This is a genomic window from Mesorhizobium amorphae (genome assembly GCF_014843845.1).
GTDB classification, from domain to species: Bacteria; Pseudomonadota; Alphaproteobacteria; order Rhizobiales; family Rhizobiaceae; genus Mesorhizobium; species Mesorhizobium amorphae_A.
The window spans coordinates 1-113,904 of sequence record NZ_JHQS01000046.1; the positions used below are offsets into that span (position 1 = coordinate 1).

The following is a 113,904-nucleotide window of genomic DNA, read 5'->3' on the forward strand; positions in this document are numbered from 1 at the left end:
GCTCGCGGCACACCAGAGTGCCGCGAGCGGTCCGGGCTTTTCTTTGTCGGCAGCGACCTGGCCCGCACTTGCATTACGTCAAAAAGAAAAGAGCCCCATCCCGACCTGATCGGGATGGGGCTTCAGCCGCGCGGCCGCGGATCTTCGGACATTCACCCGCTCGGGCGCATTCCGCTGGGCGGCGCCTATGCGAGAAGCAGAGTGCTCAGGAAGTTGTCGTTGTGGAACTGTTCCTCGTGAACGCCAAGCAGCGTGATCTGGCCTCCGCCACTCAGGGTCACCACGACATTGGCGCCCTGGTTTGTGGCCACCTGCTGGAATTGGCTGGCGGTGGTGATGCCAAATGCTCTGAGATCGAGGACGTCGCCGGACCCGGCGCCGGCCACGAAATTCGCGATGGTGTCCTGCCCGTCGCCGACAGCGAACACGAACAGATTGTTCTGGTTGCCGGCAATCAGCATGTCATTGCCGCGCCCGCCGATCAGCGTGGCGTTCCCGCCCAGACCCCACAGGTAGTCCGCGCCGGTCGTGCCGTTCATGACGTAGCCTCCGTCGACGATTGTCGGCGTGCGCCCAGCCGGCGTCGGGACAAAATAGGAATCGGTCAGCACGCTGGTTGCCGTTGTCCCGTTGAAGCTGCTCACATGGTAGAACTCGATCAGCATGCCTGCGTCCGTGATCGTCACCAGGCTGGCGCCGACATTGGGAACCTCGCGACCGGCACCGCCAAGGCCGGTGGTCGTGTAGGGAAGAAATACGCCGTCGCCGTTGTCGTCTCGATTCTCCCGGTAGTAATTGTGCTGATGGCCGGCAAAGACCGCGTTCACGCCCCATTGCTCGAAGGGCCATTGCATGGTGCCGGTGGTGCCGCTCGGATTGTATGGCGTGTGGTGGAAGTAGGCCAGGTTGAAGCTCGCGTCGGAACTCGCGAGAAGGGATTGCGCCCACTGGCCCTGCACTGAAGTGGAACTGCGGCCATCCGGGTCCTCCTTGTTGCTGGTGAGAGCGAAGAAATGCACCGGCCCGATCTGGAAGTCGTAGTACCTCTCATTGTCGGGCAGGGTAAAGTAGTCCAGGTAGTTGGCAACGTTGCCATCGCCATATTCGTGATTGCCCAGCGTGGGAAAGAAGCGGTTGATGGTGCTGCCGCTCCCGTATGCGCCGTGATAGTTGCCTATGTAGTCATGGTACTGCTGGCCGATGGCGCCATCGAGGGTCTGCGGCGCATAGGCGTTGTCGCCCACTGTGAGGATGAAATCGACGTTCCAGCCATGGACCATCGCCGACACCGCTTTCTCGCCCGAGAGATTGGTGTCTCCATAGTCGCCGAAGATCGCGAACCGGTACAATGTCTGCGGCCCCGCCGTCGCAGCAACGCTGACGGTATAGTCTTGCGCGGCCGTGCTGCCGTCGGACGAAGTGGCAGTGACGTTGAGGTTGATTGACGGCTCCGAGGCCGCATTGAGCGTCCCTGTTCCCGAGCGCGTGATGACGCCGGTGCTGGCGTTGATGGCAAAGCGCGCATCATCGATGCTGTAGGTGACCGTCGAGCCGGCATCGGAATCCTTGGCCGAGGCGGTGATCCCGATCGCCGTGCCCGCCGCGGCACCCTGGGCGATCCGGTTGACCGCGGTATCGGCGTCCGGCGGGGTGTTGAAGGCGACCGGCTCCGGATTGTTCAGGACGGCGACGGTGAAGCTTTGGTTGGCGGTGCTGCCGTCCGACGAGGTCGCCGTCACCGTCAGGTTGATCGACGGCTGGGTCTCGAAGTCGAGCGTGCCGGTGGCCGAGCGCGTGACGATGCCGCTGCTGGCGTCGATAGCGAAGCGCTGATCGTTGAGACTGTAGGTGACGGTCGAGCCGGCATCGGGATCGGCGGCCGAGGCGGTGATCCCGATGGGCGCACCCGCAGCGGCCAGCTCGGCGATCTGGTTGGCGGTGGGATCGGCGTCGGCCGGAGTGTTGAAGGCCACCGGAGGGCTGGGTGGCAGATATTCGATGTGCAGCAGCGGCGCCCCAGTCGGCGAGTACTCGAAGGAATCGGCGGTGCGGGTTCCGGTGCCGGTGATCAGGAATGCCATGTCGTTGAGCGCCACCCAGCCGGAGCGGTTGACGATCTCCTGGACGATCGCCGTGAGGTCCGGCGTGCGCTCGGCCAGGCCGTGGGCGCCCTCCGTGGTCCAGGCGGCCGGTGTCCAGGCCGAGGATGCGTCTGTGGTCGCGCGCGAGGATACGTTGAAGCTGACAGCGGTGAAGGGACTGGAGTCGTCACTGTCTTCGCCTTTGACCAGCAACGACGCCGCGCCGGTCTTCACCTCATTGGCCTGGAACTGGATGTAGGCGCTGGTGATGATGGCACCCTTGGGAATGTCGATGCCGGTGAAGCGCAGGCCGACCGTCTGGCTGGTGGTGCCGTCAAGGCCCAGTTCCAGGTCGGTGACGTTGCTCGATATCGAGCCGGAAGCCTTCTGCTCGACATCGTCGCCGGCGGCTGCAACCCTTGTCTCGATGATCACAGGCGCGGCCCCGGTGATACTGACGTTGAAGGCGTGGGTATCCGTGCTGCCGTCGGATGAAGTGGCTGTGACGGTGAGGTTGACCGACGGCTCGGACTGGGCGTTGAGCGTGCCGGTGTTTGAGCGCGTGATGACGCCGGTGCTGGGGTTGATGGCAAAGCGCGCATCATCGATGCTGTAGGTGACCGTCGAGCCGGCATCGGAATCCTTGGCCGAGGCGGTGATCCCGATTGCTGTGCCCGCCGCGGCGTTCTGGGCGATCCGGTTGATCGCGGTATCGGCGTCCGGCGGGGCGTTGAAGGCGACCGGCTCCGGGTTGTTCAGGACGGCGACGGTGAAGCTTTGGTTGGCGGTGCTGCCATCGGAGGAGGTTGCCGTCACCGTCAGGTTGATCGACGGCTGGGTCTCGAAGTCGAGCGTGCCGGTGGCCGAGCGCGTGACGACGCCAGTGCCGGCGTCGATGGCGAAACGCGCGTCATTGAGACTGTAGGTGATGGTCGTGCCGGCATCGGGATCGGCGGCCGAGGCGGTGATCCCGATGGGCGCACCCGCCGCGGCAAGTTCGGCGATCTGGTTGGCAACCGGATCGGTGTCGGGAGGCGTGTTGAAGGCCACGGGAAGGCTGGGCAGCTGATACTCGATGTGCAGCAGTGGCGCGCCGGTCGGCGAGTATTCGTAGGAGTCGGCCGTGCGCGTGCCGGTGCCGGTGATCAGGAATGCCATGTCGTTGAGCGCCGCCCAGCCCGAGCGGTTGACGATCTCCTGGACAATTGCCGAGAGATCCGGCGTGCGCTCGGCCAGGCCTTGGGCGCCCTCCGTGGTCCAGGGGTCCGGTGTCCAGGCCGTGGACGCGTCCGTCGTCGTGCGCGCGGACACGTTGAACTTGACGATGGTGAAGACGCCCGCGTCGTCGCTATCTTCGCCCTTGATCAGCAGCGACGCCGCGCCGGTCTTCACCTCGTTAGCCTGGAACTGGATGTAGGCGCTGGTGATGATGGCGCCCTTGGGAATGTCGATGCCGGTGAAGCGGAGGCCGACCGTCTGGCTGGTGGTGCCGTCAAGGCCCAGTTCCAAATCGGTGACGTTGCTCGCTATCGAGCCGGAAGCCTTCTGCTCGATATCGTCGCCGGCGGCTGCAACCCTTGTCTCGAAGGTCAGGTTGACCGCACTGGCGGCGAGGAGGCTGCTGGTGACCGTGGCCGTCGTCGGCGTGGCGGCCGTGGCAGCAGCTCTGTCGGACGCGGCGGCGGGCGAGGTGATGCCGCCGTTCCCGAAGCGCACCGCGGAATGCCAGGAGCCGGCATTCGCCGCCACGCCGTCCAGGAAGGTGCCGTCGAGATGAATGCCAATCCTGGCGGCCGCTTCGGCGAGGCCGGGGAGTTTCAGTCCGCCATCGAGCGCCCAGGTCTGAGGGATCTCGAGCGTGGAGATGAGGCTGTCGATCTTGCTCGCGGCCTGGTCCGCGCTTTGACTGTAGCCGCGCTTGCCGGCTTCGCCGGCGGGGTTGCCGCTATCATCGAGGGATTCGAGGATCGGGGAAAGACTGTTCGGGAAGGCCGTGGAGTCGAGCACGACCGGTCCCGGAGCGTTGCCGCTCTCCGGAATCCGATGCAGTTTAGACATATCAGATCTCCTTTGCCGCTGTTTTTCAAACCTGGGCCTCGGCAGGGCCGGAGGTGGACATAGCAGCCTGCTCCGCTCAGTCGCGATCGACGGCGTCGACGGTCAAAATGGAGGGGCCGCATTGCTGGTGGCGATGGTTCGCCGGACTGTCTGCGCGCAATCGCGCTGGCAGGGCGTCGCCGCAGAAAACAAAGTCAGGAGGTCAGGCGAGCACCTGCCTGGATCACTCCGGGGGGGGCGGCTGCAGGCCGAACATGGTCCAGCCCATCACGGTGCGGTATCTGGGTCAATGGAGGGAATTTGCCTCGGCACTGGTTTGTATCCGAGGGTTCATCCCTTCCGGCTGAGCGAGGCGCGCCCGCGCCTGGAACATCGCTTGCTGCGGATCAGACTAGCATCCAATGATCGAATGAGAACTCATAGATCCTGCCATCGTTCTCATTCGGATGCGAGTCGTTGTCCTCAACGCGATCGACGATGTACAGGCTCGTCTGGCTCGGATCGTCGCTGCTCGGCGCCAGGGCCAATCCCGCCGGCTTGTGCGCGTCGGCGGCAGAGATATCGAGCGTGCCCAGCAACTGCCCTGTGGGTGTCACAATTGCCACCGAGTCACGTGACTGAATGATATAAAGGACGTCATGGACAGGGTCGTACGCAATGCTCTCGTCAGCTGGGGTTCCCAGCGATCGCGCGGAGAAATTCGTGACGATATCATCGCCGCCAGTGCTTGCGACACCGTCGAATTTGCCGTTCGCACCCGGCGCGACCGTGTAGATCTTCTGACTTGTGCCATCCGCGACGTACAGGACCCCGCGATTGGTGTCATACGCAATCCCCTCCGGATCCGTGCTGCCGAATGCGGCCGTCTTGAACGAGGTCACGATATCATCGGACGTGTTGTAAAGTCCGTCCTGCCCGGGGTTGAGCTCGTAGACGCTCCTCGTGCCGGTGTCGTCCGCGAAGAAGAGATGCTGGTTGACGGGATTGTAGGCGACCCCAGAGGGCTCGTCGGAAAAGCTGATGGTTGTGAGCGTGTTCACCAGAGCGCCGCTCGGGCTCATCTGAAAGAGATTCTTGCCGGTAAAAAGGGCAGGCATCTCGTCGACTTCGCTGTCGGCAACCAGCAGCGTGCCGAGGTGAGAGATATAGACGATGTCCGAGGGGTCGGGGCTCGGCGGCGACCACTGCCAAGTCTGGATGGTATGCTCCAAAGTCACCGAAGTGGGCAGCTGGTTGCCGGTGACGCCGACGCTGAAGGCGTGGGTATCCGTGCTGCCGTCGGAAGAGGTGGCAGTGACGGTGAGGTTGATTGACGGCTCGGACTGGGCGTTGAGCGTGCCAGTGCCCGAGCGCGTGATGACGCCGGTGCTGGGGTCGATGGCGAAGCGCGCATCGTTGAGGCTGTAGGTGACCGTCGAGCCGGTGTCGGGATCCGCGGCTGAGGCGGTGATCCCGATCGCCGTGCCCGCCGCGGCGTTCTGGGCGATCTGGTTGACCGCGGTGTCGGCATCGGGTGCAGTGTTGAAGGCGACCGGCTCGGGACTGTCGGTGACGGCGAGGGTGAAGCTCTGGTTGGCGGTGCTGCCGTCGGATGAGGTTGCCGTCACCGTCAGGTTGATCGACGTCTGGGTCTCGAAGTCGAGCGTGCCGTTGGCCGAGCGGGTGATGACACCGCTGCTGGCGTCGATGATGAAGCGCGTGTCATTGAGACTGTAGGTGACGGTCGAGCCGGCATCGGGATCGGCGGCCGAGGCGGTGATCCCGATAGGGGCGCCCGCCACGGCTAGCTCGGCGATCTGGTTGGCGGTGGGGTCGGCGTCGGCCGGTGTGTTGAAAGCCACCGGATTGCCGGGCGGACCGGGCAGCTGATATTCGATATGCAGGAGCGGCGCGCTACTCGGCGAGTATTCGTAGGAATCGGCGGTGCGCGTGCCGGTGCCGGTGATCAGGAATGCCATGTCGTTGAGTGCCGCCCAGCCCGAGCGGTTGACGATCTCCTGGACGATCGCCGAGAGGTCCGGCGTGCGCTCGGCCAGGCCCTGGGCGCCCTCCGTGGTCCACGGGTCCGGCGTCCAGGCCGTGGACGCGTCCGTCGTCGCGCGCGCGGATACGTTGAACTTGACGACGGTGAAGGCGCTCGCGTCGTCGCTATCTTCGCCCTTGATCAGCAGCGACGTTGCGCCGGTCTTCGCCTCGTTGGCCTGGAACTGGATGTAGGCGTTGGTGATGATGGCGCCTTGCGGGATGTCGATGCCGGTGAAGCGGAGGCCGACCGTTTGACCGGTGGTGCCATCATAGACCAGCTCCAGATCATTGATGTTGGCCGATATCGTGCCGGAAGCCTTCTGCTCGACATCGTCGCCGGCGGCCGCCACCCTCGTTTCGAAGGTCAGGTCGATCGCACTTGTGCTGGCGGCAAGGAGGCTGGTGCTGGCGACCGTGGCCTCCGCCGGGGTGGTGGTCGTGTCAGCGGCTCGGTCGGACGTGGGGACGGGCCAGGTGATACCGCCGTTCCCGAAGCCCACCGCGGAATGCCAGAGCTCGGCATTCGCCGTCACGCTGTCGAGGAAGGTGTTGTCGATTTGACTACCAATCCTGGCGGCTGCTTCGGCGAGGCCGATGAGTTTCAGTCCGCCATCGGGCGCCCAGGTCGGAGGGATCTCGAGCGTAGAGATGAGGCTGTCGATCTTGCTCGCAGCCGAATCCAAGCCGTGACCGTCCTTGCCGGTTTCGGCGGTCAAGCCATCACCAGGATCGGCGGTCCAGTTGTCGTTGGTCAGCCAGTCGCCCTTGATGCCAAAGTCGATGCCGAACTCCGTCATCAAAAGTTTCGCGTCACTCCCGCTGCCGGTAGGCCAAGGCAGTTTAGCCATGTCGAATCTCCTTCCGCATTTTCCCTCGATCTAAGACCAGAATCTCGACGCGCCCGAAGGGGACGTCACAGCCGGCGACGCCCCCGACGTGAGCACAACGACGTTGCCCATGTATGCTGGGACTTTGCCCATGAATGCTGGCCGGGCTGTCGGGTACAAACCCCGAGCCCGGCCGGTGATCAGGCTGCTTGCTTAGTCATCCCGGGCGGCGGAGCGGACGCCAAGCGGGCGCTACGGACGCGAGCAAGCGCAGCAGGGACCGCCCGTCCTGTCCAAGGAACAGCGACGGCAGGATCCAGCACAGCAGCAAGCCCCCAGCTGCCGCCAGCAATGCCGTATCGATGAGCAGGGCAAGCGCAGGCAGTTGGAGTTCGCGCAACCATTCCACGAATGCCCAGATGCCTGTTCCGAGCACGCCTGCGAGCGCAAGGCCGGGCAGGTGCGCCATGGCAAATTCCGACCACCGCATCCCGGTCACGCGGAGGCTCAACTGTGCCATGAGGATGAAGTTGACCCCGAAAGCGGCGCCGACGCCGATCGCCACGCCCTCTATGCCCCAGAATTGCCCTATGACGGACCCGACAAAGACGCCGATGGTGAAAACAGCCTGGCGCCAGGCCCGAGCGTAGACCGTGCCGGTTGCCCGCGAAACGGAATCGCTGAGCTTGTAGCTCGTGCGGAACAACATGCCGAATGCGAGGATCTGCAGTGGGCCGACAACGCCCTCCCATCCCCGTCCGAGAATGACCGCGACCAGTTCGGGCGCGACGATCGCCACGACCACGCTGGCCGGCAGGACGAGCAGGGCGCAACCCGCGACTGCGCTGCGATAGGCGCGAGCAAGCCGCGCAGGCTGCTCCTGGACCAGTGCCATGGTCGGGAACAGCACGCGATCGAGAACCTGACCGACGATGACCGCAGGCGTCGTCATGAGCTGCGACGACAGACCGTACAGGCCGAGCGCATCGGCGCCGAGCCAGCGGCCCACGACAAGCTTGTCAGCCTGGGTGGCGAGGTAGTTGAATATCCGGGCAATGGTGAAGCCGCTTCCGAAATAGAGCAGTTCGGCGATGGCGCGCCGCTCCAGCAAAGGCCGCATCGGGTGCGGCTGGCCTATGAGCAGCACCATCATGCGTGTGAATTGCTGGATCAGCACGGCCGCTACAAGCGCCCAGATGCCGAAGCCGAGCCAAGCCAGAACCGGCCCGGCAACGACGTAGCCCACCGCAAAGGCGCAGGCGTCGATGAGTGCCAGCCAACGGAACCGCAGCGCGCGCTGGGCCGAGGCCAGTGCCACCATGGAAACCCCTTGGAAAAGGAACACGAAGCAGACCGCACGCACGACCGGAGCCAGTTCGGCAAGCCGAAGGAGGCCGGCAATGGCGGGTGCCATCGCCCAGACCAGCGCGGACACAGCCAGCCCAAGGAGGCACGACAAGGTGAACCCGACCCGAAGATGCCGATCCTCCAGCACAGGGCGCTGCACGATCGCGGGGGTAATGCCAAGCCCCTGGAAGATGGCTGAAAACTTGATGACGATCAGAGCCGCGGAGTAAAGGCCGAACTCCTTGGGCGAGAGCAACCGGGCCAGGACGAGGAGGGCGACAAGCTCCGCGACCGCAAGCGCGCCCATGGAGAGGGCCGTCCAGAACATGCCCACGACACTGTGTTTTGCCAGCCCGCGCCGGATATCGCTCACGCTTCTCTCCACTCACTCACTCACTAAGCTGACCCAGGCAGGCGGCCATCATTTTCTAGGATGCGCTCACAGAGGACAGATATCCGAACAGCGGATACCGGTGCGCCGTATGAGGCGGTTCGGCCTCGGTGCGGTCCGCCGCCCGGCGTGCCATGTTACTGAAGGGGCTGCGGGATGTCGTAGCGGTAGTACTGCATCTCGTCCCGGATCTCCGGTATGATCGCCGCCAGTTCCTTGCGGTCGAGGCGGAGCCACTTCTGCTGTCGGCCGGGATCGATCATCTCCTTGGCCGTGCGAACGATCTCGTCGGTGCAGTCCAGCCCGCAATGCTGATAGATGCACCGCAACACCGGCTCGGGATCCTGCATCAGATCCTCATAGCGAAACGACAACACGCGGCCGTTCCCCAGCCTGGCGAGATCTTCCCGGGCCTTTCGGTTGCCGCGCGCCCACTGGCGCGCGATCACCGTCAATTTTTCCTGTTCCTGCAAATCCCGATCGATTCCCTTGTAGCGTGGGCCATAGATCGGCGTGTATTTTCTCCGCAGGATCTTCTTGACGATGATCTGTTTTATGAAATCTTTTGCGTAATAATGAAGCTGTGTCACCGGAGTAACCGCAAGCGTCCTTCGCAGCCCCTTTAAAGTCTTTGGTTTCTGCCACTTAAGCTCCATAGAGCTTATGCATGAGAAGGGGTTCCTCGTAATGTATAGAAATATAGCTTCCGGAAAAATCTCGTGGACAAGCGGCACGCGCAGGACATTGGAAGGCGTATTTTCCATGACCTGCCGGCCGCCGTTACGCGACTGGTACTCGAGGAACCGATCGCGAATGTAACGAACGACCTTTTTCGTGGCGTCACTTTTGACGAATTCGTCATGGCGCCGCGCCGGATCGGCATAGAGCCATAGTGTCCTTGGCTCGTACCAGGTGACAATGTCCGGATGCAGCCCGATCAGCTTCTGCGCAATCGTGGTGCCCGACCGATAGTTGCCGATCAGAAAAATCGGAGGTTTCAGTTCTGTTGCCGTCATGACAAGTCACCCGTTCAATGCAAGTGAACCAGGATTGCTCGACCCGAACGTCATTGGTCCCTGAACGCACGCGTCATCTGGTCGGTCAAAGGCTTCATGAGGTAGGAGATCACCTTGCGGTCGCCGGTCCTTATGAACGCTTCCACCGGCATGCCAGGAATGAGCGAGACAGGGCCGAGCTTCTTCATATCCTTCGGGTCTGGCGTGATGCGTACTGCGTAGTAGGTTTCATTGGTGTGCTGGTCGCGCGTTACATCGGCCGCGATCATCGTCACCACACCTTCCGTTTCGGGCGTTGTGCGCACATTGAAGGCAGTGAAGCGGAGTTGCGCACGCTGACCGATCAAGAGCTGGTCGATGTCCTGCGGGGCGGCCTTCACCTCGACCGTGAGGGTGTCGGTGTCGGGTACGACCAGCATGATCGGCTCCCCCGCGCCGATCACGCCGCCCACGGTGTGGATCGTCGATTGATGGACAATGCCGCTGGCGGGAGCGCGAATATCGATGCGCGAAAGCTGGTCCTCCGCGGTGACTTTGCGTTCCTCGAATTCGGCGATCTTGGCCTCGGCTTCGCGCAGTTCGCTTCCGGTTTCGCTGGAGAACTGCTTGTCCAGCTGCAGGATCTGAAGCTCGACTTCGGCGATGGCCCCCCTTGCCTGCGCCATGCTCGACACAAGCTGCGCCCGCTCACCCTCGATGCGTGTCGCCTCGCGTTCATATTCGGTCAGCTTCGATTTGAGGATGAGCTTCATTTCCACAAGGCTGCGGATGTCGACGAGTTCGTCGCCGATAAGCGCGATCTCCTTGGCCTTTGCCGACGCCTGGGCCGAATAGCCTTCGATCTGTTTGCGAAGCTGCTCGATGCGTTCGCGCAGGCGTGCCTTGTTGCCGGACAGCTCGACCCGGCGAAGTTCGAACAGTCGTTGTTCGCTGGCCACCGTGGCCGCAATCTCAGGATCGTTCATTCGTGAGACAAGGATCGGAGCGAGCGTCATCCGTTTACTGCCGTCACGTTCCGCCTCGAGCCGGGACTTTCGCGCGTAAAGCTCGTCCAGGTTCTTTGTCACGTAGGCCAGGCTGGCACGCGGGATGGTGTCGCTAAGCTGCACCAGAATATCGCCGGCCCGCACACGGTCGGCATCGCGCACCAAGATCTTGCCGACAACACCGCCTGTCGGGTGCTGCACCTTCTTTTCGCTGCCGTCGACGATCACCGCGCCGCGCGAAATGATCGCGCCCGAAATGTTCACTGTCCCGGCCCAGACTCCCATCACGCCGACGAGCAGCGCAACGACGGTCGTCCCGCCCAGCAGATTGTGGCGAATGGATCGCCGGTTGGAAGGCAATCGGCTCAACATGGCTGCCCTCATTGCCCGTTTCCCGTATCCGGACGTTTTCAATTCGGCAGTTGCGGCGAGCTTGAAACCGGCTGCAGGCCCTCGCCATTGACCTGCGGCATAGGAAAGAGCTTGGACAGAACGCACTCTCTCGTGCCGAACATGTGCATCTGCCCCTCTTTCATCATGAGCATGTAATCCACCGTGGTGAGAATGTTCGGTCGATGCGCCACGATCGCCACGATGCCGCGGCGCGCCTTGATTCTGAGGATGGCCTCGGCAAGTGCCCTTTCGCCTTCCATGTCGAGGTTGGAGTTCGGCTCGTCGAGGACTACCAGAAAGGGGTCGCCGTAGAGCGCGCGCGCCAGGGCGATGCGCTGACGCTGCCCGGCTGAAAGCGCGGTGCCGCCCTCTCCGATCTGCGTCTCGTAACCGTTGGGAAGACCGACGATCAGGTCATGGACGCCGGCGGCACGCGCAGCGGCGACGATGGCTTCCGCGTCCGGTCCAGGATCGAAACGTGCGATGTTGGCGCCAACCGTTCCCGCGAACAGTTCGACGTCCTGCGGCAGATAGCCTATGCAGCGGCCAAGTCGCTCCGGCGACCACTGATCGAGCGCCGCGCCATCGAGCTTGATACGACCCGCCAACGGTCGCCACGCGCCGACCAACCCGCGAACGAGGCTCGATTTGCCGGAACCGCTTGGTCCGATGATGCCGAGCACCGAGCCGGCATCCAGGCGGAATTCGACACTTTGCACGATGATCCGTTGCGTGCCCGGCGCGCCGATCGCGATGCGGTCCACCGTCAGATTGGAACTCGGCACCGGAAGCGCCATCGGCTGGGCATCCAGGGGCAATCGGGCGAGCAGATTGCTCAGCCTGCGCCAGCTCTGGCGCGCGCCGACGAAGTTCCGCCAATGGGCGATGGCAAGATCGACAGGGGCAAGCGCACGGCCGGCAAGGATGGAGCCGGCGATGATGATGCCGGCCGTTGCCTCGCCCTCGATGACCAGCCAGGCGCCCACACCCAGCATTGCCGACTGGAGCATCAGCCGCAAGGCGCGGGCGAAGCTGCCGAAGCCGCCCACGATGTCGCTGACACGCTGCTGCTGTGCCAGATATTCCCGGCTCGCTTCCCGCCAATGGTCATGCAGGCGCTTTCCCATGCCCATTGCCGCAAGCACCTCTGCGTTGCGGCGACTGGCCTCGGCGTAGCTGTTGCGCCGCACGCCGGTCAGAACCGCAGCGCCCATCGGTTTGCGCGTGAAGATCTCGGTTGCGGCCGTCAGGGTCACCAGCACGATTGCGCCGCAAGTGGCCGTGATCCCGAGGATTGGATGGAAGCTCCAGATGATTGCCAGATAAAAGGGCAGCCACGGCAATTCGAACAGCGCGCTGGGCCCGGGGCTCGACAGAAATGTGCGGATGCTGTCGAGATCTCGCTGCGGCTGCAGCCCGTCGCCCTGCGGGCCAAGGAACAAGGGCAGCCTGGACACGGCGGTGAACACCCGTCCTCCGACGGCTTCGTCCACTTCGGCGCCGATCCGGGTCATGATGCGGCCGCGCACGAGGTCGATGACCGCCTGCCCGATAAACAGGGCGCCTGCCAATATCGCCATCCCTACCAGGGTCGGAACGCTGCGGCTCGGCAGCACCCGGTCATAGACTTGCAGCATGAATATCGCACCGGTCAGCATGAGGATATTGCTCACGCCGCTGAACACCGCGACGCCCGCGAGCGCTCCCTTGCAGGAGCGCAGCGCGCAGACCAGTTCCGAACCGGGCGCCGGCTGGATGCCCCCGGCAGAGGATTGAGCGCCTTTGTTCGCCAACACGATCGGCAGGGCGCCCCTCCGCTTCCGCCCTGCCTTGTAGGCAGCCACCACCAGTAGCCCCAGAACTGCGGCCGTCAGCCAAACCGGGAGAGCGTCCAGTGAGCTCTCATCGGCAAAGTGGACCCAGTCAGGCAGTCGATCGGCCAAAGGCCGCGTCGGCGATGTCAGTCCCTCGAAATCAACAAGGCGCGGCAGAAACCCAATTCCGGCGAGCACAAGAGCGAGGAGGAGGACTATACCGGGAATGCGCGACCGGACGGTGGGACTGCGGCGACGCGGCGCGCGACGTAGCGTCGTCTTTCGGCGCGCCGGCGCCCGGAGAAGGCCGAGCGGCCTTTGTGGCGGTTCAACGGGGGTAATCGCCCGGCGGAGATAGCTCCCCAGGACTGTCAGTGCTGCGCCGAAGACCACGATCAAGGTTCCTGAGATGAAGTCGTACCCACTTGGAGCGATTCGGCTTTGATAGAATCGCTGATGCGCTCTAGCTCTTTGTTTTTACGCAATTCCGGCCCGAGGGTTCCGCATTTGAGGCCGCTACTGCCCGGTGGTCAAAGCGTCGGGTGCGTAGAACCCTTTGTTGGCCACGATGGAGACCTCGATGACGTCGCCTGCTCTTACTTCGGTATTTTCGTCGGCGACGAGGTCGTGGGCGTTTTTCTGCTCGCGCCTGAAGATCGAAATCTTCACGGAGCCTTGCAAGTCGTCGAAGGTCCGCTGTTCGCCATAGGTAAAAATAAAGAGAAGCTTGTCGGCGACGTACCTTATCTGGCTTTGAGTTTTTCCAAGCTCGACCTGCGTGTCCTGGGTCTGCGCGATCAACTCCATTTCATAACTTTGATGCTTTTTTCGCAGCTCGCTTTCCGAGTTCAGTATCGCCTGCCGCACCTGCTCCTGCTGAAGCTCGGTCTGCGCAAGTTCGGCGCGATAGCTGGTGTGGGCTCTTTCGGCCGTCATGACATTCGAATTTGTTATCAGGCCTTTTTCCCGCAGCGACCGGGCAGACTTCAGTTCCTCGAGTTGAAGGTTCGCGGTCTTCTCCCGCTCATTTCGCGAGGTGGCAATCATTTTCGCTTCCTTCCTCGCCCGATCCAACGAGGCCTCGAGATAGGAAACGTCGTCCCGATACGCGGCAAGCCGCGCGTCCAACTGGGCTTGTTCGGACGCGACGATGTCGGCAATCAAATGTCCGGCGAACTCGACCGGAGGATCCGGTGGGGCAACGAAAGACTTGTCCTGTCGAGTTTCCGCCTCGAGCCGGGCGAGCCGAACCTTGAGGCGATATTCTTCAATCGCCAGATTTGCGCGCGCGCTGCGCAGATCGGCTATTTGCAGGGCCGGTTCCATGTTTCCCACGGTGGTAGCCCGAAAGCCGCCTGCGATGGCGAGCGCATGGCGAACCGTTATTCCCGGTTGAAAAGGGTACGATCCGGGATGGGCCACCGTTCCGGAAATGAAGAATGGCCGGTACTGGCCGATCTCCACTTTCACGAAGGGCTCAAGGATGAGCTTCTGCTGCTGAAATGCGCGCTGAATGGCCTGCGAGAGGGCAACGGTGGTGAGGCCGCGCGCCTGGACATCACCCAACAAGGGAAGCGAAATGGAGCCCCGATCATCGACCACGACGTCGAGCGGATAGGATGCCTCGCCGATAACCGAAACGCGCAGGATGTCACCGCTGTCGAACGTATATCCGTCCGCGCGGGACGCATCCGCGGCGAGCAGTACAAAGACTATGGCGAGGCCACCAATCATCGCGAGCATGCTGCTGACCGCAGGTTCAAGCCTGGGAAATAGTCGTCGGCTCCAATTCTTCGCTGGCAAAGGCCTGGATGGAAGTTGTTGCTCAGCACGCAAACGCATCGTTCGTACTCCGGTTGTCCTGCCTGCCGTCAGAACCAGTTCGTCGGCTCCGTTCGGGGAGCGGAAGGTCCATCAAAATCCGTGAAGCCCCAAGGTCTGCTTGGCCAGCCCGTCGCCAATTCGGACGTCGTTCGGCCTGGCGGGTGAAAGGGCTGACTCCAGCACGGACTGATAGATCAGCTCGACCCTTTCGCACATGGACTCCAGCCCCCAGGACGAAAGGTCGGTGAGCTTCGCGCCATCAGCCAGCCGAGCGCGATAGTGTTCGTTCTCGAGAAGATCGGCGACCGCCGCCGCCGCGGCGCCTACGTCCTCCGCAGGCGTCACGATGCCGTTCACGCCATGCTTCACGACCTCTTCCACTCCGGGCAGATGCGAGACCACGCTGGCCCGGCCGCCCGCCAGGTATTGCATCATGACGCGCGGCAATCCTTCTCGCATCGACGTCAGCACGCACACGTCGGCCAGGCTGATCAGCCGTTCGGGCTCGCGGTGATGGCCGATCATGCGAACCCTGTTTGCGAACGGGGATCGTTGGATCGCCGATTCGACAGCGGATCGCGCCGGTCCCTCGCCGGCGAGGAGCAGCCGCACGTTCGGAATTCGGTCGACCACTTGCCCGAATGCTTCAATGAACTCGACGTGGCGTTTTCTCGGTTCCAGTGCGGCCAGCACCAGGACCACGGGCGGCTTTGGCTCACCGATGGCCGTCCCAAGGAGCAGATGCGGTTCTTGCGGCCATTGCGCGTTGGCGAAGCGCGCCAGATCGAAGCCGGAGTGGACGACATGGTGCTGATCGGGGCTGCCCAAATGATTGGCGATGCAGATGTCGCGCATCGCCTGGCTGACATCGATGAAAGCGCGCGTGAAGTTCGCCGCCAGGCGCTCGGCAGCCAGGAACATCAACCTCTGCGCACTGCCCACATGCACGAAAGGCAGAATGTGCACGCCATGGATGATGCCTGGGATATTGGCTTCCCTGGCAGCAAGGCGGCCGACGATGCCGGCTTTGCTCTGGTGCGTATGCACGATGTCAGGCCGCCAATCGCGCATGAGGCGCGTGAGTTGCCTGAATGCAGAGATGTCGCGGGATGGTGAAATCGGGTTCAGGAGCCGTTCCAGGGTCACCATCCGAAGGGCTCCGGCTACGGACGCCCGCAAACTCGGGTCGTATTCCTCACCGTGAACCAGCATCACCTCGTGGCCGTGCCGCGCCTGGGCGAGACAACAGGCCAATGTGTTCTCTTCGGAACCTGCCCGAAGCAGTCGGGTGAGCACATGAACGATCTTCATTTGCCTATACCTCTGGGGATGTGAAATCCGGCGGGCGGTGCATTCGGGCAGGAGATCGGCGCAGCGGTCGGGACGTTGGGGACGTCTCTCGGCGCCTGTCCCGCGCATGGCCGGGATCGCCCGGCCGTGAGGGCGTTCGTCGTGGCAAGGTTGCCCGCTTGCGTCTGCTGTGGTGGTGGATGTCGGCGGTTGCGCCGCCCGCGCTGTCGCTTACAGAGACAGCCAGATATGCCTGAACAGTTCCCGGTTGACCGTCTCTAGGCTGGCACTCGCGTCAACGGTCCGGATGTCCTTGTCCCGGGTCCGCAGCTCCGCCATCAGCGACAGCCGCGCATCGAACGCTTCCTTCCTGATCTCCCCCGGCTTCCGCTGCTCGGAGACGGCAAAATCGGAAACCAGGTGCAAAATGAGGTGCGGCCGGCATTCCTCCATCTTTTGATAGAGTTTCTGCTCGAGCCGGGCGAGAGCCGACAGGCCCGGGATGGAGAACAGGTGCTCGGGGATGGTTGGCCCGTCCAGATATCCCCTGCGCAGCGTCTGCGGCCACCTGTCACTAACGACGATCATGCCGCGTGTTGCCCATCGATGTGCACGCTTCACAACCGCGTATCGCTCAAACGCAATCAGGACCGCCCACAATGCCAACCCGGTCGCGACAACGCCCCCCTTGGCCCAACTTCGGCGGATGGAATCGTTGCCATCCTGCTGGACCAGGGACTTCAGGCTGCGTCTATGAGGTAAAATCAGGCTCTGCAGCCGCTTGCGAAGCCACCATCCGCGGCCATCGCCGGTTCCGACATAGGCCTGCGCACACCCGAATTTCCATCGAAATGTCTGGGCCAGCCGATCGACCTGAGTGCTCTTGCCCACCCCATCAGGACCGATTACCGCCACAACAAGCCCGCCAGCCACCGGCCGTCTCTTCGGTGGAAGGCGGCCGGGCATAAGGCGCTGAAGCAGCCTCAGGGCGAGATATGAGGTCTTGCGGACCAGATGAACCGCAGCATCGGCGACTGCATAATGCCCTGTGAAACCAGACATTTCCCGGATCGAACGGCGCAGTCTGGCAAGATCGCCATAATCAGCGACCAGATCGTCGCCGCTTTTCCGGAGCCTGCAGATCGCCTTCCTTCCGCCGCCAAAGGTGTATTCCACGACATGCAAGCTTTGCTCGCCGGGCAGCGATGGCTCGCTGGGCAGCGATGGCAGGCGTGCAAGCTGGTCCTTCCAGCGATCGGGCAGGGTGATCCACCGGCTCCACGGGAAGGCCCGAGCCCGGAAGGCGAAACGGGCAATCGCTATTCGGATCTCGTCTTCAGGAGAGACGACGGGAACCGATACGTCCTCCACGCAAATAGACTCCCATCGTGCGATCGTCGCATAGTCGAACGCCAGATAGCGCTTACGAAACTCCCGACCGACCCGGACACCGATATGCGTGTCGAGATGCAGGTACCGGCCGCGCGAAAAGTCGGGTATGAACCAGTCCTCCCGGCCGGCACAGACATTGTCGTAGCAGGAGAGGCTCACGCCGCGGCGACCCTGCATCCGGCTGACGATCGAGCAGAAGACCGGGTAGTCGTGCTTGTCCAAAAGGACATCCAGATCGTCCCGGCCAGCAAGTGCGTCCTGCACCGATGCGAGATCCTGAACGATCCCGTATTTCAGGCCGGCCGCATTCAGCGCTCGAAACAGTTCGGCGGCGATCGGCAGTGCCGGTGCCGCTTCGAAGGGGCGAAAAGGAGCATTTCTGTCAGTTTGCGATGGCTCTGTATCGGCTTCGCTGTCCGCAACGGCTTTCCGCCGCCAGGCGAAGTCTTGCCACGACCCCGCGCCGGGCGCCCCGGCAGGTGCTGGAACATGCGCGTCCGGCGCCAACGCTTCCGCCAGCATCCTTGCCTTGGCCTCAGGGGACCAGCGACGATATTGTTGCGGCTGCAGGCCATCCCTAAGCTCTCCGGGGCCCGCGGGGTGACAGCTTCCTGGTTTGGACTTGCGTGAAGGTTTCAAGGGCTTGGAACTCGTATGCACGCTACCGCACTGAGGGTGAATTGTGCGCCAACTCAACACTCCCTCGCCGCATAGTTTCGGCGTCACATTGCGAAAAAACCAACTAGAAAAACACAAGCTCAATTTTGAGAGACGATCGATATGTTGTCTCTATCAATGGTAATCGGAATTGAACGGTTCATGATATCGAGAAGAATTCTAACGGCTCCGGCTCTTCCAACGTAATCAAGCACGCCGAGCTGGTCTGAAAACGGTCCGTCGGTGATCCGAATTCTTTGCCCCGGCCTCAGCAGCACATCCGGATGCAAGATTCCGTCGTCATCGGTCGCCGATATCAGGGACTCAACGACGCCATACGGCGCCGGTGTCGGTACGCCATGACTCATGACGAGCTTCCGAACGCCAACGGTGGAGTTGATCGGGTACCAACTTTGCTGATCGACAGCCAAGGAGACAAACAGGTAGCAATCGAAATACGCACTGCAAACGGTCTTGACGCTACGAGCGTGCCGAACAGTCCGCTTGCGCTTGGGCAGGTAGGTTCGGAAGTTCTGCGACAGAAGGTGCCGCTCGGCCAGGCTCTCGGAATGCTGATGTGTCTGGACCACGCACCAACGCGCAGCCTTGCCGTCGCGGCTGTCTCTTGTCGGTTCCAGGAGCGGATCATAGTGTAAGTCGGATTGCAGCATTGTGAATTCTTCTTCTTTGCTCAATTGAGATAGTAACTGTCCGAGACACTGCTTTCGAGCGACGTGTAACGGCCGTATCTTGGCAGCTTTGGTTCGTCCACCATTGTCAGGGCAATGCCGGCGATCTTGGAACGGCCGCCAAGACTTCGAATTCCCTCGGCAGCGGCCTCGCGAGAGGTGTCACGCCACTTCACGACAAAGACGACCTTGTCGACGTGCGGCGCCAGGATCGAGGCATCGGCAGCAGGGCCCACGGGCGGCGCGTCGATAATCACCGTATCGAATTTTCCGCGAAGCTCATCGAGCAGTGAGCGCATTCGCGCCGAAGCCAGAAGGGCAGGCGGGTTCCGCGTCCTGGCGCCGGCAGGCAGCACGCAAATTCCCGAACGTTCGTCCCGATGAATTGCGTTTGTGGCCTTCATCGGCAAAGTCAGAAGGTCAACCAATCCGACCTTATCCCCCATGCCAAAGAAGGCCGTGGCTGCCGAAAGTCGCAAGTCTGCATCGATCACCAGGACCCGGTCGCCGTCGGCGACTGCGGAGCAGGCCAGACTTAAAACCAGAGTTGTCTTTCCTTCCCCGGGCATCGCCGATGTCAGCAGCGTGAGACGCGGTGAATGCCCCAACCCCGGCGTAGCCTCCACGCCCAGGCGAAGCCGTCGCACGGCTTCGCTGTATCTGGATAGCGGCCGGCGCTCGAGATAGGCCACGGGTTGGGATTGGGAATTGGCGTCTCCCGACCAGCCCGACATTCTCGGCATGGACGCAAGAACCGGAACGGCCAGTTCTTCCTCTATCTGTTTCTTCGCCATGAAGCCGGAGGCGAAAATTTCACGAAGAACGGCGCCGGCGCCACCAAGGAAGAAACCGAGGACCAGACCCAGAGCCGCAAAAAGCGGCCTGTTCGGGAAGCTTGGCGAATCCGGAACCTCGGCATCCGTGATCACGCGCACGCCGCTGTTGAGGAGGGTGGATTTTTCCTCGGCGAGCTTGGCGCGAGACAGGAACGTCCCAAAGAGTTCCTTGTTCGCGTCGGCAATCCTCTGCAGGTCGCGCAACTGGACGCCGACCTGGCCTTCGACTTCGGACTTGTCGGATACCGACGCCAGGGCTCGCGAGAGCGAAGCTTCGCGGGCCTCGGCGGCGTCGACTTCATTCTTCAGATTGCCGATGAGGCGCTGGACCTCGGCGGAAATCTGTCCCTCGATGTCCCGGCGCTCCGCCTGAGCGGCCACGACGTCCGGATGCCGTTCGCCATACTTCAGCAGAAGGTCGGTTTCCCGCCGCGCCACCACGGATTGCTGAGCTCGAAGGGCGCTGACGACAACGGACTGCAATACGTCAGGTATGGTCTGGATATCGCCGCCACCACTCAGCAGTTTGTCAACCAGCTGATATTTTGTTTTTTTCTCCGACAGTTCCGCGCGCGCATTGATCAGGGCGACATTCAATTCAGACAGCTGCTGGTCGGTCAGGCTGCCCGATTGTGTCGACAATAGATTATTATCGATCCGGAATTTCTGGACGGCTTGCTCCGACCGGCTGAGTTCTTCCCGCAGATACGCGGCCCGCTCACTGAGCCATGTGGACGCTTTCTTGGCGCCCTCGTAACGGGACTTTACCCGGTCAACGACATAGGCCTGGGCAATTGCGTTGGCGAGGGATGCCGATTTGTCCGGATCGTAGGAGGTCACCGAAAGCTCGATGACGTCGGCAAGCCCAACCCGCGAGACTCCCAGCGCGCCCTTGAGCCAATCCAACGCCGCTGGCCCGATGTTGGGATCTTCCGTCAGCTTTTCGCCATCGACGACCTTCTGTAGAAGCGAAGTGGACCTCAGGACCGCAATCTGGCTTTCGATGAATGTTGAATTGTCCGAAAAGTCGGTTTTGGAGTAATCCTGCGGAGTCACATAATCGTTCGGTGCGTCGAGTAAGACTTCCGCAGCTGCCGTGTACGATGGCGGGATCTTATAGGCAGCAACCAGGAATATGGCAAAGGTGATCGCTGCAATTGCACAGACAAGCTTCCAGCGCCGAACAAGGAAATCAAGAATCTCCCTGACGTCGAGCGGCATCAATTGCCGGGGCATGATCGGATTGTCAGTCGGGCTAGGCATTTCCGAATCCTTGCGACGAACAACAGAACTCCTGCCCCTTCAGCGCCGGCTGAATGGCTCGCACTTCAAGATCCTTCGGGCAGCTAGCTGCTAAGCGCACTCACGCGCATGAAACGGTAAGGGTTCTCGCCCCGCCATCCGGCATGTCCAAATCGCTCTCTTCCGCCCGTTGACCGATCACGCAACCGGTCAATCGAAACCATATCAGCTTCGCGGACAGCCTCGCCATTACCATTAATGAGTAGTAACTCGGCTAAAGGTCGATCTGGTCTACCCGATAGTCTTCCGGAGGGCTTGAGGGCGTCGCCCAGGCACCTTTCCCAGTTCATCCGGGAGGGCTACAACTACACTGGCGTCATCAAGGGGCGCGAAGGCGAAGCGTGCGCCCTCCGGCGACGCGAAAGCGGCGCATATCCTCATTTGTCTCGGCGACCCTGGGGTTGATATGGACACGTATGGCGAATTCGGTTTGCAGTTTGTGGATTGGGTGGCGAACAGATCAGGAGCCATCCTGGTGTTGCTGGCAAGCTTGCCGCTGGCGCTTCTTCTGAAGGAGGGCCGGATGCTGAGCTACAGTGCCCTTGTCGTGTTTGTCGGGGCTGTCGCAGTGATCTTGTTCAGCTTCGAAGGCCCTGCAGGAGCAGTCCTTGTCGTTCTCGCGAATACTTTCTTGGTTTTGGTTGCCCTGCTTTTCACCCGAAGGCGGTTGACGCAGATCGAAGACAGGCTGGCGTCGGTCATCTCGGCAGTCGGCGACCTGGAGACTGCCGAGGAAAGGCGACAAACCTTCAACGCGAAACGTCCCTCGAATTCGCGACCTTTCCTGCGCCGGAAACCAGCAGCCGCAACAAAGGAGCAGATCGTTTCGACCGGCGCTGCGGAAAGTCTTGGAAGAGAGAGAGAGTTGCTCTCCGGTGCATCTTCGCAAGAATTGCGATCGCCCGATATTTTGCCAGGCTCTGCGGTTCCAGTGTCGGCTCGACCAGCAGGTCGCAATTCCACATTCAGGGGATATTCAAAGAAAGCTGTGCTTGAGCTGAACCATCCCGCCGGCGATGGTTCGAGCCAGTCGAGGCGACCGCAAAGGCCTTCGTGATGGTTGAGCCGAGGGCCGTGACCATCAGGCACACTTGCCGATGGAATGGGGTACAGCGCTTGGAGCGGTTCTGCGTTTCACGGAAACGCAGAACCGCTCTATCTCTTTGTTTTCACGCAGTTCCGGACGGAAAACCGCTACGCACTTTTCCTGGGATTGCTCTAAGCTGAGCAAGCCTTTTGCGCGCCGGTGCGGCTGTGCCCGTTTGCTCGAATGCTGGCACCGCGCGGCGATGTTTTCCAAGACCCACGGTGGTCCTCCCAGGCCAACTTCGGCCCCGCCTGCCCGTTCCAACCTCACAGGGTGGTAGGACCCTAGCCAAAGGTGGTAGACTGCGGCCCCACCTGGATGAAATCATTGATGGCACTTTCGGAGTATTTGATTTAGATTTGCAGCTTCAGGTTGACCTGTGGCTGGGTTATTTCGGGGTGAGATGAGCTTTTCGAAGCAGATTCTTGGATTCGGGCTGAGACCTACACTTGCTGAAGCAAGTTGGGAAAGGGGCGTGTCTGAGTTGCCGGGAGCCGTGCGCCGTTCCTATACGGCCAACACGACGATCGCGCGTGAATATCAGGCCAGATCGGCTATCCTGATCATAACGTCCGGGTGGGCGGCATTTGCCAAGACGCTGCCGGATGGCTCACGCCTGATCGTCGATTTTGCGCTTCCTCACGAAATTGCCTTGATCGAATTCGCCGGCGAAGTCAGCGAGACGGTAACGGCCCTGTCGGACGTAACCGCGATCGAGCTGGCCGGTCCTGTCCATTCTTGTTTTTCGCGCTTTCCGCCGCCCTTTTGCGAGGCTGTGCTGCAGGCCGAGACAAGTCGATATTCCAGGGTTGCGGAACATCTGGCTGGAGTCAGCCGGAGAGGAGCCATCGAGCGCACGGCCCATCTTCTTCTCGAACTGGCCTGCCGCGCACATCGGTCGGCAACGACTTATCCGGCCCGCTTTGTTTGCCCGTTGACCCAGGCCGAATTGGCCGACGCGCTGGGTCTTTCGGCTGTGCATGTGAGCCGCGTCATGAAGGCATTGCGAGAGGCCGGCCTGGCTTCATTCCGCAACGGCGTGGTCGAGTTGCATGACCATGCAGGACTTATCGAAACAGCCGGATTTGATCGGTCTTATATCTCGATCTGACGTCCAGGCGACTTTGCAGGACCGGCCGACGTTCCATCGATCGGGAATCGAAGAAATACCGGCCTTCGGCTCGGCCCGGGCACCCAGTTTTCCGCAGCACTCCCGCGATGCACGCATCGCATGCCCGGTAGCCTCCAGGGGCTGGGTTTTGTGTTTGAAGATTCGCCCGGGTAGAGCCAGCTTGTCCAAGCGGCGGGGCAGTCGCCCGAATCACGATCCGGCGGCTTATGTTTGGCAACCCTGGTTTATACCTCGGGCAAACCATTGACGGAGATGACTATGCGGCAAGCGCTGATCGTATGGGGCGGCTGGGAGGGACACGAGCCGGAACAAGGGGCGCGTGCCGTCAAGGCGCTGCTCGAGGAGGAGGGCTTTGGCGTGCGCGTCGAGACTGCGACCGCTGCATTCGCCGACCCGGCGCTCGCCGAACTGAGCCTGATCGTGCCGATCTACACCATGTCCAAGCTCAGCAAGGACGAGGAGCGTAATTTGACGAAGGCGGTGGAGGGCGGCGTCGGCCTCGGCGGCTACCATGGCGGCATGGGTGACGCGTTCCGCGAATCCACGGACTACCAGTTCATGTGCGGCGGCCAGTGGGTCGCACATCCCGGCAACATTATCGACTACCGGGTGAACGTCACCAGGCGCGACGATCCGATCATGAGCGGTATCGACGATTTTTCGTACCGCTCGGAGCAGTACTACATGCATGTCGATCCCGCGAACGAGGTGCTGGCGACCACCACTTTTTCCGGCGACCATGCGCCCTGGATCGACGGTGTCGTCATGCCGGTCGTCTGGAAGCGCCGGCATGGCCAGGGCAAGGTCTTCTATTCGTCGCTCGGGCACGCGGCTGCGGAATTCGAGGTGCCGCAGATGCGGACCATTCTTCGCCGCGGCCTGGCGTGGGCGGCGCGCTGACCGAGTTGGCGCCCCGGCCGAGGTCCTTGGCCGGGAGTGCTGTCCGTTGATCAGACGCTTTCGAGATAGGTCTCGAGTTCGAAGTCGCTGACATTGAGCGCGAAGGTGTTCAGTTCCTGGCGTTTGCAGGCGACGAAGGAGTCGCGCAGGATCGTCGGGAAGATCTCCGCGACATGCGGCCCGCTTTCGAAACTGGCGATGGCCGAGGCCCAGTCCGGCGGCAGCCTGGCCGGCTGGCCGCCTTGACCTTCGCCACGGGTCGGGTCGCCCGGCGACAGTTCTCTTTCGATGCCGATGAGTGCGGCGCCGAGGATGGCTGCCAGGACCAGATAGGGATTGGCGTCGGCGCCCGAAACGCGATGCTCGATGCGGCGCGCAGCCGACGGTCCGCCGGGAATGCGGATCGCCACCATGCGGTTCTCGTAACCCCAGGCAACCGCGGTCGGAGCGTAGGACCGCGGGCGCAGCCGGCGGTAGGAATTGAAGTGCGGCGCAAATACCAGCGTGCTCTCGGCCATGGCGGCAAGCAGACCGCCGACGGCATGGCGCATGATCTCGGAGCCCTGGTCGCTGCCGTCGTCGAAGACGTTGCGGCCGTCGGTGTCGACCAGGCTGAAATGGACATGAAAGCCGTTGCCGGCACGGTCGCCATAGGGCTTGGCCATGAAGCAGGCGGCAAAGCCATGCTTACGGGCAATGCCCTTGACGGTGCGCTTGAACAGCACGGCATCGTCGGCGGCGCGCAGGGCATCGGCGACATGGTTCAGATTGATCTCGAACTGGCCGACGCCGTTCTCGGCGATCGCCGTGTCGACGGGGATGCCTTGCATGCGGCAGGCATCATAGACGTCGTGGATGAAGGCTTCGAAATCGTCGATCTCGTCGATCGACAGTGCCGCGTCGGAATCGAGACGGCGCCCGGTCACGGGCGAGACCGGGCCGACCGGGCGCTGCGACTGCGGGTCGACCAGATAGAACTCGAGTTCGGTGGCGGCCACCGGTGTCAGGCCGAGCGCCTTATAGCGATCGAGGATGCGGGCCAGCGCCCGGCGCGGGTCGCCCAGATAGGGCGCGCCGTTCTCGTCGGCAAGCCAGAGCGGGACAAGGGCTGTCGGATGCGCGGTCCAGTTGACGGGCAAGATGCCGCGTGCGGTCCACTGGCAAAGGCCATCGGCATCGCCGGTCGAGAAAACCAGTGCGTTGCCTTCGATGTCTTCGCCCCAGACGTCGAGCCCGATCAGCGAAAAGGGCATGCGCAGCTTGCCCTCAAGCGCCTTGCGCGCCTGCTCGACGGGGATGCGCTTGCCGCGCATGATACCGTTGAGATCGCACACCGCCGCTCTCAGGCTCTGGATGTCGCTTCTGCTTTCAAGCCAGTTCAGAACGTCCGCAATTGCATCGCCCAATTTCCAACCTCTTGGTTTTTGAAGGTGCCGTAGCCTGGAGCCACGATATCCCTGTTAAAAATAGCTCGTGAGTTTCTGAAGGTCGCCTCGGCTTTTGCCGACGGCGTTTCCTTCATTTTTTCAATTCACTAGCCGGTAAATCGGGAGGCATCTCAAAACCAATTGTGCGATCTGCGATCGCAACATAGAGGTAAGCTGGGGCAAAGCCAAGCGGCATTTGAGCCGCCGGTTCCGCGAAGCGGAGGTCGATCAGTGGGCAGGTTTCTCCGGCCTGGATCCCTTTCTAGTTCCGAATTTCCGGAAATCTGGCCTGCTGCAGGATATGCGCTGCGCCCTCGTCGATGTCGCGCACGATGGCAGCGCGTGCGCGCTCCGCGTCCTGGGCCTCGATCGCCGCCACGGCCTCCTCGTGGTAGTCGATGTCGAGAATGGAGGCGAGGTCGTCCTCGAACCCCATGCCGAGGTTCCTGAGAAAAGGGCCGACCTGCATCCAGACCGTCTCGATCAGGAAGATCATCTGCTCGTTGCCGCAGTGGCGGTAGATGGAGAACTTGAAGGCGTAGTTCTTGCGCAGATAGTCGTCGATATCCCCCTTGCGCGCCGCCATGGTCAGTTCGGCGCAGTGGCGTCGGATGGCCCGCAAATTGTTGCCGTTGATGAGCCTTGTCGCCAGCTCGGTCGCCGAGCCTTCCAGGATCGTTCGCACGGCGGTCAGCTGGGAGAACCGCTCGGCCGAGATAATCGGCACCTCGACGCTGCCGTTCGGCATCGGGCTTAGCGCGCGCAGCGCCTGCAGGCGCATGAAGGCGCTGCGCACCGGCATGTCGCTGGTGCCGAGCTCCTTGGCAAGCTTGCGCGAGGTCAGCTTCTGGCCAGGCACGAACTGGCCCGACATCAACGCCCGCACGAGTTCCAGATAGACCTTCTCATGCAGGGGAACGGTGTCGACGGCGGTCAATCCGAATTGTGTCTTGTCGGCCATTGGCGATGCGCTACTTCATTCGTTCTGAAATCTACGCAGCTGGCTTGTCTTCGCCGCTAGGATATTGAGCCGAACGCGGCGCGGGGCCGAAGCCGGCGGTTTTTCAATCCCACGATAGACGGTTCAGCCGCGATGCCGCAAGCCGCGTGATCGCCGCGCCCTCAGTTGCGGCCGGCATGAGTGCACTGGTCGACAGCCGCAGATAGTATAGTCAGTGTTCCCGTGCGGACGACGAAGGGCTCCCGCATCGCAGCCGTTGCCGCGCAATCTCAAACGTGCTTGCGGCCGCCGGTGTCGCGAAACCAGCTGTCGGGGTAAGGGTACCACCAGCCCTGGATCTCCGGTCTGTGGTCGATGATCACCATCTTCGAGCGGCGGAAGGCGTCGAGCCCCTGGCGGCCGAGCTCGCGGCCGAGGCCTGATGCCTTCCAGCCGCCGAAGGGCAATGCGTCATTGTCGATCAGCGGGTTGTTGACCCAGACCATGCCGGCCTCGAGCCGTTCGGCCGCCTCATGCGCTTCGGCGAGGTCGGTGGTGAACACCGAGGCGCCGAGCCCGAACGGGCTGTCATTGGCGAGCCTGATCGCCTCGTCGAAATTCTTCACCCGGCAGATCGCGGCGACCGGCCCGAAACACTCTTCGCGCACGATCGCCATGTCCGGAGTAGCGCCGGTCAGGATGGTTGGCTCGTAGAACCAGCCGATATTGTGCGCCGGCGGTATACGCCCGCCGGTTACCACTTTGGCGCCGCTGCGGATGGCATCATCGACCAACCGCATGACCTTCGCCCGCGCCGCCTCGCTGACCATCGGCCCGATCTCGCTCTTGTCCAGCCCGTTGCCGATGCGCAGCGCGCGAGTCCTTTCGGCGAACAGCTCGACGAAGCGGTCATGGACGGCATCGACGACGAAGAAGCGTTCGGCCGAGGTGCAGACCTGGCCGGTGAGATGGAAGGCGGCGGTGACGCTGCCGGCGACCGCCACGTCGAGCGGGGCGTGCTCGCTGATGATCAACGGATCGCTGCCGCCTGCCTCGATGACGCAGGGCTTCATGCGCTCGGCGCAGGCCACCGCGACGGCTTTGCCCGCGGCGACCGAGCCGGTGAAGGCGACGGCATGCGTGCGGTCGGAAGCGATCAGCGCCTGTGCGGTAGCGGCTCCACCGGGCAGGCAGGAGACCAGGCCCTCGGGCAGCGAGCGGAACACGGTCATGTAGTCGAGCGTCGAGAGCGTCGTCGGTTCGGCCGGCTTGATGATGCAGGCATTGCCGGCGGCAAGCGAGGCAGCGACCGTCCAGCACATCAGCAGGATCGGAAAATTGTAGGGCATGATGTGCACGGAGACGCCGTAGGGTTCGTAGCGTGCATATTGGAACGACCCTGCCTGCGTCGTGCCGGCGACCTTGCCGGCGTCGTCTCGCGCCATCTCGGCATAGTAGCGGAAGATCGGCGCGCAATTGGCGATCTCGCCGATGGCTTCGGGATAGGGCTTGCCCATCTCGCGCACCATCAGTTCGGCGCAGCGGGTAAAATCCGCTGCCTCGATGGCGTTGGCGACGGCATGCAGATGTTTTGCGCGGCTCTTGGCGTCGAGCTTTTTCCACGCGGCTTGCGCTTGCGTCGCTGCGCTGAGTGCGGCGTCGATCTCGCCGTCGGTCGCGGCAGCGATGGAGCCGACGGTTTCCAGCGTCGCCGGATCGATCACCGGTTTGTTCGCGCCGGCCATCGACCGATAATCCGGATTGACGAAGCATGCCGGCCGGTCAGCGGAGAAATCCATGGTCGTCCTTTCAGGCCCGCTCAGCGGATCATGTAGACTTTCTTGATCGTCTCATGGACGGTGCAGACGCCCTTCCAGTCCTTCGGGAAGAAGGCAGCCGTGTCGGGCTCGATCTCGATCACCTCGCCGGATTCATGCACGTAGGTGCAGCGCCCCTCGAGGAAATGGCAGAACTCGTCGCGGGTGACGTGGCAGTGCCATTTGCCGGGCGTGCAGACCCACAGGCCGCATTCGGAGCGGCCTTCCGGCCCCTTGTACAGCAGCTTGCCCGAAGTGCGGGATTCGCCTTCGATCATCGTCGGGATGACGCCCCAATCGACGAGGTCGGTGATGGCGAGCGGGGATTGCATGATCGGCGTTGTCATTTCGATGTCCTTGAAAGGGCCTGATGCGCTCAGCGGCACATGAAGGCCTTGGTCAGCGTTTCGGTTATTTCGGAGGTGCCGGTCCAGCCGGCGGGGAAGAACACCAGCGTCCCGGCCTCGACCGGGATCCGCTCGCCGTTCTCGTGGATGTAGCTGCCGCGCCCGGACAGGAAATGGCAGAACTCATCGGCAGCGAAGGTGATGTGACGCGTGCCGGGCGTGCATGACCACAGGCCGCATTCGCTCGACCCATCCGGGTGTTGGAACAGGATCTTGCCCGCGGCGCGCGGCGAGCCGGCGATTGGCGATGCGCTTGCGCCCCAGTCGTCCAGCGCTACCGAGGCGGCGTTCGGCCAATGCGGTGTCGACATGTCGTGATGCTCTCCGTTGCTGTTCAGGCCAGCATGTAGACGTTACGCATGGCCTCATGCACGGTGCATTCGCCTGTCCAGCCGGCAGGGAACATGACCACGGTTCCCGCGGAGACTTCTATCACTTCACCGACATCCGACCTGTAGGTGGCACGGCCGGCAACGAAATGGCACAGTTCATCGCGCGGGATCGCCAGCCGCCAGCGGCCTGGCGTGCAAATCCAGATGCCGGCTTCCGGCTGGTTGTTCGGCCCCTTGTGCACCAGCCTGCCGGTGGAGTGCGACGCGCCGTCTAGGGCGTCGGGCTGAGCGCCCCAGTCGACGAGGTCGGTGCGGGTCGAGGCCTGATGGAGATGCGGCGCTGAGGAGATCACAGCAGCTTCTCCAGCAGCCCAGCCGCCTTCTCCGGGCCGTTCTGCGACTGCATCTGCGCTGAGGTCTTCGCCAGCTTGGCCTTCATCGCCGGATCGGTCAGGCAGGTCTCGATCTTCGCGATCAGCTCGGCATCGCTCCAGTCGTAGCGCGGCATGCCGAAGCCGCAGCCGATCTCGCCGACGCGGGTGGCGTTGTCGTGGCCGTCCCAGACATAGGGCATGATGATGGCCGGCTCGCCGAAATAGAGGCACTCGGTGAACGAGTTGTTGCCGCCATGGTGGATCACGGCATCGACCTGCGGTATCACCGATGGTTGCGGGAACCAGCTCTCGACGATGACGTTGCCGGGCACGTCCGTGTACTGGTCCTTGTAGCCGCCGACATTGACCAGTGCGCGATAGCGCGTCTTGCCCAGCGCCGCGATGATGCGCTTCAAGAGATCGACATCGCCGGCGCCGAGGCTGCCGAAGGAGACGTAGAGCAGCGGCCCGTCGTTGTTCTTGGCGAAGGTTGGCACCGTGTAGGGCTTTTCCTGCCGCACGCAGCCTTCAAGGTACTGGAATTTTGCCGGGTCGAGCGGATGCCGGCGCTTGAATTTCGCCGCTTCGGGATAAAGCAGCAGGTTGAGATAAGGCGAGGCCTCGAAGAACTGGCCGATTGGATAGGACGCCTCATTGTTGGCGGCGAGGAAGGCGTTGAAGTCGTCATGGATCGGCTTGATCACCGCGTTGAAATGATCGCGATAGCGTTGGTGCCCGGCATGGTCGTTCTCGCCGCAGCCGGAGAGGTGCGGTGGGATGTCCTCGTCCTCGATCTCGTTTTCCGAGCAGGAAATGACGCGCACCCACGGCTTGCCGTACTGCTTTATCGCCGGGAACAGGATGACGTTGTCGACGCAGATCACGTCCGGCTTGATGGTCGAGAGAACGCTCGGCAGGTCCTTCTGCGCCCATTTGGCGCTGTCGACGATCGCCGTCCAGCAATCCTTCACATAGTTGTCGACCTGGTCGTAGGGCGACTTGCGGAAGTTCGGGATGTGGCCGTTGATGAAATCCTCCCAGAACTTGGCCATCTGCTCCGGCGGCATCGGCTCCGACAGGTTCACCGGATGCGCCTCGAAACCGTAGCCTTTGTAGACGTCGACGAAGCCGGGATCGGACAGGAACACCGCCTTGTGGCCGCGTGCTTCGACCGCCTGCGCGATGCCGACGGAATTGAGCGCCGGGCCAAAGGCCGCCTCGGGGAAAAACGCGATCGTCTTCTGCGCCATCAAGCTTCTCCTTCAATCACTCTGCGAAAATTCTGACGTCGGCGGCGTCCCAGCCGAGTTCGACCGTGTCGCCAGCCGACACCGGCCGGCGGTCGGCGGCATCGGCGGTGACACGCACCAGGAACGGTTTTGGCGACAGGGGCGTGCGGATATGCAGCTGCAGGTCGAGCCCCTGATAGGCGAGCGCCTCGACGGTGCCGGTAGTCCGGTTGGCGGTCTCCACTGACGGGAACAGCCGGATGCGTTCGGGCCGCACCGAAGCGACTGCGGATGCACCAGGCGAAAGCGCGGCGGGAACCTTGCCGGCGATCCGTGCGCCGTTCGCGGCCACAACGCCATTGGCGGCGGCCTTGCCGGGCACGAAATTCATCACGCCGATGAAATCGGCGACGAAGCGGTCGGCCGGATGTTCGTAGACCGCGTGTGGCGTGTCGCATTGCAGCAGCCGGCCATCCTTGAGCACCGCCATGCGGTCGGCCATGACCAGCGATTCCTCCTGGTCATGGGTGACGATGACGAAGGTGATGCCGACCTCGTGCTGCAGCCGCTTCAATTCCAGCTGCATGGCGCCGCGCAACTTCTTGTCGAGCGCGCCGAGCGGTTCGTCGAGCAGCAGCAGACGCGGCCGCTTGACCAGCGCGCGGGCGAGCGCGACGCGCTGCTTCTGGCCGCCCGACAATTGTTCCGGCTTGCGGTCGGCGAAGCGAACCAGCTCGGTCGTCGCCAGTATGGCGTCGACGCGGGAGCGGATTTCTTTTGCCGGCAAACGCTCCATCTCCAGGCCGTAGGAGACATTGGCCCTGACACTCATATGCGGGAACAGCGCATAGGACTGGAACATCAGATTGACCGGCCGCTTGTTGGGCGGGATCCGAGCGATGTCGCGGCCGTCGAGCAGTATGCGCCCGTCATTGGGCGTCTCGAAGCCGGCCAGCATGCGCAGCAGCGTGGTCTTGCCGCAGCCCGAGGGTCCGAGCAGAGCGAAGAATTCGTTCTCGCGGATGTCGAGCGAAATGCCGTCGACGGCCGTCACCCGGCCGAAATTCTTCGACACACAATCGATCGCCAGCAGGGTGCGGGGTTCGCTCATTGGCCGATGACCCCGCGATTGAGCCGCTGCGACAGGGTCAGCGCGGTGACGCTGACCGCCATGACGATGGTCGCCAGAGCGTTGATCTCCGGCGTGATGCCGAAACGGATCATCGCGTAGATCTGCATCGGCAATGTGGTCGAGGCGCGCCCGGCGCCGGCGGTGAAGAAGGCGATGATGAACTCGTCGACCGACAGCGTGAAGGCAAGCAGCGCGCCGGCGATCACCGCCGGCAGGATGACCGGTAATGTCACCCGCCGGAAAGTGGTGATGGCGGAAGCGCCGAGGTCGGCTGAGGCCTCGACGATCGACCAGTCGAAACTCTTCAGCCGCGCGCGCACCACCGAGCAGACGAAGGCCAGATTGAACACGACATGTGCAAGGATGATGGTGTGCAGGCCCATGGTGAGGTTGAGCATCGAAAAGAACGAGAGCAGCGCGATGGCCAGCACGATGTCGGGGATGATCATCGGTGCGAAGATCAGCGCCTCGAGTCCCTTGCCATACTGCCGGCGCATCTCGACGCCGATCGCCAGCAGCGTGCCGAGCAAAGTGGCGATCGCGGTCGAGACCAGCGCCACGATCAGCGTGTTGAGGGCAGCCTGCAGGATCGCCGCATTGCCGGCGAGCGAGGCATACCATTTCAGCGAAAAGCCCGACCAGGCCGTCGGCAGTCCGCCTGCGTTGAAGGAAAGCGCGACCAGCACGGCGATCGGGATGTAGAGGAAAGCGAAGACGAGAACGAGGATCGTCCGCATGCCGAGGGTGCGGGCAGGCGATGAATTCATGGCTGCTCTCCGATGGTTTGGAGGCAGGCGGGCGGCCAGCGTCCTTCTCCCCGTTTACGGGGAGAAGATGCCGGCAGGCAGATGAGGGGCAGCGCCCGACGTTGCAGGAGCTTGCGCCCGGCCCGCCCTCATCCGCCCCTTCGGGGCACCTTCTCCCCGTGAACGGGGAGAAGGGAAGGAGGGACCGCTCAGCCATCGGCGTCGCCTTTGGCTTCAGCCGCGCGGCCGGCGGCGCGGTCGGCAAGCAGCGCCTGCGTCATCAGCACCAGCAGCATGATGGCAATCAGCGCCATCGCCAGTGCGGCGCCGAAGGGCCAGTCGTTGGCGGTCAGGAACTGGTCGTAGACGAGATTGCCGATCATCTGGAAGCGGCCGCCGCCGAGCAGCGCCGGGGTGACGAAATTGCCGATCGACAGCACGAAGACGAAGACGGCGCCGGCGGCGATGCCCGGCACCGTCAGTGGCAGGATAACCCGCCGAAATGTCGTGAGGGCCGACGCGCCGAGGTCTCGCGAGGCTTCGGCGAGCTCCGGGTTGAGGCGCGACAGCGGCGCGTAGCAGGCGAGGATGACGAAGGGCAGATAGTTGTAGACCAGGCCGGCAATGACGGCGCCCTCAGTGTAGAGCATCGACGGCGTCTCGCCGGTGTAGCCGAACCAGCGCAGCAGCTGGGTGATCAGCCCTTCGCGATTGAGCAGCACGATCCAGGCATAGGTGCGGATCAGATAGTTCGACCAGAACGGCAGCACGGCGAAGAACAGGAATACCGGCTGCAAGCGGCGGGGTGCGGCCGATATGGCATAGGCGGCGGCATAGCCGGTGACGACCGCGATCAGCGTCGCGGTGCCGGCGATGCGCGCCGAGTTGAGGAAGATGCCGGCATAGAGCGGGTCGAAGACCAGCCCGAAATTCTCCAGCGTGAAGGTGTATTCGATGCCGCCATAGATGCCGCGCCGAAAGAAGGCGAGCGCCAGCACCAGCGCGCATGGCACCACCATCAGGGCGGTCAGCCAGGCCAGCGCCGGCGCCATCAGCAAGGAGGAGCGAAGTCTGGTTGGGGACACGATTGCGAACCGCATTCGGCGGCCAACGGCGGATGTCCGCCGTCGGCCGTGCTCTCTGGTTTGATGCCGCTTACTGCGCGGCCTTGATCTCGCTGACGATCTTCGAATAGTCACGCTGGGCATCGCCGACGTCACGCAGCTGCTCGAACTTGACGAGGTCGGCCACCGGCATCGCCATGTTGGGGAACTTGGCCAGGAAGTCGGCCGGCAGGCTTTCCATCGCCGGCTTGTTCGGCACCTTGTAGTCGATGTTCTGCGCCGCCCAGGCGTGGTTCTTGGCGTCGAGCATGAAGTTGATGAACTGGAAGGCGGCGTCCTTGTTGGCGGACGCCTTCATCACCACCATCGTGTCGACCCACAGGTCCGAACCCTCCTTCGGGATGACGTATTTGATCTCGGGCTTTTCGGCGATGCCGTAATTGCACCAGCCATCCCAGGCCTGCACCAGCAGCGCCTCGCCCGACACCAGCTTGGAGTAGAAGGTGGTGTCGTCATAGGCGAGCAAGGTCTTCTTGGCCGAGATCAGCAGGTCCTTCACCTCAGCCATCTTGGCCGGATCGGTCTCGTTGACCGAATAACCCTTGTCGAGCTGGCCAGCGGCGAGCAGCCAGCGGTCGGTCGCCAGCATGGTGGTCTTGCCCTTGAGCTCGTCGGAGGGGCTAAGCAGATCGCTCCAGCTGGTCGGCGCTGTCTTCACCAGATCCGAGCGGTAGCAGAGACCGGTGGTGCCCCAGGTGTAGGGCACGGAGAAGGCGTTGCCGACATCGTGCGGCAGCTTGGTCGCTTCCGGATAGAGATTGGCGAGGTTGGGGACCTTGGCGTGGTCGATCGGCTCGGTCAGGCCGAGCTTGTTCAGCACCTCGGCGAAGGGCGAGGAGACGAAGACCACGTCATAGCCCTTGCCGCCGGAGGCGACGAGCTTGCCCATGATCTCTTCATTGGTGGCATGCACCACGACCTCGCCGGAAACGCCGGTCGCGGTCTTGAAGGCGGCCATGGCATCGGGCGCCATGTAGCCGTCCCAGTTGGAGATGACGAGGTCGGCAGCGGCGGCCGGCGCCGAGAGCGCCAGCGCAAGGCCAAGCGCGATTGAAGACATTGTGAGCGAACGGTGCCGCAAAGCGGTGACGGTCATGACAGACTCCCATTCCGGTTGACGTCGAATTCGTTTTGGGATCGGCGTTCGCGGTTCTGCCGCAGGCTCGATCCTGTTCCCCGGTCTTTTTCTCGCCGATTGCAGTGACAGTACTATTGCAGAAAAAAGTACGTCAATCCATAATTTGACAGGCCGCCATGGAATCTGGCCGATTGCGCCCGCGATCGGCCAACCATGGCGATCACGTCCGTTCACGAGATTAGTCATGCAAGCGGCAGCCCGGCGACCTCGCACCAACCATCTCGACCTTGCCCAGCGCATTCTGGATGTCGCCCGGCAGCGCGGCTTTGCCCCAGGCGCGCATCTGCCAGAGCAGCAGATTGCGTCGCTGTGCAACGTTTCGCGCACGCCGGTGCGGGCGGCGCTGCGCCTGCTCACCGAACAGGGTGTGGTGCAATGGGAGGCCGCTACCGGCTATCGTCTGGTTGCCGACCTCACCGCGCAAGCCGCCGTTGCCGCGGAATTGCCTGTCACGGCTGAGGATGAGCTGGCCGAGGCGATCCTGCGCGACCGCTCGGCGCGGCGGCTGGACCAGACGGTGACCGTCGTCGGTTTGATGCGGCGGTACGATGCGGAACGCAAGACGGTACTAAAAGCGCTCCAGAGACTGACCGAGGAGAATCTTGTCGACCGCGCGCCGGGCCAATCCTGGCTGTTTCGCCGCGCGCCTGACGATCCGGAGGCACAAGGCGAGAGTTACGAGTTCCGCCTGCTGCTCGAGCCCGCGGCCATCCTGGCGGCGGGCTTCCGGCTGGACGGCACGCGCGCGGCCTTGCTGCGCCAGGGCATGGAGACGCTCGCGGCATTGCCCGACGCAGCGTTCGACACGAGGGAGTTCCAGCGGCTGGACATCGAATTCCACGGCACGATCGCCGATGGTTCCGCCAACCGCTTCGTTGCCGATGCGCTGTCCGACCACCTCAGGCTGCGCCGGCTGCCGGGAACCTATACCGGCGTCAACGTCTTCCGGCTGAAGCAGTCGCTGCGCGAGCACCTCACCATACTCGACCATCTGGAAAGCCGTCAGTATGAGGTTGCCGCCGACCTGCTGCGCGTGCATCTGAGACTCTCGCGCAGCCAGCGGCCGCAGGCGGCGAGTCGCGGTGCGCCCGCTTTGTTCGGCATGATCAGCCGGCCGGATTGAAGAGGGCCATTTTGACGCGCAAAGCCAGCCCGACCATCGCGCTGTTTCCCGAAGCAAGCTTCGGCGCGGCGCTGAATTGCGTCGGCATCGCGCAGGCGCTGCGCGCCCGTGGCGCCCGGCCGGTGTTCATTTGTCATGCCGGATTTTCCGGTGTGTTCGCCGACTACGGTTTTCAGGAATACCAGCTGCCGACCGACGATCCGCTGAGCGACAGCGAGCGGCTGAGCTACTGGCAGGCTTTCGTGCGCCGGCATCTGCCGCATTTCCGGCTGAGCCCGATCGACCAGCTCGAAACCTATGTCGCCCCGACATGGCAGGCGATCGTCGACACCGCGGTCAATGCCGAAGCGCCGCTGCGGCAATTGCTGGCGCGGCTGAAGCCGGACGCCGTCGTGCTCGACAATGTCATCATGTTTCCAGCCCTTGCCGGCGCCGGCTGCCCCTGGGTGCGCGTCGTTTCCTGCGCCGAGACAGAGCTACCCGACGCGGACGTGCCGCCTTATCTGTCCGGCCTTGGCGCCGGCGATCCAGGCCGCGCTGCCTTCGAGGCGCGCTACCTCTCGGCCGTTGCGCCGGCGCATGAGCGGTTCAACCGGCTGCGCGCCGATGCAGGCCTGACGCCACTGCCGAAGGGCCTGTTCCTGGAGGCATCGCCCGACCTCAATTTGCTGTTGACGCCGACCATCGTGCGCCGTGAGCGGGCCACGCCGCTCGATCGCGAGCGCTTCATCTATCTCGAAGGCTGCGTGCGCTCGGAAGGGCCATTCGAAGTGCCCGTCTTTCCGCGCAATGGCGGGCCGCTGGTCTATGTCAGCTTCGGCAGCCTCGGCGCCATGGATGTCGGGCTGATTCAGCGCATGCTTGCGGTGTTCGACAGGTTGCCGGCGCGCTTCATCGTCAATGTCGGCGGCCTGCGCGACGCCTATCGCGCGGTGCCCGACAATGTCTATCTCGACGCCTGGTTCCCGCAGCCATCGGTGGTGGCGAAGTCGGACCTCTTCATCCACCATGGCGGTAACAACAGCTTTTGCGAGGCGCTGCGCTTCGGCGTGCCGTCGCTGATCATGCCCTATTGCTGGGATGGGCACGACAATGCGCAACGCGCCGGCGAGACCGGTGTCGGCGATCATATCGGCCGTGACGGCTGGACCGAAGGAGTATTGGAGAGAGCCATACTCGGTCTGCTGGCCGATGATGCAATGCGCGCGCGCCTGAAGGAAAATGCAGTGCAAATGGCGCTGAAACCCGGAACGGACGTGGCCGCCGAAGCCATTCTCTCTCTCGTACGGACATGAACCAATGCCTGACAATCACTCAACCATCACGTCGCCTTTGAGCGGCACCAACGACCCGAAAAGCTGGCTGGCCCAGCACGCGATCAGCGAAGTCGAGTGCCTGGTGCCCGACTTGAACGGCGTGCTGCGCGGCAAGGCCTTGCCGGCAACGAAATTCCTAAAGGCGCTGGAAGATCGTGCGCTCTATCTGCCGAGCAGCGCCTTCCTGGTCAGCATAGACGGCCGCTATTCCGGCTCGATCGACGAGGGTTTTGCTTATCAGGACCCGGACATGCGGATGGTGCCGGATGTTTCCACGCTCTGCCTGGCGCCCGGTGCCGGCGCAGGCAAGGCGCATGTGTTTGCCGATACGTTCCATATGGACGACCGTCCCTGGATGGCCTCGCCGCGTCATGTCTTGCGGGCCGTACTCGATCTCTATCGCCAGCGCGGCTGGCGGGCGGTGGTGGCGCCGGAGCTCGAATTCTATCTCGCCGCGCCCAACCCGGATCCCGACCGGCCGCTGACCGCACCTGTCGGCGGCAATGGCCGCGCCGAGACCGTGCAGCATCCCTATGACATGGCGGCACTCGAAGAATTCGAGCCGGTGATCCGGCGCATCTACGATTACGCCGCGGCGGCCGGCTTGCCGCTCGACACGCTGATCCATGAATCCGGCACCGCCCAGCTCGAGATCAACTTCCTGCATGGCGATGCGCTGCCGCTGGCCGACAAGGTGCTGCTGTTCAAGCGGTTGACGCGTCAGGCGGCGCAGCAATGCGGCATGCATGCCACCTTCATGGCCAAGCCGATCGCCGCACAGGCCGGCAGCTCGATGCATCTGCACATGTCGGTCATCGACGAGGCCGGCAATACGTTGTTTGCCGGCAGCGACGATGCCGACACGGCTATGTTCGGCCATTTCATCGGCGGGCTGCAGAAATATGTCCCCGAAATCATGCCGCTGTTTGCGCCCAACGTGAATTCGTACCGGCGTATCCGGCCGAACCACAGCGCGCCGGCCAACATCGAATGGTCGCACGACAACCGCTCCTGTGGTTTGCGCGTGCCGGCCGGTGGGCGTTCTGCGCGGCGCATAGAAAACCGGCTGCCCGGTGCAGATGCCAATCCCTATCTGGCGATCGCCGGCTCGCTGCTGGCAGGCTATCTCGGCGTCGAGGAGAAGATCGCGCGTTCGGCCGAGGCGTCGGGCAATGCCTACAAGATCAAGAGCACGCTGCCGAAAACCATGGAGGAAGCGCTCGACCGGTTCGCCGCCTGCGAGCCGGTGCGGGCGCTGCTCGGCGAGGACTTCTTCCAGTCCTATCTGCGCGTCAAGAGCGTCGAACTCGATCTGTTCCAGAGCGTCGTGACGAGCTGGGAACGCGACCACCTGCTGCTCAAGGTGTAATGATGGAATTCAATTCCGAGGGTTTCAATTCCGGTTTGGATATCGGCAAATCCTACTATGTCGCCACCGCCAACCCGTCGCCGGATCATCCGGCGCTGCAAGGCGGCGTTGAGGCGGACCTGGTGGTCGTCGGCGGCGGCTGCACCGGCCTGTCGGCGGCGCTTCACGCGGCAGAGCGCGGCCTGAAAGTCGTATTGCTCGAAGGCGGCAAGATCGGCTGGGGCGCATCGGGGCGCAATGGCGGCCAGATGATCCCCGGCCTGCGCAAAGGCGCCAAGGGGCTGGTCAAGGCTTTCGGACCGGAGCGGGCGAAAGCGCTGTTCGATCTCGCCTTTGAAGCGCGGGGGCTGGTGCTCGACATCATCGAGCGCCATGCCATCGCCTGCGATCTCCGGCTGACCGGCCATCTGGTCGGCGCAGTGAACGGCTCTGATCTCAAGGACCTCGAGGAAGAGGCCGAGTGTCTGGCCGGCATGATGAAGTTTCGTGACGTGGAGATTCTGTCGGCGGCAGAGGCGCGCGGCAAGGTCGACACGCCCTATCATGGCGCAATGTACGAGCCGCTTGGCGGCCACATGCATCCGCTCAACTACACGCTCGGCCTCGCCCGAGCCGCGGTCGCGGCCGGCGTCACCATCCACGAGAATTCGGTGGCCGTTCGGCTGGACCGCGAGCCTTCGATACGAGTCTCGACGGCCAAGGGTTCGGTCCGTGCAAAACATGTCGTGCTGGCCGGCGATGCGCTGCTGCATGGGCTCGAGCCACGCGTCAACAGCCGCATCATGCCGGTTGGCAACTACATCGTCGCCACCGAGCCGCTGGAGGACAAGCGCAATGTCATCCCGGCCAATGTCGCCGTGTCCGACACCCGCTTCGTCGTCAACTACTACCGGATGTCGGCGGATGGACGGCTGCTGTTCGGCGGCGGCGAGCGCTACACGCCATCGCCGCCGGCCGACATTGCCGGCTTCGTGCGGCCGCATATGGAAGCCACTTTCCCGCAACTGAAGGGCTGCCGTATCGATCATGCCTGGGGCGGGCTGGTATCGGTGACGACGTCGCGGTTACCGCATGTTGGGCATTATGGCGAGGTCTATTTCGCGCATGGCTATTCGGGCAAGGGCGTGATCCTGTCGACGCTTTCGGGCAAGCTCTTGGCCGAAGCGATCACCGGCGATGCTTCGCGGCTCGACCTGTTCTCGACGCTGACGCCGATGCCATTTCCAGGCGGCACGGCACTGCGCGGTCCGCTCTACGTGCTGGGCATGCTCTGGTACGCGATGCGTGACCGTATCAAGCATTGAACCCTTCATGCGGGCCAGCGCGGCAGACGCTGCGCTGGCCACAGATAATATCGCGCTAGGCAGCATCCCGGTTCGTCAGGGCGATGTGGCAGCAGCCGGAGCCGTGGCCCGGCGTCCATGTGACGTTGTCGAAGCGCACGCCGGTCGCCTCGAACAGGCCGCGGTCGAAGGCGCCGGCGATGCGGCAGAGCGTGGCGAGTTTTTCCTCGCCGACGCCGGCCTCGACCCAGGCGTCCTTCAGCGGGCAGCGCTTCACCTTGAAGGCAATGCGATGTTCACTGCGTTCGACATCGGTCGGATACATGCGGCCGCCATCCGGGCTGATGGCCAGGAAGGCTTCGCCGATCGCCGGCGCGTCGTTGGGGCCGAAATCGGCAAAGGCTGCCGCGGCAACCTCCCGGCCGCGCTGCTCGATGGTGCGGATCATGATCGCCTCGGCGCGCTCTGCTCCCAGTTCAGCCGTCAGTTCGTCGAGGAACAGGCGATAGAGATCGGCCCGATTGCGAAAGGCGAAATCGAGTTCACGTGACAGGTTTTCGGCTCTGGCTGCGGGGTCGGTCATGATGCTGTGGTCCTGTGTAGTTTCGGCGTCGCGGTCACCAGCGCCTTGCCGATTGCGGATTGGGGCGCGCCGATGACGGCGCGGGCATCGCCGCTCTCGGCGATCCGCCCGGCATCGAGGATGACGACGCGATGGGCGATGGCCCTGACGACGCCGAGATCGTGCGAAATGAACAGATAGGCGATCCGTTCCTTGGCCTGCAGGTCGAGCAGCAAATTGAGGATGTCGCCGCGCACGGAAACGTCGAGCGCCGACACCGCTTCGTCGAGGACGATCAGCGATGGGTTTGTGGCGATGGCGCGACCAATGGCGACGCGCTGGCGCTGGCCGCCGGAGATTTCGTGGATGGCGCGGGGCGCAAGATCGGCATTCAGGCCGACGCGCTCGAGCAGGGCGGCGATACGGCGCGGGCGCTCGGTGCGCGATGCGATGCCGTGGATGCGCAAGGCATCGTCGAGCACGCGCGCCACCGTGGCGCGCGGATTGAAGGCGGCGAGCGGATCCTGGAACACCATCTGCAGGCGGGCGCGCCGGGCGCGCAAGGCAGAGCCGCTCAGCGCAAAGAAGTCATCACCTTCGAACTGGATACGACCAGCATCCGGTTCAATCAGCCTGAGCACCAGCCGCGCGATCGTCGACTTGCCGCTACCGGATGGCCCGGCCAGCGCCAGCGTCTCTCCGGGTTCGATCACGAAGGAGACGTCTTCGACGGCGGCGATGGTCTTGCCGCCGCGATGGTATCGTTTGGCGAGGCAGGAGACGGTCAACAGCGGACTGCTCATGCCGATGCTCCGGCGCGCCGCAACATCGGCTCGACGTCGAGGCCGATGTGGGCGTCGAGCAGCGCGCGTGTGTAGGCGTGGCGCGGGGCATCGATGATTTGCTCTGTCGCGCCAATCTCGACCAGTTCGCCGTGGCGGAACACTGCGATGCGGTCGGCAAGTTCGGCGGCCAGCGCGATATCGTGGCTGATGAACAGCAGCGTCATGCCGTCCTCAGCCACCAGTTTCCGGATGAGGGACACGATCTCGGCCTGCACGATGGTGTCCAGCGCGCTGGTCGCCTCGTCGGCGATCAGCAATTTAGGTCCGGCGGCGATGGCGGCGGCGATCGCCACACGCTGCTTCTGGCCGCCGGAGAGCTGGTGCGGAAAGGCGCGGAGGGCGGTGTCGGGGTCTGGCAGGCGGACGCGTTCGAGCAGGTTCCCTGCCTTGGCATAAGCCTGAGGCCAGGCGAGGCCGAGATGCGTGCGTGCGACTTCGGCGATCTGCTTGCCGACTGGCATGACGGGATCGAGGCTGGCCGATGGATCCTGGAAGACGAAGCCGATGTCGCGGCCGCCGAGGGGGGCGAATTTAGGTTCGGTAGTGACGGTTTCGGACCTAGGTCGGCGTTCTGTCACACCCCCCTCTGTCCTGCCGGACATCTCCCCCGCAAGGGGGGAGATTGCGCTCTCATTTCCACTTTCGCCAATCGCCAGAGTTGGAGGAAAAGGGCCGGCGGTGAAGCTGCCAATCTCCCCCCTTGCGGGGGAGATGTCCGGCAGGACAGAGGGGGGTGCCTTGGCGCCCAACGTTAATGGCTGCCGCAAGAACCAATCGATGCGACCGCCAATTCTGGCGGAAGCCGGCAGCAGCCCGGCAATCGCCAGTGCCAGCGTGCTCTTGCCCGAACCACTCTCGCCGATGATCGCGAGCCGCTCACCCTCTGCGATGTCGAGGTTGATATTCTTCAGCGCCGCCACCTCGCGCCCGTCGCGGCGATAAGCCACCGTCAGATCGCGGATCGAGAGCAGCGCCGTCATGACAGGCTCCTGCGTACCGCCGTCGTCTCGACGACACCTTCACCGGCGAGATAGACGCCGAGCACAGTCAGCACCAGTGCCACGCCCGGGATGATCGACAGGAAGGGCGCGGTGCGCAGCACTGTGCGGCCTTCGGCGATCATGCCGCCCCAGGTGACGCGGTTGGGGTCGCCGAGCCCGAGAAACGAGAGGGCTGCCTCGGTGAGAATGGCGGCGGCGACGATCACCGACGACAGCGCCAGCACCGGCGGCAGAGCATTGGGCAGCACCTCGCGAAAGGCGATCTCAAGGGGATGCATGCCGATGACGCGGGCGCCGGCGACATAGTCGCGCTCGCGAATGGACAGCACCTCGGCGCGCGCCACCCGCGCCGGCCCGGTCCAGGCGCCGAGCGCGATGGCCATGACGACGACGCCGAGCGATGGCCCGACGACGCTGACGAAAGCCAGGGCCAGCAGGAAGCCCGGCACGGTCTGGAAAGCGTCGGTGATGCGCATCAGCACTTCGTCGACGAGGCCGCCGGCGAAGCCGGCCAGCGTGCCGACGATCGCACCTATGACAAGCGCCGCAGTGGCCGCAGCCAATCCGACCGCCAGCGAGGTACGCGAGCCGTGGAACAGTTCGGCCAGTACGTCGCGGCCGAGCCGGTCGGTGCCGAGCGGCAGCGACCAGTCCTGGAAAGGCGGCAGCAGCGCCGGCCCGGCAATGGCTTGCGGATCACCGGGAAAAAGCAGCGAAGCCGAGAGCGCCATGGCAAACAGCGCCGCCAGGATGATCGCGCCGGCGATCGCCTCGGGCGTGCGAAGGAAACGCCGGAGCACGCTCACGCGCCAGCCTCACTGGCGCCGACGCGCGGATCGAGGAAGGCGTAGGCGACGTCGACGAGAAGGTTGATGACGATGACGAGAACTGCGCTGGTGAGAATAATCCCGAGCAGCAGCGGCGTGTCGCGCCCAGCGACGGCTTCCTGCGCCAGTCGGCCGAGGCCTGGCACGGCAAAGACGCTTTCGATGACGACGCTGCCGCCGAGCATCTGCGCCGACTGCAAACCGAGCATAGTGACCAGAGGCAGCAGCGCGTTGCGGGCGACGTGAGCGAGCACGATGCGGCGGCGCGACAGGCCCCTGGAGCGGGCGGCAAGGACAAAATCCTGCCGCCATGCCTCGGCCATGCCGGCCCGCATCATGCGCAGGTAAAGCGCGAGATAGATGAAGCCAAGGGCGGACACCGGCAGGACGAGATGGGTGGCGATGTCGGCGGCGCGGGCAAGGCCGGTCTTGTCCGACGCCAGGCTCTCGATGCCTCCGATCGGCAACCAGCGCAGGTCGACGGCGAAGATCACGATCAGCACCAGGCCGAGCCAGAAGCCGGGCACGGCATAGAGCGCCAGCGAGCCGATCGACAGGAAACGATCGCGAAAGCTGCCGGGTTTTGCACCGGCATAGATGCCAAGTGCCGAGCCGAGGCCGAAGGAGAGCGCGGTGGCGCTGCCCATCAGGATAAGCGTTGTCGGCAGGCGCTCGAGGATGATTTCGCGGATCGGCCTGGAGAAGGTGACGGAGTGGCCGAGGTCGAGATGGAGCAGCGCCCAGAGATAATTGGCGAGCCGCGTCAGTTCAGACTGGTCAAGGCCCCAGCGGTGGCGCAGCAGTTCGATCATGCCGGCATCGCCGCCGGTCGAGACGATATAGGCGTCGACCGCATCGCCGGGTGCGGCTTCGAGAAGAAGAAAGGTGCCGATGATGACGATCAGCAGCACGAAGATGCTGCCGACGAGACGGCGGCGCAGGAGGATGAGGGCGCGGGTCATGGCGGCCTCGGGTAGGTGAGGCGACAGAATGAAATGTCGCGCTTGAACACCCCGCTCTGTCCTGCCGGACATCTCCCCCTCAAGGGGGGAGATTGGAAGTCATTGGCGATTTCGCCAATCTTCAATGTCGCAGGAAAATATGCCGACGTTGCGGCCAGCCAATCTCCCCCCTTGAGGGGGAGATGTCCGGTAGGACAGAGGGGGGCCTCGTAGAACTCTACGTCTACGACGATTTCGCCGCGAACTCTCATCCGCGGAATACTGTCACGATTCCAAATACGTGTCCGCCCAGTTCGACACCGCCCAGCGCGGGTTGTTGGCTATATTCCCGACCGTATCGCGTGCGACGCTGATGAAACTCCATTCGGCGACGTTGATCAGCGGCAGGTCGGCAGCGACCTTCTTCTGGAACTCCTTGTAGAGTTCGGTACGCGCGGCTGTATCGAGCGTCTCGGAGGCCTTGGCGATGAGGGCGTCCAGTTCCTCGTTCTTGTAGCCGCCCTGGTTGGAGAACGGTACGCCGTCCGGGATGCCGCTCTGCACCAGGATGGTGGTCGAGATCGCCGGATCGCCGCGGAACACCGGCGGGCCGACGGCAAGGTCGAAGGCGTGGTCGGTGTAGACGGCCTTGATGTGCGCGGGCGAGTCGTTGTTGACCAACTCGGCATCGATGCCGACGGCGGCGAGCGCCTGGCGCAGATAGTCGCCGAACTGCTTGGTCTCGTTGAAATAGGGCGCCGGCAAAAGTTTCAGCGAAAAGCGGTTGCCGTCGGGGCCTTTCTTGTAGCCGGCCTCGTCGAGCAAGGCATTGGCCTTGGTGACGTCGAATGCATAGGTCGGCACGTCGGCGGTGTAGAATTGCGGATCGTTCTTCGGCACCGGGCCGGTGGCGGTGGCAGCATAACCGAGGAACACCGTCTTGACGACGAAATCCTTGTCGATTGCATGCGCGATCGCCTGGCGCACTTTCACATCGGCCAGTTCCTTGCGGCGATGGTTGATCTCGACGACGAGCTGGTAGGTCAGCCCCTCATAGCCCTTGGTGATGACCTTGAGGCCCGGCACCTTGGAGATGCGGTCGAGGTCGGCCAGCGGCACGGCGGAGAAAGCGGCGAGCTGGATTTCTTCCGCCTCGAGCGCGGCGGCCGCCGAGGTGCGATCCGGCAGCACCTGGTAGACGATCTCGTCGAGCCAGGGCTCGTCCTTGCCCCAATAATCGGTGTTCTTCGCCAGCCGGTAGTACTGGCCGGCCTTGTACTCAGCGAACTTGAACGGGCCGGTGCCGACCGGCGCGTTGTTGGCCGGGTTCTCCTCGATCTTGCCGGTCTCGTAGACGTGCTTCGGCACCACGCTGCTTAGCGCCGGCAGGGCGTTGCGGATCAGCTGGAACGGCGTCGGCTTGGCGAATTTGAACACGGCGGTGAGATCGTCAGGCGTGTCGATGGCGGCGAGATCCTTGAACACGGTGCGGCCGAGGTTCTGCAGCGGCTTCCAGATCTGCAGCGCCGAAAAGGCGACGTCGGCCGACGTGAAGGGCTTGCCGTCATGCCATATGACACCGTCGCGCAGCTTGAAGGTCACCGACAGGCCGTCGGCAGCGCCTTCCCAGCTGAGTGCCAGACGCGGCTGCAGCCCATCCTTGCCGTCGAAGGAGGCCTCGGCCAGCGTCTCGACGACCTTGCTGGAAATGAAGAAGACGCCGTTGGAGGCAACGATGGCCGGGTTGAGGTTGCGCGGCTCGGAATCGGCGGCGACGACCAGCCGTCCACCCTTCTTCGGCGTCTGCGCCCAGCCGATCACCGGCATCGCGGTGGAGGCGAGCAGCGCCGCCGAACCGGCAAGCATCGTGCGCCTGGAAATGGTGAAACCTGACATGATCGACCTCCGTCCTCTCCGCACCCTTCCGGATGCGACAATCCCTTCGACGCCAACGGGCCCGCGAGCATCTTTGCGGCGGTGATTATGGCCCTTGCCGAGGGTTTCGCCAGAGAGGGAATTGGCGCATTCTGGCGTGGCTTTGAAATTTCCGTCCGCTGGACCACTTATCCGCTGGCGGTCCCGTTTCGCCAATCTGGTAAGACCAGAACTGGCCATACGGCGTTCTGGAATGGCAATCTATGACCATTTCTGCAAGGAGCCCGATTTCTGGCTGGACCAGTGCGGCGATAATAGTGCAGATTTGACCGACAGCCAGACGATCAGCGACCTGCGCAGCCGGCAAGCCGGTCCGACCGGCCGGCACATTCAGGGAGAGAACAATGAACATCGCCCCGGGCAAGATCGGCACCATTCCGTTCGACCAGGCGAGGCTCGATGGGTTGATGGAAGAAGCCGGCATCGACGTGCTGCTCGCCACCTCCAAGCACAACACGCAGTACCTGCTCGGCGGCTACAAGTTCATCTTCTTCGCCGCCATGGATGCGATCGGCCACAGCCGCTATCTGCCGATCGTCGTCTACGAGAAGGGCGGGCCGGACCATGCCGCCTATATCGGCAACCGCATGGAGGGCGCCGAGCACCAGAACAACCCGCTCTGGACGCCGACGCTGCATGCCGCCTGCTGGGGCACGCTCGATGCCGCCAATCTGGCTGTCGAGCATGTGCACAAGATTGGTAAGGCAGGGGCGCGCATCGGCATCGAGCCAGCTTTCCTGCCGTCGGATGCCTATACGCTGATCCGTAAAACATTGCCGGATGCAAAGCTGGTCGACGCGACCGACATGCTGGAGCGCATGCGCGCCATCAAGACGGAGGCGGAGCTGGAGAAGCTGCGCATCGCCTCCGAGCTGATCACGGATTCCATGCTGGCAACGATTGGCTGGGCGCGCGAGGGCACGACCAAGACCGAGATCATCGAGCAACTGCGGCGCGAGGAGACCAACCGCGGCGCGCATTTCGAATATTGCCTGCTGACGCTCGGCTCCAGCCACAACCGGGCTTCCTCACCGCAGGCGTGGAAAAAGGGCGGGGTGCTATCGATCGATTCCGGCGGCAATTATCACGGCTATATCGGCGACCTCTGCCGCATGGGCATTCTGGGCGAACCGGACGCCGAGCTGGAGGATCTGCTGGCCGAAGTCGAGACGGTGCAGCAGGCGGCTTTCTCCAAGGTCAGAGCCGGCACGCTCGGCGGCGACATGATTTCTCATGCGGAGGGCGTGCTGAAGGCATCGAAGGTTGCGCCCTATACCGATTTCTTTGCGCACGGCATGGGGCTTATCACGCATGAGGCGCCGTTCCTGATGACCAATCATCCAGTCACCTATGAAGGCACCTATGCCGCAAAGCCGCTGGAGAAGAACATGGTGCTGTCGGTCGAGACGACCATGCTTCATCCGACACGGGGGTTCATCAAGCTGGAGGATACGCTGACGGTGACAGACAGCGGTTACGTGATGTTCGGCGATCGGGGTCGGGGCTGGAACAGGGGTGGTGCTTGAATCACGGACGACCGGCGCTGCCCCTCATCCGCCTGCCGGCACCTTCTCCCCGTATAGTGACGGGGAGAAGAGGGCAGCCGCACCCTCGGCGCCTATTTTTCGAGGTTGAAAACTAGCGAAAGCGTTCTTGAAGGCGTCTTTCTCCCCGTCACTATACGGGGAGAAATGTCCGGCAGGACAATGAGGGGCGGCGCTACCCGAGAACAAGTTCATGACTGCCCGGCGGCAGCAGCCTGAAATCCGGCAAGTCGCGCAGCGCCAGTTCAGGCCCAGCCGGCGAATAGACGACGAAGAGCTGCATCGGTCCGTCGCCGGTGTTGAGCGTCGAATGGAAGCGGCTCTCCGGCACGTAGATGGTGCAGCCGGGGCCGACCTTGGCGACCACCGGATTGCCTTGCTCGTCCTCGACCATCTGCTCGCCATGGCCGGAGATGACGAAGATGATTTCCTCGGCGCCGGGATGGTTGTGGCGGGTGTGGCCTTTGCCGGACGGCAGGTCGACGACGCCGCCCGAGAAACGCTCCGCGCCGTTCACTTCCGGCGCAACCGTCAATGCCAGCCGCCCCCAGTCGAAGCCGAAGGCGCTCACGTCCTGCGGGTATACGAACACCTTGCCCTTGTCGGCCATCGTCTCATCCCTTCCTTTTCCTCGCGGTCGCCTTCTGGCCGCCGATCGCGACGGCCTTGAAATCCGCGGTCTGCCTGGCGATCGCGGCCTCCGCCGGAAGCCGTTCCATCGAGCTGGCACCGTAAAAGCCGTGCAGCCCTTCGCACCTCTCGAGAATATAACGGGCATCGTCCGGCATCGAGATCGGCCCGCCATGGCAAAGCAGGATGACATCCTTGCGCACCGAACGAGCTGCGGCTGCGATGGCGTCGATCTCCTTCACGCAGTCGTCGAGCGACTTCGCCGAGGTGGCGCCGATCGAGCCGCCGGTGGTGACGCCCATATGGGCGACGACGATGTCGGCGCCGGCTTTTGTCATGGCGCGCGCTTCATCGGGGCTGAAGACGTAAGGCGTGGTCAAGAGATCGAGCTTGTGCGCCTCGGCGATCATCTCGACCTCGAGCCCGAAGCCCATGCCGGTCTCCTCGAAGCTTTGCCGCATCTGGCCATCGAACAGGCCGATGGTGGGAAAGTTCTGCACGCCCGAAAAGCCCATCGCCTTCAGCTCGGCCAGGAGCAGCGGCATGATGACGAAGGGGTCGGTGCCGTTGACGCCGGCCAGCACCGGCGTCTTCTTCACCACCGGCAGCACCTCGTAGGCCATTTCCTTGACGATCTCGTTGGCGTTGCCATAGGCGAGCAGGCCGGCGGCCGAGCCGCGCCCGGCCATGCGGTAACGGCCGGAATTGTAGATGATGATGAGGTCGATGCCGCCGGCCTCCTCGGCCTTGGCCGACAGGCCGGTGCCGGCGCCGCCGCCGACGATCGGCACGCCGTCGGCGATCATCTTGCGGAACTTTTCCAGGATTTTCTTGCGCGGTATGGCGGTCATGCTGGTCAGGTCTCACTTGCTGGCGATGTCAAGGAAGGCCGCAGTGGCGGCCTTGGCGAATTCCGGATCGTTGATGTGCAGCGGCAGGCGGGTCACGCGCCGCGTTGGGGTCGGCTTGATCGTGCGCTCGATGGCTTCGAACAGCGCGGCGTCGGCCTCCGGATCGAAGAAGGCGCCGCCTTCGATGTCGAGCGCCGAGACGCCCTTTTCGGGGATCAGGAAATGGACCGGACCCTGGCAACGGCTCAATCTGTCGCCGATCCATTGGCCGATCCTGCGGCATTCGTCCGCCGTCGTGCGCATCAGCGTCACATTGGAATTGTGTTCGTAGAACCGCCGTCCGCGATAGCGCTCGGGAATGGTCGGCGGCGCCCAGAAATTGACCATGTCGAGTGCGCCCACCGAGCCGACATAGGGCGGCTTCGTGCGAGCAATGGCGCCGAAGCGATCTTCGGTCGCCGGCAGTACGCCGCCGAACAGCAGGTCGCAAACCTCGGTGGTGGTGATGTCGATGACGCCGGCGAGCAGGCCAGAGTCGGCGAGCTTCTCCATGGTGCGGCCGCCAGTACCGGTGGCGTGGAAGACCATGCAGTCGTAGGTGGCGCGCAACTGATCGGCGATGGCTGTCACGCAAGGCGTGGTGACGCCGAACATGGTCAGGCCCAGCGATGGCTTGCCGTCGGCCGACGGCGCGGGCCTCGCTGCCATGCCGGCAATGGCCTGGGCGGCATTGTGCAGCACGATCCGTGACAGCCGGTTGAGACCCGCCATGTCGGTGACGGACGGCATCATGACGATGTCGGAGACGTCGACATAGGGCGCGGTGTCACCGGACGCGAGCGTCGAGACCATGATCTTGGGCAGGCCGAGCGGCAGGGTGCGCATGCCAGAGGTGATGATCGAGGTGCCGCCGCCACCGCCAATGCCGATCATGCCTGATATGTCGGTGCGCGACTGCGCGAATAGGGCGAAGGCAGCGGCCATCGCCGCCACCGACCTGCCGCGGTCGTCGATGCCCAGCACGGCATTGCGGCCCTCGGGATGGTGGCCCGCAACTTCCTCCGCGGGAACATCGACCGGCACGGTTGCGGCGCCTGTTCCGATATCGACACGGGTGACGGCGGCTCCGGTGGCGGCGATCGTGTCGGCCAGGAAGGCAAGTTCTTCGCCCTTGGTGTCGGCGGTGCCCACCACATAGATGCGCTTCATCGCGTTTCCCCGGTCCTGGCGTGCCCGGCGTCGTCGCCTGCCACTCTCTGCAAGCCGCTCGGCAGCGCCAAGGCCATTGCATTTTTTTGAGACGCGCGTATCGTATTGACATGAATGTCTCACGTCAACAAGCCGCAATGAACGATGACGCCGAGCGAGGGGTAAGCCAGGCGGCCGAACGCGGAGCGCGTGCCCGCACCAGACGGCTGATGCTGGAGACGGCGACGCGGCTGATGCAGGCCGGCGCCACGCCCTCGGTCAGCGAAGTGGCGGAAGCAGCCGAAGTGTCGCGCGCGACCGCCTATCGCTATTTTCCGAGCCAGGCGGCACTGGTGCAGGCGGTGGTCGACGAAGGGCTCGGTCCGATCCTGACATGGCATTCGACTTCCGCCGATCCGGAGCGCCGGGTCGCCGAATTGTTCGGTGCAGCGATGCCGCGCATCGAGGTCTTCGAGGCGACATTCAAGGCGGCGCTAAAACTGTCGCTCGAACAGTGGGCTCAGCGGCAGGCGGGTACGCTGGGCGGCGAGCCGCAATTTACCCGCGGCCATCGCGTCGAGCTTTTGAAGGACGCGATCGCTCCCCTCAAGGGCCAATTGCCGCCGCGCGAATTCAAGCGCCTGGCGCAGGCGCTGTCGCTGATGTTCGGTGTCGAGGCGCTGATTGTGCTGAAGGACATTTGGGGACTCGACAGCCGCAAGACGATGTCGGTGACGCAATGGGCGGCCGGCGCCCTAGTGCGGGCAGCGGTGGCGGAATCGGTGAACGATGGAGGTGGGATCGCGCGGGCGGCGGTCGCCAAATAAACGCGAATCTGGTTCGACCAGATAGGGAAGCCAGCTACACATAGTAATTGTGCTGACACAACCAAAACAAGACCCTTATGTATCAAGGAGTAGGAAAATTAAAGTAAAACAGGCAGATACCGCTACAAATGGCTTGTCGAGCCGCTGCTGATCGCAGAAGAAAGAGCTTGACGTGCATTTGAAATTGGTAATACCAGATCAGGACCGATAAAGCGGATCGAAAGTGAGGGCTGCGATCCATTTTCCGGCCGGGCGAGGAGGCCCAGAACCGGAAATGTGCCACCACGGGAGGAACTACCAGGGCCGGCCTCGCTGCCGGCTCGCATGACACGGTAGAATGCGCACAAGGGAGGAAATCATTATGCGCAAGACAATGACCAGCCTGCTTGCTGGTATCGGCTTAGTGCTCGCCTGCGGAACGTCCGTCTACGCGCAGGAGAAGGAACTCACCATCTTCTGGGCGGAATGGGATCCGGCCAACTATCTGCAGGAACTCGGCAACGAGTACGAGAAGGAAACGGGCGTCAAGATCACGGTGGAAACCACGCCCTGGCCCGACTTCCAGACCAAGGCCTTCACCGAGTTCAACGCCCATGGCGACGCCTATGATATGGTCGTCGGCGACTCGCAATGGCTCGGTGCCGGTTCGACCGGTGGCCACTATGTCGACCTGACCGACTTCTTCAACAAGCACAAGCTGGGCGAGGTGATGGCGCCGGCCACGGTGAAGTACTATGCCGAATATCCGGGCGGCAGCAGCAAGTACTGGGCCATTCCGCTCGAAGGCGACGCCGTCGGCTGGTCCTATCGCAAGGACTGGTTCGAAGACCCCAAGGAAAAGGAAGCCTTCAAGGCCAAATATGGCTACGATCTCGACGTGCCGAAGGATTTCAAGGCGCTGCGAGACATCGCCGAATTCTTCCACCGGCCGGATCAGAAACGTTACGGCATCGCCATCTACACCGACAATTCGTATGACGCGATGGCAATGGGCTTCGAAAACGCGCTGTTCTCCTTTGGCGGCGAGCTGGGTGACTATAAGACCTACAAGGTCGATGGCTTCATCAACTCCGACAAGGCGATCGCGGCGCTCGACGCCTACAAGGAACTCTACACGTTCACGCCTCCGGGCTGGGCGAAGTCGTTCTTCGTCGAGGACAACCAGGCGATCACCGAAAACCTGGCCGCGATGAGCATGAACTACTTCGCGTTCTTTCCCTCGCTGATCAACGAGGCGTCGAACCCGAACGCCAAGAACACCGGCTTCTTCGCCAATCCTGCCGGACCTGACGGCGACCAGTTCGCCGCCCTTGGCGGTCAGGGCATCTCCATCGTTTCCTACTCGCAGAAGCAGGAAGAGGCGGTGAAGTTCCTCGAATGGTTCATCAAGGACGAGACCCAGAAGAAGTGGGCAGCGCTTGGCGGCTACACCTGCAGCGCAGCCGTGCTCAAGTCGGAGGAATTCCAGAACGCCACACCTTACAACAAGGCCTTCTACGAGACCATGTTCAAGGTGAAGGACTTCTGGGCGGTGCCTGAATACGCAGAACTGCTGCAGCAGCTCAACCAGCGCATCTACCCCTACGTGATCGGCGGACCTGGAACCGCCAAGGAAACGCTGGACGCGCTGGCCGCCGACTGGAACGCGACCTTCAAGAAATACGGCCGCGGCCAATAAAAGTCATGCCTGACGGAGGAGGCCTTCGCGCCTCCTCCGTTTGTCTTTTAAGAATCTGGAGCAGGGTTTTGGCGACCACGATGATCACGACGCTGGACAGGTCCTCCCGGGCCGCTGCCCGCGGCCTCAGCGACATTTCGATCCGCAATCTCTTCATCATCCCGACGATCCTGTTCTTGATCGTCTTCAACATCTTCCCGCTGATCTATTCGCTGGGCTATTCCTTCACCGATTTCCGCGCCTCGACCAATGCGCCGGCGAATTTCATCGGGCTGCAAAATTATCGCGACCTGCTCAACGATCCCTACGTCTGGTCGAACTTCGCCATCACCGCGAAATACGTCATCATCTCGGTCGCCGGGCAGCTGCTCGTCGGTTTCGGCGTCGCCATGCTACTCAACCGCGACATTCCGCTGAAGGGATTGCTGACGACGCTGCTCCTGCTGCCGATGATGCTGTCGATGGCGGTGGTCGGCCTGTTCTGGAAGCTGCTCTACGACCCCTCCTTCGGCATCATCAACTACGCGCTCGGCCTCGGCACCTTCGAATGGCTGTCGGATCCGAACATGGCGCTTTATGCGGTGGCGCTGACCGACATCTGGATGTGGTCGCCCTTCGTCATGCTCTTGTCGCTGGCCGGTCTCTCGGCGGTGCCGAAGCATCTCTACGAAGCCGCCGCCATCGATCGTGCCGGGCCGTTCTACACCTTCTTCCGCATCACGCTGCCGCTGGTCGCGCCGATCCTGATGATCGCGGTCATCTTTCGCACCATGGAAGCGTTCAAGACCTTCGACCTTGCCTACATCCTGACCAGCCAGCCGACGGCCGAACTGATCTCGATCCGGCTCTACAAGATGGCGTTCCAGGAATGGCAGACCGGGCGCTCCTGCGCGATGGCCTACATCGTGCTGATCATGGTGCTGGCGATCACCAACATCTATGTGAAGTACCTCAACAAGGTGAAGGAGCGCTGAGATGGCCGCCGTCCGCACTTCTTCCGAAATCGGCTTCAACCGTGCGGCAATCGTCGCGGTGCTGGTGGTGACGATCATCTTCCTGGCGCCGATCTACTGGATCGCCTCGACGGCGTTCAAGCCGCGCAATCTCGCGACGACCATCCCGCCGACGGTGGTGTTCCAGCCGGAAATCTCGCCCTTCGTCAAGCTGTTCGCCAAGCGTTCGCAACTGCGTAGTCCGCCGACGCCGGAAGAGTATGCGGCGGCTCCGTGGTGGGAACGCGTCGTCTTCAATGGCGGCGAAAAAATCGTTCGCGACGGCAAGGGCGAGGTGCAGTGGTCGGGCTATCCGAGCCGGTTCATGAACTCGCTGATCGTCGCCATCACCTCGACGGTGCTGGCCGTCGGCATGGGCACCTTCACCGCCTACGGGTTTTCGCGCTTCAGGGTGAAGGGGGAGGCGGACCTGCTGTTCTTCATCCTGTCGACGCGCATGCTGCCGCCGGTGGTGGTCGCCATCCCGATGTTCCTGATGTACCGGGCAGTCGGCCTCAACGATTCCCACCTCGGCCTGATTATCCTCTACACCGCCTTCAACCTGTCCTTCTCGGTCTGGCTGATGAAAGGGTTCATGGACGAGATCCCGAAGGAATATGAGGAGGCGGCGCTGGTCGACGGCTACACGCGCATGGAAGCCTTCTTCAAGATCGTGCTACCCGAGGCAGCAACCGGCATCGCCGCGACCGCCGTCTTCTGCTTTATCACGGCGTGGAACGAATATGCCTTTGCGCTGATCATGACCAGCCGCCGTGCCCAGACAGCACCGCCGTTCATCCCCAGCCAGGTCGGTTCCGGCCTGCCGGACTGGACGGTGATCGCTGCTGGAACCTTCCTGTTCCTGCTGCCGGTCGCGATCTTCACCTTCCTGCTTCGCAACCATCTGTTGCGCGGCATGTCGTTCGGAGCGATCCGCAAATGAGCTTTCGCGCCATCAACCAGAAATACCTGGAACCCGGCTCGCAGATATTGATGGTGCTCGGCATCATCGCCCTCTGCCAGCCCTGGAACATGCTGCTGCACAGCTATGGCGTGACCATCATCCTGATCGGGCTGATCGGCTTCAACATCACGTCGAAGATCGCGCCGGAGGAAGAGGCCGGCACCGGTCATGGCGCAGATGCGCAGGCGCGAAATCCGGGAGCACAGCATTGACCCAGATCGAGCTTCGCGGCGTGCAGAAATATTTCGGCGCCGTCCAGGTCATCAAGGACCTCAACCTCAAGATCGACGACAACGAGTTCATCGTGTTGCTCGGCCAGTCCGGCTGCGGCAAGACGACGACGCTGCGCGCGATTGCCGGGCTGGAGACGATCGACGGCGGCGATATCCTGATCGACGGCAAGCCGGTGCAGCATCTCAAGGCTGCCGACCGCGACATCGCCATGGTGTTCCAGTCGTTCTCGCTCTATCCGCATATGAGCGTCTACGAGAACATCGCCTTTCCACTGCGCGCGACGCGCAAGAGCAAGGCCGAGATCGACCAGGAAGTGCGCTCGGTCGCCAAGACGCTGCAGATCACGGACTTGCTGGCGAAGAAGCCGTCGGCGCTGTCGGGCGGCGACATGCAGCGCGTCGCCATCGGCCGTGCGCTGGTGCGGCGTCCCAAGGCGATGCTGATGGACGAGCCGATCGGCGCGCTCGATGCCAAGCTGCGCGAGGAGATGCGGGCCGAGATCAAGCGGCTGCACATTAAGCAGGGCTCGACCAGCATCTATGTCACGCACGACCAGATCGAGGCGATGAGCCTCGCCGACCGTATCGTCATCATGCATGAGGGCGTGCTGCAGCAGGTCGGCTCGCCGGACGACGTCTATTCGCATCCGGCCAATCTGTTCGTGGCGCAGTTCGTCGGCAGCCCGGTGATGAACGTCGCCGAGGCGTCGGTCACCGAGAAGGCCTCGGCCGCCTCGGTCACGGTCGGTGACGCGACCACCGGCTTCGAGTTCCCGCGCGCGCTTCTGTCGAAGCTCAACGGTCATGCCGGCGGCAAGCTGGCGCTCGGCATCCGGCCGGAAGGGGTCATCGTGCGCCATGAGGCGGCGGACGGCTTCCTGCCGGTCGAGACGCAGATCGTCGAGCCGCTCGGATCCTTCGACATCGTCGACATCAAGGTCGGCTCCAGGATGCTGCGCGCGCGCACCAAGAGCGGCTTCGTCAGCGGGCCGGGCGAAAAGGTCTTCGCCAGGATCGATCCGGCGCAGGCGCATTTTTTCGACGTGGCGAGCGGCAGGTCGCTCGGAGTGAGACTCTGATGGCCCACATCCAGCTGAAAAACATCTCGAAGAGCTTCGGCAATCACACTGCGCTCATCGGGCTCAATCTGGAGATCGCCGACGGCGAGTTCTTCGTGCTGCTCGGCGAGACCGGCGCTGGCAAGACGACGACGTTGCGGATGATCGCGGGTCTCGAGAAGCCGAGCGAGGGGCAAGTCTTCATCGACGGTGTCGACGTTGCCGACTGGGGCGCCGCCGAGCGCGACGTGGCGCTGGTGCTGCAGCAATATTCGCTCTATCCGCGCTACACGGTTCGCGAGAACCTCGAATTCCCGCTGAAGCCGAAGATCCGTCGGCTGCCCGACGCCGAGATCAAGGATCGCGTCGACCGCGCGGCCAGGACGTTGCGCATCGAGCATCTGCTTGACCGCAAGACCGACCGGCTCTCGGGTGGCGAGATGCAGCGCGTCTCCATCGGCCGCGCCATCGTGCGCAAGCCGCGCGTATTCCTGATGGACGAGCCGCTGTCGGCGCTCGACGCCAAATTACGCGAGGCGTTGCGCACCGAGTTGAAGAATTTGCAGATGCAACTCGGCGCCACCTTCCTGTTCGTCACCCACGACCAGATCGAGGCAATGTCGATGGGCGACAAGGTCGGCGTGCTCAACCATGGCCGCATCGTCCAGACCGGGACGCCGCAGGAGATCTACAACAACCCGCGCGACACCTATGTGGCGAGCTTTGTCGGTTCGCCGCCGATGAACCTCATCGACGGCAGGCTGGTCGACAACCGCGCAGTGATGGCGCCAATGAATTTCGAACTGCCGTTCTCAGGGGGAGCCAGGACTTCTTGGGGGTTAGACACGGGCGGTGCGACCGACGGTCGCCCGCTCGTCTTCGGCATCCGTCCCGAGGACGTCTATCTGGAGAGCGGGGCGCCGGTCGAGGCGCGTGTCCATGATGTCGAGAACCATGGCGTCGAAAAAATCCTGACGCTCAGGGTCGGCGACACCATGCTGCGCGCCACGGTACCGGCGAGGACTGATGTCGAGATCGAGCAGCCGGTGCGCTTTGCCTGGAACCCGGACAAGGTGGTGCTGTTCGACAAGGGCAGTGGCGTGAGCCTGCGTCACGCCAGTTAGCAGCGAGCTTTTGCGCGAAGGCTTCGCAAAGAACCGCTGGCGCTATTTCGGGAAGTAGGTCTCGTAAGGCGTGTCGTTGATCAGCAGGATCACGCATTCAGTGTCCGACAGGCAGGCGTCGTCATGCATCTCATTGGCCTTCTGCGTCCAATAGGATCCTGGAGGCAACTCAACCTTGGTCGCTTCGCCGCCGTCCATCTGCCAATGCGCCCAGAGCCCCTTTATGACGACCGCGCGATAGTCCGCTGTGTGCGCGTGAACGGGCGCGCGCCAGTTGCCGGGAACCTTGAGCAAAGTCCCCGCCGGGCCTTTGGCCCGTTCGCCCCATAGCGGCCCGAGCCGATGCGGCTGGTCAGGCACTTCGGCGACATAGGGAATCTTTTCGGCAGGCAGGTAGCTGTCTTCAAGGGCAAATGCCCGTCCCGGAATGAAGGACAGAGCGGCGAGGGCAAACAATACAGAACGTCTGGCCATAGCGGGTTCCTCCGTCGGCCAGATTATTCCCGGGACGTCGCCGGGCAATGACGCTCCGTCCAAAAGGCTTGGCAATTCCTCCAGGGCAGGGGGCGGCTCCGCCGCTTCTAGGACTCGTCGTCGCTGCTGCCGGTGTTGCGCAGATGGCTCGGCGCCACGCCCATCACCCGCTTGAAGGCGCGGCTGAAGGAGGCTTCCGAATCGTAGCCCAGTTTCGCCGCGGCGACGGATACCCTCATGCCATCGCGGGCCAGCCATTGCCGTGCCTGGTGCATGCGCACGCGCAGGACATATTTGGCCGGCGTCTCGCCGACCACGGTGGCGAAGCGTTGGGCGAAGGCGGAGCGCGAGGCCCCCATCATCCGTGCGAGCGCCTCGACCGTCCAATCCTGGTTCGGCTGCAGGTGAATAGCGGCCAGCACCTTGCCGACATCCGGGTTCCTGACCGCGGCGATCCATCCGGTGGCGTCGCCGCAGCCGTTCTCGACCCAAGAGCGGATGATCGTGGCGGCAAGCACATCGGCAAGGCGCGCCAGGATGCCGCCGGAGCCAACCCGGTCCATCGTCACCTCGCCCGCCATGGCGTCGAGCAGATGCTGGATGCCCGGCGCATTCGCCATCAGCTCATGCGCGCGCATCAGGTCGGGCATCATGTCCAGAAGCGGATGCGATCCATCGAGGTTGAAATGCATGCTGCCGCAAAACAGCAAGGTCTTGGGGCCGCGACACTCGTTGGAGACGTCGTAGATGTTCTCGCAAACCGGTTCGATGCTGTAGCGGCCGATCGGCACGGCGGGCACCCCCGGCGCGCTGGCCAGAACGTGCTCGTCGCCGCGCGGGATCAGCAGCGCATCGCCCACCGTCAGCTCGATCCATTCCTTCGCCGGCGAGAACAGCCAGCAGCCCTGCTGGCCGATGAAGTGGAAGCGCGCAGCCTTCTGCGCCGGAAAGGAAACCGCCCACGGCTCACCGAGGACGCAGCGGCCATAGTCGACGCCATCGAGCCGCAAGCCGCGCAGCATGTCGCTCAGCGGATCGCCGGAACCTGGTAACGTCGATTTGGACGAATTGTAATTCATTCCGGTGTTTCTAGCATGGAAACTCCAGACAGTCACTCCCATGTTGCAGTGCAGCCAATGGTGCGCCGCAACCAGACCGGAGATCCATCATGACCGAGCCCGCCGCAGGCGTCATCGACGCTACTGCTCTCGACTCTTCCGAAACCGAGGAACGATCCGAACCGGCGTGGGGCGCGGTGGTGTCGCTGGCGCTCGGCGTGTTCGGCCTGGTGACCGCCGAATTCCTGCCCGCCAGCCTGCTGACGCGGCTGGCGCAGGATCTCGGCATCACCGAGGGTGCGGCCGGGCAGGCGGTGACGGCGACGGCCGTCGTCGGGGCGATCGCGGCGCCGACCATGGCCATCGTCACCAAGCGGCTCGACCGCAGGCTGGTCATGTGGGGGCTGACGGTGCTGCTGATCGTCTCGAACCTGCTCGCCGCCTTCGCGTCGTCGCTTCCTGTGCTGCTTGCGGCCCGCGTCGTTCTTGGCGTCGCCCTCGGCGGCTTCTGGTCGATGTCGGCGGCGATGGCGATGCGGCTGGTGCCGATGCGACTGATGCCGCGCGCCATGTCGATCATCCTCACCGGCGTTTCGGTCGCCACCGTCACCGCGGCCCCGGTCGGCGCCTATGTCGGTGATGTCTGGGGCTGGCGGACCGCCTTCATGATCGCGGCGATCGTCGGCGCGCTGGCGCTCTTGGTGCAGATCGCAACGCTTCCGAAGTTGCCGCCGGCCGGCGTGGCAAGCTTCGGCACCTTGCTGGAGGTGCTGAAGCGGCCGATGATCAGGGTGGCCTTGCTGGTCGTGCTGCTGGTCGCTTCGGGACACTTTGCCGGCTTCACCTATGTGCGCCCGTATCTAGAGCAGGTTCCCGTCCTGCCGATCGAAACGATCTCGCTCGTGCTTCTGGCCTACGGCATCGGCGGCTTCTTCGGCAATTTCGCCGGCGGCTTCATGGCCGAGCGCAGCCTCAAGGCGGCGGTCGGCCTGGCGCCCCTGCTCATCGCACTGTCGGCCCTGGTGTTACTCACGCTCGGCGCCTCGCCGGTGATGGCGGCAATCGCGGTCGCCGCCTGGGGCTTTGCCTTCGGCGCGGTGCCGGTCGGCTTGCAGACCTGGCTGGTGCGCGCCGCACCCGACCAGGCCGAGAGCGCCGGCGGGCTGATGGTGGCGACGTTCCAGGTGGCGATCGCGCTGGGCGCCGTCTTCGGCGGATTGCTGGTCGATCACGCCGGCGTCGCCAGCGCCTTTGCCTATTGCGGAACGGCGACGATGCTGGCGGCCCTGGTGGCCTTCCTGCTCGGCCCGAAGCGCGTAAGCTAGGTCAACTGTCGACGCTCGACGCCTTCCACCATCGATCGGCCCGATACCCGGCTACGGGTTTCGGGCTGAAATCGCCGCCACGAAACGCTTCAGGCTGTGCTCGACATAGGCGGTCAGCTCCCTATCGGGGTCAAAGCTCCACCACAGCAGCGAGCCCTGCCAGTGCGACGCCATCAGCAGGCCGATATCCCCGGGCATGTCGGGCACATCGGCGAAGCAGCCGGCGAGCGCCTTGCTGAGCACCGCCTTCCAGGCGGCGCCGCGCGCCCGCAGCACGGGATCGCGCAGATCCTCGCGCAGGACGAGCAGACCTTCAGCACAGGATTCGATATCGCCGTAGTCCTCGGACAAGGCGACCAGCAACTGGATGGCCCCGGCCGGAGTTTTGGGAGCCGAGCCGGCAAGCTCCTCGGTTTTCCGGTCGAGCCCATCCCAGGCGTAAAGCAGGGTGCGTTGCTTCAGCTGTGCCTTGCTCTTGAAGCGCTGCACCAGCGTCGCCCCCGAAAGACCGCATGCCCGTGCCAGTCGCTCGAAAGTCAGCGCTTCCGGGCCATCGGCATGGATCAGCCGGTACGCGGCCTCCAGCACCTGCTCGTCGGGTTGGGTTTTTGGCCGGGTCATCTTGACATCCATTCATTAACGAATGATCATTTATAAATGATTGGCGAAGCGAAAGCCAGTCCGGTTTGTTTCGATGAGTCGTTTTTTGGGAGGGTTTCATGACGCTTGAAGGAAAAGTCGCGCTTGTCGCCGGCGCAACGCGCGGCGCGGGCCGCGGCATAGCGGTCGAACTGGGTGCGGCTGGCGCCACCGTCTATGTGACCGGCAGGTCGACGCGCGGCAATCCATCCGAATATGCCCGTCCTGAAACCATCGAGGAGACGGCGGAACTGGTGACTGCGCAAGGCGGTAAGGGCATCGCCGTCCGGGTCGATCACCTGATCGCCGAGGAGGTACGCGAGCTGGTCGAGCGCATCCGCGCCGAACAGGGCCACCTCGACATCCTGGTCAACGACCTGTGGGGCGGCGAAAAACTGTTCGAATGGAACAAGCCGGTCTGGGAGCACAATCTCGACAACGGCTTGCGCCTGCTGCGCCTGGCGATCGACACGCATTTGATCACGGCGCACCATGCGCTGCCGCTGCTGATCGAGCGGCCGGGCGGACTGCATGTCGAAGTCACCGACGGAACTGCCGAATACAATGCCGACCACTACCGGCTGTCGCCCTTCTATGATCTCGCCAAGGTCGCGGCGACGCGCATGGCATGGGCGCACGCCAAGGACCTCGCGCCGCATGGCGCTACTTCGGTTTGCCTGACGCCGGGCTGGCTGCGGTCCGAAATGATGCTGGAGGCGTTCGGCGTCACCGAAGAGAACTGGCGCGACGCGACCGCGAAGGTGCCGCACTTCATCATCTCGGAGACGCCGCGCTTCATTGGCCGCGCGATAGCGGCACTGGCGGCGGACCCGGAGCGCTCACGCTGGAACGGACAGTCGCTGTCCAGCGGCGGGCTGGCGCAGGTCTATGGCTTCACTGATCTCGACGGCTCACGCCCGGATGCTTGGCGCTATGTTCCGGAAGTTCAGGACGCCGGCAAGCCGGCCGACGCGACGGGATACCGGTAGAAGAGCGCGAACCGCTTCGGCGTCAGGCAGAGCGGCCGTCGAAATCGATCGCTGGCACTATGGCAAGGTCGATATCGTCGAGGCAGTTGATGTTGATGTAGGCGCTGCGTTCGCTCCCTTCGCTGACGTCCTCGGCGAAAGGGTGGATGCCGCAGGTCCGGCAAAAGCGATGGGCGATTGCCTTGCTGCCGAATGTGTAGCGGCCGAGATCGTCGCCCCAGGCGAGCATCCGCAATTTCTGGTGCGGCACGGCCCACAGCAGCGCGCCCTTGCGCGAGCAGATCGAGCAGTTGCAGCGCACGGCACCGCCAAGCTCGCCCTCCACCTCGAACGCCACCTTGCCGCAATGGCAGCTGCCTTTGTGGAGCATCGTGTCTTCCTTTCTCGTCGCTTCGGCAGGTGCAAACGCAGGCTTACCGGGTTATCCCTTCGCGTAGGCCACAAGCTGGCCGCTGCCTTAAAGACGTTGCAGCCTTCCGGAGTCCGACACCGAAAATGCCATCCGCCCGCGACCGTCTCGAAACCATCCTTTCGCGCCTTGCCGATCGGGCCGCGGATGAGAAGGTCTACACGAAGTTGTATGTCGAGGCAGCGCGCGCAGCGGCTGATGCGGCCGACGCCCGCCGAGAGGCCGGCGTGAGCCTTGGACCGCTCGACGGTGCGATCGTCTCGATCAAGGATCTGTTCGACGTTGCCGGCGAGCCGACCACGGCAGGCTCGCTCATGCTGGCCAATGCAGCGCCTGCGCCGCGCGATGCCGTTATCGTGCGGCGGCTGCGGCAAGCCGGAGCGGTCATCTTCGGCAAGACCAACATGACCGAGTTCGCCTTCACCGCGATCGGCGACAATCTGCACTACGGCATACCGGGCAACGCGACCGATGCCAGCTTGATCCCAGGCGGCTCGTCGTCCGGCGCCGGCGTTGCGGTAGCCGAAGATACGAGCGAGATCTCGATCGGCTCGGACACCGGCGGCTCGGTGCGCATTCCGGCCTCGCTCAATGGCGTCGTCGGGTTCAAGCCGACGGGGCGGCGCGTGCCGCGCGACGGGGCGTTTCCGTTGTCGGCGACGCTGGACTCGATCGGACCGCTCGCCCGCAGCGTCGCCCAATGCGCGGCTGCCGACGCGGTGATGGCCGGTGAGGAGCCTGCCCTGCTGATTCCGGCCTCGCTTGCCGGCCTGCGCATCGGCATTCCGCGCGGCGTGCTGTTCGACGAGACTGAAGGTGAGGTGGCGACAGCGTTCGATGGGTGCCTTCGCAAGGTCGAGCTGGCCGGCGCACGGGTCGCGGACCTGTCGATCGACGATTTGCTGGCAGACATGCGCGCGGCGACCAAGCGGAGCACAATCGCGGCGATGGAAGGCGCCGAAGTCCATGCCGAGTGGCTGGCGACGGGCGCATCGGTCCCGGTCGACCCACATGTCAGCGGACCCTTGTCGCGCGCACTCGCCGTTCCCGCGTCCACCTATATCAGGACAATCCGCCGCCGAACGGCGTTGGCCGCCGCCATGGACGAGCGGCTGGCGTCGATCGATGTGCTCGCCTTGCCGACGACGCCTATCGTTGCACCGTCGATCGCCGCCATGGCCGGCGACGAAGCGCTGCGCGGCAGGGCAGAGGGGCTCTTGCTGCGCAACACGCAGGTCGCCAATCAATTCGACCTCTGCGCCATCTCGCTGCCGATGCCGGGAATGGCGCGACCGGTTGGGCTGATGCTGGTGGCGCGCAATGGCCATGACCATCATCTGTTGCGGATTGCTGCTGAAGTGGAGTCACGGCTGGCCGCCTGATCGACAGCCCACAGCAAAGTCGGGGAATTAACGCGGCGAGCAATGTTTGCGCTCGCTCGCCTTGGCGGCGCGTTCGATGCGGGTGGCGACCAGCCAGGGCAGATCGTATTCCTCGCCGCGATGCTGGATCGATCCTCTGACGACGATCTTTCCCGCGTAAAGCCTGTCCGAGTGATCGGCTGCGGCTCTATCCAGCACCGACAATCGGTTGGTGTCGATCGCCACGCCCTCAATAACCTTACCGGCGGCGATGCATCTGTGCGTCGGCCGGAAAGCGGCGCCGGTATTGCTGGACCACTTCCGGGTTGCGCAAATTGACCGGCAATTTGTTGGCCAGCACCAGCAGCGCCTCGCCGGCGGCGCCGGTGCCCATGCGCATCATCGATTCCTCGGTGATCCCGGCCATATGCGGGGTGATGATGACATTGTCGAAGCCGAAATAGGGGTGGCCGGGCGGCAGCGGCTGCGTCGCAAAGACATCGAGCGCCGCGCCGCCGATGCGACCTTCCCGCAAGGCCTCGATCAGCGCGTCATCGTCGACCACCGGCCCGCGTGAGACGTTGATCAGCAGCGCACTCGGCTTCATGCGGGCGATGCGCTCGCGGCTGACCAGGCCGCGCGTCTCCTCCGTCAGCGGGCAGCACAGAACGATGATGTCGCTCTGCTCGACCAGCGCGTCGATCGACAGGAAACCGACCCTGTCGGGCGCCGGCCGCATGCTGCGCGTCGTCGCCACGACGTTGAGGTCGAAGCCGTGCGCGGCGATGTGGCCGACCGCCTGGCCGACGGCGCCGAGGCCGACAATGCCGACGGTCTTGCCGGCGAGTTCGCTGTTGGCGTTGGCGTGCTCGCGGCCGGCGAGCCAGCCCTTTGCGCGCAGATCGCGGTCAACCATGCGAAAGCGTCGAAAGAGGGCCAGCGTCACGAACATCACATGTTCGGCGACCGAGCGCGCGTTGACCGCCGGCACGTTCGCCACCAGCACGCCCGCGGCGGTGGCCGCCTCCATCGGGATCATGTCGAGGCCGGCGCCATGTCGGATCGCGGCGCGCAGCTTCGCAGCGCCTTCGAAAAGCGCCGGCGGCAGAGGCGCGCGGACAATGACGATGTCGGCGTCCTTGGCTTCTGCGGCGAGCGTCCTGGCATCGAGGGCGGAGGCGACGACGAGCCTGCCGGCCCCGACCAGCATGGCCGTGGCGCGCGGGTGCAGCGGATGCGTCGACAGGATTTTGGGCATCTTTCGCGTCAGGCCTTTTCGAGCACCGGGCTCGGAGGCTCGGCCGCCTTGCCGCCGATCAGCCCTTTCCAATAGCTCTCCGCGCCCTGCAGGTGGGCGCTCATCAGCGCCTGGGCGAGATTGCCGTCGCGGCGCAGCAGCGCCTCGTAGATCTGGATGTGCTCGGCATGCGAGCGCACGCTGCGTTCGGGATCGTTGAAATAGATCGGCAGGCGCAGCTCCCCCATCAGATAGTAGACGCTGCAGATGTTGTGGAAGACGCTGTTCTTGGTGGCGCGCACGATCTCGAGGTGGAATTCGCGGTCTTCCCTGGCGAGGCCCTCGCCGGCCGCGATGCGTTCCTCCGAAGCCTTCAGGATCTCGCGCAGCCGTTCGAAATTCTCCTCCGTGGCGCGCGAGCATGCGAGCTCGGCCGCCTTGATCTCGTGGATCTTGCGCAATTCGACCGTTTCGTAGATCTGCACCGGATCGAGCGGCAGGCCCGCGCGGGCGAAAAGCGCTAACGCTTCTACGCTGGCCTGCTTGGTATCGACATAGATGCCGGATTTGGCGCGGCGCTCGACGATGCGCATGGCTTCGAGGATCGCCAGCGCCTCGCGGATCTGGCCGCGGCTGACGCCGAAATGCTCCGCCAGTTCACGCTCCGACGGGGTTCGGCCTGTCTCCTTGTCCGAGTTGGAGAACAGATAGGCGGCGAGTTCGGCGAGAAGGTTCTTTTCTTTCATCGTCAGCAGCGTTGCGCGTGCGCCTCCAGGAATCGTTCCGAAAGGGTGAATCCCAAACCAGGCTTTTCAGGGATCGCTATCATACCGTCCTTTGCTTCGACAGTCTCTTCGATAAGATCATGGATCATCGGGTTGGCGCCGAGCGAATATTCGACTGTGAAGCTCGCCGGCGAAGCAGCGCAGACATGCAGCCCGGCAAAGAAGCAGGGCGCGCCGGCCCACAGATGCGGCGCAAAACGCAGGTTGAAGGCACTGGCGATGGTGCCGATCTTCATCGCCTCGCTGATGCCGCCGCAAAAGGCCGGATCCGGCTGGAAGATGTCGGCGGATTTCAACACCGCGAGATCGCGAAAGGCATAGCGGGTCGCCTCGCTCTCGCCGGCAGCGATCGGGATGGAGCCGCTGGCGCGTACCTCCGCCATGCCGGGCTTGTCGTCGGCAATGACCGGCTCCTCGAACCAGGCCAGGTCGAGATCGGCGGCGAGATGCATGAAGCGCTTGGCCTCGGCGACCGTATAGGTGCCATGCGCGTCGACCATCAGCTCGACATCGGGGCCGAGCGCCTGCCTGGCGGCGCGGACGCGGGCGGCGGAAATATGCGGGGCGCCGTCCATGGCGCCGATGCGCATCTTCAGCGCCTTGAAGCCGCCCTTGGCGATGTAGGATTTGAGCTGGTCGCCGATGGCGTCGGCGGCAGCCCAGCCGCCGGACGCATAGGCCTGCATGCGCTCGACCTTGCGGCCGCCGAGCAGTCGCCACACCGGCTGGCCCAGCGACTTGCCGAGAATGTCCCAGAGCGCGATGTCGACGGCGCTGATCGCGGCCACACTCAAGCCGCGCCGCGCCAGTTGCGGCATGGCATGGCCGCCGTGGGCCGCGGTCTCGTGGCGCACGCCGTTATAGAGCATCTCCCAGATGACGCCGATGTCGGCCGGGTCGCGGCCGATCAACTGCGGGGCGACCTCGTGGTTCAGCATGTGGACGAGGGCGCCGTAGCTGCCGGCGCTGCCGGCGGCGTTCTTGCCTTCGCCCCAGCCGACCAGGCCGTCATCGGTCTCGATGCGCAGGATGGCGGCGTCGAACGTCGTCACCTGGCCGAAGTCGCTGCGATGCTGCCGCGCGACTTCGATCGGTATGCGAACCCACCATGCCTGGATCGTCTTGATGCGCATGTTCTTTCCCGGCCCCGCCGCCGGCAGGCGGAAGGGCTCATTCCCAGTCGGAGCGGCTACTTGATCAGCGGCAGCAGGGTTTCGGCGGTGATGCGCATCTGGTCGGTGTAGAATTTCTCCGTCAGCACGCTGGAGCCGTGGTCCTGGATGAACTTCAGCTGTTCGGGCGAAATGTCGACCGGGTGGCGCTCGACCATTTCGGGATAGGGTGCTGCCGGCGTGCGGTCGACGGGCGCCACGAACTCGTTGGTCAGTGCGCCGTCATAGCCGACTTCCTTCAGCGTGCGCACGATCTTCGGCCAGTCGATCTGGCCGAGGCCGGCGGCGAAGCGGTTGTTGTCGGCGACGTGGAAGTCGAACAGGCGCTTGCCGACCTGTCGGATGGCGTCATAGACGTTAAATTCTTCCATGTGGATGTGGTAGGCGTCGAGGCAGACGCCGCATTCAGGGCTGACCGCGTCGGCCAAGGCGAGGGCCTGGGCGCCGCGGTTGAACAGATAGGTCTCGAAGCGGTTGAGCGGCTCGACCGCGATCTTGACACCGACCTTCTTGGCATGGGTGAAGCATTCCCTGGTGGCGTCGACCACCCATCCCCACTCTTCCTCCTCGGTGCCGTCAGGCACCACCTTGCCGACGGTGGCGGGAACCAGCGTGATGATCTCTCCGTCGAGCTCGCTGATCATGGTGAGCACGTCCTTGACGTACTGAACCGAGCGCTCGCGCTGACCCTGGTCCTTGGCGGCAAGGTTGCGCTCGCCCAGCATCAGCGTCACCGCGCCCCAGCAGCGAATGCCGTGCTCCTTCAAGAGCGCGCGCGTTTCCTTGGTCTTGTATTGCTCGGGTTCGCCGGAAATTTCGATCGACTCGTAGCCGAATTTCTTGATGCGCTTCAGCGTCGTTTCCAACGGCTCCGCCCGCATCCAGTTGTGTGTCGAAAGATGCATGGTCTATCCTTCCCAGAATTCGCCTGCCACGTTTCCCACGGCGTCCTCCAGCGAGGCCTGCCGCATGATTCCTCCCCAGCGGCGTTCCAGTGTTTTTTGACGAACTGGTTCGACCAATTGGGCCTGATGGCAGGTCTACAGCAAATTCCCCTGAACGGCAAGAAGTCGCGATCCGCAACTCGCCGAGCTGGTTATTATATTGATTATATTAACGTATTTTCATAGTTTGTGATTGCGAACGATCCTGCTGGAGCGCGTTCCGCCGCTTGACCGATCGGCCGTATTTGGTAATACCAGAATGGCGACACAAACAAGTGTCTGCGTGAAAACATCAAACGGGCTGGCCCTGCTTCCAATCGGCGCTATGCTTGGTCGTGACATGAGAGAGGGAGGATGCCGATGCCGTCGACGATGAAGGGTCCCGGTCTGTTTCTGGCGCAGTTCGCGGGCGATGTCGCGCCGTTCAATTCACTTCCCTCGATCACCAAATGGGCTGCCGGCCTCGGCTACAAGGGTGTGCAGATTCCGACTTGGGATTCGAGGCTGTTCGACCTCGAGAAAGCAGCCTCCTCCAAGACCTATTGCGACGAGGTGAAAGGCATCTGCGCGGATGCCGGCGTCGAGATCACCGAACTGTCGACGCATCTGCAGGGGCAGCTGGTGGCGGTGCATCCGGCCTATGACGCGCAGTTCGACGGCTTTGCGCCAGCCGCGGTGCACAACAATCCGAAAGCCAGGCAGAAATGGGCGGTCGAGCAGATGAAGTTCGGCGCCAAGGCGTCGAAGAATCTGGGCCTGAAGGCCTCCGTCTCGTTTTGCGGAGCGTTGGCCTTCCCTTACCTTTATCCGTGGCCACAGCGGCCGGCCGGGCTGATCGAGGAAGCCTTCGCCGAACTCGGCAGGCGCTGGAGGCCGATCCTCGACGTCTATGACGAGAACGGCGTCGACATCGGCTACGAGATCCATCCGGGCGAGGACGTGTTCGACGGCGCCACTTTCGAAATGTTCCTCGATGCGGTGGGCGGCCACAAGCGCTGCAACATCAATTACGACCCATCGCATTTCCTGCTGCAGCAGCTCGACTATCTCGAATTCATCGACATCTATCACGAGCGGATCAAGGCGTTCCATGCCAAGGATGCCGAGTTCAATCCGACGGGACGGCAGGGCGTCTATTCCGGCTACCAGAGCTGGACCAACCGGGCCGGGCGTTTCCGTTCGCTCGGCGACGGTCAGGTGGATTTCGGCGGCATCTTCTCCAAGCTCACCCAGTACGGCTACGATTCCTGGGCGGTGCTGGAATGGGAATGCTGCCTCAAGCATCCGGAGGATGGTGCTGCCGAAGGCGCGCCCTTCATCCAGCACCACATCATAAGGGTGACGGAAAAGGCGTTCGACGATTTCGCCGGCGGCGCCACCGACAAGAAGGCGCTGCGCGCCATGATGGGAATCTAGCGCGGTCGTCCCTCCCTCTTAAGGGGAGGTAAGCAACAACGAGGGAGACGAAAAATGGTCGGCGCATCGAAGTCGGAAACAGGAGGCGGCCCGATCCGCTACGGCATGGTCGGCGGCGGGCAAGGCGCCTTCATCGGCGCGGTGCACCGGATCGCGGCGCGCATGGACAATGATTTCGTGCTGGTCGCCGGCGCGCTGTCGGCGAATCCCGAGCGTGCCAAGGCATCGGCCGCCGAGCTCGGGCTCGATCCGGCGCGCAGCTACGGCTCCTACGCCGAGATGGCCAAGGCCGAAGCCAGGCGGCCGGACGGGATCGAGGCGGTGGCCATCGTCACGCCCAACAACGTGCATGTGCCGGCGGCCAAGGCCTTCCTCGAAGCCGGCATCCACGTCATCTGCGACAAGCCGCTGGCAACGACGTTGGCCGAGGCGAAGAAGTTGGCTGCAGTGGTCGAGAAGACCGGCAAGGTGTTCGTGCTGACGCACAACTACACCGCCTACCCGATGATCCGTCAGGCGCGCGAGATGGTGGCCAAGGGGCAGCTCGGCGACATCCGCATCGTGCAGTCGGAGTATCCGCAGGACTGGCTGACCGAAGACCTTGCCGCAACCGGCCAGAAGCAGGCGGCGTGGCGCTCCGACCCCAAGCAGGCGGGCGCCGGCGGCGCACTCGGCGACATCGGCACGCACGCCTACAATCTGGCACGCTTCGTCTCCGGGCTGGAGCTCGATGCGCTGTCGGCCGATCTCGACGCCTTCGTGCCGGGGCGGCAGCTCGACGACAATGTCAACGTCATGCTGCGCTTCAAGCCGGTCGGCAAGGCGCATCCGGCCAAGGGGATGATCTGGGCGAGCCAGGTGGCGCCCGGCCACGAGAACGGGCTGAAGCTGAGCATCTACGGCTCGAAGGGCGGGCTGGAATGGGTGCAGGCCGACCCGAACTATCTTTGGTACGCGCCGTTCGGCCAGCCGAAGCAGCTGCTCACCCGCAATGGCGCCGGCGCGCTGCCCGTCGCGGGTCGCGTCAGCCGCGTGCCGTCGGGCCATCCTGAGGGCTATCTCGAAGGCTTCGCCAACATCTACCAGGAGGCCGCCCGCGCCATCCGTGCCGCGCGCAAGAAAGGCGGCAAGCCGGCTAAGGATGTCGTCTTCCCGACCATCGAGGACGGCGTCGAAGGCATGGCTTTCATCGAGGCCTGCGTGAACTCGTCGAAGAAAAATGGGGCGTGGACGAAACTGTGAACGAGGCGGCCGGCTAAGGGTTGGAATCCCGAACACCCGGATTGCCAACCGAATTGCAAAGAGCAGTTCGGGGCAATCCGACCTCTCCCCGATGGGAGAGGAGATTCCCGGCGCTTACCGCCTCTCCCACCGGGGAGAAGGTGGCCGCGAAGCGGCCGGATAGTGGACTTATGGCGGGGAGGGGTGTCGATGAAAATCGGCATGTGCATGTTCTTGTGGACGACCAGCGTGTCGAAGAAGCACGAGGCGCTACTCAGGGATATCAGGACCACCGGCTTCGATGGAGTCGAGATCCCGGTGTTTTCCGGCACGCCCGACGACTACAAAAAGCTCGGCGACCTGCTCGACCGCATCGGGCTGGAGCGCACCGCCGTCTCGGCGATGGGCGATCCCTCGACGAACCTGATCTCGCCTGATGCCGCGACGCGCAAGGCCGGGATCGACTATATGAAATGGGCGATCGACTGCAGCGAGGCGCTTGGCGCCGACAGGCTGAGCGGTCCGCTGCATTCGACGCTGGGCGCGTTCTCCGGCAGCGGGCCGACGGCGGCCGAGAAGAAGCGTTCGGTCGCCTCGCAGCGCGCCATCGGCGACCATGCCGGCAAGAGGGGCGTCACCATCGGGCTCGAAGCGCTCAACCGTTTCGAATGCTATCTGCTGAACACGATGGACGATTTGTGCGAGCATATCGACTCGATTGACCGGCCGCACATCAAGGCGATGTACGACACCTTCCACGCCAATATCGAGGAGGCCGACCCGATCGGCGCCTATACGCGCAACCGCCGCAACGTCGTCCATGTCCACATTTCCGAGAACGACCGCGGTGTGCCGGGGCGCGGCAACATTCCGTGGGCCGAGACGTTTTCCGCCATCCGCAACAGCGGCTATGACGACTGGCTGACCATCGAGTCCTTCGGCCGTTCGCTCAAGGACCTGGCGGCGGCGACCAAGGTGTGGCGCGATTTTTCCGAGAGTCCTGAGGCCGTCTACCGCGACGGTTACAAGCATATCAAGAATGGGTGGAAGAAGGCTGGTGCCGGGGACGCAGCGAAGCCTTTTCCCTCTCAGGCGATCTGAGCCGCCGGCAGCGGGCGGGTGGGCGTGCGCTGGGGCCGCTCGTTGTTGCCGTTTCCGATGGTCCCCATAAGTTTGCGGCGGAGATAGTTGGAGATGTTGTCGAAGATAAAAACGACAAGCAGGATCAACAGAACCATGTAGAAAACATTGGCCCAGTTGGTGTTGGTGCGCATGGCCTCCCACAGTTTCAGACCGATGCCGCCGGCGCCGACAGCGCCGATGATTGTCGCCGAGCGCGTGTTCGATTCCCAGAAATAGAGGGATTGGCTAAGGAACACCGGCAGAACCTGAGGCAGCACGCCATAGCGCTGCACCATCGCCGGCGTTGCGCCCACCGAGCGGATGCCCTCGCGCTGCTTGTCGTCGATGTTTTCCAGCGCCTCGGAATAGAGTTTGCCCAGGGTTCCGGTGTCGGTGAAGAAGATCGCCGACATGCCGGCCAGTGGTCCCGGGCCGAAGCCGCGGGTGAAGAACAGCGCCCAGATCAGCATGTCGACAGACCGCAGGAAATCGAAGAAGCGTTTTGTCGCCTGGTTGGCCATCCAACTCGGGGTGATGTTGCGCGCAGCCAGGAAAGCGAGCGGAAAGGCGACGATCGAGGCCAACACCGTGCCGACAAAAGCCATGACGATGGTTTGCAGAAGCTTCAGCCACACGTCGCCGTGCTGCCACTCGGCATTGTAGAGGATGTTGTCCCAGGCAAGCGCCGCGTTTGATCGCGAAGCGTCGATGCGTTCCCCGGAAACGATCAGTGAAGCGACCTCGCCGAACGATTTTCCCCAGAATGGGGAATTCGTGTCAAACACAAAATTGGCCCAACCGAAAAACCGTCTCCAGGCGATCACCTCGTCGTTCTGCACTTCGGCGCGGCCCAAAAACCCGAACGAAACATAGGCTGTCGACCCTGGTTTGCGTTGCTCTATCCAGTAGGGCAGCGGCGTGCGCGGCGTGACTGATCTGTCCTTGGCAATGTCAAAGATGACGCTTTCGGCACCGCGCGTCACTGTGACAAGATTTGGCGTAATGGCAATCTGGCCGCTTCCAAGGACGACGGTCGCCGCCACGACGGCCTTTTCGCGAATCGTTTTGGGCGCAGCCGGAACCGATTTGTCTGGCGAGGGGGCAGGGTTCTCGGCGGCTGGCGCGCCAGGCGCCATGAAAGAGCCCTGCGATGACTTGTCAGTGGCCATCGCCGGTGCTGGTGCAGTGTCACCCCGGCGCTCGATCGCAGCAATCTGTTTGATCACCCAGTCGGGATTTGGATTGGATCCCAGTTTGGAGAAACGGGAGTAGTCGATGGTCAGATAATCGTCCTTGAACTCGATGTCCGGGCGGATTTCGTAAGATACCCAGTCGGCGAGATAGGCGCCGGCCAGGTTCCAGTTCGCCTTTTCGAGAACGATGCCTATCGAAAAGAACCACCAGCAGTAAAAAGTATAGAGAATGCACAAAAGGACGCCGAACGGGGCGGCATAGCGCTTCCATAAGGGGCGTCGGAACGCTTCCGGATGGCGAGCGGCGATGTCGTTGATGGCGTCGGCGTTCATTGCGTTACTCTCCGCGCCCGTATGCGAACGCCTGCCTGCCGACAAGACGTTGTCTCAGCCATGCCGAAAACTGGTCGACGGCGACAATCGTGCAGAACAGCAGAAAGACGATGGCAATGGTCTTGGCCTCATGGCCCCGGCTGATCGAAAGACGCAGGGATTCGCCGATGCCGCCGGCGCCGACGGCGCCGAGAATGGTCGAAGCGCGCACATTGATCTCGAAGCGGAGCAGGAAATAGCTCATGAAGTTGGGCAGAACCTGAGGCACGATGCCGAACCACACCCGTTCGACCCAATTGGCGCCAACGGCCCGCAAGCCTTCGTCAGGCTTCATGTCGGCATTCTCGACCACTTCGAAGAACATTTTTCCGAGCGCGCCGACGGTGTGGATGCTGACCGCGAGGATCGCCGGAATGGGCCCAAGCGAGAAGATCGCCAGAAAAAAACCGGCAATGACGATTTCCGGAAAGGCGCGGACAATTTCGAGGAAGCGGCGCGTGGTGAAACGGAGCCAGCGGCTGGCCGTGATATTGCTGGCAGCCAAGAAGCAGAGCAGGAAACCGAAGGTGGAGCCGACCAGCGTCGAAAACAGGGCAATGTTCAGTGTCTCGATCATCCGGTAGAAATACTCCGGAATGTAGATGCCCTGGGTCAGGTAGACCCGGCCTTCGGGATAGTCGAATTTGAGGCTGCCATCGTCATAGGGCGACGGCAGGTCGAACAGTGCGCGCACCGGGTCAAACCAGTCGCGCGGCTTCAGTTCAACGAAGAAATCGGCGATGTGGGGAAGGCGGTCGAAGAACTTTCCGGCGTTGGTTTCGTTGGCGAACCAGAGCGAGCCCGAGAGCGCAAGCAGCAGGAAAACCAGGCCTCCGATCGTGTAGAGGCGCCGGCGAGCGGCGAGGTCGCGCCAGTGCCGCTCGACCAAGGCTCCTTCCGTGGAGAGCGTAGGCGCGCGGTAAACGTCGGTAGCACTCATCGATAGGTCCCCAGCCCGTGACGCGGCAACGCCGCCGGCGGCATTTTAGCCCCGGCGGCGTCGTGCCTTTAGGCTTACGAGCCGATCTTCGCCTTACGAGCGTCGATGATCGCCTGATAAAATTCCGGAGTGACCGGCGAATAGCCCTTGAAGTCGCCGCCTTGAACCGCCGAGAAACAGCCCGGATCGGTTTGCGGAAGCTTGGTCAGGAAATCGGTGATCTTCTGCTTGGTAGCGGCGTCGAGCGAGGTGCGTATGACCAGCGGGCCGTTCGGGATCAGCGGCGACTGCCACAATTCGACGAGGTCGTCCATCTTGAGGACGCCCTTGTCGACCATCTTGCGCAGATTGCCCGAGCTGTAGCCGTCCTTGAAGTCGCCGACGCCGGAGGCCCAGGTGGTGCCGGCATCAAAGGTGCCCTTCAGAACTTCAAGGACAAGCTGTTCATGGCCGCCGCCGAAACCGGTCGATGCGAAATAGCTCTTCACATCCATGCCAATGTCCTTGGGCAGCGACGTGACCGGGATCAGGTAGCCAGAAGTCGAATCGGGATCGGCGAAACCGAGCTTCTTGCCCTTCATGTCAGCGAGTGTCTTGATGCCTGAATCCGCACGGGCGACCATAACCGAATGGTAGCCGGTCGAACCGTCGGTCTGGACCGTCGTCAGGATCGGCTGAACCGCGTCCTTGTTTTCGAGATAGACCTTGGCGTAGGCGGAAGCTCCGAGCTCGGCATAGTCAAGTGTGCCGCCGAGGAGGCCCTGGATGACGCCGTCATAGTCGGCGGCCGGGAACAGCGAAACCTTCTCGACACCGAGGACTTCCTTGATGTGATCGGCGAAGCACTGGTAGTTGCGCAGACGGTCGGCCTCGTTCTCGCCGCCGAGAATGCCGACGCGGAATTCCTTCAGGTCCTGTGCCTGGACAGCGCCCATCGCCATGGCAATGATGGAAACGGCACCGAAGAGTATCTTCCTAAACATCTCGAGTCTCTCCTGTTGAGTCCGGCATCGCGCCGGCTGCGTTCGAATTTTGACGGTGCCTGTGACGCGGGCTGGCGATCCAGATTGCTCTTTTGCTTGTCCATGATCCCGCAAACCGGCGTCCACTTTGCGGGATCATGGATCAGTATCCCGGGAATGCGGGCTCGAGCGGTCCAGTGGATGCGGCGATTCTTTGCTTGATGGTGACGCTGGTCGAGGTGATGGCCTCGGAGATTTCGCCACCGTTGCTGTCGGCGCCATAGACCATGCGCACAGCCTCGCGGTTGAGGTCTTCGGGCGGTCCGTCGAACACAACCTTGCCGGCGGCCATACCGATGATGCGGTTGCAATAAGTGCGGGCCGTGTCCAGCGTGTGCAAATTGGTGATGACGGTGATGCCCTCGCGCAAATTGATATCCTGCAGCGAATCCATCACCACCTTGGCGTTGAGCGGGTCGAGCGAGGCAATCGGCTCATCGGCAAGAATGATTTTCGGCTGCTGCATCATTGCGCGGGCGATGGCGACGCGCTGCTGCTGTCCGCCGGACAAGGTGCCGGCCGGCTGCAGCGCGGTGCGGGCGATGTCGAGACGCTCGAGTGCTGCTATCGCCTCGGCTCGTTCCTCACGCGAGAAGATACCGAGCAGATTGGCAATGGTAGCACGATGATTCAACCGGCCGAGCAGCACATTGGTCAGCACGTCGAGGCGCGGCACCAGGTTGAACTGCTGGAAGATCATGGCGCAGTCGCGCTGCCAGCGGCGCAGCGGCGAGCCCTGCAGGCGCGAGACTTCGGCGCCGCCAAAAAAAATCGACCCCTGGCTGGGATCGATGAGGCGGTTGATCATGCGCAGAAGAGTGGATTTTCCGGCACCGGAGCGACCGATGATACCGACCATCTGGCCCTGTGGGATCGACAGGTCGACGGCGCTGACAGCGGTGTTCTTGCCGAACCGTCGGGAAACGCCGCGGATTTCGAGCGTGGCAGAGGTTGCTGACATGGGGCAGGGTTCCAGTCCAGTCGCGATTGAAGGTCTGTTAACCTTGGCTAGCGCAGCCGCATGAACCTGCGGTGTCGGATTGATGTCAGTTTTGTTACCGCCCACAGGCAGGTGGTGGGCGGGATCACGGGATCAACCGAGGACTAGAAGCTCCTCGAAATGCTTCATGTCGCGGAATGCGCAAAAGGCCGGAGGCCTGAGTTCGATCACCGGCGCCTCGCGTTCGAACAGCGACAGGCAGTCTGCGAACAACTCCTGCCAGGCGGACGCCCGCTCGTCGGCGAGACGCCGGATCTGGTAGGCGAAGGTGATGTGGAAGACGTAGGCGTCATGGTCGGGGTGGCGGTAGCCGAACGGCACCGACAGCGCGTCGCGCCATGCGCTGAGGATGCGCTCGTCCTCGGCGGTAGCGCCGGCGACGGTGAGGCCGTTCGGTGTGATGCCGATGGCCCTGATGCGGAACGGAGGACACGGTTCGAAACCCTGCAGCCGCTCCAGGTAAAGACGGGTCATGTCGTCGATGCTGGTGTCTAAAGGCACATCCTGCGGCCAGTAGGGCAGCCGGCGGCGATACTCGATGATGCCCTGGAACAGCGTCATGTGCAGACTGGAGATCGGCGTGAAGGCCAGACGGTCGGCGTCGGGCAGGGCGCGCATGCGGTTACGCACCTCGATGACCGCCGCTTCGGAAGGCGAGCCGCTGACGAGATGGCTGACGACGGTGTTGCCGGGCTCGAACAGAAAATTGCCTGATCTGTCATAGCGCGTGCCGAGATGCACGGGAGGGGTCGGGTTGGTGCCTTCGAAAAATCCGGCGAGCGAGGATCTTGGCTTGTCGAGCATTTGGGGGTCTCCGGGGAAAGACCGTGTCCTGTCCGAGTCCTGTGTCAGGGATGTGAATGGTGAATGGTGAATGGAGAGGCTTCACTGGGCTCGAGCCCAATTGGTCGCCCCTATTCGCCATTCACCATTGACCATTCACTAGCCGCCATATTTCTCCAGAAACGCTTCCGCCTCCAGCTCGCGGAAATCGTCGAGCGCAGCGCGCAGGTCGGCATGGTCCCAATCCCACCAGGCAAGCGCCTGGTAGCGTTCGGCGGTTCGGCGGTCGAAACGCTCGCGGATCGGCTTCGCCGGCACGCCGGCGACGATGGTATAGGGCGCGACGTCCTTCGACACCACCGCGCCGGCGCCGACCGCAGCGCCATCGCCGACGGTGACGCCGGGCAAGATGGTCGAGCCGTGGCCGAGCCAGGTGTCATGGCCGATTGTGACGCGTTTGGCGCGGCGCTGGGCGAAGAACTCGCTTTCGTGCTCGGCGTCGTCCCAATAATCGGAAGCACGATATGTGAAGTGGTGCAGCGTCGGCCGCCAGGTCGGGTGGTTGGTGGCGTTGATGCGCACGCTTGCCGCGATGTTGGAGAACTTGCCGATCGTCGCGCACCAGACGGAGCAGTCCTGCATCATGTAGGAATAGTCGCCGAGGACGCTCTCCGAAACCCGGCTGCGGTCGGCGATCTCGGTCCAGCGGCCGAGCGTCGAATTCTCGACCTGCGCCGTCGCGTGGACGAGCGGCGCTTCCGACAGTTTCCTGCTCATGCGGCACGCTTCCCGGCAGCGAAGGTAGTGACGTCGATGATGCGGTCGGCCACTGCCTCGCGCACGTCGTGGTCGTGGAAGATGCCGAGCAAAGCGACGCCTGCCGCTTTCTTTTCCGCGATCAGCGCGATGACCACGTCGCGGTTCCTGGCGTCGAGCGAAGCGGTCGGCTCGTCGAGCAAGAGGACCGGGTGATGGGTGATGAAGCCGCGCGCGATGTTGACACGCTGCTGCTCGCCGCCGGAAAACGTCGCTGGCGGCAGTGCCCAGAGTTTTTCCGGCAGGTTGAGCTGCGCGAGCAGGGCGCGCGCCTTGCCGCGCGCGGCCTCCCGGTCCTCGCCGCGCTCGACCAGCGGTTCGGCGACGACATCGAGCGCCGAGACGCGCGGCACGGTGCGCAGGAACTGACTGACATAGCCGATAGTTTGCCGGCGCACAGCAAGCACGGTACGAGGGCTGGCGGTGGCTAGATCGATCAGGCCGTCCGCGTGCTGGACGATGATCTGGCCTTCGTCGACGGCGTAGTTGCCGTAGAGCATCTTCAAAATGGAGCTCTTGCCGGCGCCGGAGGGACCGCCGAGCACGGCGCATTCGCCGGCCCGGATCGAGAAGGAGACGCCGGCGACGACAGGCAATTTGATGCCGTCGCGCAGATGCATGGTGAAGCTTTTTGCGACGTCGGAAACAACGAGCGGGGTGGGCATGATTACACCTGAAGTATCGAGGAGACGAGCAATTGCGTGTAGGGCGCACGCGGATCGTCGAGCACCCGGTCGGTAAGGCCGCTTTCGACGACGCGGCCGTCCTTCATCACCATCATGCGCTGTGACAGCAGACGCGCCACGGCGAGGTCGTGGGTGACGACGATCGCCGCCAGGCCGAGGTCGGTGACGAGGCCGCGCAACAGGTCGAGCAGGCGCGCCTGCACCGAGACGTCGAGGCCGCCGGTCGGCTCGTCCATGAACACAAGCCGTGGGCCTGTCACCAGGTTGCGCGCGATCTGCAGGCGCTGGCGCATGCCGCCGGAGAAGGCGCGGGGTTCGTCGTCGATGCGATCCTCGTCGATCTCGACGCGCGACAGCCAGTCGACGGCGGTAGCGCGGATCTTGCCGTAGTGCCGGTCGCCGACCGCCATCAGCCGTTCGCCGACATTGGCGCCGGCCGACACGGTCATGCGCAATCCATCCGCCGGGTTCTGATGGACAAAACCCCAGTCGGTGCGCATCAGGAAGCGGCGCTCGGCTTCGCTCATGCGGTAGAGCTCGCGGAACTGGCCGTCGCGCATGCGGTAGCTGGCGGTGCCGGAGCTTGGCAGCAGCCTAGTCGACAGGCAGTTGAGCAACGTCGTCTTGCCGGAGCCGGACTCGCCGACCACGGCCAGAACCTCGCCCGGCCAGAGGTCGAAGCTGACATTCTCGCAGCCGACGCGCGAGCCGTAGAATTTGGACAGTGCTGACACGCGCAGCAGCGGTTCGTCGGTCATTGCGCCGGCTCCATGTTTCCTGGGGCAAGGGTTTCCGGGGCAAAGTGGCCGCGATGGCCGTCGGCGCGCCGCTTCTCGCAATGGTCGGTGTCGGAGCAGACGAACATGTGGCTACCATGGTCGTCGAGGATGACTTCGTCGAGATAGACGTTCTCGGCCGCGCACAGCGCGCAGGGCTGGTCGAAGGTCTGCACCTCGAAGGGATGGTCCTCGAAGTCGAGGCTGACCACGTCGGTGAAAGGCGGCACCGCGTAGATGCGCTTCTCGCGGCCGGCACCGAACAATTGCAAAGCCGGCGAACGATGCATCTTCGGATTGTCGAATTTCGGCGTCGGCGAGGGGTCCATTACATAGCGGCCCTCGACCTTGACCGGATAGGCATAGGTGGTGGCGATGCGGCCGTGCCTGGCGATGTCCTCGTAGAGCTTCACATGCATCAGGCCATATTCCTCCAGCGCGTGCATTTTTCGCGTTTCCGTTTCGCGCGGCTCGAGGAAGCGAAGCGGTTCGGGTATCGGCACCTGATAGACCAGCACCTGCCCCGCTTTCAGCGGGTGCTCGGGGATGCGGTGGCGGGTCTGGATGATACTGGCTTTGGCCGTCTCAGTGGTGACGGCGACATTGGCGACCTTCCTGAAGAAGGCGCGGATCGAGACCGCATTGGTGGTGTCGTCGGCGCCCTGGTCGATGACCTTCAGCACGTCGTCGGGGCCGATGATCGAGGCGGTGACCTGGACGCCGCCGGTGCCCCAGCCATAGGGCATCGGCATCTCGCGCGAGGCGAACGGCACCTGGTAGCCGGGAATGGCGATGCCCTTGAGGATCGCGCGGCGGATCATCCGCTTGGTCTGCTCGTCGAGATAGGCGAAGTTGTAGGTGGCGATGTCGGTCGATTGGGCGGTCATTCCGCGGCCTCTCTCTTTTCCTCGACCTTCGCAGGGTTTTCGCGGGCCTCGTATTCGGCGCGCATGCGGCGCACCAGGTCGAGCTCGGCCTGGAAGTCGACATAGTGCGGCAGCTTCAGATGCTCGACGAAGCCGGTCGCCTGGACATTGTCGGAATGCGAAATGACGAACTCCTCGTCCTGCGCGGCGGCAACGACATCCTCGCCCAGTTCGCTTGCACGAAGTGCGCGGTCGCAGAGCGCCATCGCCATCGCCTTGCGTTCGTTCTGGCCGAAGACGAGGCCATAGCCGCGGGTGAATTGCGGCGGCGCCTTGGCCGAACCTTTGAACTGGTTGACCATCTGGCACTCGGTGACACGGACAGAGCCAAGCGGTACGGCGAAGGGCAGTTCCGGCACGTCGATCTCCAGTTCGACCTCGCCGATGCGGACCTCGCCGACAAAAGGATGGTTGCGGGCATAGCCGCGCTGGGTGGAATAGCCGAGCGCCAGCAGAAAACCCTCGTCGCCGCGCGACAGCGCCTGCAGGCGGATGTCGCGCGCCATCGGGAACTCCAGCGGCTCGCGAGTGATGTCGCCGGGGACATGGTCCTGCGGCATGTCGCCGTCCGGCTCGATCAGGCCTTCGCGGGCGAGGATCGCCGAAACGCGCGGCATGGCTTCCGCCTCGCTTTCGCGCCGCAGCGGTTCGGCGATGTCGCCGCCGGCGGCAAGCTCGGGATCGAGCAGCCGGTGGGTGTAGTCGAAGGTCGGGCCGAGAAGCTGGCCGCCGGGCAGGTCCTTGTAGGTCGCCGAGACGCGGCGCTCGACCAGCATCGCGCCGGTGTCGATCGCTTTGGTGTAGCCGAAGCGCGGCAGCGTGGTGCGATAGGCGCGCACCAGGAAGATCGCCTCGATCATGTCGCCGCGTGCCTGGACGATGGCGAGAGCCGCCAGCTCGCGGTCGTAGAGCGAGCCTTCGCTCATCACCCGGTCGACGCCGAGCGCCAGTTGCTCGACGATCTGGTCGAGGCGAAGCGCTGGCACCGAACGGTCGCCGCGCCGGCGGTCGGCGAGCAGTCGGTGGGCGTTGTGAATAGCTGCTTCGCCGCCTTTTACCGCAACGTACATCTTACGCCTCCATCGTCTTGATGCGCGTCGTGCGCGGCAGGCAGGTGAGGCTGTCGGCGGTGGCCAGGATGATGTCGACGCCACGCGGAAAGCGCTGGTTGTTCTGCTTCCACTGTTCGATGAAATGACGCGGCATCTGCGCCGGCGCGATGGTCGCGCTGGTTTCGATGCCGGGGCCTTCGAGCAACAGCGGCGCGCCGGAGACAAGATCGGTGACGTGCAGGATAAGCGTCGTAGAGCGATCGGGATAATCCTGCGTGCCTTGCGAAAAGCCGTCGAGCGCCATCATTTCCGCCGGGTTGGCGATCAGCGCGAAATGCGCATCAGCCGGGGTGTTGGCCAAGGGCGCGCCGGTGTGGAAACCGAGCCAGGATTTGACGGCGGGCGCTGCCTGCAAGGCTAGATCGAGCCAGAGCGGCGTGTCGTTGTCGCAGAGCGAAAGCGCAATGGCGCCAGCCGTCGCCGAGAGCGGCACTGGGGGGCGGGCAAAGGCCGGCAGGGCTTGCACGCTGCCCGGCCGCGCCATCGCATCCATGACGGCGCGAAAGACCGTCTGGGCGTTGAACACCGGATCGGCGAAGCCGCCCTCGATCGATTGAGCCGCCATCTCCATCAGTCTTCTCCGCGCACCATGGTAAAGAAATCCACTTTCGTTGCCGCGGTTTCGGCACGCCGCCGGTCGCGCGCCTCGACCAGGGCCGCCCGCAGCGGTGCGACCAACCTGGTCTCGACCGCCTCGCGATGGACGGGTTCCTGCCACAGCGCATCGGCGATCGCCGCCAGCCTTGCTTTCCGCTTGTCGCGGCCGAGGGTGTAGCAATGGCCGACCTGTCCGGACGGCAGCCGGACCGTGGCGCGGGTGACCGTCGCCTCGCCGACATTGAAGGGTGCGCCGCCGCCGCCGATGCGGCCGCGTACGGTGACCAGGCCGGTTTCGGGACCGCGCAGCAGTTCGGCTTCCGAAGGCAGGCCGGCTTCGCTCCAAAGACGGGCGATGTCGTCGCCGGACGACTGTGCCAGCGTCGCCATGAGCGCCTTGCGTTCGGCCTGATCGCGGGCTTCCTGTCCTCGCACGGCGTACTCCTTGCGTTGCGGCTAATTTGTCTATTGATATAGACAACCGTACAAATTATACCTGTTAGCTAGCGCGAGTCCATGACGGGTGCATGACATCGCGTGAAACATCGGGGCGACGGAAGATCGGGGTGGACATGATTGGGCAGCAAGCGGCCAGCATCGAGCGGCGCAGTGGCGTCGCGCTATGGCGGCAGATCGCCGACCAGATCCTGCATGCGATCGCCGTCGGCGATTTCGCCGAGAATGCCGCGCTGCCGCCGGAAATGGCGTTGGCTGAGCGCTATGGCGTCAACCGCCATACGGTGCGTAGTGCCATCGCCGCCCTCGTGCAGGACGGTGTGCTGAGGGCCGAGCAAGGGCGCGGCACCTTCGTGTTGTCACGCAAGCGGCTGTCCTACCCAATCGGCGCCCGCACGCGCTTTTCGGCCGGCCTGCAAGGGCAGACGTCCGAACGGCATATCGTCCTGCTCGCATCGTCGGTCGAGCCGGCCAGCCGTCGCGTCGCCGAAGCCCTGGGGCTTGCCAGGGGCGCCGATGTGATCCGCCTGGAAACGCGCGGCGAAGCCGACGGGCATCCGGTCTCGCGAGCTGCTGCCTGGTTCGATGCCCGGCGCTTCGCCGGTATCGACGCCGCCATGGCGGAAACCGGATCGGTCACTGCTTCGCTCAAGCGCTTTGGGATCAACGATTATCTGAGGCAATCGACGGTGCTGTCGGCGCGCCACGCCGACGCCGCCGATCTGGTCGATCTCGACCTGCAGCCCGGCGCCATCGTGCTGGTGACGATTGCGGTCAATGTGACGCTTGACGGTCAGCCGATCCAGTTTTCCGAGTCGCGGTTTCCGGCGGAGCGGGTGGAGCTCAGATTGTCGGCTAACGATCAGGCAATGCCATAGAAACGCGCGGCATTGCCGCCGAAGACGGCATCCTGCTCGGCCGGCGACAGGCCAGCTAGAAGGTCCTTGGCCGCGGCCAGCCAGTTCTCGTAAGTGGCGGCCAGTTCGACCACCGGCCAGTCGCTGCCGAACATGAGCCGCTCCGGACCGAAGCAGGCGATGAGATGGTCGGCATAGGGTTTTAGGCCGGCGACCGACCAGTTGGGGCCGGCTTCGGTGACCAGACCGGAAAACTTGCACAGCACCGACGGTCTCTTGGCGAGCGCGGCCATGTCGCTTGCCCAAGGCTCGATAATGCCCTTGGCGATGAAGGGCTTGGCGGCATGGTCGACGACGATAGGCAGGTCCGGGATATGGTCGGCGAGTGCCGCGACCACCGGCAAGTGACGCGGCTGCGCCAGCGCGTCGAAGCGCAGGTTCAGTTCGGGCAGCAGCCTGAGCGCCGCGAGGTGCTTCGGCTTCAAAATGTCGAACGTGTCTTCGATGTCCTGCAGCATAGGCCGGATGCCGCGGAATTTCGGCCGTGTCGCCAGCCGGCGCAATGTCGCCTCCACATCGTCGGCGCCGAGATCGACCCAGCCGACCACCGCGGCGATGCTTGGCTCGGTCTCGGCAAGGTCGAGCATGAACTCGGTCTCGGCGACTGTCGCCGCCGCCTGCACCACGACGGTGCGTTCGATGCCGGCAGCGCTGAGATGCGGCTTCAGATCGGCCGGAAAGACATCGCGCACGATCGGCGCGACATGCCGCCCCATCCAGAAATAGTCGCCGCGGGCGATCTGCCAGTAGTGCTGGTGTGCGTCGATCCGCATCGTCTCATCCGACCTCGATGACGGCCTTGATCAGCCCGGATTTCTCATGCGCCCAGCGGGCGAGGTCAAGGGGGACCTGGCCAAGCGTGGTCCGGTGGGTGACGAGTTTTGCCAGAGGCACCGTGCCGTTGCGGATCGAGGCGGCGACATGGTCGAAGTCGGCTCCAAGCGCGTTGCGGCTGCCAACCAGCGTCATCTCGCGCTTGTGGAACTCGGGATCGGAAAAGACGATGTCGTCCTTGACGACGCTGACCAGGACCAGGGTTCCGCCATGCGCGACATGGGCGAAGGCCGACTGCACCGACTGGGTGTTGCCGGTGGCGTCGAAGACAATGTCGAAGCCCTCGCCGCCGGTCGCGCCGCGAACCAGATCGGCCGCCGTGGCGCGGGAGCCGTCGAGCGTCGCGAAGCCGAGCTCGCTCTCGGCGAAGCTAAGCCTCTCGCTGCTCATATCGAGCAGGCTCACATCGAGCCCGGCGATGCGGGCAAACAGCGCCGTGCCGAGTCCGATCGGCCCGGCGCCTATGACCAGTGTGCGGGCGCCGGGCTCGGCTCGCGCGCGGCGCACCGCATGGGCACCAATGGCCAGGAATTCGACGGCGGCGGCATCGGCCAGCGACAAGCCGTTTGCCGGATAGAGGTTTTGCGCCGGTACCAGGATCTGTTCGCACATGGCGCCATCGCGATGGACACCGAGCACCTCGATCTTGACGCAGCAATTCGGCTTGTCGTGCCGGCAGGCGATGCATTTGCCGCAGGCGAGATAGGGATTGATGATGACGGGTTCGCCAACGTTGAGCGTGACGCCGTCGCCCTTGTCGACGACCGTGCCGGAGACCTCGTGGCCCATGATGCGCGGATAGGCGAGGAACGGGTGCTTGCCTTCGAAGATGTGGTAGTCGGTGCCGCAGATGCCGACATGGCTGACAGCCACCAATGCCCATCCCGGCGGCGGTGCGCCTGGCGCAAGGCGGTCTTCCACGACAAGGTCGCCGGGCGAGCGGCAGACGACTGCTTTCATGCTTCAATCCAATTCACGATACCGCCGGCCCTCGCTTTCGCGGGGCCGGCGGCTCCTGGGAGGAATTTACTTGCCGCGGCGGCGCAGGCCGTCGAAATAGACGATGACGATGATCAGTACGCCGGTGATGATGCGCTGCCAGAAGGCGTTGACGTTCAAGAGATTGGCGCCGTTGTTGATGGTGGCGAGGATGAAGGCGCCGAGCAGCGGTCCGTGCACGGAGCCGACGGCGCCGAACAGCGAGGTGCCGCCGATCACCGAGGAGGCGATCGCCTGCAGTTCCCAGCCCTCGGCCTGGGTCGGGTTGCCGATGCCGATGCGCGATGCCAGCAGCACGCCGACGAAGGCGGCGCACAGGCCGGACAGCGTATAGGCCATGTAGATGGTGCGCTGGACGTTGACGCCGGACAGGCGCGAGGCCTCGGCATTGGAGCCGACCGAGTACAGATAGCGGCCCCAGCGGCTGTGGTGCAGGAAGATGTAGGCCGGGATGCCGACCAGGATCACCATCCAGAACAGATTGGGGACGCCGACGAAGGAGTTGCGCGAGAACTCCTGGAAGGCGTCGTTGTTGATCGAGATCGAGTTGCCGTTGGTCATCAGCAGGCCGATGCCGCGCAGCGAGGTCAGCGTCGCCAGCGTGATGATGAAGGGCGGCAGGCCCATCTTGACGATGCCGAAGCCGTGGAACAGGCCAATAGCGACGCCGACCAGAAGCGTGATCAGGATGGCGAGGAAGACCGGCACGCCGGCATTGATCAGCATGGCGGCGATGACGGTGGCGAAGCCGACCACCGCGCCGACGGAAAGGTCGATGCCGCCGGTGATGATGACGAAGGTCTGGCCGACCGCCAGGATGGCGATCATCGAACCCTGGCGCAGCAGGTTCGAGATGTTGTTGCCCGAGGCGAAGCTTTGCGTCGCCACCGACAGGATGACCCACAACAGAATCAGCAGCGCCAGCAGCGTCAGCCCGAACAAGGCGTTGTAGTTGCGCTTCGGTTTTTCGGCGGCAATGGCCTCGGTGCTCATTTCTGTCCTCCCAGTTTTTCTTGTTTCTCGGCGAGCGCCTGCGTGAGAATGTCCTCGTGATTGGCGGTACGGAACCCGTGCGTGGCCACCAGCTTGCCGCGCCGGAACACGTGCAGCGTGTCGGCCAGCTCATAGACCTCCGGGAGATAGGACGAGATCAGGATGATGCCGGCGCCCTTTGACAGCAGCGCACCGAACAGGCGGTAGATCTCGGCCTTGGTGCCGACATCGACGCCGACCGTCGGCTCGTCGAAGATGAACAGCTTGGCGCCGTGCGCCAGCCATTTGCCGATGACGATCTTCTGCTGGTTGCCGCCGGACAGGCTGGAGGCGAGCGCGCTCCGCGTCGGCGTCTTGATCCTGAGGCCCGCGATCTGGCGATCGGCTTCAGCTTTCTCCTTTGCGCCTGAGATCAGCATGTTGCTGGAGATGCGCTTGTAGATCGGCAGGTTGAGATTGAGGCCGACCGGCAAATTGAGGCACAGGCCCTGGTCGCGGCGGCTTTCCGGGGCCAGCGCCATGCCAAGCCTGATCGCGTCGTGCTCGGAATTGACCTGGACCGGCTTGCCTTCCCAAAGGATCTGGCCGGCCGATTTGCGGTGGCGGCCGTAAAGCGTGGTGACGAACTCGCTGCGGCCAGCGCCGATCAGGCCGTAGAGGCCGACGATCTCGCCGGCGCGCACCGACATCGACACATTTTCGAAGCCCTTGCCGGACAGGTTCCTGGCTTCGACGATCATCGCGCCCGGCGTAAAGTGTTCCTTGTGGTAAACCTGCTCGATCGAGCGGTTGATCATCATCTTGACCAGTTCGGCGTCGTTGGTCTCGGCAATGTTCCTGGTGCCGACAAGCGTGCCGTCGCGTAGCACCGAGACGCGGTCGGCGAGCTCGAACACCTCTTCCATGCGATGGCTGATGTAGATGATGGTGACGCCTTCGCCCTTCAGCCGGCGGATCAGCTTGAACAGCTGGTCGGCCTCCTTGCGGGTGAGATAGGCGGTCGGTTCGTCGAAGATGAGGAATTTCGTGCCGCGCACCGTGGCGCGGGCGGCGGCGATCAGCTGCTGCTGGCCGATGGTGAGGTCGCCGAGCACGACATGCGCCGGCAAGTCGAAGCCGAGATCGTCGATGATCTTCTGCGCGTCCTTGACCATGGCGCGTTGCTGCAGGATGCCATAGCGCGAGTTCTCCTCGCCGAGGAACATGTTGGCGGCGACCGTCAGGTGGCGGCAGAGCACGACCTCCTGGTGGACGGCATTGATGCCGAGCGCCATCGCCTCGTGCGGGGTCGCCAGCGCTTCGGACTTGCCCTCCCAGATGACGTCGCCGGAAGTGCGCGGCATGACGCCGGTCAGAAGCTTGATCAAGGTGGACTTGCCGGCGCCGTTCTCGCCGACGATAGCGTGGATCTCGCCGGACTTGAAGGCGAGGTCCACCGGCTTCAGCGCGTGCGTGCCGGGATATCGCTTCTCCAGCCCCTTGAGTTCGAGGATCGTCCTGCCGGGCTCCAAAGTCGGGGCCGGGTGCAGTTCCTGCGCCGTGGACGTCATGACAATCCTCCCAGATTGGTCCTGCGATTGGGCACGTAGACTAGAGGCTGCCGAGTCCCGGTGGTGTCGGGATGCGGGGTGTCTCCGGGGCAAGGGCCCCGGAGACGATGCGCCTGTGGCGATGCTTAGTCGAGCTTCGGGTTGAGCAGCGCGTCGATCTTCGGCTCTTTCATATTGGCCTTAGTGACCAGGTTGGCGCCGGTGTCGACATTGGCTTCAACCTTCTCGTTCTTCGAGGCGGCGAGCGCGGTCTTGATGCCGTCATAGCCCATTCGGTACGGGTCCTGGACAACGAGGCCGGAAATGACGCCGTCATTGAGGAACTTGATCAGCTTCTCGTCGCTGTCGAAACCGATCAGGCCGACCTTGCCGGCAAGGTTGTTCTCGGCGATCGCCTGGCCGACGCCCTGCGCCATGATCAGGTTGGAGGCGAAGATGCCCTTCAGGTCGGGGTTGGCGGTGATCAGGTCGGTGGCGATGTTGAGGCCGGTCGTGGCCTGGCCGTCGGCATATTTGTCGGCGATCAGTTCGAGGCCCGGATATTTCGCCTTGAGCTGTTCCTTGAAACCCTGAGCGCGCTGCTCGAGCGAGCCGGCGCCGGGAAGCGCGGTGATGAGCGCAACCTTGCCCTCGACCTTGCCGCCGTTGGCCTCGCCGATGGCCGCGGCGAGGCCGTCAGCGGCGACGCGGCCGCCCTGGACGTTGTCGGTGGTCAGGAACGAGGTGAAGGCCTTGGAGTCGGCGCCGGAGTCGATGCCGATGACCTTGACCTTGCTTGCTGCCTCATCGATCGGCTTGCCGAGCGCCTTGGCTTCGGTCGGCGCGATGACGACGGCGGCCGGGTTGCCGGCGACGGCGTTCTCGAGGATCGAGATCTGGCCGTTGACGTCGGTTTCGGCCTGAGCGCCGAGCTCTGGTACGTTGACGCCGAGGTCCTTGCCGGCCTTGCGGGCGCCGGCCAGCACGATCTGCCAGTAGAAGGAGGTGGTGTCCTTGACGATGATCGGGATGGTCACGTCCGCCGCCGAAGCCGGCGCCGAGTGCATGGCGCCTGCAAGCATCGAGGCGGCCGCAAGTGCCACAAGTGAGCGGCGGTTGAGAATGCTGGTCACGAATTTCATGAGGGTTCCTCCCTAGATCGCCCGGTGAAGGTTACGGAAGCTCCATTCGGATAGGCGCGGCCCAAACAGAACTTTATCAATAAAAAACATTTGCCGCTTTTTGATAGTGCATCGATCCGGCCGACGCAAGCGGTGTTTCGTATCGTCTCCGCGTGGCCTCGACAGGAGGCAAGCCTCCCTCCGCCGATCCTCTTTGCCACGTTCGGATGCTTCCGATCCTCTCTGACCGCTATGGAATATTAATTCCATTGATGTGTCAATGTGGAACATTCATTCTCTCGCGATCGTGAAGCCTTTTTCATGCCGACCACCTGGCCGGACAATAGGCTCGTTGCCTCAGCCTAGCGCCTGCACCACCGTATAGGGATCGTATCTGGCGAACTCTGCTGGCGGCACACGAATTTCGAGCAGTTCCAGATTGCGCGTCAGATTGGCCGGCTTGGCCGTGCCGGTCAGCACGGAAGCGACGACAGGTTCGTGCAGCGGGAACTGGAAGGCCGCGGCCGCGAGCGGGTAGCCGCCCTCGGCGGCGATCTTCTCCATCGCGCCGACGCGGTCGAGAATGTCCTTGCCGGCCGGCTGGTAGTCGAAATGCGCGCCCTGCACCGGGCCGGTTGCCAGAATGCCCGAGTTGAACACGCCGCCGATGATCAGCGAGGTCTGCCGCTGCCGGCAAAGCGGCAGCAATTCGGCTTCGGCGCTGCGGTCGAGCAGCGAGTAGCGGCTGGCGAGCAGGATGCAGTCGAGCGGCGCACGGTTGAGCACGTCGAGGCAGATCTGCACTTCATTGACACCGAGGCCATAGGCGGAAATCGTGCCTGATGTCTTAAGCTCGTCGAGCGCCTTCAGCCCTCCATCCATCAGCTGGCGGAAATGCAGCTTCGTCTTCTCGACGCTGTGCGTGTAGGTGCCGATGTCGTGGACAAACAGGATGTCCATCCTGTTTAGGCCGAGCCGGGCATAAGAGAATTCCACCGAGCGCATGATGCCGTCATAGGAATAATCGTAGTCGAGCGCGAAGGGCAGCGGATCGACATAGGAATGATCGGGCACCTGGTCCTCCGGCACGGGGCGGAACAGCCGGCCGACCTTGGTCGAGAGCACATAGGAGTCGCGCGGCTTATAGCGCAGGAAGTCGCCGAAGCGGCGTTCCGACAGGCCGAAGCCATAGAAGGGCGCGGTATCGAAATAGCGCAGGCCGGCGTCCCAGGCGGTCTGCAGCGTTTCCATCGCCACATCGCGCGAACAGGCCCGGTAGAGCCCGCCGATGGCCGCGCCGCCGAAGCTTATTTCGGTGACGTCGAGCGGAGTTGTGCCGATGCGGCGCTTGTTCATTGCAAAGCCTCCCCTTCCGGCCGTCGGCCGGTTTGTAGATGTCTGGTTGGTCGAGGCTGGTCTACAGCGTCGCTCCGAGGTGCCAGGGCACGAACTCGTTGTCGCCGTAGCCGAACGCCTCGCTCTTGGTCTTGCGGCCCGAAGCCGTCTCGACGATCAGCTCGAAGATCTCGCGACCCATGCCGGCGATGGTCTTCTCACCCGAAGCGATGACGCCGCAGTTGACGTCCATGTCCTCTTCCATGGTGTGATACATGGTCGAGTTGCTGGCGACCTTGATCGACGGCGTCGGCCGGCAGCCGAAGCAGGAGCCGCGGCCGGTGGTGAAGACGATGACATTGGCGCCGCCCGCCACCTGGCCAGTGGCCGAGACCGGGTCGTAGCCGGGCGTATCCATGAACACCAAGCCGTGTCCGCTGACCTTCTCGGCATAGCCGAAGACGCCGTTGAGCGGCGTCTGGCCGCCCTTGGCGACGGCGCCCAGCGACTTCTCCAGGATGGTGGTCAGCCCGCCGCGCTTGTTGCCGGGCGAGGGGTTGTTATCGATCGAGGCGCCATGCTTGGCGACATGATCCTCCCACCATTTGATATAACCGTCGAGCTTGGCGGCGATTTCCGGGCTCGCGGCGCGGTAGGCAAGCAGATGCTCGGCGCCGTAGATCTCCGTCGTCTCGGACAGGATGCCGATGCCGCCGACGTCAGCCAGGATGTCGACGGCAGCACCCAGCGCCGGATTGGCGGTGATGCCGGACATGCCGTCGGAGCCGCCGCATTGCAGGCCGACGACGATCTCGCTGACCGGGATCGGCTCACGCTTCAGCTTACCGACTTCCTCGGCGATCTCGGCCAGCACGCCCATCGCCTTTTCGACCGATTTGCGCGAGCCGCCGGCCTCCTGGATGTTGAAATGGCGTTTGCCGGCGGCGACGCCCTTCTGGCCGTAAAGGGTAAGCTGATTGACCTCGCAGCCCAGGCCCACCATCAGCACGCCGCCGAAATTCGGATGGCGGGCATAGCCGGCCAGCGTGCGATGCAAAACCATCATGCCGTCGCCGGTGCCGCTCATGCCGCAGCCCTGGCCGTGGACGATCGGCACGAAGCCGTCGATCCCCGGATATTTCGGCAGCAGCTCGCGGTTGGCCTGGTCGGCGATGGCGTGGCAGACGGTGGCCGAGCAATTGACGCTTGCGACGATGCCGATGAAGTTGCGCGTGCCGGCGCGTCCGTCGGCACGGCGGTAGCCCATGAAGGTGCGGGCGCGGTCGGCCTCGGTGGCGTGCTCGGCCTCGCTCGGCGGCACCACCGGCAGGCGGCCGGACTCGAAGACCAGATTGTGCGAATGGACATGTTCGCCGGGCGCGATGTCCTGCGTGGCGCGGCCGATCGCCTGGGCATACTTCACCACCGCCTCGCCGGCCGCGATCGGCTTGATCGCCACCTTGTGGCCGGGCTCGATCAGCGCGGCGGCAACGGCGCCGCCCGGCAGCACCGTGCCGATCTCGATGCGGCCGTTGGCGACCGCGACATTGTCGGCCGGGGAAAGAAGAATGCTGTTTGCGGCGTTCACGGACAGTTTCCTGGGGGTTCCTGGGATGCGCTGGCGGATTGACATCAGCCTGTTTGCAGATAATGTCTTTTATCGTGAAAAAACATTTTTACGTCAATCGTTTTTTCGAAAGACCGTGCGCCCGGTGGATGCATGGAGGATAGGGAACGGCGCCTGACACGGAAAGCGATTCCGCTTTTCCTAGGCATGCGCTAGGAACATCTGTCATAGCGCGCTTCAAGCCGGCCACAGCAAGCGCCGGCGCGCAACGGGGCAGGGGATGTCGAAGAGCAACAACGTCTACAAGGACGCCTACAACCGCTGTTTGCGGCTGCTCGATGAAACGAAGAGCCTGCCGTCGGAGCCGGAGCTCGGCACGCTGCTTGGCGTCAGCCGCACCACAGTGCGCAGCATCCTGGCGCGCATGGAAGAAACCGGGCTGATCGCCTGGAACAAGCGCAGCAAGACGGTTCTGCGCGCGCCGCGGCCGGACGATTTCTTTCCCGAGGAAGAAACCGACACGCTGGCCGAGATCATCGAGCGCTCCTTCATGCGGAGGCTGCTCGCCGGCGGCGCGGAAGCCGGCATGCAGATTAACGAGCTCGAGCTGGCGCGCGAGATCGGCGTCGGCACCACCAGCGTGCGCGAGTTCCTGATCCGCTTTTCCCGCTTCGGCCTGATCGAGAAGCGGCGCAACAGCCACTGGGTGCTGAAGGGTTTTACGCGAGCCTTCGCGCTCGAACTGACCGAAATCCGCGAGATGTTCGAACTGCGCTCGGCGGCAGCGTTTGCCGCCTTGCCGGAAGAAAGCCCGGTCTGGGCCGATCTCGACCGGCTGGAGGACGAGCATCGTCTGCTGGCGCGCGAGATCGCCTCCCGCTTCAACGAGTTTTCCGAGCTGGACGAGCGCTTCCACCGGCTGATCCACCGCGCCTCGCACAACCGCTTCATCGTCGATTTCTATGACGTCATCGCCATGATCTTCCACTACCACTACCAGTGGAACAAGGCGCAGGAGCGCGAGCGGAACGAAGTCGCTGTCGCCGAGCATCTGGTCTATATCGCGGCGCTCAAATCGCGCGATCTCGGCAAGGTCGATGCCGCCTGCCGCAAGCATCTGAAGTCGGCGCGCAACACGCTCTTGACCTCCATCCCCGAGGCCGGCAGCCGCAACGTGCTTGATGCGCGCCGTGCCTGACCGGATCGATGCGACGCACTTCTATGCATGTCGTTGTCCCAAAACCGCTGCACACTTTTGGGCGACATGCATTGGTCGCGCCGCGTTGCCGCAGCAATGATTTGACGATTTTCGCCCGGTCGGCCGCGTGCTAGGTATCTGCCGTTGCTGATCAAAGAGGCGGGTCCTTGAACATCCGGCGGAGACGATGGAGCATGCCGGCCGCGCTTGTCGCGGCCTATCTGCTGCTCATCCAGACGACGCTAGGCGCGTTCGCTTTCGCCACGGCGCCGGATGCTGCGCTGCTCGACGCCTTCGGCAACGTCATCTGTACCCACGAGGGCGCTGCCCAGCCTTCCGGCGGCGATCCGCACCAGCAGCATATGCCGGCCTGCTGCATGCTCGGCTGCAGCATGACTTCCGTAGTTCATGCGCCGCCGCCGTGCGACGCCGGCGCATTGGCCACGAGTGTCTCCTTCGAGGCTGTCGCCTTCGTGCTGCCGGCCTTCAGGCATCTCGATTTCGCCCGTGATCGCTCTCCATCGAACCCGCGTGCGCCACCGGCTTGAGCCAGCGCGGCCTCGCGGAACCTTTCGCGGGCGCATTCATCCAACGCTGAACTGATCGCGACCGGCCAACGGCGCGATATCGTATCCATGGAGCCATCATGTCTCAGTTTTTCCGTGCCGGCGCGCATGCGCGCGCGCCCGGCCATAGAAACACCCCTCCGTTCGAGCAATGCCTCGGCATCCTTGTCTTCGTCCTCGCTTTGCTATTCGTCGGCGCCCCGTCGGCCTTCGCGCATGAATTCAAGGTCGGCGACCTCGAGATCGAACATCCCTGGTCGCGCGCAACGCCTGCCGGCGCCAAGGTGGCGGGCGGCTATTTCACGGTCACCAACAAAGGCAGCGCGCCGGACCGGCTGCTGTCGATTTCATCCGATGTCTCGGACAAGGCCGAACTGCATGAGATGGGCGTCACGGACGGCATCATGACCATGCGGCCGGTCAGCGGCGGCCTCGAAATCCCTGCCGGCGGCAAGGTCGTGCTGAAGCCCGGCGCCTATCATCTGATGTTCATGGGCCTGAAGCGCCAGCCCAAGCAAGGCGAGAAGTTCTCCGCCACGCTGACCTTCGAGAAGGCGGGAACTGTCACTGTCGAGTTCGCCGTCGAAGGCATGGGCGAAACGGGTGGCATGGACGATCACGCCAATTGAGCCAGCTTCCACAAATTTTGAGAATCAGAGGGACCATCATGAACAAATATCTTTTGTCCGCCGGGGCGCTTTTCATCGGGACAAGTGCTGCCTTCGCCCACATCACGCTCGAAACCCAGGAAGCGCCCGTCGGTTCGACCTACAAGGCAGTCCTGCGCGTCCCGCATGGCTGCGAGGGCAAGGCGACGACCGCCGTGCGAGTGCAGATCCCGGAAGGGGTGATTTCGGTCAAGCCGATGCCCAATCCCGGCTGGACGCTGCAGACCAAGCAAGGCAGGTACGAAAAATCCTACCAGCTCTATGGCGAGGCGGTGACGTCAGGCGTCAAGGAAGTCGACTGGAGCGGCGGCAGCTTGCCGGACGAGTTCTACGACGAGTTCGTCTTCCGTGGCACGCTGGCGGCGGACCTGCCGGCCGGCGAGACGCTGTACTTCCCGGTGGTTCAGGAATGCGAGGGTGCTGCCGAGCGCTGGATCGAGATTCCGGCGGCCGGGCAGGATGAGGACGCGCTGGAGAACCCGGCGCCCGGCCTCAAGCTGTTGCCGAAGAAATGACCTTCTCGGGCGGCGCGTTCGAAAGAGCGCGCCGCTGTCTTCATGGCGGTTGCATGAGCGCGGCATTCTTCGGCAGGACGATGTGCATATCCGGCAAGCGTGCCGGCCGGCTTGCCGTTGGGCTACTGGCTGTCCTTGTGCTGCTCGTGGTTCTCGGCCTGCCGGAGCGGGCATTGGCCCACGCGGCGCTGGTCAAAACGGATCCCGTTGACGGCGCGGTGCTGGCGCAAGGCCCGTCGCAATTTTCGCTGACCTTCAGCGAGCCGGTGTCGCCTTTGGTGCTCACGCTTGTGCGGCCCGACGGCACATCGGTTGCGCTGACTTCCTTTCGCCTGAGCGACCAGACCGTCGCCATCGACAATCCACAGAAGTTGAAATCCGGCACGCATGTGCTGAGCTGGCGGGTGATTTCCACCGACGGTCATCCGGTCGGCGGCTCGGTGCTGTTTTCCATCGGCGCGCCGAGCACGCCGCCAGTGGCGGCCGAGCCGGTCGACTGGGATTTGCGCTCGGCGATCTGGCTCGGCAAGGTTTTTCTCTACATCGGCCTGTTTCTCGGCGTCGGCGGTGCCTTCGCGCTTGCCTGGCTGGCCGAGAGCGGGCGGTGCGGCCGGCGCTTCGTCATCGCCGCGCTCCTCGCCGGGCTGGTCGCCGCGCCGGTTTCGCTCGGCTTGCAGGGGCTGGACGCGCTCGGCGCGTCGCTCGCCGGGCTGGCGCAGCCGGTGGTCTGGCGCACGGCATTCGGCACCAGCTTCGGCTGGACGGTGCTGATCGGCCTGATGGCGCTTGGGCTGGCCCTGCTGTCGCTGGCCGGGCCGCGCATCGGCGCAAAAACGTTCGCTCTTGCCGGGCTGGCCGGCGTCGGTGCCGCGCTCACCGCCAGCGGCCATGCCAGTGCCGCCGAACCGCAATGGCTGACGCGGCCGATGGTGTTCCTGCACGGTGTTGGCATCGCGTTCTGGGCCGGCGCGCTGGCGCCGCTCGGCCTTGCGGTGCGGTGGCAATCGGGAGAGGCCGGGCCGTTCCTGCGGCGATTTTCCCGCGCGATCCTGCCGGTCGTTGCCGTGCTCGCCGCCGCCGGCATCGTGCTTGCCGTCATCCAGGTGCAGACGCCCGCGGCGCTGGTCAACACCGGCTATGGCCGGCTTTTGCTGGTCAAGCTGGTGTTGCTGCTCTTTCTGTTCACGCTCGCCACCGTCAACCGCTGGACGCTCACCGCGCCCGCCGAAGCCGGCGCGACCGAGGTGCAGCGACGGCTGGTCCGCTCGATCGGCGCCGAAGTGCTGATCGTGCTCGCCATCTTCGCCGTCGCCGCCGGCTGGCGTTTCACGCCGCCGCCGCGCGCGCTGGCGATCGCCGCCGCGCAGCCCGCATCGGTGCATATCCATACGCTGAAGGCGATGGCAGACCTCAGCATCACGCCCGGCCATGCCGGGCCGGTCATCGCCTCGATGGTGATCATGACCGGCGATTTCGGCCCGCTCGACGCCAAGCAAGTGACGCTGGTGCTGTCGAAGCCCGATTCCGGCATCGAGCCGATCAAGCGACCGGCGACCAAGCCCGGTGATGGCAGCTGGCGTGTCGATGATCTCGTCATTCCCGTCCCCGGCCGGTGGACGGCGCGGCTCGACATCCTCGTCTCGGACTTCGAGATGGTGAAGATCGAAGCGCCGATCGATATCAGAGCGGAATAAGCGGTCTGGCGGACACAATTCGGCGAGGCGGTTGACGCCGCCGCGAAGGCCCGTCATTCATCACGGGAATAGGGGCGTCCCCCCAAAATCGCGGCCTCAACAAAAGATCCGAAAGCAGGGAAGAAACGATGGAAAAAGCCGAAATCGGCCTGATCGGCCTTGGCACGATGGGCTCCAACCTGGCGCTCAACATCGCCGAGCACGGGCACCGCATCGCCGTCTTCAACCGCACCGCGGCGCGCACCGACGCCTTTGTCGAGAGCGCCGGCGCGCTGAAGGACATGGTGGTGCCCTGTTACAGTCTGGAGGAGCTGGCCGCCGCGATCCGGCCGCCGCGCCCGATCATCATCATGGTGCTGGCCGGCAAGCCGGTCGACGAACAGATCGCGGCACTGCGCGGCGTGCTGTCCGACAACGACATCGTCATCGATGCCGGCAACGCCAATTTCCGCGACACGATGCGGCGCTTCTCCGAGCTCAACGGCTCCGGCCTCACCTTTATCGGCATGGGTGTGTCCGGTGGCGAGGAGGGCGCACGGCACGGGCCATCGATCATGGTGGGCGGCACCGAAGAGAGCTGGAAGCGCGTCGAAAAGGTGCTGGTCGCAATTTCCGCCAAGTTCAGGGACGAACCCTGTGCTGCCTGGCTCGGCACCGACGGCGCCGGCCATTTCGTCAAGACCATCCACAACGGCATCGAATATGCCGACATGCAGATGATCGCCGAGATTTACGGCATCCTGCGTGACGGCCTCGGGATGGGACCGAAGGAGATCGGCACTGTCTTCGCCGACTGGAACAAGGGTCGGCTCAATTCCTACCTGATCGAAATCACCGCCAAGGTGCTGGCCGCCGACGATCCCAAGACCGGCAAGCCGGTGGTCGACATCATCCTCGACCGCGCCGGCCAGAAGGGCACCGGCAAATGGTCGGTCATCGAGGCGCAGCAACTCGGCATTCCGGCCACCGCGATCGAGGCCGCGGTGGCGGCGCGCGTGCTGTCGTCGATCAAGGACGAGCGGCAGGCGGCGGAAAAAGCCTATGGCAATGCCGGCGTGACGAAGATTTCCGGCGACAAAGCCGCGCTTCTCAAGGACCTTGAACTGGCGCTGTTCGCCGGCAAGATCGCCGCCTATGCGCAAGGCTTCGCGGTGATGAGCGGCGCGTCAAAAGAGTTCAACTGGAACCTGCCGATGCCGACCATCGCCAAGATCTGGCGGGCCGGCTGCATCATCCGCTCGCAAATGCTGGATACGATGGCGGAGGCTTTCGGCTCCGGCGGCGCTTCCACCAACCTTTTGATGGCGCCGGCCTTCATCGCCATGATGCAGGAGGCGCATCCGTCCCTCAGGCGCATCGTTGCGCGAGCATCCGAGGCTGGCGCGCCAGTGCCGGCGCTGTCTTCGGCGCTCGCCTATTTCGACAGCTATCGCCAGGGCCGCGGCACCTCGAACCTGATCCAGGCGCAGCGCGATTTCTTCGGCGCGCATGGCTTCGAGCGCATCGGCGAGCAGGGTGCCTTCCATGGCCCGTGGGGCAGCGGTGCGGCTGGCTGAAGCAATTCCAGGAAAAGTGTGAAACGGTTTTCCGTCCGGAATTGCTTTTAAACAAACGGATAGAGCGGTTCTACGTTTCCCTGAAACGATGAATCGCTCTAACCCCGATAGGCAACAACCTCGCCAGGCAGGCTCATGCTCTGCAAGGAACCGGGGGCGGCGCCGCCGATCAAGCCGAGCACCGAGCGGGCGAGTTCGGAGCCGGCCAGCCGGAAGTTCTCGTTGACGACCAGCAATTCGCGCCGGAACAGATGCAGCAGGTCGGACGACTGTTTCGACACGACATCGACGTCGCGACCTAGCTTCAAGCCGGCGTCCTCGATGCCGGCGACGATGGCCAGCGTCGCGGCTGCGGCGCTGCTGACGAAGCCGTCCGGCCTGTCGTCGCGGCGCATCAGCTGCGCGGTGCGCGTCCTGATCTGCTCGATCGAATGGTCGATCGAAACGGTGTTGAACGGCACCTCGCTGGCGCCGACCTCGCTCAGCGCATCGGCAAAACCGTTCACCGTGTGGCCGTGATAGGTCAGGCCGACGGGCGGTGTCAGCAGAGCGAGCCTGCGGCGGCCGATGCCGGCCAGATGGCGCACTGCTTCGGCCGCGAAGGCATAATTGTCGAAGTCGTGGTAGGGGTGGATCAGCCCCATATCGGTGCGGCCATGCGTGGCGAAGGGGATGCCGCGCTCCAGCATGTAGCGGGCCCTGGGGTCGTTCGGTTGCGTGCGCGAAATGATGACGCCGTCGGCGGAGCCGGTTTCCACCAGATAGCGGATCGGGTCCAGCGGATCCTGTGAGCGCGAGTAGGGCGTGACGATCAGGTGGTAGGGCGTGTCGGCGATGACTTCCGAGACGCCGTAGATGATATCCGAGACAAAACTCATGATCTCGCGCTCGGTGTTGAGCACGAGGCTGATGACATTGGTCTTGCCGGTTCTGAGGCGCACGCCGGCGCGGTTGGGCCGGTAGCCGATCTGCCTGGCGACGAGTTGGACACGGCGCCTTGTCTCGGCGCCGATCTCGGGCGCGTCCTTCAGCGCCCGCGATACGGTGGTGACGCCCAGCCCGGTCATGAAGGCAAGCGTCTTCAGCGTCGGGCGCTCGTGCGCCGACGCCTCGTCGTCCCTGTCTGTCTGATCCCTGTCCATTCGTCCCGCCCGTCAGGCGCATAGCAGTTGCCGGGCAGTCCGGCAATCGCCGGGCCGCGATAGCGCGACTTCCACCTGGCGAAACCTCAATACACTGAAACGTTACAGATTGTCACGAGCGACACATGCGCGGCTGCGGCAGGCCAGCTTGGGTCTGCTGTGCTGCCGGGACAGAAAACCATTGGAAATTAGCGGAGAACACCTTTCAGGCGAATTCTTTGCCAGCTTTCGTTGTTTTGCGGTGCAACTTTGCGTGCTGCGATGCACAATGGGGTGCTGGCGGAAGGATTTTGTTCGCAGCTCGAAAAATATCTGGACTGCTTTTGCGCGAGGGGTTGCGCACGTCCCGCAATTGCCGTATCGAAAATCTGTAACGTTTCAGATTCTGGGAGGAACCGAAATGCGATTTAAACTCTTGACTGCCGCGCTGGCGGCGACGGCGGCGCTGCAGTTCGCCGGTCCGGCGGCCGCGGCCGATCTGGAAGTGATTCACTGGTGGACGTCGAAGGGCGAGTCGGCGGCGGTCTCGCAGTTCGCAAAGGCCTTTGACAATGACGGCCACGGCGACAAGTGGGTGGACAGCGCCGTCGCACTCGGCGAAACCGCCCGCTCGACCGTCATGCAGCGCGTGCTCGGCGGCGATCCGCCCGGTGCGGCCCAGTTCAATCCCGGCCGGCAGTACGAGGAACTGATTTCGGGCGGCAAGCTGCTCGATCTCACGGACGTCGCGACCGCCGGCAAGTGGGATGAGGTCATTCGCCCGAAGGCAATCGGCAGCGCCTGCCTCGTCGACGGCCACTGGTGGTGCGTTCCGGTCAACATTCATTCGAATTACTGGGCCTGGTACTCCAAGCCGGTCTTCGAGAAAGCGGGCGTGCCGGAGCCGAAGAGCTTGGCCGATTTCATTGCGGCCGCGCCGAAGATCAAGGAGGCGGGCCTCATTCCCTTCGCCATCGGCGGCGACGGAAACGGCTGGCAGATTCAATTGCTGTTCCAGGACATGGTCACCGAGGCTCTCGGTGTTGCCAAACGTGACGAGATGTACACCAAGAAGAGCGCCGAAATTGCCGGCGGCGCCGAGATGAAAGGCGTCTTCACGCAGTTGCGGACCCTGAAGCAGTTCACCGACAACGGCTATGCCAACCGCAACTGGAACGACACCACCAACCTGGTGATCACCGGCAAGGCCGGACTTCAGGTGATGGGCGACTGGGCGCGCGGCGAGTTCGCAGCCGCCGGCATGACCGGCGTCAAGGATTTCGGCTGCATGATCGGCCTGAACGAGGACAAGCCGGTGGTCAGCACCGACGGCGACATCATCGTCTTCTTCAAGCAGGACAATCCGGACGTCGAAGCAGCGCAGAAGCGTCTTGCGGCGCTCCTCATCAGCCCGGAGGTTCAGGTCGCTTTCAACAACGCCAAGGGTTCCATGCCCGTGCGTGGCGATGTCGACATGTCGACGGCCGACCCGTGCATGCAGAAGTCCCTGAAAGCGGTGGAAAACCCGTCCAACATCGTCACTGCCACGAACCGCTTCATCACCGAGAACACCAATCAGCAGATCAATGAGCTCGTCTCGCAATATTTCGCGGACGACTCCATGACCGCTGACGACGCCACTGCGAAGTTTTCTACCATCATCGGTAACTCCGACTAGAGCCTGTTCCATCCCGATAGAATCGGGATGGGGCTCTATCTTTTTGTTTGAGCATGATCTTTTCCGAAAACCGGTACCCACTTTTCGGGATCATGCTTTAGGAACCGATCAGCATCCAGAGGCGCCGCCCTTGCGGCGGCGCCTCGGTCGCGTCCCGACCGAGAGAAGAAACTGTTTCTCGGCGACGGGCTGACAATGGCAGGACGAGAAGTCGCGGCGGTTCGGAGCCCGGTCGTTCGGACAGCGCTGACTTTCACGTCGGCAGACTGCCCTAGAGTGTCGGTGGAAGCGGAGAAAGACGGACGATGCAGAAGAGCTGGAGGCGCAGATTTCACCTGCCCGCCGTCATCGGGACGATACCGATGATCCTCGTCGCCGTCGGCGTGTTCGTGATCGGCATCGGCTTCTCGGTGCTATGGTCTTTCACCAGTTCGAAGCTGTTCCCCACCTATGATTTCGTCGGCCTGGCGCAATACAGGCGCCTTTGGGCCGATAGCCGCTGGCTCGTCTCGGTCAACAACATCTGGTTCTTCGGCCTGATGTCCATCACCTGCAACATGGTGTTCGGCTACCTGCTCGCCGTTTTCATGGACCAGCGCATCCGCCAGGAGGACCTGTTCCGTTCGATCTTCCTGTATCCTTTCGCCATGTCGCTGATCGTCACCGGACTCGTGTGGCAATGGGTGCTCGACCCCAACCTCGGCCTGCAGGCGGCGCTCCGCAACCTGGGCTGGTCGAGCTTCAGCTTCGCCCCGCTGGTCGATGCCGACACCGCGCTCTACGCGCTGGTCGTGGCGGGCATCTGGCAGGGCTCGGGCGTGACGATGGCGATCCTGCTTGCCGGCCTGCGCGGCGTTGATGAGGAGATCTGGAAAGCGGCGAGGGTCGACGGCATCCCGACGTGGCGCACGCACATGTCCATCGTGGCGCCAATGATGAAGGGTGCCTTCGCCACCGCCTTCGTTCTCCAGTGCGTAGGCGTGGTGCGCGTCTACGACCTGGTTATTGCCATGACTGGCGGTGGTCCCGGCATCTCCACGTCCATGCCGGCAGTCTACGTCATCCAGCTCATCACAGTCCGCCAGAACGTCGGCCAGGGCATGGCGGCGGCAACGATGATGCTGCTGCCGGTCCTGGTCGTGCTGGCTTTCGGCGGAATTCTACTGTGGCGGCGAAATCGGGAAGCGAGCGCATGACCGCCGGCCAGATCACCGCAATTCAGCCTGTCCAGGAAGCACAGGATCAGGCCGGCGTGGGGCCCATCGGGCCGAAACCGCGTCGGATATCGGCAGGCCGCATCGGCCTTTATGCTTTCCTGGTCGTCGCGGCTCTCTTCTTCCTCATCCCGGTCTACATCATGATCGTCACATCGCTGAAAGGCATGCCGGAGATCAGGCTGGGTCATCTTTTTAACCTTCCAAGCGAGCCCACCTTTCAGCCCTGGGCCGACGCCTGGCTTCATGCCTGCACCGGTCGCGACTGCAACGGCCTCAGTCCAGGGTTTTACAATTCGGTGAAGATCACCCTGCCCAGCGTGGTCATCTCGATCATCTGCGCGTCGATCAACGGTTACGCGCTGACCTTCTGGCCGTACAAGGGCGCCAATTTGCTCTTCGGGTTGCTCGTGTTTGGCGCCTTCGTGCCCTACCAGGTGGTGATCTATCCATTGATCATCGGACTGAGCTCGGTCGGGCTGTTCGCATCCCTGCCTGGCATTATCATCGTGCATACGATCTTCGGAATGCCCATCCTGACGCTGCTGTTCCGCAATTTCTACGCGGCAATACCGGTCGAGCTGTTCAAGGCAGCGCGTGTCGACGGCGCGGGTTTCTGGCGCATCTTTCTCCACATCATGCTGCCGATGTCAGTGCCGATCACGGTCGTCGCCGTCATCCTGCAGGTTACCGGCATCTGGAACGACTTCCTGTTCGGCATCGTGTTTGCAGGGCGGCCCAACTGGCCGATGACGGTGCAGCTCAACAACATCGTCAACACCACGACCGGCGTGAGGGAGTACAATGTCAACATGGCGGCCACCATTCTGACGGCTGCGGTGCCCCTGATTATCTACTTCGTCTCCGGAAGATGGTTCGTGCGCGGCATCGCCGCCGGCGCGGTGAAAGGCTAGTGGATATGGCGCAGAACGGTACCAGCGTTTCGATCCAGGACCTGTCGCTGAGTTTCGGCGCCATCTCGGTGCTGCACACGCTCAATCTCGATGTCGCCGAGGGCGAGTTCATCGTGCTGCTCGGGCCGTCGGGCTGCGGCAAGTCGACCTTGCTCAACTGCATCGCCGGCTTGCTCGACATTTCCGAGGGCCGCATCTTCATCAAGGGCAAGAACGTCACCTGGGAGGAGCCCAAGGACCGCGGCATCGGCATGGTGTTCCAATCCTATGCGCTCTATCCGCAAATGACGGTGGAGCGGAATCTGTCCTTTGGCCTGCGCGTCGCCGGTCTGCCCAAGGAGGAGATCGACAAGCGCATCGCGCGCGCCGCCGAGATCCTGCAGATCGAGCCGCTTTTGCAGCGCAAGCCGTCGGCGCTCTCGGGCGGCCAGCGCCAGCGCGTGGCGATCGGGCGGGCGCTGGTGCGTGACGTAGACGTCTTCCTGTTCGACGAGCCGCTTTCCAACCTCGACGCCAAGTTGCGAGCGGAACTGCGCGTCGAAATCAAGCTGCTGCATCGCAAGCTGCAGAACACCATGATCTACGTCACCCACGACCAGATCGAGGCGATGACGCTGGCCGACCGCATCGCGGTGATGAAGGGCGGCGTCATCCAGCAGCTCGACGCGCCGCAGACCATCTACAACCGCCCGGTCAATCGCTTCGTCGCCGGCTTTCTCGGCTCGCCGGCGATGAACTTCATCGATGGCAGGCTGGAGAAGGTGGGCAGCGACTGGCAGTTCGCCTTCGAGGACGTGCGCATCCCGCTCGCGACCTACGCCTTCGAGAAGGAACCAACGCCGGGGCCGGCCGTGTTCGGCATGCGCCCCGAGCATGTTGCCTTCAACAGCGGCGCAGGCTGGCCGTTCACGGCGACGGCAAATGTCGAGGTCGTCGAGCCGATGGGCTCCGATACGCTGGTCTGGCTGAAGCTTGGCAAGCAGAACTTCACCGTCAGGGTGACCTCGGAGCGCACGCCGAACAATACGGACACGGTCAGCATCGGTTTCGATCCGATGCGGGCCTCGCTCTTCGACGCTCAAACCGGCAACCGCCTTTAACTTCTCCCAAGATCCATCCCCCCAAGAGAAAACGGACAGAGACGATGAACTGGTCATTCCAACTTTACAGCGCCCGCAATTTTCAGCCCTGGACCGGCGTGCTCGAGTTACTCGGCAAGCTCGGCTACCAGGAGGTTGAAGGGTTCGGCGGCGTCTATGACGATCCCAAGGCCTTCCGCGCCGAACTCGACAAGAACGGGCTTTCGATGCCGACCGGGCATTTTTCGATCGACGCGCTGGAGAACGATTTCGACGGCGTGCGCAGAACAGCCGACGCGCTCGGCATCACGCTCGTCATCTGCCCCTATCTGCTCGCCGAGCAGAGGCCGGCCGATGCCGCCGGCTGGCGCGGCTTCGGCGAGCGGCTCGCCAAGGTCGGCGAGACGGCGCAAAAGGCCGGCTACGGCTTTGCCTGGCATAATCATGATTTCGAATTCAAGACGCTTGCCGACGGCTCGGTGCCGCAGGACCATATCCTGTCCTCGGCGCCCGACATCGGCTGGGAGATGGACGTCGCCTGGGTGGTGCGCGGCGGCGTCGATCCGCTGCCCTGGATCGAAAAGCACGGCAAGCGCATCAGCGCAGTCCATGTCAAGGACATGGCCAAGCCAGGCGAGGGGCTGGACGAGGACGGCTGGTCGGATGTCGGCCACGGCACCATTGACTGGGCCGGGCTGATCAAGGCCTTGCGCGCCAAGAGCGTCGCCAAGTACTACGTCATGGAACAGGACAACCCCAACGACATCGAACGCTTCGCCCGCCGCTCGCTCGCATCCGTCAAGGCTTACTAGGAACAATCATCATGGCAAAGAAACTGGGTATCGGCGTCATCGGCTGCGGCAACATCTCGAAGGCGTATTTCTCGCTGGCGCCGCTGTTTCGCGGCATCGAGATGCGTGCTTGCGCCGACATCAACATGGACGCGGCGAAGGCGCGGGCGAAGGAGTTCAAGCTGCGCGCCGAGACCGTCGACGATCTGCTCGAAGCCGACGACATCGACATCATCGTCAACCTCACCATTCCGGCTGTGCACTACGAGGTGTCGAAGCAGATCCTCGAAGCGGGCAAGCACGTCTATTCGGAAAAGCCGTTCGTGCTGTCGATCAAGGAAGGGCTCGACCTGAAGAGCCGGGCGGAGAAGAAGGGGCTGCGCATCGGCTCGGCACCCGACACTTTCCTCGGCGGCGCGCACCAGCTTGTGCGCAACCTGATCGACACCGGCGCGCTCGGCAAGATCACCAGCGGCACCTGCCATGTGATGGGCCACGGCATGGAGCACTGGCATCCCAATCCGGACTTCTTCTTCCAGCCGGGTGCAGGTCCGGTGCTCGATATCGGACCCTACTACATCACCAATTTGATCCAACTGATCGGGCCGGTGAAGCAGGTGGCGGCGTTCGCTTCGATCCCGGCGACGGAGCGGACGATTTCGTCGAAGCCGCGCGCGGGCGAAAAGATCCCGGTCAACACGCCGACGACCATCCATGGCCTGCTGGAGTTCGAGAATGGCGCCGTCATCACGCTCAACACCAGCTGGGACGTCTGGAGCCACGGCCATGCCCCGATGGAGCTCTATGGCGAGGCGGGCACGGTGTTCGTGCCGGATCCGAATTTCTTCGGCGGCGACGTGCGTCTCACCGAAGCGGCCAAACCGGTCAAGAAACTGCCGAAATGGAAGCATCCGTTCGGCGTTCCCAATGAAATGCACGGACAAGGCATGATGGCCAACTATCGCACCGCCGGCCTTGCCGACATGGCGATCGCAATTGCCGAAGGTCGGCCGCACCGCTGCTCGATGGAGCTGGCCCTGCATGCCGTCGATGTCATGACCGGCATATTGCGCTCCGGCGAGACCGGCAAGTTCGTCGCCATGCAGACCACCTGCGAGCGGCCGGCGGCTCTCGGCGTCAAGGAGGCGAAGGAACTGATGGCCAAGAAGAAGTAGGCCGCAGCGATTATCGATAATTTTGACTTTGCCCCTCTCCCCCTTCTCCCGGGGAGAGGTTAAAGGGTGGGGTGCGGGGCCTGCTCATCGCGCATGCGATGGCCGTGCCCGGTCCGTTTCAGATATCGAGGATATTCCCCATGCCCTATGTCGCCGCCGAAAACCGCTATGAGAAAATGATCTACAACCGCTGTGGGCGGTCCGGCCTGAAGCTGCCGGCCATCTCACTCGGGCTGTGGCACAATTTCGGTAACGACACGCCGCACAAGACCAAGCAGGCCATCGTGCGCAAGGCATTCGACCTCGGCATCACGCATTTCGACCTCGCCAACAATTACGGTCCGCCTCCCGGCTCGGCGGAGACCGCCTTCGGTGAAATCCTGCGCACCGACTTTGCCGCCTATCGCGACGAGATGATCATCTCGACCAAGGCCGGCTACGAGATGTGGGCAGGTCCCTACGGCGAATGGGGTGGCCGCAAATATGTGCTGGCCAGCCTCGACCAGAGCCTGAAGCGGATGGGGCTCGACTATGTCGATATCTTCTATTCGCATCGTTTCGACCCCGATACGCCGCTGGAGGAGACGATGGGCGCGCTCGACCACGCGGTGCGCTCGGGCAAGGCGCTATACGCCGGCATCTCGTCCTACAATTCGCAGCGCACGCGCGAGGCGGCCGACATATTGAAGCAGCTCGGCACGCCCTGCCTCATTCATCAGCCGAGCTATTCGATGCTCAACCGCTGGGTCGAGGAGGACGGGCTGCTCGACACGCTGGAAGGGCTTGGTGTCGGCTCGATCGTGTTCTCGCCGCTGGCGCAAGGCATGCTGACCGACAAATATCTCGGTGGTATCCCTGACGGCAGCCGCGCTGCTCAGGGCAAGTCGCTGCGGCCCGCCTTCATCAACGACAAGAGCGTCTCCAACATCCAGGCGCTGAACGCGATCGCCGGCCGCCGCGGCCAGACGCTGGCGCAGATGGCGCTGGCCTGGGTGCTGCGCAAGGGCCGGGTGACCTCGGCGCTGATCGGCGCCAGCCGACCGGAACAGGTCGAGGATTGCGTCGGCGCGTTGAAGGCGCTCGACTTCAGCGACGCGGAACTCGCGGAAATCGATACCTATGCGCGCGAGGCCGACATCAATCTGTGGGCGGCCTCGGCCGAGCGCAAGGGCCCGCCAAGGAAGTAGCAAGCGCCGGAATACAAAGCCGGCAAATATAAAAACGGCGGGAACATTCCCGCCGTCTTCATATGCGCTTGTTCTCAGGGCTTCTTCGCCGTGCCGGCACCAGATGGAGATGACGGAAACAGTGGCAAAAAGGCCGGTTCGTCGCTATCTCAGTGGAATTGAGACCGCCCGCATGCGGAAATGACGTGCGAGCGGCAAGGAATGATTGGAAGCAGGACCATGGCGGCAAGGGATGTGCTGACGAAGAACCAGCTGTGCGTGCTCGAAAAACTCGAGGCCGCCAGCGGGCCGCTCAGCGCCTATACGCTGCTCGACCTGCTTCGCGAGCGCGGTTTTCGCGCGCCGCTTCAGGTCTACCGGGCGCTCGACACGCTGGTGAAGTCCGGTTTCGTGCATAGGCTGGAAAGCCTCAACTCCTTCGTCGCCTGCGCCGAGCCGCACGACCACAGCCATTCGATGACCGCTTTCGCTATCTGCGACACATGCGGCCAGGTGACGGAAATGTCCGACCACGATGTCGACCACCGGCTCGACGAATGGGTGCGCTCGACCGGCTTCGCCGCGAAGAAGGCGGTGATCGAGTTCCGCGGGACGTGTGCCAAGTGCCTGGCTGAGGCTGCCTAAGGTGTATTGATATTCAGGTGATGCCACCCTGACCTGAATCTCAACACACCTTGGCTTCGGCGCTTCAATGCGCCTCGTCCCAGTTGTTGGCGGCCCGCGCATCGACATGCAGCGGCACTAACATCGAGACCGCCGGCATCGGCGCGTTCTCCATCACCCGGCGTACGACCGGGATCGTCGCCTCGACTTCCGCCTCCACCGTCTCGAAGATCAACTCGTCATGCACCTGCAGCAGCATGCGGGCGGAAAGCCCTGCCTTCTCCAGCGCCTCGTCCATATGCACCATGGCGCGGCGGATGATATCGGCGGCGGTGCCCTGCAACCTGGCATTGATCGAGGCGCGCTCGTTGAAGGCGCGGATCGAAGGATTCGACGATCGTATCTCCGGGTAATGGATGCGGCGGCCGAAGATCGTTTCGACGAAGCCATGTTCGCGGGCATAGGCCTTGGTCGCCTCGATGTAGTCGCGGATGCCGGGGAAGCGCTCGAAATACTTCTTGATGTAGGCGCCGGCTTCCTCGCGCGGGATCGACAGCTGGTTGGCCAAACCAAAGGCCGAAATGCCGTAGATGATGCCGAAATTGATCGCCTTGGCGCGGCGCCGCACTTCCGAAGGCATGCTTTCGACCGGCACGTTGAACATTTCCGAGGCGGTGATGGCGTGGATGTCGGCGCCGTCGGCAAAGGCCTGCGTCAGTTGCGGGATCTCGGCGACATGGGCAAGCACGCGCAATTCGATCTGGCTGTAGTCGGCCGAAACCAGCTTGTGGCCCTTGTCGGCGATGAAGGCGGTCCTGATCTTGCGCCCCTCGGCGGTGCGCACCGGGATGTTCTGCAGATTGGGATCGGATGAGGAGAGCCGGCCTGTGGTCGTCGCGGCGAGCGCATAGGAGGTGTGCACGCGCCTGGTGTCGGGATGGATGAAGCCGGGGAGCGCGTCGGTATAGGTCGATTTCAGTTTGGTGAGCTGGCGCCAGTCGACGATCTTGCGCGGCAATTCGTGGCCTTCGGCGGCGAGGTCTTCCAGCAGCTGCGCCGAAGTCGACCATTGGCCGGTCTTGGTCTTTGAACCGCCCGGCAGGCCCATGCGGCCGAACAATATGTCGCCCAGTTGCTTCGGCGAACCGATGTTGATGCGTTCGCCGATGAGGCCGTAGATTTCCTCCTCCAGCCGTGCCGCACCCTGCGCCAGCTCACCGGAGAGCCGCGACAGGATCTGGCGGTCGACCGAGATGCCGCGCTGTTCCATCCTGGCCAGCACCGGCACCAGCGGCCGCTCCAGCCGTTCATAGACCGAAACCAGCCCCTTGGCGGCGAGCCGAGGCTTCAGCACCTGCCACAGCCTCAATGCCACATCGGCGTGCCCGGCGGCGTAGGCGGTCGCCCTGTCGATGTCGACCTGCTCGAAACCGACGGAGCTTCTTCCGGAGCCTGCGAGATCCTTGAGCGGGGTCGTTGCATGGCCGAGCCATTTGTCGGAAAGAGCCGACAAGGTGTGGTGGCCGGTGCCGGCGTCGAGCACGTAGGAGATCAGCATGGTGTCGTCGAAGGGCGCGACGTCGACGCCATGGCGGCTCATGACGACGATGTCGTATTTCACGTCCTGCACGATCTTGAGGACCGATCGGTCCTCAAGCAGGGGTTTTAGCAGCGCAAGCGCCTCGCGGATGGGGACCTGGTTCTCCAGCATTCCGCCGCCGAGCAGGTCGCCGGCGCCGCTCTTATGGGCGAGCGGCACATAGGCGGCGCGGCCGGGCGCAATCGCCATCGAAAAACCGATGAGATCGGCGAGCATCGGGTCGGACGAGGTCGTCTCGGTGTCGAAGGCGACGACCCCGGTCTCTCTCGCCTCAGCCAGCCAGGCCTTCAGCGTTGCCGTGTCGCGGATCGCGACATAGGCGCCGGCGTCGATCCTGGCGGCGGAAGCCGCTTCGAGGCGAAGGGCAGCGAGCAGGGAAGGGGTATCGCCTGCCTTGGCCGCCTCCGCCTTGCCTGCAGCCGGCGCTGCTCCGGCTTCGTTCGTCCCGGCGCCCGCCGCGCTTGGGGCTGCTGCCGGTGCGCCGGCGCCGACATCGGGACCATGCGCGGTGTCGGCGCGCTCGACGGTGACGGCAACGGCCTGGACATCGCCGGCCTCGGTGCCGGTCGCTTCCGCCACACGGCGGGTCAGCGAGGTGAATTCCATGGTCTTGAGGAAGCCGATCAGCTTCGGCCCGTCCGGCGCATGCAGCACGAAATCGTCGAGCCCCTCGGCCACCGGCACGTCGTTCTTCAACGTCACCAGCTGGCGCGAAATGCGCGCCTTGTCGGCATTGGCGATGATCGATTCCCGCCTTTTGTCCTGCTTGATCTCGCCGGCGCGCTCGAGCAGCCCGTCGAGGTCGCCGAACTGTTCCAGCAATTGCGCCGCCGTCTTCGGCCCAATGCCCGGCACGCCCGGCACGTTGTCGACGGAGTCGCCGGTCAGCGCCTGCAGATCGATCATCTTTTCCGGCGGCACGCCCCATTTCTCGACCACCTCGGGAATGCCGATCTGGCGGTCCTTCATCGGGTCGTACATGCCGACCGTGTCGCCAACCAGCTGCATCAGATCCTTGTCGGAGGAGATGATCGTGGTGTCGCCGCCGGCCTCACACGCAAGCTTGCAATAGGTGGCGATGAGGTCGTCGGCCTCAAAACCTTCCATCTCGATGCAAGGCAGGTTGAAGGCCTTGGTCGCCTGGCGGATGAGGCCGAATTGCGGGATCAGGTCTTCGGGCGGGGCCGAGCGGTTGGCCTTGTATTCGGGGTAGAGCTCATTGCGGAAGGTTTTTGACGAATAGTCGAAGATGACGGCGAAATGCGTCGGCACCACACCGACATCGGTATTGCGGGCGTCCTGCATCAGCTTCCACAGCATGTTGCAGAAGCCGGAAACGGCGCCGACCGGCAGACCGTCCGATTTGCGGGTCAGCGGCGGCAGCGCGTGATAGGCGCGAAAAATGTAGCCGGAGCCGTCGATAAGGAAGAGATGATCGCCTTTTTTCATGCCGGCAGGGATAGCGCGGCGCGGCTGCGCGGTCCATGCCAAAGGCGGCTTCTGTCAACGGTTCCGGCAATACCCTGACAGAACCCGGCGCTGATGGGCCGGGCGCTCACAAGTATGTTACAAAAGTGTAATTTTGGTGCCCTTGAATCGCCACGTTCAAGGACCCAAATACACATTATCGGCAGTTTTCGCCGAAGTCCGGAGCAAGGCCCGTCCCCCGCCTATCCCGGACACCTGCGGCAGCCTATCCCCCCTCTCCGGGCTGCCGCAACGTTTCGAGTAAAAGGCCGCCGTGGTTCCCCCTCCACCACGGCGGCTCTTTTTTGCCTTTCAGCTTTTGCCTTCCATCTTGGCATTTCCAACAGCAAAGGCGCTGGTCCAACGTTCCCGGCTTTTCGTTTTCGGCTCGTCGCTTTAGGGTCGGCGCAAAATCGAAAGGCCAATGAATGTCCAGAATTTCTCCCGTCCTCGATCGTCTCGACAGCAATCTCGACCAGAGCCTGGAGCGGCTGTTCGGCCTGCTCAGCATCAAGTCGATCTCCACCGACCCAAGCTACGCCGCCGACTGCCGTAAAGCGGCGGAATGGCTGGTGGCCGAGCTCAAGCAGATCGGTTTCGACGCCAGCGTGCGCGACACGCCTGGACATCCGATGGTGGTGGCGCATCATGAAGGACCGGCAGGGGCGCCGCACGTGCTGTTCTACGGCCATTACGACGTGCAGCCGGTCGATCCGATCGAACTCTGGGAAAACGACCCGTTCGCGCCGGCGGTAAAGGAGATTGCGCCCGGCCACAAGGTGATCACCGGCCGCGGGTCGGCCGACGACAAGGGTCAATTGATGACCTTCGTCGAGGCCTGCCGCGCCTGGAAGCAGGTGCATGGCAGCCTGCCTTGCCGCATCACCATCCTGTTCGAAGGCGAGGAGGAATCCGGCTCGCCGTCGCTGAAGCCGTTCCTCGACACTAACAGGGCCGAACTCAAGACCGACTTCGCGCTGGTTTGCGACACCAGCATGTGGGACCGCGAGACGCCTTCCATCTGTGTTTCACTGCGCGGCATGGTCGGCGAGGAGATCACGGTCAAGGCGGCCAGTCGCGATCTGCATTCCGGGCTTTATGGCGGCCCTGCAGCCAACCCGATCCGCATCCTGGCGAAAATCCTGGCCGACATCCATGACAAGGACGGCCGCGTGACCATTCCCAGCTTCTATGACGGGGTCGAGGAGACGCCCTCGCAAATCCTGAAATCATGGGAGACGCTCGGCGAGACCGCCGAGACATTCCTCGGCCCCGTCGGACTTTCCATCCCAGCCGGCGAAAAGGGCCGTTCGGTGCTCGAGCTGACCTGGGCGCGGCCGACGGCCGAGTTCAACGGCATCGTTGGCGGCTATACGGGAAAAGGCTTCAAGACGGTGATCGCCGCGGAAGCCTCGGCAAAGGTGTCGGTCCGCCTGGTGCACAAGCAGGATCCGAAGAAGATCCGCGCCGCTTTCCAGGCTTTCGTCAAGGAACGCATTCCGGCCGATTGCTCGGTCGAATTCCACCCGCATGGTGGCTCGCCGGCGATCCAGCTCTCCTATGACTCGCCGTTCCTGGCCAAGGCCAAGGACGCGCTGTCCGACGAATGGGCGAAACAGGCGGTGACGACGGGCGGCGGTGGTTCGATCCCGGTGGTCGGCGATTTCCAGACCTCTCTCGGCATCGAATCGCTGCTGGTCGGCTTCGGCCTCGACGACGACCGCATCCATTCGCCCAACGAGAAATACGAGCTCACTTCCTTCCATAAAGGCCAGCGCTCCTGGGCCCGCATTCTCGACGCGCTCACGCGCTGACGCGGGAATCACGAATGGCGTGAATTCAACTTTCTGTTGATTTTTCTGCGGATCGCGGCGACGAGGGATCACGCCGCGATCCGGAGAAGACCATGAGCGACATCCGCTTCCACAAGAACGATCTGCCCGACCTTTCGCACTACAATGTCGGGGCGGTCGCCATCGACACCGAGACGCTCGGATTGAACCCGCATCGCGACCGGCTCTGCGTGGTGCAGATCTCGCCCGGCGACGGCTCGGCCGACGTCATCCAGATCGCACCCGGCCAGAAGAAGGCGCCGAACCTCGTCAGCCTGCTCAGGAACAGGGGCATCACCAAGTTGTTCCATTTCGGCCGCTTCGATCTCGCAGTGCTCTACAACGCCTTTGGTGTCATGCCGGAGCCGGTGTTCTGCACCAAGATCGCCTCGCGGCTGACCCGCACCTATACCGACCGGCATGGGCTGAAGGACATCTGCAACGAGCTGCTCGGCATCGGCCTGTCGAAGGCGCAGCAATCGTCGGACTGGGCAGCCGAGACGCTGTCGCCGGAGCAGCTCGAATACGCCGCCTCCGACGTGCTCTACCTGCACCGGCTGCGCGACGTGCTGGCTGCCCGGCTTGCGCGCGAGAACAGGACGAAGGAGGCCGACGCCTGCTTCCGCTTCCTGCCGACGCGCGCCAAGCTCGACCTGATGGGCTGGGCCGAAGAGGATATTTTCGCCCATAGCTGATGGCTCCGGAACCAGGGCGTCGCTGGCCGCGTTCCGTCAGCTCAAAGAGGGATGACCTCGAAGTGGGGAAGACATGGCAGACCGCAAGCCAATATCGAGCGCACCGACGGACGGTTCCAGGGTTACCGTCTACTGGAAAGACGCCAACAGCGTGATCAACGAATCCATCGCGCAGTATCGCGACGGAGCCTGGTGGACCTATATCGACAGCGATACGCAAAAGCGGGTCGAACCGACGAGCTGGCGGCCGGCCTCCGAGGATAGTGACGACGACTGACGCCGCCGCTGGCGGGGCCGGCTGCTTTCGCATAGCCTGAAGTCGTTGATATCGAGGCCGATTCGGGGCTTTCGCTCCGCCGTCGTCCGTTGCTCGGAGGAACTAATGGGTATCGAAAGCCTAATCATCTTCATCATCATCGGCGCCATCGCCGGCTGGCTCGCCGGCCTCGTCGTCTCAGGCTTCGGCTTCGGCCTGGTCGGCAACATCGTCGTCGGCATTATCGGTGCCTTCATCGCCGGCTGGCTTTTCCCCAGGCTCGGCTTTGCCATTGGCGGCGGCATCCTCGCCGCCATCATCAATGCCACGATCGGCGCCATCATCCTGTTGCTGGTGGTCAAGGTCTTGAAACGAGCCTGACGCACGACAGCAAAAGGGCGCGCCATGAAACAGAACATGCTCTATTTGATCATCGGCGCGCTCGTCGTGGTCGTCATCGCCCTTGGCATCTATGTCTATCGCGAGCAGACCAGGCCGAAGGGCGTGGAGCTGAAGATCGACGACAAGGGCATTTCGATCCAGCAAAATTGATCACGCCGGACTGACGCCGCGATCGGGCAGGCCGGCTTGACCGGACAACCGCGGATCAGGCCTTGTCATCGCGTCTCAAGCCAAGGCTGCAGCGGGCATCTTCCATTCCTTCCTCTCTTCAGGTCAGGCCTCAGGTGATATCCCGGATCGACTTCAGGGCCAGCGATGCTGTCCGAGCCGTGCTTTCGGCAATCGGGCGCACAGAAGATGTACGCTTTTCGCCCGACAACCGGCTCTTGGCCATCGCCGGCTTTGGGCGAAAGCGCTGCCTGATCCTGCGGATCGAGGTCGAGCCAGCCTCCGATGGACCCGAGGTCACGATCCATGATTACATGGAACTGACATCCGACTGCATCGGCGAGGTTCATGGCCTCGATTTCATCGACGACCGGACCCTGGCTGTCGCCAATCGC

The 113,904-nt window shown here is 63.5% G+C and carries 104 protein-coding genes (1 of these 104 only partly in view); 43 read left to right on the top strand and 61 right to left on the bottom strand.

Going from position 1 to position 113,904, the window contains the following annotated elements:
- Nucleotides 1-185: 185 nt before the first annotated feature.
- The 11 genes from DH08_RS17680 to DH08_RS17730 all read right to left on the bottom strand — a co-directional run bounded on the left by DH08_RS17680 (nt 186) and on the right by DH08_RS17730 (nt 20,889).
- Nucleotides 186-4,139 (bottom strand): metallophosphoesterase, encoded by a 3,954-nt coding sequence (locus DH08_RS17680; RefSeq protein ID WP_192180537.1) that lies wholly within the window; start codon nt 4,137-4,139, stop codon nt 186-188.
- Nucleotides 4,140-4,525: 386 nt separating this feature from the next.
- Nucleotides 4,526-6,961: an RTX toxin gene (locus DH08_RS17685; protein ID WP_192180539.1), complete on the bottom strand. Its 2,436-nt coding sequence runs from the start codon at nt 6,959-6,961 to the stop codon at nt 4,526-4,528.
- 247 nt (nt 6,962-7,208) lie between these two features.
- Complete coding sequence (locus DH08_RS17690) at nt 7,209-8,711, bottom strand: lipopolysaccharide biosynthesis protein (protein ID WP_345892416.1); 1,503 nt, start codon at nt 8,709-8,711, stop codon at nt 7,209-7,211.
- A 155-nt stretch (nt 8,712-8,866) separates the two neighbouring features.
- On the bottom strand, nt 8,867-9,745 hold the full coding sequence (locus tag DH08_RS17695) for a sulfotransferase family protein (protein ID WP_192180541.1): 879 nt from the start codon (nt 9,743-9,745) through the stop codon (nt 8,867-8,869).
- 50 nt (nt 9,746-9,795) lie between these two features.
- Entirely contained in the window at nt 9,796-11,115 is a 1,320-nt protein-coding gene (locus DH08_RS17700) for an HlyD family type I secretion periplasmic adaptor subunit (RefSeq protein WP_192180543.1), read from the bottom strand.
- A 26-nt stretch (nt 11,116-11,141) separates the two neighbouring features.
- Nucleotides 11,142-12,917 (bottom strand): type I secretion system permease/ATPase, encoded by a 1,776-nt coding sequence (locus DH08_RS17705; RefSeq protein WP_192180639.1) that lies wholly within the window; start codon nt 12,915-12,917, stop codon nt 11,142-11,144.
- 537 nt (nt 12,918-13,454) lie between these two features.
- Complete coding sequence (locus tag DH08_RS17710) at nt 13,455-14,681, bottom strand: polysaccharide biosynthesis/export family protein (RefSeq protein ID WP_192180545.1); 1,227 nt, start codon at nt 14,679-14,681, stop codon at nt 13,455-13,457.
- Nucleotides 14,682-14,852: 171 nt separating this feature from the next.
- The gene (locus DH08_RS17715) at nt 14,853-16,073 is read right to left on the bottom strand and encodes a glycosyltransferase (RefSeq protein ID WP_192180547.1); all 1,221 of its coding nucleotides are present in this window, start codon (nt 16,071-16,073) and stop codon (nt 14,853-14,855) included.
- Between the two features lie 210 nt (nt 16,074-16,283).
- Complete coding sequence (locus DH08_RS17720) at nt 16,284-17,966, bottom strand: nucleoside/nucleotide kinase family protein (protein ID WP_192180549.1); 1,683 nt, start codon at nt 17,964-17,966, stop codon at nt 16,284-16,286.
- 236 nt (nt 17,967-18,202) lie between these two features.
- Nucleotides 18,203-18,796: a transcription termination/antitermination protein NusG gene (gene nusG / locus DH08_RS17725; protein WP_246800915.1), complete on the bottom strand. Its 594-nt coding sequence runs from the start codon at nt 18,794-18,796 to the stop codon at nt 18,203-18,205.
- A complete protein-coding gene (locus DH08_RS17730) occupies nt 18,793-20,889 on the bottom strand; it encodes a GumC family protein (protein WP_192180551.1) in 2,097 nt (698 codons plus the stop codon). Before DH08_RS17730 ends, nusG begins: the two co-directional genes overlap by 4 nt.
- A gap of 445 nt (nt 20,890-21,334) precedes the next feature.
- Here DH08_RS17730 and DH08_RS17735 point away from each other — a divergent pair, with 445 nt between their 5' ends.
- From DH08_RS17735 to DH08_RS17745, 3 genes are all read left to right on the top strand, one after another.
- A complete protein-coding gene (locus DH08_RS17735) occupies nt 21,335-21,985 on the top strand; it encodes a hypothetical protein (RefSeq protein WP_192180553.1) in 651 nt (216 codons plus the stop codon).
- 505 nt (nt 21,986-22,490) lie between these two features.
- Entirely contained in the window at nt 22,491-23,126 is a 636-nt protein-coding gene (locus DH08_RS17740) for a helix-turn-helix domain-containing protein (RefSeq protein ID WP_192180554.1), read from the top strand.
- Nucleotides 23,127-23,405: 279 nt separating this feature from the next.
- Nucleotides 23,406-24,047: a ThuA domain-containing protein gene (locus DH08_RS17745; protein WP_192180555.1), complete on the top strand. Its 642-nt coding sequence runs from the start codon at nt 23,406-23,408 to the stop codon at nt 24,045-24,047.
- 50 nt (nt 24,048-24,097) lie between these two features.
- Here DH08_RS17745 and DH08_RS17750 read toward each other — a convergent pair whose 3' ends face one another.
- The 11 genes from DH08_RS17750 to DH08_RS17800 form a co-directional block, all read right to left on the bottom strand.
- A complete protein-coding gene (locus DH08_RS17750; RefSeq protein ID WP_192180556.1) occupies nt 24,098-25,453 on the bottom strand; it encodes a glutamine synthetase family protein in 1,356 nt (451 codons plus the stop codon).
- Between the two features lie 283 nt (nt 25,454-25,736).
- Nucleotides 25,737-26,435 (bottom strand): GntR family transcriptional regulator, encoded by a 699-nt coding sequence (locus tag DH08_RS17755; protein WP_192180557.1) that lies wholly within the window; start codon nt 26,433-26,435, stop codon nt 25,737-25,739.
- Nucleotides 26,436-26,704: 269 nt separating this feature from the next.
- A complete protein-coding gene (locus tag DH08_RS17760) occupies nt 26,705-28,213 on the bottom strand; it encodes an aldehyde dehydrogenase family protein (RefSeq protein WP_192180558.1) in 1,509 nt (502 codons plus the stop codon).
- A gap of 20 nt (nt 28,214-28,233) precedes the next feature.
- A complete protein-coding gene (locus DH08_RS17765; protein ID WP_192180559.1) occupies nt 28,234-28,578 on the bottom strand; it encodes a cupin domain-containing protein in 345 nt (114 codons plus the stop codon).
- Between the two features lie 29 nt (nt 28,579-28,607).
- Entirely contained in the window at nt 28,608-28,949 is a 342-nt protein-coding gene (locus tag DH08_RS17770) for a cupin domain-containing protein (protein ID WP_192180560.1), read from the bottom strand.
- A gap of 23 nt (nt 28,950-28,972) precedes the next feature.
- Entirely contained in the window at nt 28,973-29,323 is a 351-nt protein-coding gene (locus DH08_RS36900) for a cupin domain-containing protein (RefSeq protein WP_192180561.1), read from the bottom strand.
- A complete protein-coding gene (locus DH08_RS17780; protein WP_192180562.1) occupies nt 29,320-30,594 on the bottom strand; it encodes a glycosyltransferase in 1,275 nt (424 codons plus the stop codon). The genes DH08_RS36900 and DH08_RS17780 overlap by 4 nt, the downstream gene beginning before the upstream one ends.
- 16 nt (nt 30,595-30,610) lie before the next feature.
- Nucleotides 30,611-31,684: an ABC transporter ATP-binding protein gene (locus DH08_RS17785; protein WP_192180563.1), complete on the bottom strand. Its 1,074-nt coding sequence runs from the start codon at nt 31,682-31,684 to the stop codon at nt 30,611-30,613.
- The gene (locus DH08_RS17790; protein ID WP_192180564.1) at nt 31,681-32,472 is read right to left on the bottom strand and encodes an ABC transporter permease; all 792 of its coding nucleotides are present in this window, start codon (nt 32,470-32,472) and stop codon (nt 31,681-31,683) included. The genes DH08_RS17785 and DH08_RS17790 overlap by 4 nt, the downstream gene beginning before the upstream one ends.
- Nucleotides 32,473-32,660: 188 nt before the next feature.
- A complete protein-coding gene (locus tag DH08_RS17795) occupies nt 32,661-33,503 on the bottom strand; it encodes an ABC transporter permease (protein ID WP_192180641.1) in 843 nt (280 codons plus the stop codon).
- Between the two features lie 103 nt (nt 33,504-33,606).
- The gene (locus DH08_RS17800; RefSeq protein WP_192180565.1) at nt 33,607-34,671 is read right to left on the bottom strand and encodes a polyamine ABC transporter substrate-binding protein; all 1,065 of its coding nucleotides are present in this window, start codon (nt 34,669-34,671) and stop codon (nt 33,607-33,609) included.
- Between the two features lie 226 nt (nt 34,672-34,897).
- Between DH08_RS17800 and DH08_RS17805 the strand changes: the two genes are divergently transcribed.
- Genes DH08_RS17805 through DH08_RS17820 form a run of 4 tightly spaced genes read left to right on the top strand, consistent with a single transcriptional unit; the run spans nt 34,898 to nt 39,825 of the window.
- Entirely contained in the window at nt 34,898-35,836 is a 939-nt protein-coding gene (locus tag DH08_RS17805; RefSeq protein WP_192180566.1) for a GntR family transcriptional regulator, read from the top strand.
- Nucleotides 35,837-35,847: 11 nt separating this feature from the next.
- Nucleotides 35,848-37,131 carry a nucleotide disphospho-sugar-binding domain-containing protein gene (locus tag DH08_RS17810; protein ID WP_192180567.1) on the top strand — a complete coding sequence of 428 codons (1,284 nt, stop codon included), beginning with the start codon at nt 35,848-35,850 and terminating at the stop codon, nt 37,129-37,131.
- Between the two features lie 4 nt (nt 37,132-37,135).
- Nucleotides 37,136-38,521: a glutamine synthetase family protein gene (locus tag DH08_RS17815; protein ID WP_192180568.1), complete on the top strand. Its 1,386-nt coding sequence runs from the start codon at nt 37,136-37,138 to the stop codon at nt 38,519-38,521.
- Nucleotides 38,521-39,825 (top strand): NAD(P)/FAD-dependent oxidoreductase, encoded by a 1,305-nt coding sequence (locus tag DH08_RS17820; protein ID WP_192180569.1) that lies wholly within the window; start codon nt 38,521-38,523, stop codon nt 39,823-39,825. The genes DH08_RS17815 and DH08_RS17820 overlap by 1 nt, the downstream gene beginning before the upstream one ends.
- A 55-nt stretch (nt 39,826-39,880) precedes the next feature.
- Here DH08_RS17820 and DH08_RS17825 read toward each other — a convergent pair whose 3' ends face one another.
- The 6 genes from DH08_RS17825 to DH08_RS17850 form a co-directional block, all read right to left on the bottom strand.
- The gene (locus tag DH08_RS17825; protein ID WP_192180570.1) at nt 39,881-40,387 is read right to left on the bottom strand and encodes an L-2-amino-thiazoline-4-carboxylic acid hydrolase; all 507 of its coding nucleotides are present in this window, start codon (nt 40,385-40,387) and stop codon (nt 39,881-39,883) included.
- Nucleotides 40,384-41,169, bottom strand: coding sequence for an ATP-binding cassette domain-containing protein (locus tag DH08_RS17830; protein WP_192180571.1), 786 nt, complete (start codon nt 41,167-41,169; stop codon nt 40,384-40,386). Before DH08_RS17830 ends, DH08_RS17825 begins: the two co-directional genes overlap by 4 nt.
- Nucleotides 41,166-42,191 carry an ABC transporter ATP-binding protein gene (locus DH08_RS17835; RefSeq protein WP_192180572.1) on the bottom strand — a complete coding sequence of 342 codons (1,026 nt, stop codon included), beginning with the start codon at nt 42,189-42,191 and terminating at the stop codon, nt 41,166-41,168. The genes DH08_RS17830 and DH08_RS17835 overlap by 4 nt, the downstream gene beginning before the upstream one ends.
- Nucleotides 42,188-43,018, bottom strand: a complete 831-nt coding sequence (locus DH08_RS17840; RefSeq protein WP_192180573.1) for an ABC transporter permease subunit — start codon at nt 43,016-43,018, stop codon at nt 42,188-42,190. Before DH08_RS17840 ends, DH08_RS17835 begins: the two co-directional genes overlap by 4 nt.
- Nucleotides 43,015-44,001, bottom strand: a complete 987-nt coding sequence (locus DH08_RS17845; protein ID WP_192180574.1) for an ABC transporter permease — start codon at nt 43,999-44,001, stop codon at nt 43,015-43,017. Before DH08_RS17845 ends, DH08_RS17840 begins: the two co-directional genes overlap by 4 nt.
- A 264-nt stretch (nt 44,002-44,265) precedes the next feature.
- Nucleotides 44,266-45,876, bottom strand: a complete 1,611-nt coding sequence (locus DH08_RS17850) for an ABC transporter substrate-binding protein (RefSeq protein ID WP_192180575.1) — start codon at nt 45,874-45,876, stop codon at nt 44,266-44,268.
- Nucleotides 45,877-46,259: 383 nt separating this feature from the next.
- Here DH08_RS17850 and DH08_RS17855 point away from each other — a divergent pair, with 383 nt between their 5' ends.
- Entirely contained in the window at nt 46,260-47,441 is a 1,182-nt protein-coding gene (locus DH08_RS17855) for a M24 family metallopeptidase (RefSeq protein ID WP_192180576.1), read from the top strand.
- A gap of 193 nt (nt 47,442-47,634) precedes the next feature.
- Here DH08_RS17855 and DH08_RS17860 read toward each other — a convergent pair whose 3' ends face one another.
- Genes DH08_RS17860 through DH08_RS17870 form a run of 3 tightly spaced genes read right to left on the bottom strand, consistent with a single transcriptional unit; the run spans nt 47,635 to nt 50,149 of the window.
- Entirely contained in the window at nt 47,635-48,069 is a 435-nt protein-coding gene (locus DH08_RS17860; RefSeq protein WP_192180577.1) for a cupin domain-containing protein, read from the bottom strand.
- Between the two features lie 4 nt (nt 48,070-48,073).
- Nucleotides 48,074-48,940, bottom strand: coding sequence for a phosphoenolpyruvate hydrolase family protein (locus tag DH08_RS17865; RefSeq protein WP_192180578.1), 867 nt, complete (start codon nt 48,938-48,940; stop codon nt 48,074-48,076).
- A gap of 12 nt (nt 48,941-48,952) precedes the next feature.
- A complete protein-coding gene (locus DH08_RS17870) occupies nt 48,953-50,149 on the bottom strand; it encodes a Tm-1-like ATP-binding domain-containing protein (protein WP_192180579.1) in 1,197 nt (398 codons plus the stop codon).
- A 110-nt stretch (nt 50,150-50,259) separates the two neighbouring features.
- Between DH08_RS17870 and DH08_RS17875 the strand changes: the two genes are divergently transcribed.
- The 7 genes from DH08_RS17875 to DH08_RS17905 all read left to right on the top strand — a co-directional run bounded on the left by DH08_RS17875 (nt 50,260) and on the right by DH08_RS17905 (nt 57,004).
- Nucleotides 50,260-50,955, top strand: a complete 696-nt coding sequence (locus tag DH08_RS17875; protein ID WP_192180580.1) for a TetR/AcrR family transcriptional regulator — start codon at nt 50,260-50,262, stop codon at nt 50,953-50,955.
- A gap of 361 nt (nt 50,956-51,316) precedes the next feature.
- On the top strand, nt 51,317-52,633 hold the full coding sequence (locus tag DH08_RS17880) for an ABC transporter substrate-binding protein (protein ID WP_192180581.1): 1,317 nt from the start codon (nt 51,317-51,319) through the stop codon (nt 52,631-52,633).
- Nucleotides 52,634-52,701: 68 nt separating this feature from the next.
- On the top strand, nt 52,702-53,607 hold the full coding sequence (locus DH08_RS17885; protein ID WP_006200308.1) for a carbohydrate ABC transporter permease: 906 nt from the start codon (nt 52,702-52,704) through the stop codon (nt 53,605-53,607).
- A gap of 1 nt (nt 53,608) precedes the next feature.
- Complete coding sequence (locus DH08_RS17890) at nt 53,609-54,568, top strand: carbohydrate ABC transporter permease (protein ID WP_006200307.1); 960 nt, start codon at nt 53,609-53,611, stop codon at nt 54,566-54,568.
- Nucleotides 54,565-54,801, top strand: coding sequence for a hypothetical protein (locus tag DH08_RS17895; protein ID WP_120013877.1), 237 nt, complete (start codon nt 54,565-54,567; stop codon nt 54,799-54,801). Before DH08_RS17890 ends, DH08_RS17895 begins: the two co-directional genes overlap by 4 nt.
- Nucleotides 54,798-55,901 carry an ABC transporter ATP-binding protein gene (locus DH08_RS17900; protein ID WP_192180582.1) on the top strand — a complete coding sequence of 368 codons (1,104 nt, stop codon included), beginning with the start codon at nt 54,798-54,800 and terminating at the stop codon, nt 55,899-55,901. Before DH08_RS17895 ends, DH08_RS17900 begins: the two co-directional genes overlap by 4 nt.
- Nucleotides 55,901-57,004, top strand: coding sequence for an ABC transporter ATP-binding protein (locus DH08_RS17905; RefSeq protein ID WP_192180583.1), 1,104 nt, complete (start codon nt 55,901-55,903; stop codon nt 57,002-57,004). Before DH08_RS17900 ends, DH08_RS17905 begins: the two co-directional genes overlap by 1 nt.
- A 42-nt stretch (nt 57,005-57,046) precedes the next feature.
- Here the strand turns inward: DH08_RS17905 and DH08_RS17910 are convergent, their stop codons facing one another.
- Together DH08_RS17910 and DH08_RS17915 are read right to left on the bottom strand one after the other, a co-directional pair.
- Nucleotides 57,047-57,478 carry a DUF4437 domain-containing protein gene (locus tag DH08_RS17910; protein WP_192180584.1) on the bottom strand — a complete coding sequence of 144 codons (432 nt, stop codon included), beginning with the start codon at nt 57,476-57,478 and terminating at the stop codon, nt 57,047-57,049.
- Between the two features lie 107 nt (nt 57,479-57,585).
- Complete coding sequence (locus DH08_RS17915) at nt 57,586-58,557, bottom strand: AraC family transcriptional regulator (protein ID WP_192180585.1); 972 nt, start codon at nt 58,555-58,557, stop codon at nt 57,586-57,588.
- Between the two features lie 89 nt (nt 58,558-58,646).
- On the opposite strand from DH08_RS17915, the gene DH08_RS17920 reads away from it, so the two are divergent.
- Nucleotides 58,647-59,861 (top strand): MFS transporter, encoded by a 1,215-nt coding sequence (locus tag DH08_RS17920; RefSeq protein ID WP_192180586.1) that lies wholly within the window; start codon nt 58,647-58,649, stop codon nt 59,859-59,861.
- A gap of 51 nt (nt 59,862-59,912) precedes the next feature.
- Here the strand turns inward: DH08_RS17920 and DH08_RS17925 are convergent, their stop codons facing one another.
- Complete coding sequence (locus DH08_RS17925; protein WP_192180587.1) at nt 59,913-60,482, bottom strand: TetR/AcrR family transcriptional regulator; 570 nt, start codon at nt 60,480-60,482, stop codon at nt 59,913-59,915.
- A 98-nt stretch (nt 60,483-60,580) separates the two neighbouring features.
- Between DH08_RS17925 and DH08_RS17930 the strand changes: the two genes are divergently transcribed.
- Nucleotides 60,581-61,489, top strand: coding sequence for an SDR family oxidoreductase (locus tag DH08_RS17930; protein ID WP_192180588.1), 909 nt, complete (start codon nt 60,581-60,583; stop codon nt 61,487-61,489).
- A 22-nt stretch (nt 61,490-61,511) separates the two neighbouring features.
- Here the strand turns inward: DH08_RS17930 and DH08_RS17935 are convergent, their stop codons facing one another.
- Nucleotides 61,512-61,859, bottom strand: coding sequence for a GFA family protein (locus DH08_RS17935; protein ID WP_192180589.1), 348 nt, complete (start codon nt 61,857-61,859; stop codon nt 61,512-61,514).
- Nucleotides 61,860-61,984: 125 nt separating this feature from the next.
- On the opposite strand from DH08_RS17935, the gene DH08_RS17940 reads away from it, so the two are divergent.
- Nucleotides 61,985-63,280 carry an amidase gene (locus tag DH08_RS17940; protein WP_192180590.1) on the top strand — a complete coding sequence of 432 codons (1,296 nt, stop codon included), beginning with the start codon at nt 61,985-61,987 and terminating at the stop codon, nt 63,278-63,280.
- 27 nt (nt 63,281-63,307) lie between these two features.
- Here DH08_RS17940 and DH08_RS17945 read toward each other — a convergent pair whose 3' ends face one another.
- Genes DH08_RS17945 through DH08_RS17965 form a run of 5 tightly spaced genes read right to left on the bottom strand, consistent with a single transcriptional unit; the run spans nt 63,308 to nt 67,358 of the window.
- Nucleotides 63,308-63,505, bottom strand: a complete 198-nt coding sequence (locus tag DH08_RS17945) for a hypothetical protein (protein WP_192180591.1) — start codon at nt 63,503-63,505, stop codon at nt 63,308-63,310.
- A gap of 13 nt (nt 63,506-63,518) precedes the next feature.
- Complete coding sequence (locus tag DH08_RS17950) at nt 63,519-64,517, bottom strand: hydroxyacid dehydrogenase (RefSeq protein ID WP_192180592.1); 999 nt, start codon at nt 64,515-64,517, stop codon at nt 63,519-63,521.
- Between the two features lie 8 nt (nt 64,518-64,525).
- Entirely contained in the window at nt 64,526-65,242 is a 717-nt protein-coding gene (locus tag DH08_RS17955; protein WP_192180593.1) for a FadR/GntR family transcriptional regulator, read from the bottom strand.
- Between the two features lie 2 nt (nt 65,243-65,244).
- Nucleotides 65,245-66,414, bottom strand: a complete 1,170-nt coding sequence (locus tag DH08_RS17960; protein WP_192180594.1) for a mandelate racemase/muconate lactonizing enzyme family protein — start codon at nt 66,412-66,414, stop codon at nt 65,245-65,247.
- Between the two features lie 56 nt (nt 66,415-66,470).
- Nucleotides 66,471-67,358 carry a sugar phosphate isomerase/epimerase family protein gene (locus tag DH08_RS17965; protein WP_006200479.1) on the bottom strand — a complete coding sequence of 296 codons (888 nt, stop codon included), beginning with the start codon at nt 67,356-67,358 and terminating at the stop codon, nt 66,471-66,473.
- A gap of 399 nt (nt 67,359-67,757) precedes the next feature.
- Here DH08_RS17965 and DH08_RS17970 point away from each other — a divergent pair, with 399 nt between their 5' ends.
- The 3 genes from DH08_RS17970 to DH08_RS17980 all read left to right on the top strand — a co-directional run bounded on the left by DH08_RS17970 (nt 67,758) and on the right by DH08_RS17980 (nt 71,135).
- Nucleotides 67,758-68,813 carry a sugar phosphate isomerase/epimerase family protein gene (locus DH08_RS17970; RefSeq protein WP_192180595.1) on the top strand — a complete coding sequence of 352 codons (1,056 nt, stop codon included), beginning with the start codon at nt 67,758-67,760 and terminating at the stop codon, nt 68,811-68,813.
- A gap of 54 nt (nt 68,814-68,867) precedes the next feature.
- The gene (locus tag DH08_RS17975; protein ID WP_192180596.1) at nt 68,868-70,055 is read left to right on the top strand and encodes a Gfo/Idh/MocA family protein; all 1,188 of its coding nucleotides are present in this window, start codon (nt 68,868-68,870) and stop codon (nt 70,053-70,055) included.
- A gap of 189 nt (nt 70,056-70,244) precedes the next feature.
- On the top strand, nt 70,245-71,135 hold the full coding sequence (locus tag DH08_RS17980; protein ID WP_192180597.1) for a sugar phosphate isomerase/epimerase family protein: 891 nt from the start codon (nt 70,245-70,247) through the stop codon (nt 71,133-71,135).
- On the opposite strand, the gene phnE (DH08_RS17985) is transcribed toward DH08_RS17980, so the two are convergent.
- The 12 genes from phnE (DH08_RS17985) to phnG all read right to left on the bottom strand — a co-directional run bounded on the left by phnE (DH08_RS17985) (nt 71,123) and on the right by phnG (nt 81,814).
- The gene (gene phnE / locus DH08_RS17985; protein WP_192180598.1) at nt 71,123-72,682 is read right to left on the bottom strand and encodes a phosphonate ABC transporter, permease protein PhnE; all 1,560 of its coding nucleotides are present in this window, start codon (nt 72,680-72,682) and stop codon (nt 71,123-71,125) included. The two genes, DH08_RS17980 and phnE (DH08_RS17985), sit on opposite strands and share 13 nt — an antisense overlap.
- Nucleotides 72,683-72,686: 4 nt before the next feature.
- Nucleotides 72,687-73,661: a phosphonate ABC transporter, permease protein PhnE gene (gene phnE, locus DH08_RS17990; RefSeq protein ID WP_192180599.1), complete on the bottom strand. Its 975-nt coding sequence runs from the start codon at nt 73,659-73,661 to the stop codon at nt 72,687-72,689.
- 74 nt (nt 73,662-73,735) lie between these two features.
- On the bottom strand, nt 73,736-74,644 hold the full coding sequence (gene phnD, locus DH08_RS17995) for a phosphonate ABC transporter substrate-binding protein (RefSeq protein ID WP_192180600.1): 909 nt from the start codon (nt 74,642-74,644) through the stop codon (nt 73,736-73,738).
- A gap of 142 nt (nt 74,645-74,786) precedes the next feature.
- Nucleotides 74,787-75,644 (bottom strand): phosphonate ABC transporter ATP-binding protein, encoded by an 858-nt coding sequence (gene phnC, locus DH08_RS18000; RefSeq protein ID WP_192180601.1) that lies wholly within the window; start codon nt 75,642-75,644, stop codon nt 74,787-74,789.
- A 132-nt stretch (nt 75,645-75,776) separates the two neighbouring features.
- Entirely contained in the window at nt 75,777-76,487 is a 711-nt protein-coding gene (locus tag DH08_RS18005) for a DUF1868 domain-containing protein (RefSeq protein WP_192180602.1), read from the bottom strand.
- Nucleotides 76,488-76,625: 138 nt separating this feature from the next.
- Nucleotides 76,626-77,243: a DapH/DapD/GlmU-related protein gene (locus DH08_RS18010; protein WP_192180603.1), complete on the bottom strand. Its 618-nt coding sequence runs from the start codon at nt 77,241-77,243 to the stop codon at nt 76,626-76,628.
- A complete protein-coding gene (phnL, locus tag DH08_RS18015) occupies nt 77,240-77,947 on the bottom strand; it encodes a phosphonate C-P lyase system protein PhnL (protein WP_192180604.1) in 708 nt (235 codons plus the stop codon). The genes DH08_RS18010 and phnL overlap by 4 nt, the downstream gene beginning before the upstream one ends.
- Nucleotides 77,948-77,949: 2 nt before the next feature.
- Nucleotides 77,950-78,726, bottom strand: a complete 777-nt coding sequence (gene phnK, locus DH08_RS18020; protein WP_192180605.1) for a phosphonate C-P lyase system protein PhnK — start codon at nt 78,724-78,726, stop codon at nt 77,950-77,952.
- Nucleotides 78,723-79,631 carry an alpha-D-ribose 1-methylphosphonate 5-phosphate C-P-lyase PhnJ gene (locus DH08_RS18025; protein WP_192180606.1) on the bottom strand — a complete coding sequence of 303 codons (909 nt, stop codon included), beginning with the start codon at nt 79,629-79,631 and terminating at the stop codon, nt 78,723-78,725. The genes phnK and DH08_RS18025 overlap by 4 nt, the downstream gene beginning before the upstream one ends.
- Nucleotides 79,628-80,740 carry a carbon-phosphorus lyase complex subunit gene (locus tag DH08_RS18030; protein ID WP_192180607.1) on the bottom strand — a complete coding sequence of 371 codons (1,113 nt, stop codon included), beginning with the start codon at nt 80,738-80,740 and terminating at the stop codon, nt 79,628-79,630. Before DH08_RS18030 ends, DH08_RS18025 begins: the two co-directional genes overlap by 4 nt.
- A gap of 1 nt (nt 80,741) precedes the next feature.
- The gene (gene phnH / locus DH08_RS18035) at nt 80,742-81,353 is read right to left on the bottom strand and encodes a phosphonate C-P lyase system protein PhnH (protein WP_192180608.1); all 612 of its coding nucleotides are present in this window, start codon (nt 81,351-81,353) and stop codon (nt 80,742-80,744) included.
- On the bottom strand, nt 81,353-81,814 hold the full coding sequence (phnG, locus tag DH08_RS18040) for a phosphonate C-P lyase system protein PhnG (protein ID WP_192180609.1): 462 nt from the start codon (nt 81,812-81,814) through the stop codon (nt 81,353-81,355). Before phnG ends, phnH begins: the two co-directional genes overlap by 1 nt.
- A 137-nt stretch (nt 81,815-81,951) precedes the next feature.
- On the opposite strand from phnG, the gene phnF reads away from it, so the two are divergent.
- A complete protein-coding gene (gene phnF, locus DH08_RS18045; protein WP_192180642.1) occupies nt 81,952-82,713 on the top strand; it encodes a phosphonate metabolism transcriptional regulator PhnF in 762 nt (253 codons plus the stop codon).
- On the opposite strand, the gene DH08_RS18050 is transcribed toward phnF, so the two are convergent.
- The 7 genes from DH08_RS18050 to DH08_RS18080 all read right to left on the bottom strand — a co-directional run bounded on the left by DH08_RS18050 (nt 82,698) and on the right by DH08_RS18080 (nt 91,151).
- Nucleotides 82,698-83,525 (bottom strand): amidohydrolase family protein, encoded by an 828-nt coding sequence (locus DH08_RS18050; RefSeq protein WP_192180610.1) that lies wholly within the window; start codon nt 83,523-83,525, stop codon nt 82,698-82,700. The two genes, phnF and DH08_RS18050, sit on opposite strands and share 16 nt — an antisense overlap.
- A gap of 4 nt (nt 83,526-83,529) precedes the next feature.
- Nucleotides 83,530-84,546: a zinc-binding alcohol dehydrogenase family protein gene (locus tag DH08_RS18055; RefSeq protein WP_192180611.1), complete on the bottom strand. Its 1,017-nt coding sequence runs from the start codon at nt 84,544-84,546 to the stop codon at nt 83,530-83,532.
- A gap of 66 nt (nt 84,547-84,612) precedes the next feature.
- Nucleotides 84,613-85,578: an ABC transporter permease gene (locus tag DH08_RS18060; protein WP_192180612.1), complete on the bottom strand. Its 966-nt coding sequence runs from the start codon at nt 85,576-85,578 to the stop codon at nt 84,613-84,615.
- The gene (locus DH08_RS18065) at nt 85,575-87,128 is read right to left on the bottom strand and encodes a sugar ABC transporter ATP-binding protein (RefSeq protein WP_192180613.1); all 1,554 of its coding nucleotides are present in this window, start codon (nt 87,126-87,128) and stop codon (nt 85,575-85,577) included. The genes DH08_RS18060 and DH08_RS18065 overlap by 4 nt, the downstream gene beginning before the upstream one ends.
- A 125-nt stretch (nt 87,129-87,253) precedes the next feature.
- A complete protein-coding gene (locus DH08_RS18070; RefSeq protein WP_006200457.1) occupies nt 87,254-88,249 on the bottom strand; it encodes an ABC transporter substrate-binding protein in 996 nt (331 codons plus the stop codon).
- 336 nt (nt 88,250-88,585) lie between these two features.
- Nucleotides 88,586-89,584, bottom strand: a complete 999-nt coding sequence (locus tag DH08_RS18075) for an aldo/keto reductase (RefSeq protein ID WP_192180614.1) — start codon at nt 89,582-89,584, stop codon at nt 88,586-88,588.
- A gap of 61 nt (nt 89,585-89,645) precedes the next feature.
- Nucleotides 89,646-91,151 carry a UxaA family hydrolase gene (locus tag DH08_RS18080; RefSeq protein ID WP_192180615.1) on the bottom strand — a complete coding sequence of 502 codons (1,506 nt, stop codon included), beginning with the start codon at nt 91,149-91,151 and terminating at the stop codon, nt 89,646-89,648.
- Between DH08_RS18080 and DH08_RS18085 the strand changes: the two genes are divergently transcribed.
- The 7 genes from DH08_RS18085 to gndA all read left to right on the top strand — a co-directional run bounded on the left by DH08_RS18085 (nt 91,132) and on the right by gndA (nt 97,327).
- Nucleotides 91,132-91,308, top strand: a complete 177-nt coding sequence (locus DH08_RS18085) for a hypothetical protein (protein WP_192180616.1) — start codon at nt 91,132-91,134, stop codon at nt 91,306-91,308. The two genes, DH08_RS18080 and DH08_RS18085, sit on opposite strands and share 20 nt — an antisense overlap.
- A gap of 102 nt (nt 91,309-91,410) precedes the next feature.
- Nucleotides 91,411-92,328 (top strand): GntR family transcriptional regulator, encoded by a 918-nt coding sequence (locus tag DH08_RS18090; RefSeq protein ID WP_192180617.1) that lies wholly within the window; start codon nt 91,411-91,413, stop codon nt 92,326-92,328.
- 194 nt (nt 92,329-92,522) lie between these two features.
- A complete protein-coding gene (locus DH08_RS18095) occupies nt 92,523-92,876 on the top strand; it encodes a DUF2946 family protein (RefSeq protein ID WP_192180618.1) in 354 nt (117 codons plus the stop codon).
- A 98-nt stretch (nt 92,877-92,974) separates the two neighbouring features.
- Nucleotides 92,975-93,523: a copper chaperone PCu(A)C gene (locus DH08_RS18100; RefSeq protein WP_192180619.1), complete on the top strand. Its 549-nt coding sequence runs from the start codon at nt 92,975-92,977 to the stop codon at nt 93,521-93,523.
- A gap of 38 nt (nt 93,524-93,561) precedes the next feature.
- Nucleotides 93,562-94,077, top strand: a complete 516-nt coding sequence (locus DH08_RS18105) for a YcnI family copper-binding membrane protein (protein ID WP_192180620.1) — start codon at nt 93,562-93,564, stop codon at nt 94,075-94,077.
- A gap of 53 nt (nt 94,078-94,130) precedes the next feature.
- Nucleotides 94,131-95,771, top strand: a complete 1,641-nt coding sequence (locus tag DH08_RS18110; protein ID WP_192180621.1) for a copper resistance CopC/CopD family protein — start codon at nt 94,131-94,133, stop codon at nt 95,769-95,771.
- Between the two features lie 128 nt (nt 95,772-95,899).
- Nucleotides 95,900-97,327 carry an NADP-dependent phosphogluconate dehydrogenase gene (gndA, locus tag DH08_RS18115; RefSeq protein ID WP_192180622.1) on the top strand — a complete coding sequence of 476 codons (1,428 nt, stop codon included), beginning with the start codon at nt 95,900-95,902 and terminating at the stop codon, nt 97,325-97,327.
- A gap of 98 nt (nt 97,328-97,425) precedes the next feature.
- Here the strand turns inward: gndA and DH08_RS18120 are convergent, their stop codons facing one another.
- The gene (locus DH08_RS18120; protein ID WP_192180623.1) at nt 97,426-98,469 is read right to left on the bottom strand and encodes a LacI family transcriptional regulator; all 1,044 of its coding nucleotides are present in this window, start codon (nt 98,467-98,469) and stop codon (nt 97,426-97,428) included.
- A gap of 400 nt (nt 98,470-98,869) precedes the next feature.
- Between DH08_RS18120 and DH08_RS18125 the strand changes: the two genes are divergently transcribed.
- The 8 genes from DH08_RS18125 to DH08_RS18160 all read left to right on the top strand — a co-directional run bounded on the left by DH08_RS18125 (nt 98,870) and on the right by DH08_RS18160 (nt 107,110).
- Nucleotides 98,870-100,126 carry an ABC transporter substrate-binding protein gene (locus DH08_RS18125; RefSeq protein ID WP_192180624.1) on the top strand — a complete coding sequence of 419 codons (1,257 nt, stop codon included), beginning with the start codon at nt 98,870-98,872 and terminating at the stop codon, nt 100,124-100,126.
- A gap of 305 nt (nt 100,127-100,431) precedes the next feature.
- Nucleotides 100,432-101,322, top strand: a complete 891-nt coding sequence (locus DH08_RS18130) for a carbohydrate ABC transporter permease (RefSeq protein ID WP_192180625.1) — start codon at nt 100,432-100,434, stop codon at nt 101,320-101,322.
- Nucleotides 101,319-102,254 (top strand): carbohydrate ABC transporter permease, encoded by a 936-nt coding sequence (locus DH08_RS18135; protein ID WP_192180626.1) that lies wholly within the window; start codon nt 101,319-101,321, stop codon nt 102,252-102,254. The genes DH08_RS18130 and DH08_RS18135 overlap by 4 nt, the downstream gene beginning before the upstream one ends.
- Nucleotides 102,255-102,259: 5 nt before the next feature.
- Nucleotides 102,260-103,354, top strand: a complete 1,095-nt coding sequence (locus DH08_RS18140; protein WP_192180627.1) for an ABC transporter ATP-binding protein — start codon at nt 102,260-102,262, stop codon at nt 103,352-103,354.
- Between the two features lie 44 nt (nt 103,355-103,398).
- The gene (locus DH08_RS18145) at nt 103,399-104,145 is read left to right on the top strand and encodes a sugar phosphate isomerase/epimerase family protein (protein WP_192180628.1); all 747 of its coding nucleotides are present in this window, start codon (nt 103,399-103,401) and stop codon (nt 104,143-104,145) included.
- Nucleotides 104,146-104,156: 11 nt separating this feature from the next.
- Nucleotides 104,157-105,299: a Gfo/Idh/MocA family protein gene (locus tag DH08_RS18150; RefSeq protein WP_192180629.1), complete on the top strand. Its 1,143-nt coding sequence runs from the start codon at nt 104,157-104,159 to the stop codon at nt 105,297-105,299.
- A 140-nt stretch (nt 105,300-105,439) separates the two neighbouring features.
- Nucleotides 105,440-106,486 (top strand): L-glyceraldehyde 3-phosphate reductase, encoded by a 1,047-nt coding sequence (mgrA, locus tag DH08_RS18155; RefSeq protein ID WP_192180630.1) that lies wholly within the window; start codon nt 105,440-105,442, stop codon nt 106,484-106,486.
- A gap of 219 nt (nt 106,487-106,705) precedes the next feature.
- On the top strand, nt 106,706-107,110 hold the full coding sequence (locus tag DH08_RS18160) for a Fur family transcriptional regulator (protein ID WP_192180631.1): 405 nt from the start codon (nt 106,706-106,708) through the stop codon (nt 107,108-107,110).
- A gap of 64 nt (nt 107,111-107,174) precedes the next feature.
- Here DH08_RS18160 and polA read toward each other — a convergent pair whose 3' ends face one another.
- Nucleotides 107,175-110,138 carry a DNA polymerase I gene (gene polA / locus DH08_RS18165; RefSeq protein WP_192180643.1) on the bottom strand — a complete coding sequence of 988 codons (2,964 nt, stop codon included), beginning with the start codon at nt 110,136-110,138 and terminating at the stop codon, nt 107,175-107,177.
- Between the two features lie 446 nt (nt 110,139-110,584).
- Between polA and DH08_RS18170 the strand changes: the two genes are divergently transcribed.
- From DH08_RS18170 to DH08_RS18195, 6 genes are all read left to right on the top strand, one after another.
- Entirely contained in the window at nt 110,585-111,970 is a 1,386-nt protein-coding gene (locus tag DH08_RS18170; protein WP_192180632.1) for a M20/M25/M40 family metallo-hydrolase, read from the top strand.
- Between the two features lie 92 nt (nt 111,971-112,062).
- On the top strand, nt 112,063-112,683 hold the full coding sequence (locus tag DH08_RS18175; RefSeq protein ID WP_192180633.1) for a ribonuclease D: 621 nt from the start codon (nt 112,063-112,065) through the stop codon (nt 112,681-112,683).
- 73 nt (nt 112,684-112,756) lie between these two features.
- A complete protein-coding gene (locus DH08_RS18180) occupies nt 112,757-112,960 on the top strand; it encodes a hypothetical protein (RefSeq protein WP_192180634.1) in 204 nt (67 codons plus the stop codon).
- 105 nt (nt 112,961-113,065) lie between these two features.
- Entirely contained in the window at nt 113,066-113,320 is a 255-nt protein-coding gene (locus DH08_RS18185; RefSeq protein WP_192180635.1) for a GlsB/YeaQ/YmgE family stress response membrane protein, read from the top strand.
- 24 nt (nt 113,321-113,344) lie between these two features.
- Nucleotides 113,345-113,491 carry a hypothetical protein gene (locus tag DH08_RS18190; protein ID WP_192180636.1) on the top strand — a complete coding sequence of 49 codons (147 nt, stop codon included), beginning with the start codon at nt 113,345-113,347 and terminating at the stop codon, nt 113,489-113,491.
- A 179-nt stretch (nt 113,492-113,670) separates the two neighbouring features.
- Nucleotides 113,671-113,904 carry the beginning of a YncE family protein gene (locus DH08_RS18195; RefSeq protein ID WP_192180637.1) on the top strand. It continues 729 nt past the right edge of the window, so the window shows 234 of its 963 coding nt (coding positions 1-234); the start codon lies at nt 113,671-113,673; its stop codon lies off the right edge, out of view.

What these genes read in the sequence shown, in the direction of transcription:
- DH08_RS17680 (WP_192180537.1), bottom strand. Translation starts at nt 4,139, where the DNA reads ATGTCTAAACTGCATCGGATTCCGGAGAGCGGCAACGCTCCGGGACCG.
- DH08_RS17685 (WP_192180539.1), bottom strand. Translation starts at nt 6,961, where the DNA reads ATGACGGAGTTCGGCATCGACTTTGGCATCAAGGGCGACTGGCTGACC.
- DH08_RS17695 (WP_192180541.1), bottom strand. Translation starts at nt 9,745, where the DNA reads ATGACGGCAACAGAACTGAAACCTCCGATTTTTCTGATCGGCAACTAT.
- DH08_RS17700 (WP_192180543.1), bottom strand. Translation starts at nt 11,115, where the DNA reads ATGAGGGCAGCCATGTTGAGCCGATTGCCTTCCAACCGGCGATCCATT.
- DH08_RS17710 (WP_192180545.1), bottom strand. Translation starts at nt 14,681, where the DNA reads ATGCTCGCGATGATTGGTGGCCTCGCCATAGTCTTTGTACTGCTCGCC.
- DH08_RS17715 (WP_192180547.1), bottom strand. Translation starts at nt 16,073, where the DNA reads ATGAAGATCGTTCATGTGCTCACCCGACTGCTTCGGGCAGGTTCCGAA.
- DH08_RS17720 (WP_192180549.1), bottom strand. Translation starts at nt 17,966, where the DNA reads ATGCTGGCGGAAGCGTTGGCGCCGGACGCGCATGTTCCAGCACCTGCC.
- DH08_RS17730 (WP_192180551.1), bottom strand. Translation starts at nt 20,889, where the DNA reads ATGCCTAGCCCGACTGACAATCCGATCATGCCCCGGCAATTGATGCCG.
- DH08_RS17735 (WP_192180553.1), top strand. Translation starts at nt 21,335, where the DNA reads ATGGACACGTATGGCGAATTCGGTTTGCAGTTTGTGGATTGGGTGGCG.
- DH08_RS17745 (WP_192180555.1), top strand. Translation starts at nt 23,406, where the DNA reads ATGCGGCAAGCGCTGATCGTATGGGGCGGCTGGGAGGGACACGAGCCG.
- DH08_RS17755 (WP_192180557.1), bottom strand. Translation starts at nt 26,435, where the DNA reads ATGGCCGACAAGACACAATTCGGATTGACCGCCGTCGACACCGTTCCC.
- DH08_RS17760 (WP_192180558.1), bottom strand. Translation starts at nt 28,213, where the DNA reads ATGGATTTCTCCGCTGACCGGCCGGCATGCTTCGTCAATCCGGATTAT.
- DH08_RS17765 (WP_192180559.1), bottom strand. Translation starts at nt 28,578, where the DNA reads ATGACAACGCCGATCATGCAATCCCCGCTCGCCATCACCGACCTCGTC.
- DH08_RS17770 (WP_192180560.1), bottom strand. Translation starts at nt 28,949, where the DNA reads ATGTCGACACCGCATTGGCCGAACGCCGCCTCGGTAGCGCTGGACGAC.
- DH08_RS17780 (WP_192180562.1), bottom strand. Translation starts at nt 30,594, where the DNA reads ATGGCGCAGAAGACGATCGCGTTTTTCCCCGAGGCGGCCTTTGGCCCG.
- DH08_RS17785 (WP_192180563.1), bottom strand. Translation starts at nt 31,684, where the DNA reads ATGAGCGAACCCCGCACCCTGCTGGCGATCGATTGTGTGTCGAAGAAT.
- DH08_RS17790 (WP_192180564.1), bottom strand. Translation starts at nt 32,472, where the DNA reads ATGAATTCATCGCCTGCCCGCACCCTCGGCATGCGGACGATCCTCGTT.
- DH08_RS17795 (WP_192180641.1), bottom strand. Translation starts at nt 33,503, where the DNA reads ATGGCGCCGGCGCTGGCCTGGCTGACCGCCCTGATGGTGGTGCCATGC.
- DH08_RS17800 (WP_192180565.1), bottom strand. Translation starts at nt 34,671, where the DNA reads ATGACCGTCACCGCTTTGCGGCACCGTTCGCTCACAATGTCTTCAATC.
- DH08_RS17805 (WP_192180566.1), top strand. Translation starts at nt 34,898, where the DNA reads ATGCAAGCGGCAGCCCGGCGACCTCGCACCAACCATCTCGACCTTGCC.
- DH08_RS17815 (WP_192180568.1), top strand. Translation starts at nt 37,136, where the DNA reads ATGCCTGACAATCACTCAACCATCACGTCGCCTTTGAGCGGCACCAAC.
- DH08_RS17820 (WP_192180569.1), top strand. Translation starts at nt 38,521, where the DNA reads ATGATGGAATTCAATTCCGAGGGTTTCAATTCCGGTTTGGATATCGGC.
- DH08_RS17825 (WP_192180570.1), bottom strand. Translation starts at nt 40,387, where the DNA reads ATGACCGACCCCGCAGCCAGAGCCGAAAACCTGTCACGTGAACTCGAT.
- DH08_RS17830 (WP_192180571.1), bottom strand. Translation starts at nt 41,169, where the DNA reads ATGAGCAGTCCGCTGTTGACCGTCTCCTGCCTCGCCAAACGATACCAT.
- DH08_RS17835 (WP_192180572.1), bottom strand. Translation starts at nt 42,191, where the DNA reads ATGACGGCGCTGCTCTCGATCCGCGATCTGACGGTGGCTTATCGCCGC.
- DH08_RS17845 (WP_192180574.1), bottom strand. Translation starts at nt 44,001, where the DNA reads ATGACCCGCGCCCTCATCCTCCTGCGCCGCCGTCTCGTCGGCAGCATC.
- DH08_RS17850 (WP_192180575.1), bottom strand. Translation starts at nt 45,876, where the DNA reads ATGTCAGGTTTCACCATTTCCAGGCGCACGATGCTTGCCGGTTCGGCG.
- DH08_RS17855 (WP_192180576.1), top strand. Translation starts at nt 46,260, where the DNA reads ATGAACATCGCCCCGGGCAAGATCGGCACCATTCCGTTCGACCAGGCG.
- DH08_RS17860 (WP_192180577.1), bottom strand. Translation starts at nt 48,069, where the DNA reads ATGGCCGACAAGGGCAAGGTGTTCGTATACCCGCAGGACGTGAGCGCC.
- DH08_RS17865 (WP_192180578.1), bottom strand. Translation starts at nt 48,940, where the DNA reads ATGACCGCCATACCGCGCAAGAAAATCCTGGAAAAGTTCCGCAAGATG.
- DH08_RS17870 (WP_192180579.1), bottom strand. Translation starts at nt 50,149, where the DNA reads ATGAAGCGCATCTATGTGGTGGGCACCGCCGACACCAAGGGCGAAGAA.
- DH08_RS17875 (WP_192180580.1), top strand. Translation starts at nt 50,260, where the DNA reads ATGAATGTCTCACGTCAACAAGCCGCAATGAACGATGACGCCGAGCGA.
- DH08_RS17880 (WP_192180581.1), top strand. Translation starts at nt 51,317, where the DNA reads ATGCGCAAGACAATGACCAGCCTGCTTGCTGGTATCGGCTTAGTGCTC.
- DH08_RS17890 (WP_006200307.1), top strand. Translation starts at nt 53,609, where the DNA reads ATGGCCGCCGTCCGCACTTCTTCCGAAATCGGCTTCAACCGTGCGGCA.
- DH08_RS17895 (WP_120013877.1), top strand. Translation starts at nt 54,565, where the DNA reads ATGAGCTTTCGCGCCATCAACCAGAAATACCTGGAACCCGGCTCGCAG.
- DH08_RS17905 (WP_192180583.1), top strand. Translation starts at nt 55,901, where the DNA reads ATGGCCCACATCCAGCTGAAAAACATCTCGAAGAGCTTCGGCAATCAC.
- DH08_RS17910 (WP_192180584.1), bottom strand. Translation starts at nt 57,478, where the DNA reads ATGGCCAGACGTTCTGTATTGTTTGCCCTCGCCGCTCTGTCCTTCATT.
- DH08_RS17915 (WP_192180585.1), bottom strand. Translation starts at nt 58,557, where the DNA reads ATGAATTACAATTCGTCCAAATCGACGTTACCAGGTTCCGGCGATCCG.
- DH08_RS17920 (WP_192180586.1), top strand. Translation starts at nt 58,647, where the DNA reads ATGACCGAGCCCGCCGCAGGCGTCATCGACGCTACTGCTCTCGACTCT.
- DH08_RS17925 (WP_192180587.1), bottom strand. Translation starts at nt 60,482, where the DNA reads ATGACCCGGCCAAAAACCCAACCCGACGAGCAGGTGCTGGAGGCCGCG.
- DH08_RS17930 (WP_192180588.1), top strand. Translation starts at nt 60,581, where the DNA reads ATGACGCTTGAAGGAAAAGTCGCGCTTGTCGCCGGCGCAACGCGCGGC.
- DH08_RS17935 (WP_192180589.1), bottom strand. Translation starts at nt 61,859, where the DNA reads ATGCTCCACAAAGGCAGCTGCCATTGCGGCAAGGTGGCGTTCGAGGTG.
- DH08_RS17940 (WP_192180590.1), top strand. Translation starts at nt 61,985, where the DNA reads ATGCCATCCGCCCGCGACCGTCTCGAAACCATCCTTTCGCGCCTTGCC.
- DH08_RS17950 (WP_192180592.1), bottom strand. Translation starts at nt 64,517, where the DNA reads ATGCCCAAAATCCTGTCGACGCATCCGCTGCACCCGCGCGCCACGGCC.
- DH08_RS17955 (WP_192180593.1), bottom strand. Translation starts at nt 65,242, where the DNA reads ATGAAAGAAAAGAACCTTCTCGCCGAACTCGCCGCCTATCTGTTCTCC.
- DH08_RS17960 (WP_192180594.1), bottom strand. Translation starts at nt 66,414, where the DNA reads ATGCGCATCAAGACGATCCAGGCATGGTGGGTTCGCATACCGATCGAA.
- DH08_RS17965 (WP_006200479.1), bottom strand. Translation starts at nt 67,358, where the DNA reads ATGCATCTTTCGACACACAACTGGATGCGGGCGGAGCCGTTGGAAACG.
- DH08_RS17970 (WP_192180595.1), top strand. Translation starts at nt 67,758, where the DNA reads ATGCCGTCGACGATGAAGGGTCCCGGTCTGTTTCTGGCGCAGTTCGCG.
- DH08_RS17975 (WP_192180596.1), top strand. Translation starts at nt 68,868, where the DNA reads ATGGTCGGCGCATCGAAGTCGGAAACAGGAGGCGGCCCGATCCGCTAC.
- DH08_RS17980 (WP_192180597.1), top strand. Translation starts at nt 70,245, where the DNA reads ATGAAAATCGGCATGTGCATGTTCTTGTGGACGACCAGCGTGTCGAAG.
- phnE (WP_192180598.1), bottom strand. Translation starts at nt 72,682, where the DNA reads ATGAACGCCGACGCCATCAACGACATCGCCGCTCGCCATCCGGAAGCG.
- phnE (WP_192180599.1), bottom strand. Translation starts at nt 73,661, where the DNA reads ATGAGTGCTACCGACGTTTACCGCGCGCCTACGCTCTCCACGGAAGGA.
- phnD (WP_192180600.1), bottom strand. Translation starts at nt 74,644, where the DNA reads ATGTTTAGGAAGATACTCTTCGGTGCCGTTTCCATCATTGCCATGGCG.
- phnC (WP_192180601.1), bottom strand. Translation starts at nt 75,644, where the DNA reads ATGTCAGCAACCTCTGCCACGCTCGAAATCCGCGGCGTTTCCCGACGG.
- DH08_RS18005 (WP_192180602.1), bottom strand. Translation starts at nt 76,487, where the DNA reads ATGCTCGACAAGCCAAGATCCTCGCTCGCCGGATTTTTCGAAGGCACC.
- DH08_RS18010 (WP_192180603.1), bottom strand. Translation starts at nt 77,243, where the DNA reads ATGAGCAGGAAACTGTCGGAAGCGCCGCTCGTCCACGCGACGGCGCAG.
- phnL (WP_192180604.1), bottom strand. Translation starts at nt 77,947, where the DNA reads ATGCCCACCCCGCTCGTTGTTTCCGACGTCGCAAAAAGCTTCACCATG.
- phnK (WP_192180605.1), bottom strand. Translation starts at nt 78,726, where the DNA reads ATGACCGACGAACCGCTGCTGCGCGTGTCAGCACTGTCCAAATTCTAC.
- DH08_RS18025 (WP_192180606.1), bottom strand. Translation starts at nt 79,631, where the DNA reads ATGACCGCCCAATCGACCGACATCGCCACCTACAACTTCGCCTATCTC.
- DH08_RS18030 (WP_192180607.1), bottom strand. Translation starts at nt 80,740, where the DNA reads ATGTACGTTGCGGTAAAAGGCGGCGAAGCAGCTATTCACAACGCCCAC.
- phnH (WP_192180608.1), bottom strand. Translation starts at nt 81,353, where the DNA reads ATGGAGATGGCGGCTCAATCGATCGAGGGCGGCTTCGCCGATCCGGTG.
- phnF (WP_192180642.1), top strand. Translation starts at nt 81,952, where the DNA reads ATGATTGGGCAGCAAGCGGCCAGCATCGAGCGGCGCAGTGGCGTCGCG.
- DH08_RS18050 (WP_192180610.1), bottom strand. Translation starts at nt 83,525, where the DNA reads ATGCGGATCGACGCACACCAGCACTACTGGCAGATCGCCCGCGGCGAC.
- DH08_RS18055 (WP_192180611.1), bottom strand. Translation starts at nt 84,546, where the DNA reads ATGAAAGCAGTCGTCTGCCGCTCGCCCGGCGACCTTGTCGTGGAAGAC.
- DH08_RS18060 (WP_192180612.1), bottom strand. Translation starts at nt 85,578, where the DNA reads ATGAGCACCGAGGCCATTGCCGCCGAAAAACCGAAGCGCAACTACAAC.
- DH08_RS18065 (WP_192180613.1), bottom strand. Translation starts at nt 87,128, where the DNA reads ATGACGTCCACGGCGCAGGAACTGCACCCGGCCCCGACTTTGGAGCCC.
- DH08_RS18070 (WP_006200457.1), bottom strand. Translation starts at nt 88,249, where the DNA reads ATGAAATTCGTGACCAGCATTCTCAACCGCCGCTCACTTGTGGCACTT.
- DH08_RS18075 (WP_192180614.1), bottom strand. Translation starts at nt 89,584, where the DNA reads ATGAACAAGCGCCGCATCGGCACAACTCCGCTCGACGTCACCGAAATA.
- DH08_RS18085 (WP_192180616.1), top strand. Translation starts at nt 91,132, where the DNA reads ATGCTGTTTGCGGCGTTCACGGACAGTTTCCTGGGGGTTCCTGGGATG.
- DH08_RS18090 (WP_192180617.1), top strand. Translation starts at nt 91,411, where the DNA reads ATGTCGAAGAGCAACAACGTCTACAAGGACGCCTACAACCGCTGTTTG.
- DH08_RS18095 (WP_192180618.1), top strand. Translation starts at nt 92,523, where the DNA reads ATGCCGGCCGCGCTTGTCGCGGCCTATCTGCTGCTCATCCAGACGACG.
- DH08_RS18100 (WP_192180619.1), top strand. Translation starts at nt 92,975, where the DNA reads ATGTCTCAGTTTTTCCGTGCCGGCGCGCATGCGCGCGCGCCCGGCCAT.
- DH08_RS18105 (WP_192180620.1), top strand. Translation starts at nt 93,562, where the DNA reads ATGAACAAATATCTTTTGTCCGCCGGGGCGCTTTTCATCGGGACAAGT.
- DH08_RS18110 (WP_192180621.1), top strand. Translation starts at nt 94,131, where the DNA reads ATGAGCGCGGCATTCTTCGGCAGGACGATGTGCATATCCGGCAAGCGT.
- gndA (WP_192180622.1), top strand. Translation starts at nt 95,900, where the DNA reads ATGGAAAAAGCCGAAATCGGCCTGATCGGCCTTGGCACGATGGGCTCC.
- DH08_RS18120 (WP_192180623.1), bottom strand. Translation starts at nt 98,469, where the DNA reads ATGGACAGGGATCAGACAGACAGGGACGACGAGGCGTCGGCGCACGAG.
- DH08_RS18125 (WP_192180624.1), top strand. Translation starts at nt 98,870, where the DNA reads ATGCGATTTAAACTCTTGACTGCCGCGCTGGCGGCGACGGCGGCGCTG.
- DH08_RS18130 (WP_192180625.1), top strand. Translation starts at nt 100,432, where the DNA reads ATGCAGAAGAGCTGGAGGCGCAGATTTCACCTGCCCGCCGTCATCGGG.
- DH08_RS18135 (WP_192180626.1), top strand. Translation starts at nt 101,319, where the DNA reads ATGACCGCCGGCCAGATCACCGCAATTCAGCCTGTCCAGGAAGCACAG.
- DH08_RS18140 (WP_192180627.1), top strand. Translation starts at nt 102,260, where the DNA reads ATGGCGCAGAACGGTACCAGCGTTTCGATCCAGGACCTGTCGCTGAGT.
- DH08_RS18145 (WP_192180628.1), top strand. Translation starts at nt 103,399, where the DNA reads ATGAACTGGTCATTCCAACTTTACAGCGCCCGCAATTTTCAGCCCTGG.
- DH08_RS18150 (WP_192180629.1), top strand. Translation starts at nt 104,157, where the DNA reads ATGGCAAAGAAACTGGGTATCGGCGTCATCGGCTGCGGCAACATCTCG.
- mgrA (WP_192180630.1), top strand. Translation starts at nt 105,440, where the DNA reads ATGCCCTATGTCGCCGCCGAAAACCGCTATGAGAAAATGATCTACAAC.
- DH08_RS18160 (WP_192180631.1), top strand. Translation starts at nt 106,706, where the DNA reads ATGGCGGCAAGGGATGTGCTGACGAAGAACCAGCTGTGCGTGCTCGAA.
- polA (WP_192180643.1), bottom strand. Translation starts at nt 110,138, where the DNA reads ATGAAAAAAGGCGATCATCTCTTCCTTATCGACGGCTCCGGCTACATT.
- DH08_RS18170 (WP_192180632.1), top strand. Translation starts at nt 110,585, where the DNA reads ATGTCCAGAATTTCTCCCGTCCTCGATCGTCTCGACAGCAATCTCGAC.
- DH08_RS18175 (WP_192180633.1), top strand. Translation starts at nt 112,063, where the DNA reads ATGAGCGACATCCGCTTCCACAAGAACGATCTGCCCGACCTTTCGCAC.
- DH08_RS18180 (WP_192180634.1), top strand. Translation starts at nt 112,757, where the DNA reads ATGGCAGACCGCAAGCCAATATCGAGCGCACCGACGGACGGTTCCAGG.
- DH08_RS18185 (WP_192180635.1), top strand. Translation starts at nt 113,066, where the DNA reads ATGGGTATCGAAAGCCTAATCATCTTCATCATCATCGGCGCCATCGCC.
- DH08_RS18190 (WP_192180636.1), top strand. Translation starts at nt 113,345, where the DNA reads ATGAAACAGAACATGCTCTATTTGATCATCGGCGCGCTCGTCGTGGTC.